95 protein-coding genes and 3 pseudogenes (1 of these 98 running past the window's edge) are annotated in these 115,343 nt (G+C 74.3%); 51 read left to right on the forward strand and 47 right to left on the reverse strand.

Annotated elements, in window-relative coordinates; genetic code table 11:
* Positions 1-174: 174 nt before the first annotated feature.
* Complete coding sequence (locus tag ACLJT4_RS22050) at positions 175-1,599, reverse strand: SufS family cysteine desulfurase (protein WP_411124371.1); 1,425 nt, start codon at positions 1,597-1,599, stop codon at positions 175-177.
* Positions 1,586-2,968: a family 2B encapsulin nanocompartment shell protein gene (locus tag ACLJT4_RS22055; RefSeq protein ID WP_411124373.1), complete on the reverse strand. Its 1,383-nt coding sequence runs from the start codon at positions 2,966-2,968 to the stop codon at positions 1,586-1,588. The genes ACLJT4_RS22050 and ACLJT4_RS22055 overlap by 14 nt, the downstream gene beginning before the upstream one ends.
* A 383-nt stretch (positions 2,969-3,351) precedes the next feature.
* Here ACLJT4_RS22055 and ACLJT4_RS22060 point away from each other — a divergent pair, with 383 nt between their 5' ends.
* Positions 3,352-6,294: a SpoIIE family protein phosphatase gene (locus tag ACLJT4_RS22060; protein ID WP_411124651.1), complete on the forward strand. Its 2,943-nt coding sequence runs from the start codon at positions 3,352-3,354 to the stop codon at positions 6,292-6,294.
* A gap of 271 nt (positions 6,295-6,565) precedes the next feature.
* Positions 6,566-7,045 carry a hypothetical protein gene (locus ACLJT4_RS22065; protein ID WP_411124375.1) on the forward strand — a complete coding sequence of 160 codons (480 nt, stop codon included), beginning with the start codon at positions 6,566-6,568 and terminating at the stop codon, positions 7,043-7,045.
* Between the two features lie 81 nt (positions 7,046-7,126).
* Here ACLJT4_RS22065 and ACLJT4_RS22070 read toward each other — a convergent pair whose 3' ends face one another.
* A complete protein-coding gene (locus ACLJT4_RS22070) occupies positions 7,127-7,612 on the reverse strand; it encodes a hypothetical protein (RefSeq protein WP_411124377.1) in 486 nt (161 codons plus the stop codon).
* A gap of 519 nt (positions 7,613-8,131) precedes the next feature.
* On the opposite strand from ACLJT4_RS22070, the gene ACLJT4_RS22075 reads away from it, so the two are divergent.
* A complete protein-coding gene (locus ACLJT4_RS22075; RefSeq protein WP_411124379.1) occupies positions 8,132-10,102 on the forward strand; it encodes an amino acid transporter in 1,971 nt (656 codons plus the stop codon).
* 30 nt (positions 10,103-10,132) lie between these two features.
* On the opposite strand, the gene ACLJT4_RS22080 is transcribed toward ACLJT4_RS22075, so the two are convergent.
* A complete protein-coding gene (locus ACLJT4_RS22080; RefSeq protein WP_411124381.1) occupies positions 10,133-10,351 on the reverse strand; it encodes a hypothetical protein in 219 nt (72 codons plus the stop codon).
* A gap of 376 nt (positions 10,352-10,727) precedes the next feature.
* Between ACLJT4_RS22080 and ACLJT4_RS22085 the strand changes: the two genes are divergently transcribed.
* Entirely contained in the window at positions 10,728-11,381 is a 654-nt protein-coding gene (locus ACLJT4_RS22085; RefSeq protein WP_411124383.1) for a TetR/AcrR family transcriptional regulator, read from the forward strand.
* A 93-nt stretch (positions 11,382-11,474) separates the two neighbouring features.
* Here the strand turns inward: ACLJT4_RS22085 and ACLJT4_RS22090 are convergent, their stop codons facing one another.
* Positions 11,475-12,695 carry an acyltransferase family protein gene (locus ACLJT4_RS22090; protein WP_411124385.1) on the reverse strand — a complete coding sequence of 407 codons (1,221 nt, stop codon included), beginning with the start codon at positions 12,693-12,695 and terminating at the stop codon, positions 11,475-11,477.
* Positions 12,692-15,064 (reverse strand): glycosyltransferase, encoded by a 2,373-nt coding sequence (locus ACLJT4_RS22095; protein ID WP_411124387.1) that lies wholly within the window; start codon positions 15,062-15,064, stop codon positions 12,692-12,694. The genes ACLJT4_RS22090 and ACLJT4_RS22095 overlap by 4 nt, the downstream gene beginning before the upstream one ends.
* An 861-nt stretch (positions 15,065-15,925) precedes the next feature.
* Here ACLJT4_RS22095 and ACLJT4_RS22100 point away from each other — a divergent pair.
* Positions 15,926-16,561 (forward strand): transcriptional regulator, encoded by a 636-nt coding sequence (locus ACLJT4_RS22100; protein WP_411124653.1) that lies wholly within the window; start codon positions 15,926-15,928, stop codon positions 16,559-16,561.
* A gap of 58 nt (positions 16,562-16,619) precedes the next feature.
* Here the strand turns inward: ACLJT4_RS22100 and ACLJT4_RS22105 are convergent, their stop codons facing one another.
* Positions 16,620-18,080 (reverse strand): nucleobase:cation symporter-2 family protein, encoded by a 1,461-nt coding sequence (locus ACLJT4_RS22105; RefSeq protein ID WP_411124389.1) that lies wholly within the window; start codon positions 18,078-18,080, stop codon positions 16,620-16,622.
* A 239-nt stretch (positions 18,081-18,319) separates the two neighbouring features.
* Here ACLJT4_RS22105 and ACLJT4_RS22110 point away from each other — a divergent pair, with 239 nt between their 5' ends.
* The 3 genes from ACLJT4_RS22110 (at position 18,320) to ACLJT4_RS22120 (ending at position 22,347) form a co-directional block, all read left to right on the forward strand.
* Positions 18,320-20,662, forward strand: a complete 2,343-nt coding sequence (locus ACLJT4_RS22110) for an FHA domain-containing protein (RefSeq protein ID WP_411124391.1) — start codon at positions 18,320-18,322, stop codon at positions 20,660-20,662.
* A 63-nt stretch (positions 20,663-20,725) separates the two neighbouring features.
* Positions 20,726-21,349 (forward strand): hypothetical protein, encoded by a 624-nt coding sequence (locus ACLJT4_RS22115; protein WP_411124393.1) that lies wholly within the window; start codon positions 20,726-20,728, stop codon positions 21,347-21,349.
* Positions 21,346-22,347: a serine/threonine-protein kinase gene (locus tag ACLJT4_RS22120; protein WP_411124395.1), complete on the forward strand. Its 1,002-nt coding sequence runs from the start codon at positions 21,346-21,348 to the stop codon at positions 22,345-22,347. The genes ACLJT4_RS22115 and ACLJT4_RS22120 overlap by 4 nt, the downstream gene beginning before the upstream one ends.
* Before the next feature lie 15 nt (positions 22,348-22,362).
* On the opposite strand, the gene ACLJT4_RS22125 is transcribed toward ACLJT4_RS22120, so the two are convergent.
* Positions 22,363-23,685, reverse strand: coding sequence for a streptophobe family protein (locus ACLJT4_RS22125; protein WP_411124397.1), 1,323 nt, complete (start codon positions 23,683-23,685; stop codon positions 22,363-22,365).
* A 184-nt stretch (positions 23,686-23,869) separates the two neighbouring features.
* Between ACLJT4_RS22125 and ACLJT4_RS22130 the strand changes: the two genes are divergently transcribed.
* The gene (locus ACLJT4_RS22130) at positions 23,870-25,153 is read left to right on the forward strand and encodes a DUF6777 domain-containing protein (protein WP_411124399.1); all 1,284 of its coding nucleotides are present in this window, start codon (positions 23,870-23,872) and stop codon (positions 25,151-25,153) included.
* A 185-nt stretch (positions 25,154-25,338) separates the two neighbouring features.
* Positions 25,339-26,514 (forward strand): Ig-like domain-containing protein, encoded by a 1,176-nt coding sequence (locus ACLJT4_RS22135; protein ID WP_411124401.1) that lies wholly within the window; start codon positions 25,339-25,341, stop codon positions 26,512-26,514.
* A 15-nt stretch (positions 26,515-26,529) separates the two neighbouring features.
* Here the strand turns inward: ACLJT4_RS22135 and ACLJT4_RS22140 are convergent, their stop codons facing one another.
* The 8 genes from ACLJT4_RS22140 to ACLJT4_RS22175 all read right to left on the reverse strand — a co-directional run bounded on the left by ACLJT4_RS22140 (position 26,530) and on the right by ACLJT4_RS22175 (position 35,645).
* The gene (locus tag ACLJT4_RS22140) at positions 26,530-27,096 is read right to left on the reverse strand and encodes a hypothetical protein (protein WP_411124403.1); all 567 of its coding nucleotides are present in this window, start codon (positions 27,094-27,096) and stop codon (positions 26,530-26,532) included.
* A gap of 123 nt (positions 27,097-27,219) precedes the next feature.
* Positions 27,220-28,278, reverse strand: coding sequence for an aldo/keto reductase (locus ACLJT4_RS22145; protein ID WP_016575605.1), 1,059 nt, complete (start codon positions 28,276-28,278; stop codon positions 27,220-27,222).
* Positions 28,279-28,404: 126 nt separating this feature from the next.
* Positions 28,405-30,462: a phosphocholine-specific phospholipase C gene (locus ACLJT4_RS22150; RefSeq protein ID WP_411124405.1), complete on the reverse strand. Its 2,058-nt coding sequence runs from the start codon at positions 30,460-30,462 to the stop codon at positions 28,405-28,407.
* Between the two features lie 291 nt (positions 30,463-30,753).
* Positions 30,754-31,302 (reverse strand): ATP-binding protein, encoded by a 549-nt coding sequence (locus ACLJT4_RS22155; protein ID WP_411124407.1) that lies wholly within the window; start codon positions 31,300-31,302, stop codon positions 30,754-30,756.
* 158 nt (positions 31,303-31,460) lie between these two features.
* A complete protein-coding gene (locus tag ACLJT4_RS22160; RefSeq protein ID WP_411124409.1) occupies positions 31,461-33,599 on the reverse strand; it encodes a xanthine dehydrogenase family protein molybdopterin-binding subunit in 2,139 nt (712 codons plus the stop codon).
* 29 nt (positions 33,600-33,628) lie between these two features.
* Entirely contained in the window at positions 33,629-34,642 is a 1,014-nt protein-coding gene (locus ACLJT4_RS22165) for an FAD binding domain-containing protein (RefSeq protein WP_411124411.1), read from the reverse strand.
* Positions 34,639-35,232: a 2Fe-2S iron-sulfur cluster-binding protein gene (locus ACLJT4_RS22170; RefSeq protein WP_411124413.1), complete on the reverse strand. Its 594-nt coding sequence runs from the start codon at positions 35,230-35,232 to the stop codon at positions 34,639-34,641. Before ACLJT4_RS22170 ends, ACLJT4_RS22165 begins: the two co-directional genes overlap by 4 nt.
* The gene (locus tag ACLJT4_RS22175) at positions 35,232-35,645 is read right to left on the reverse strand and encodes a hypothetical protein (RefSeq protein ID WP_016574703.1); all 414 of its coding nucleotides are present in this window, start codon (positions 35,643-35,645) and stop codon (positions 35,232-35,234) included. The genes ACLJT4_RS22170 and ACLJT4_RS22175 overlap by 1 nt, the downstream gene beginning before the upstream one ends.
* Positions 35,646-35,855: 210 nt before the next feature.
* Here ACLJT4_RS22175 and ACLJT4_RS22180 point away from each other — a divergent pair, with 210 nt between their 5' ends.
* Positions 35,856-36,683 (forward strand): lipase family protein, encoded by an 828-nt coding sequence (locus tag ACLJT4_RS22180; RefSeq protein WP_411124416.1) that lies wholly within the window; start codon positions 35,856-35,858, stop codon positions 36,681-36,683.
* Here the strand turns inward: ACLJT4_RS22180 and ACLJT4_RS22185 are convergent.
* On the reverse strand, positions 36,646-37,341 hold the full coding sequence (locus ACLJT4_RS22185; protein ID WP_411124418.1) for an isochorismatase family protein: 696 nt from the start codon (positions 37,339-37,341) through the stop codon (positions 36,646-36,648). The two genes, ACLJT4_RS22180 and ACLJT4_RS22185, sit on opposite strands and share 38 nt — an antisense overlap.
* Positions 37,342-37,542: 201 nt before the next feature.
* Here ACLJT4_RS22185 and ACLJT4_RS22190 point away from each other — a divergent pair, with 201 nt between their 5' ends.
* The 3 genes from ACLJT4_RS22190 to ACLJT4_RS22200 all read left to right on the forward strand — a co-directional run bounded on the left by ACLJT4_RS22190 (position 37,543) and on the right by ACLJT4_RS22200 (position 40,449).
* On the forward strand, positions 37,543-38,748 hold the full coding sequence (locus ACLJT4_RS22190) for a serine hydrolase domain-containing protein (protein WP_411124420.1): 1,206 nt from the start codon (positions 37,543-37,545) through the stop codon (positions 38,746-38,748).
* Positions 38,749-38,863: 115 nt separating this feature from the next.
* Entirely contained in the window at positions 38,864-39,115 is a 252-nt protein-coding gene (locus ACLJT4_RS22195; protein WP_044380154.1) for a hypothetical protein, read from the forward strand.
* A gap of 275 nt (positions 39,116-39,390) precedes the next feature.
* Positions 39,391-40,449, forward strand: coding sequence for a PP2C family protein-serine/threonine phosphatase (locus ACLJT4_RS22200; RefSeq protein WP_044380156.1), 1,059 nt, complete (start codon positions 39,391-39,393; stop codon positions 40,447-40,449).
* Here ACLJT4_RS22200 and ACLJT4_RS22205 read toward each other — a convergent pair.
* From ACLJT4_RS22205 to ACLJT4_RS22220, 4 genes and pseudogenes are all read right to left on the reverse strand, one after another.
* Positions 40,425-41,612 carry a 4-hydroxybenzoate 3-monooxygenase gene (locus ACLJT4_RS22205; protein WP_411124422.1) on the reverse strand — a complete coding sequence of 396 codons (1,188 nt, stop codon included), beginning with the start codon at positions 41,610-41,612 and terminating at the stop codon, positions 40,425-40,427. The genes ACLJT4_RS22200 and ACLJT4_RS22205 overlap by 25 nt on opposite strands.
* Positions 41,609-42,436, reverse strand: a complete 828-nt coding sequence (pcaD, locus tag ACLJT4_RS22210) for a 3-oxoadipate enol-lactonase (protein WP_411124424.1) — start codon at positions 42,434-42,436, stop codon at positions 41,609-41,611. The genes ACLJT4_RS22205 and pcaD overlap by 4 nt, the downstream gene beginning before the upstream one ends.
* A 99-nt stretch (positions 42,437-42,535) precedes the next feature.
* Positions 42,536-43,156: a protocatechuate 3,4-dioxygenase subunit alpha gene (gene pcaG, locus ACLJT4_RS22215; protein WP_411124426.1), complete on the reverse strand. Its 621-nt coding sequence runs from the start codon at positions 43,154-43,156 to the stop codon at positions 42,536-42,538.
* Positions 43,156-43,859, reverse strand: a pseudogene (locus tag ACLJT4_RS22220) (protocatechuate 3,4-dioxygenase subunit beta). The gene pcaG and the pseudogene ACLJT4_RS22220 overlap by 1 nt, the downstream one beginning before the upstream one ends.
* 361 nt (positions 43,860-44,220) lie before the next feature.
* Between ACLJT4_RS22220 and ACLJT4_RS22225 the strand changes: the two are divergent.
* A complete protein-coding gene (locus tag ACLJT4_RS22225; protein ID WP_411124428.1) occupies positions 44,221-45,912 on the forward strand; it encodes an IclR family transcriptional regulator C-terminal domain-containing protein in 1,692 nt (563 codons plus the stop codon).
* A 58-nt stretch (positions 45,913-45,970) separates the two neighbouring features.
* Here the strand turns inward: ACLJT4_RS22225 and ACLJT4_RS22230 are convergent, their stop codons facing one another.
* Complete coding sequence (locus tag ACLJT4_RS22230; RefSeq protein ID WP_411124430.1) at positions 45,971-47,002, reverse strand: YihY/virulence factor BrkB family protein; 1,032 nt, start codon at positions 47,000-47,002, stop codon at positions 45,971-45,973.
* An 18-nt stretch (positions 47,003-47,020) separates the two neighbouring features.
* On the opposite strand from ACLJT4_RS22230, the gene ACLJT4_RS22235 reads away from it, so the two are divergent.
* Entirely contained in the window at positions 47,021-48,667 is a 1,647-nt protein-coding gene (locus ACLJT4_RS22235) for an acyl-CoA dehydrogenase family protein (RefSeq protein WP_411124432.1), read from the forward strand.
* A 169-nt stretch (positions 48,668-48,836) separates the two neighbouring features.
* Here the strand turns inward: ACLJT4_RS22235 and ACLJT4_RS22240 are convergent, their stop codons facing one another.
* Entirely contained in the window at positions 48,837-49,253 is a 417-nt protein-coding gene (locus ACLJT4_RS22240) for a hypothetical protein (protein WP_411124434.1), read from the reverse strand.
* 286 nt (positions 49,254-49,539) lie between these two features.
* On the opposite strand from ACLJT4_RS22240, the gene ACLJT4_RS22245 reads away from it, so the two are divergent.
* From ACLJT4_RS22245 to ACLJT4_RS22310, 14 genes are all read left to right on the forward strand, one after another.
* Positions 49,540-50,901 carry a GAF domain-containing protein gene (locus tag ACLJT4_RS22245; protein WP_411124436.1) on the forward strand — a complete coding sequence of 454 codons (1,362 nt, stop codon included), beginning with the start codon at positions 49,540-49,542 and terminating at the stop codon, positions 50,899-50,901.
* A gap of 202 nt (positions 50,902-51,103) precedes the next feature.
* Positions 51,104-51,988 carry an LLM class flavin-dependent oxidoreductase gene (locus tag ACLJT4_RS22250; RefSeq protein WP_411124438.1) on the forward strand — a complete coding sequence of 295 codons (885 nt, stop codon included), beginning with the start codon at positions 51,104-51,106 and terminating at the stop codon, positions 51,986-51,988.
* Positions 51,989-52,087: 99 nt separating this feature from the next.
* Entirely contained in the window at positions 52,088-52,681 is a 594-nt protein-coding gene (locus tag ACLJT4_RS22255) for a GNAT family N-acetyltransferase (RefSeq protein ID WP_411124440.1), read from the forward strand.
* Between the two features lie 160 nt (positions 52,682-52,841).
* On the forward strand, positions 52,842-52,925 hold the full coding sequence (locus ACLJT4_RS22260; protein ID WP_350257049.1) for a putative leader peptide: 84 nt from the start codon (positions 52,842-52,844) through the stop codon (positions 52,923-52,925).
* Between the two features lie 219 nt (positions 52,926-53,144).
* Positions 53,145-54,839, forward strand: coding sequence for a nitrite/sulfite reductase (locus tag ACLJT4_RS22265; RefSeq protein WP_411124442.1), 1,695 nt, complete (start codon positions 53,145-53,147; stop codon positions 54,837-54,839).
* A 34-nt stretch (positions 54,840-54,873) separates the two neighbouring features.
* A complete protein-coding gene (locus ACLJT4_RS22270; protein WP_411124444.1) occupies positions 54,874-55,086 on the forward strand; it encodes a hypothetical protein in 213 nt (70 codons plus the stop codon).
* On the forward strand, positions 55,083-55,772 hold the full coding sequence (locus tag ACLJT4_RS22275; protein WP_016574322.1) for a phosphoadenylyl-sulfate reductase: 690 nt from the start codon (positions 55,083-55,085) through the stop codon (positions 55,770-55,772). Before ACLJT4_RS22270 ends, ACLJT4_RS22275 begins: the two co-directional genes overlap by 4 nt.
* A gap of 23 nt (positions 55,773-55,795) precedes the next feature.
* Positions 55,796-56,329, forward strand: coding sequence for an adenylyl-sulfate kinase (gene cysC, locus ACLJT4_RS22280; protein ID WP_275462451.1), 534 nt, complete (start codon positions 55,796-55,798; stop codon positions 56,327-56,329).
* 91 nt (positions 56,330-56,420) lie between these two features.
* The gene (gene cysD / locus ACLJT4_RS22285) at positions 56,421-57,356 is read left to right on the forward strand and encodes a sulfate adenylyltransferase subunit CysD (RefSeq protein WP_411124447.1); all 936 of its coding nucleotides are present in this window, start codon (positions 56,421-56,423) and stop codon (positions 57,354-57,356) included.
* Between the two features lie 2 nt (positions 57,357-57,358).
* Positions 57,359-58,720, forward strand: coding sequence for a sulfate adenylyltransferase subunit 1 (locus ACLJT4_RS22290; protein ID WP_411124449.1), 1,362 nt, complete (start codon positions 57,359-57,361; stop codon positions 58,718-58,720).
* 214 nt (positions 58,721-58,934) lie between these two features.
* Positions 58,935-60,044 (forward strand): aliphatic sulfonate ABC transporter substrate-binding protein, encoded by a 1,110-nt coding sequence (locus ACLJT4_RS22295; protein WP_038522717.1) that lies wholly within the window; start codon positions 58,935-58,937, stop codon positions 60,042-60,044.
* A gap of 34 nt (positions 60,045-60,078) precedes the next feature.
* Positions 60,079-60,879, forward strand: coding sequence for an ABC transporter ATP-binding protein (locus tag ACLJT4_RS22300; RefSeq protein WP_275462454.1), 801 nt, complete (start codon positions 60,079-60,081; stop codon positions 60,877-60,879).
* Positions 60,866-61,951: an ABC transporter permease gene (locus tag ACLJT4_RS22305; RefSeq protein WP_411124452.1), complete on the forward strand. Its 1,086-nt coding sequence runs from the start codon at positions 60,866-60,868 to the stop codon at positions 61,949-61,951. Before ACLJT4_RS22300 ends, ACLJT4_RS22305 begins: the two co-directional genes overlap by 14 nt.
* Positions 61,952-61,955: 4 nt before the next feature.
* Positions 61,956-62,726, forward strand: coding sequence for a sirohydrochlorin chelatase (locus tag ACLJT4_RS22310; RefSeq protein ID WP_411124454.1), 771 nt, complete (start codon positions 61,956-61,958; stop codon positions 62,724-62,726).
* 31 nt (positions 62,727-62,757) lie between these two features.
* Here the strand turns inward: ACLJT4_RS22310 and ACLJT4_RS22315 are convergent, their stop codons facing one another.
* The 4 genes and pseudogenes from ACLJT4_RS22315 to ACLJT4_RS22330 form a co-directional block, all read right to left on the reverse strand.
* Entirely contained in the window at positions 62,758-63,849 is a 1,092-nt protein-coding gene (locus tag ACLJT4_RS22315; RefSeq protein ID WP_411124456.1) for a glycosyltransferase family 2 protein, read from the reverse strand.
* A 216-nt stretch (positions 63,850-64,065) separates the two neighbouring features.
* Positions 64,066-64,968, reverse strand: a complete 903-nt coding sequence (locus ACLJT4_RS22320; RefSeq protein WP_411124458.1) for a phosphotransferase family protein — start codon at positions 64,966-64,968, stop codon at positions 64,066-64,068.
* Positions 64,969-65,211: 243 nt separating this feature from the next.
* Positions 65,212-66,423, reverse strand: a complete 1,212-nt coding sequence (locus ACLJT4_RS22325; protein WP_411124460.1) for a S8 family peptidase — start codon at positions 66,421-66,423, stop codon at positions 65,212-65,214.
* A gap of 320 nt (positions 66,424-66,743) precedes the next feature.
* Positions 66,744-67,992, reverse strand: a pseudogene (locus ACLJT4_RS22330) (macrolide family glycosyltransferase).
* 142 nt (positions 67,993-68,134) lie between these two features.
* On the opposite strand from ACLJT4_RS22330, the gene ACLJT4_RS22335 reads away from it, so the two are divergent.
* The gene (locus ACLJT4_RS22335) at positions 68,135-69,022 is read left to right on the forward strand and encodes an aminoglycoside phosphotransferase family protein (protein ID WP_020931394.1); all 888 of its coding nucleotides are present in this window, start codon (positions 68,135-68,137) and stop codon (positions 69,020-69,022) included.
* 40 nt (positions 69,023-69,062) lie between these two features.
* Here ACLJT4_RS22335 and ACLJT4_RS22340 read toward each other — a convergent pair whose 3' ends face one another.
* Positions 69,063-69,776, reverse strand: coding sequence for an exonuclease domain-containing protein (locus ACLJT4_RS22340; RefSeq protein WP_411124463.1), 714 nt, complete (start codon positions 69,774-69,776; stop codon positions 69,063-69,065).
* A 205-nt stretch (positions 69,777-69,981) separates the two neighbouring features.
* Positions 69,982-71,232, reverse strand: coding sequence for an SAV2148 family HEPN domain-containing protein (locus ACLJT4_RS22345; RefSeq protein ID WP_411124465.1), 1,251 nt, complete (start codon positions 71,230-71,232; stop codon positions 69,982-69,984).
* Between the two features lie 563 nt (positions 71,233-71,795).
* Here ACLJT4_RS22345 and glgX point away from each other — a divergent pair.
* Positions 71,796-73,979: a glycogen debranching protein GlgX gene (gene glgX, locus ACLJT4_RS22350; protein ID WP_411124467.1), complete on the forward strand. Its 2,184-nt coding sequence runs from the start codon at positions 71,796-71,798 to the stop codon at positions 73,977-73,979.
* 44 nt (positions 73,980-74,023) lie between these two features.
* Here the strand turns inward: glgX and ACLJT4_RS22355 are convergent, their stop codons facing one another.
* Positions 74,024-75,313, reverse strand: a complete 1,290-nt coding sequence (locus tag ACLJT4_RS22355; RefSeq protein WP_411124469.1) for an MFS transporter — start codon at positions 75,311-75,313, stop codon at positions 74,024-74,026.
* 164 nt (positions 75,314-75,477) lie between these two features.
* Between ACLJT4_RS22355 and treY the strand changes: the two genes are divergently transcribed.
* On the forward strand, positions 75,478-77,994 hold the full coding sequence (treY, locus tag ACLJT4_RS22360) for a malto-oligosyltrehalose synthase (protein ID WP_411124471.1): 2,517 nt from the start codon (positions 75,478-75,480) through the stop codon (positions 77,992-77,994).
* A 167-nt stretch (positions 77,995-78,161) separates the two neighbouring features.
* Here treY and ACLJT4_RS22365 read toward each other — a convergent pair whose 3' ends face one another.
* Positions 78,162-78,716: a DUF1707 and FHA domain-containing protein gene (locus ACLJT4_RS22365; RefSeq protein WP_331246700.1), complete on the reverse strand. Its 555-nt coding sequence runs from the start codon at positions 78,714-78,716 to the stop codon at positions 78,162-78,164.
* Positions 78,717-78,874: 158 nt separating this feature from the next.
* Between ACLJT4_RS22365 and treZ the strand changes: the two genes are divergently transcribed.
* Complete coding sequence (gene treZ / locus ACLJT4_RS22370; protein WP_411124474.1) at positions 78,875-80,746, forward strand: malto-oligosyltrehalose trehalohydrolase; 1,872 nt, start codon at positions 78,875-78,877, stop codon at positions 80,744-80,746.
* Positions 80,743-81,375: a M15 family metallopeptidase gene (locus tag ACLJT4_RS22375; protein ID WP_411124476.1), complete on the forward strand. Its 633-nt coding sequence runs from the start codon at positions 80,743-80,745 to the stop codon at positions 81,373-81,375. The genes treZ and ACLJT4_RS22375 overlap by 4 nt, the downstream gene beginning before the upstream one ends.
* 36 nt (positions 81,376-81,411) lie before the next feature.
* Here ACLJT4_RS22375 and ACLJT4_RS22380 read toward each other — a convergent pair whose 3' ends face one another.
* On the reverse strand, positions 81,412-81,945 hold the full coding sequence (locus tag ACLJT4_RS22380; protein ID WP_411124478.1) for a type 1 glutamine amidotransferase domain-containing protein: 534 nt from the start codon (positions 81,943-81,945) through the stop codon (positions 81,412-81,414).
* A 179-nt stretch (positions 81,946-82,124) separates the two neighbouring features.
* On the reverse strand, positions 82,125-83,615 hold the full coding sequence (locus tag ACLJT4_RS22385; RefSeq protein ID WP_411124480.1) for a purine-cytosine permease family protein: 1,491 nt from the start codon (positions 83,613-83,615) through the stop codon (positions 82,125-82,127).
* A 160-nt stretch (positions 83,616-83,775) separates the two neighbouring features.
* On the opposite strand from ACLJT4_RS22385, the gene ACLJT4_RS22390 reads away from it, so the two are divergent.
* The 3 genes from ACLJT4_RS22390 (at position 83,776) to ACLJT4_RS22400 (ending at position 87,062) form a co-directional block, all read left to right on the forward strand.
* Positions 83,776-85,368 carry a PucR family transcriptional regulator gene (locus ACLJT4_RS22390; protein WP_411124482.1) on the forward strand — a complete coding sequence of 531 codons (1,593 nt, stop codon included), beginning with the start codon at positions 83,776-83,778 and terminating at the stop codon, positions 85,366-85,368.
* 120 nt (positions 85,369-85,488) lie between these two features.
* Positions 85,489-86,406, forward strand: a complete 918-nt coding sequence (locus ACLJT4_RS22395; RefSeq protein ID WP_016578325.1) for a metallophosphoesterase family protein — start codon at positions 85,489-85,491, stop codon at positions 86,404-86,406.
* Positions 86,403-87,062: a 4'-phosphopantetheinyl transferase gene (locus ACLJT4_RS22400; RefSeq protein ID WP_233657847.1), complete on the forward strand. Its 660-nt coding sequence runs from the start codon at positions 86,403-86,405 to the stop codon at positions 87,060-87,062. The genes ACLJT4_RS22395 and ACLJT4_RS22400 overlap by 4 nt, the downstream gene beginning before the upstream one ends.
* A 229-nt stretch (positions 87,063-87,291) precedes the next feature.
* Here the strand turns inward: ACLJT4_RS22400 and ACLJT4_RS22405 are convergent, their stop codons facing one another.
* From ACLJT4_RS22405 to ACLJT4_RS22425, 5 genes are all read right to left on the reverse strand, one after another.
* A complete protein-coding gene (locus ACLJT4_RS22405; protein ID WP_411124485.1) occupies positions 87,292-88,380 on the reverse strand; it encodes a helix-turn-helix domain-containing protein in 1,089 nt (362 codons plus the stop codon).
* Positions 88,381-88,547: 167 nt separating this feature from the next.
* Positions 88,548-88,955, reverse strand: a complete 408-nt coding sequence (gene msrB, locus ACLJT4_RS22410; RefSeq protein WP_411124487.1) for a peptide-methionine (R)-S-oxide reductase MsrB — start codon at positions 88,953-88,955, stop codon at positions 88,548-88,550.
* A gap of 16 nt (positions 88,956-88,971) precedes the next feature.
* On the reverse strand, positions 88,972-90,375 hold the full coding sequence (murC, locus tag ACLJT4_RS22415) for a UDP-N-acetylmuramate--L-alanine ligase (RefSeq protein ID WP_407616227.1): 1,404 nt from the start codon (positions 90,373-90,375) through the stop codon (positions 88,972-88,974).
* Positions 90,376-90,527: 152 nt separating this feature from the next.
* On the reverse strand, positions 90,528-91,169 hold the full coding sequence (locus ACLJT4_RS22420; RefSeq protein ID WP_020931400.1) for a response regulator: 642 nt from the start codon (positions 91,167-91,169) through the stop codon (positions 90,528-90,530).
* A complete protein-coding gene (locus tag ACLJT4_RS22425; protein ID WP_411124490.1) occupies positions 91,166-92,410 on the reverse strand; it encodes a sensor histidine kinase in 1,245 nt (414 codons plus the stop codon). Before ACLJT4_RS22425 ends, ACLJT4_RS22420 begins: the two co-directional genes overlap by 4 nt.
* Positions 92,411-92,613: 203 nt before the next feature.
* Here ACLJT4_RS22425 and ACLJT4_RS22430 point away from each other — a divergent pair, with 203 nt between their 5' ends.
* Together ACLJT4_RS22430 and ACLJT4_RS22435 are read left to right on the forward strand one after the other, a co-directional pair.
* A complete protein-coding gene (locus ACLJT4_RS22430) occupies positions 92,614-93,702 on the forward strand; it encodes an ABC transporter permease (protein WP_411124656.1) in 1,089 nt (362 codons plus the stop codon).
* Entirely contained in the window at positions 93,699-94,385 is a 687-nt protein-coding gene (locus tag ACLJT4_RS22435; RefSeq protein ID WP_411124492.1) for an ABC transporter ATP-binding protein, read from the forward strand. The genes ACLJT4_RS22430 and ACLJT4_RS22435 overlap by 4 nt, the downstream gene beginning before the upstream one ends.
* 41 nt (positions 94,386-94,426) lie before the next feature.
* On the opposite strand, the gene ACLJT4_RS22440 is transcribed toward ACLJT4_RS22435, so the two are convergent.
* The 3 genes from ACLJT4_RS22440 to ACLJT4_RS22450 form a co-directional block, all read right to left on the reverse strand.
* Entirely contained in the window at positions 94,427-94,630 is a 204-nt protein-coding gene (locus ACLJT4_RS22440; RefSeq protein WP_411124494.1) for a hypothetical protein, read from the reverse strand.
* Between the two features lie 211 nt (positions 94,631-94,841).
* Entirely contained in the window at positions 94,842-95,339 is a 498-nt protein-coding gene (locus ACLJT4_RS22445) for an indole-3-glycerol phosphate synthase (RefSeq protein WP_411124496.1), read from the reverse strand.
* Between the two features lie 153 nt (positions 95,340-95,492).
* The gene (locus tag ACLJT4_RS22450) at positions 95,493-96,338 is read right to left on the reverse strand and encodes a pyrimidine reductase family protein (protein ID WP_411124498.1); all 846 of its coding nucleotides are present in this window, start codon (positions 96,336-96,338) and stop codon (positions 95,493-95,495) included.
* A 103-nt stretch (positions 96,339-96,441) separates the two neighbouring features.
* On the opposite strand from ACLJT4_RS22450, the gene zapE reads away from it, so the two are divergent.
* Positions 96,442-97,527 (forward strand): cell division protein ZapE, encoded by a 1,086-nt coding sequence (gene zapE / locus ACLJT4_RS22455; RefSeq protein WP_411124659.1) that lies wholly within the window; start codon positions 96,442-96,444, stop codon positions 97,525-97,527.
* A 44-nt stretch (positions 97,528-97,571) separates the two neighbouring features.
* Here zapE and ACLJT4_RS22460 read toward each other — a convergent pair whose 3' ends face one another.
* The 3 genes from ACLJT4_RS22460 to ACLJT4_RS22470 are packed head-to-tail and all read right to left on the reverse strand — an operon-like array spanning position 97,572 to position 99,357.
* A complete protein-coding gene (locus ACLJT4_RS22460; protein WP_411124500.1) occupies positions 97,572-97,739 on the reverse strand; it encodes a hypothetical protein in 168 nt (55 codons plus the stop codon).
* A 53-nt stretch (positions 97,740-97,792) separates the two neighbouring features.
* A complete protein-coding gene (locus ACLJT4_RS22465) occupies positions 97,793-98,473 on the reverse strand; it encodes an ABC transporter (RefSeq protein WP_411124502.1) in 681 nt (226 codons plus the stop codon).
* On the reverse strand, positions 98,470-99,357 hold the full coding sequence (locus ACLJT4_RS22470) for an ATP-binding cassette domain-containing protein (protein ID WP_411124661.1): 888 nt from the start codon (positions 99,355-99,357) through the stop codon (positions 98,470-98,472). Before ACLJT4_RS22470 ends, ACLJT4_RS22465 begins: the two co-directional genes overlap by 4 nt.
* A gap of 171 nt (positions 99,358-99,528) precedes the next feature.
* On the opposite strand from ACLJT4_RS22470, the gene ACLJT4_RS22475 reads away from it, so the two are divergent.
* From ACLJT4_RS22475 to ACLJT4_RS22500, 6 genes and pseudogenes are all read left to right on the forward strand, one after another.
* Complete coding sequence (locus tag ACLJT4_RS22475) at positions 99,529-100,293, forward strand: peptidyl-tRNA hydrolase (protein ID WP_411124504.1); 765 nt, start codon at positions 99,529-99,531, stop codon at positions 100,291-100,293.
* A gap of 67 nt (positions 100,294-100,360) precedes the next feature.
* Positions 100,361-101,029, forward strand: a complete 669-nt coding sequence (locus ACLJT4_RS22480; RefSeq protein WP_411124506.1) for a LysE family translocator — start codon at positions 100,361-100,363, stop codon at positions 101,027-101,029.
* 209 nt (positions 101,030-101,238) lie between these two features.
* Positions 101,239-102,559 (forward strand): annotated as a pseudogene (locus tag ACLJT4_RS22485) (DUF692 domain-containing protein).
* Positions 102,560-102,568: 9 nt separating this feature from the next.
* The gene (locus tag ACLJT4_RS22490) at positions 102,569-103,570 is read left to right on the forward strand and encodes a TIGR04222 domain-containing membrane protein (RefSeq protein WP_411124508.1); all 1,002 of its coding nucleotides are present in this window, start codon (positions 102,569-102,571) and stop codon (positions 103,568-103,570) included.
* A 127-nt stretch (positions 103,571-103,697) separates the two neighbouring features.
* The gene (locus ACLJT4_RS22495; protein ID WP_411124510.1) at positions 103,698-104,567 is read left to right on the forward strand and encodes a TIGR04222 domain-containing membrane protein; all 870 of its coding nucleotides are present in this window, start codon (positions 103,698-103,700) and stop codon (positions 104,565-104,567) included.
* A 144-nt stretch (positions 104,568-104,711) separates the two neighbouring features.
* Positions 104,712-106,421: an alpha/beta hydrolase gene (locus ACLJT4_RS22500; protein ID WP_411124512.1), complete on the forward strand. Its 1,710-nt coding sequence runs from the start codon at positions 104,712-104,714 to the stop codon at positions 106,419-106,421.
* An 83-nt stretch (positions 106,422-106,504) separates the two neighbouring features.
* Here the strand turns inward: ACLJT4_RS22500 and hemQ are convergent, their stop codons facing one another.
* Positions 106,505-107,242: a hydrogen peroxide-dependent heme synthase gene (hemQ, locus tag ACLJT4_RS22505; RefSeq protein ID WP_411124514.1), complete on the reverse strand. Its 738-nt coding sequence runs from the start codon at positions 107,240-107,242 to the stop codon at positions 106,505-106,507.
* Positions 107,243-107,244: 2 nt separating this feature from the next.
* Positions 107,245-108,711, reverse strand: coding sequence for a protoporphyrinogen oxidase (gene hemG, locus ACLJT4_RS22510; protein ID WP_411124516.1), 1,467 nt, complete (start codon positions 108,709-108,711; stop codon positions 107,245-107,247).
* A 202-nt stretch (positions 108,712-108,913) separates the two neighbouring features.
* Here hemG and ACLJT4_RS22515 point away from each other — a divergent pair, with 202 nt between their 5' ends.
* The 4 genes from ACLJT4_RS22515 (at position 108,914) to ACLJT4_RS22530 (ending at position 114,428) form a co-directional block, all read left to right on the forward strand.
* A complete protein-coding gene (locus tag ACLJT4_RS22515) occupies positions 108,914-109,975 on the forward strand; it encodes a DUF4349 domain-containing protein (protein ID WP_411124518.1) in 1,062 nt (353 codons plus the stop codon).
* 136 nt (positions 109,976-110,111) lie between these two features.
* Positions 110,112-111,320 (forward strand): thiolase family protein, encoded by a 1,209-nt coding sequence (locus tag ACLJT4_RS22520; protein ID WP_411124520.1) that lies wholly within the window; start codon positions 110,112-110,114, stop codon positions 111,318-111,320.
* A gap of 117 nt (positions 111,321-111,437) precedes the next feature.
* Positions 111,438-112,895, forward strand: coding sequence for an aldehyde dehydrogenase family protein (locus tag ACLJT4_RS22525; protein ID WP_411124522.1), 1,458 nt, complete (start codon positions 111,438-111,440; stop codon positions 112,893-112,895).
* A gap of 132 nt (positions 112,896-113,027) precedes the next feature.
* Positions 113,028-114,428 (forward strand): FAD-dependent oxidoreductase, encoded by a 1,401-nt coding sequence (locus tag ACLJT4_RS22530; protein ID WP_411124524.1) that lies wholly within the window; start codon positions 113,028-113,030, stop codon positions 114,426-114,428.
* A 67-nt stretch (positions 114,429-114,495) separates the two neighbouring features.
* On the opposite strand, the gene hemE is transcribed toward ACLJT4_RS22530, so the two are convergent.
* Positions 114,496-115,343 carry the 3' portion of a uroporphyrinogen decarboxylase gene (gene hemE, locus ACLJT4_RS22535; protein ID WP_411124526.1) on the reverse strand. Its footprint extends 220 nt past the window's final position, so only the last 848 of its 1,068 coding nucleotides appear in the window; its start codon lies off the right edge, out of view; its stop codon occupies positions 114,496-114,498.

The following is a 115,343-nucleotide window of genomic DNA, read 5'->3' on the forward strand; positions in this document are numbered from 1 at the left end:
AAGGCCGAAGGTCTCGCCCGCCCGCGCAGTCACTGCGTGGGCCCGGCCACCGGGAGCCGGTTGCGGCTCCAGTGTGTCGACGACCGGTTCGCGGGGCTACTCCCCTTCGCAGTCACTCACCCTACACACCGCGGGCGCGGCGGCACGTCGGCGGAACCGGACGTGCCGGCGGCGTCAGGCGGGCTGTTGTTGCCGTTGGAGCCGTTGCAGCGACGCGACCAGCTGATCCACCTCCTCGGGGGTGTTGTAGAGGGCGAGCGAGACGCGGGCCGCGCTCCGTAGTCCGTAGTGGGCGAGGGCCGGTTGGGCGCAGTGGTGGCCGGCGCGGATGGCGATGCCGTCCCGGTCGAGCCAGTCGGCGATCCGGGCCGGGTCGTGGCCGGCAAGGGTGAAGGTCAGCACCGCGATCCGGTCGGCGGCGGAGCCGATCAGGTCCAGTCCGGGGACCGCGGCCAGCGCCTGCTGGGCGTAGGCGAGCAGGTCGGTCTCGTAGGCGGCGACGGCGTGCCGGTCGAAGCCGGTCAGCCAGTTGATCGCGGCGAGCAGGCCGACCACGCCGGCGATGTGTCCGGTGCCGGCCTCCAGGCGGTGCGGGACGGGTGCGTAGACGGTGCGGTCGAAGGAGACGGACTCGATCATGTTGCCGCCGCCCTGCCACGGCGCCATGGCTTCCAGCACCTCCGGCTTGGCGTACAGGGCGCCGATGCCGGTGGGGGCGAACAGCTTGTGGCCGGAGAACACGTAGAAGTCGGCGTCGAGGTCCACCACGTCGACCGGGAAGTGGGCCACCGCCTGGGCGCCGTCGACCAGCACCTTGGCCCGGTAGCGGTGGGCCAGCGCGGTCATCTCCTTGACCGGCGGGACGGTGCCGAGGACGTTCGACGCCTGGCTGAGCGCGACCAGCCGGGTCCGCATGGAGAGCCGGTCGGCGTAGGCGTCGAGGTCGATCTGCCCGTCGGGCCGGAGCGGGACGGGCACCACCCGGGCCCGGGTCTCCTTGGCGACCATCTGCCAGGGGACGATGTTGGAGTGGTGCTCCAGTTCCGGGACAAGGACGTCGTCGCCGGGGCCGAGGTGGGCCCGACCCCAGCTCTGGGCCACGAGGTTGATCGCCTCGGTGGTGCCGCGGGTGAAGACGATCTCGTCCGGGGACGCCGCGCCCAGGAAGCGGGCGACCGCGGCCCGGCCCCCCTCGTACGCCTCGGTGGCCTCGCGGGCCATGGTGTGCGCCCCGCGGTGGATGTTGGAGTTGCCGGCGCCGTAGAAGCCGGACACCGCCTCGATGACCTGGCGGGGCTTCTGGGTGGTGGCCCCGTTGTCGAGCCAGACCAGCGGTTTGCCGTTGACGGTCCGGTGCAGGATCGGGACGTCGCGGCGCGCCAACTCCGGTGTGAAGGCGGCCGGTTGGGTGAGCCGACGGCCCGTCGGGTCGGGCGTGGACGGGGCCGTGGCGGTGGATGCGGCCGTCGGCGCGTGGGAGCCCGGGTCCGTGCCGGGCGCGGTGGTGGCTACGCCTGGCGGCGGCGGGGCCGCGACACTGGGGATTCCCGGAACGGCCGACGCGGCCAGCGGAGATCCCGGGGCGTCAGGAGTAGTCATGGTAACGGGACACCTCGACGTTCTGGAGGACGGCGAGGGCGTCCTCGACGAGGACCGCGGCGTTGAAGTACGCGGTCATCAGGTACGAGGTGATGCCCTTCGTGTCGACGCCCATGTTCCGCATGGCCAGGCCCGGTTCGATCTCGTCGGCGACGCTCGCCGGGCGCAGTCCGACCACGCCCTGCTCGGCCTCGCCCACCCGCATCAAGAGGATCTCGGTGGTGCCGGTGTCGACCCCGCCGGTGAACCGCACCTTGTCGGAGGGGAGCAGCGGCACGCCGCGCCAGGTCAGCAGCGGACTGCCGAAGCCGGTGTCGATGACCGGGGGCACGCCCCGCCGGGTGCACTCCCGGCCGAACGCGGCGATGGCGCGGGGGTGCGCGAGGAAGTAGGCGGGCTGCTTCCAGACGCGGGTGAGCAGTTCGTCGAGGTCGTCGGGGGTGGGGGCGCCGGTCCGGGCCTGCACGCGCTGGCCGGGGGCGACGTTGCGGAAGAGGCCGTGCTCGGGGTGGTTGAGGAGCACGTCCTCCTGGCGTTCGCGGAGCGCGTGCGCGGTGAGGTTGGCCTGGGCGCGGGTCTGGTCGATGGGGCCGTTGTAGAGGTCGGAGACCCGGGTGTGGACGCGCAGCACGGTCTGGGCGAGGTTCATGTGGTACTCGCGGGGCGCGTCCTCGTAGTCGACGAAGGTCGCCGGCAGGTCGGGTTCGCCGACGTGTCCGGAGCTGAGGTCGACCGGCACCTCGCTGCCCGGCAGCACGCCGTCGGCCGCCAGGTAGGCGTCGAGGCCGGCGCGCAGCGACGGGTCGCGGTCGACCACCCGGGCCAGGGCGGCGCGGTCGAGACAGAGCGCGGTGCCGGGGGTGACGGCGGTGACCTGGTAGGGCATCGGTGCGGCGCGGGTCCAGGCGTCGAGGTCGAAGAACTGACCGTCGCCGACGACTTCGAGGAGCGCTTCCTCCCCGTAGCGGCCGCGGGCCCGCTTCTCGGCGCGACCCTGGACGATGACGAGCAGCCGGTCCGACACCGCGCCGCCCTCGGCGAGGACTTCACCGGTGTCGAAGGACACCTGCGCGAAGACGCCGGCGAGTTCGGTCAGCAGCGCGTCGTCCGCGTCCCGCAGGTACGGCAGTTCGCGCAGGTCGCCGGGGATGACGCGATGGGCGTCGCCGTCCTGGTAGGTGGCGAGGCGGTCGTCGCCGAGGACGTAGGTGCGGCGACGGTTGACGCGGAAGACGCCGGACTCGACGTCCACCCACGGCAGCGCGCGCAGCAGGTAGCGCGGGGTGATGCCGCGCATCTGGGGTGCGGTCTTGGTGGTGGTCGCGAGCTGGCGCGCGGCGTCCGGGGCGAGCGTCATCCGGTCGTTCACGGGGACCTCCTTGCGGGACCGAGGGCATGCCGGCCGTCCGGCGCGGGGCCGGTGGCATGCGGGACCCCGGGATCGTCGGGCCGGGAATCGGCGCCCCGCAACGGCCCGTTGGCGGGCCGCCGGCCGGAATCGGTCGATGCCCGCTCCCCAACTCCCGGACATCCGTGCGACTACCTTGTGTCGCACCGCCACTACACCCCGTGGAATCGGTGCCCGAAGGTTCGCCGGCGGGGACCCTTACGGCCCGGCGCGGCGCCCCACCGCCCTCCGCATCCGACCAAATTTGCCCTCATAAAACCGCTTTGTTATTCCGAAAGGAACACTTATGACGCCGGCGCAGCTGATCGCTACCCGGGGGCGCACAATGCTAAATATGGCGCGTGATGGAAAATTTCGGGCGAAAGAGATCTTCCAGGCGTGAGGGGGGACGCCGTCTTCGCTCGGTGCTGAGCGTGCACAGCGTCGCGGGCCAGGTGCTCGTGCTGCAGCTCGCCCTGGTGGTGCTGCTGGTCGTGGCAGCCGGGGTGGCGCTCGCCCTCCAGGCCCAGCAGGCGAGCCTGGAGGAGGCCAAACAGCGGTCCTCGGTCGCCGCGACGGCCTTCGCGCACGCTCCGGGGACGGCCGCCGCCATGCAGTCCGCCGACCCCACCGCCCGGCTCCAGCCCCGCGCCGAGGACGCCCGCAAGGAGGCCGGGCTCGACTACCTCGTCGCGTTCAGCCCGTCCGGGATCCGCTGGACCCACCCCAACCCGCACCTGATCGGCAAGCAGGTCCCCGGCGGCTACGGCCCCGCGCTCGCCGGACGGACGGTCACCTCCACCTCCCACTCGGCCTTCGGCCGCGCCGTGGACACCACGGTGCCGGTCAAGGCCGCCGACGGCCGGGTCGTCGGACTCGTCGCGGCCGGCATCAAGGTGCAGCGGACCAACGAATGGGCGCTGCAGCGCCTCCCGCTGCTGATCGGCAGCGCGGCCGGCGCACTGGTCCTCGGGATCGCAGGGGTGGCCCTGGTGAGCCGCCGGCTGCGCCGGCAGACGCACGGCCTGGACCCCGCCGAGATGACCCGGATGTACGACCACCACGACGCCGTGCTGCACGCCGTGCGCGAAGGGGTGCTCATCATCGGCAGCGACGGGCGGCTTCTGCTCGCCAACGACGAGGCCCGCCGGCTGCTCGACCTGCCCGCCGACGCCGAGCACCGCCGGATCACGGAACTGGGCCTGGAGCCGGGCACGGCCGACCTGCTGGCCTCCGGCCGGGCCGCGACCGACGAGGTGCACCCCGCCGGCGACCGGCTGCTCGCGGTGAACATCCGCCCCACCGCCCCCTACGGCGGCCCCGCGGGCACCGCGGTCACCCTGCGGGACACCACCGAACTCCAGGCGCTGACCGGCAAGGCCGAGGTCGCCCAGCGGCGGCTGAAGCTGCTCTACGACGCCGGGATGCGGATCGGCAGCACGCTGGACGTGGTCCGCACGGCGGAGGAACTCGCCGCGGTCGCCGTCCCGCGGTTCGCCGACGTGGTCTCCGTCGAACTGCTGGAGCCGGTGCTGCGCGGCGACGAACCGACCGGGGAACACGCCCCGATACGCCGGCTGGCGGTCCGCGGCGTCCCGGAGGACTCGGCCGCCTACCGCGTCGGCGAACGCATCCGGTTCGTCCCCGGCAGCCCGATCAGCGCGGGCATCGCCGACGCCCGCCCGGTCCTCGTCCCCGACCTGCGCGCCGAGCGGGCATGGCGGGACCAGGACCCGGTCGACACCCGGCGGATCCTGGACAACGGCATCCGCTCGCTGATCGCGGTGCCGTTGCGGGCCCGGGGCGTGGTGCTGGGCCTGGCCAACTTCTGGCGGGCCGAGAGCTCCGAGACGTTCGGCGCGGAGGACCTGTCGTTCGCCGAGGAGCTGGCCGCCCGGGCCGCGATCTCCATCGACAACGCCCGCCGCTACACCCGCGAGCACGCCACCACCATCACCCTCCAACGCAGCCTCCTGCCGCGGGCGCTGCCCCGGCAGTCGGCACTGGAGGTCGCCCACCGCTACCTGCCCGCGCAGGCCGGGGTCGGCGGCGACTGGTTCGACCTCATCCCGCTGCCCGGCGCCCGGGTCGCCCTGGTCGTCGGCGACGTCGTCGGCCACGGCCTGCACGCCGCCGCCACCATGGGCCGGCTGCGCACCGCGGTCCTCAACTTCTCCGCCCTGGACCTGCCGCCCGACGAACTCCTGGGGCACCTGGACGAACTCGTCAGCCACATCGACACCGACGAGGCCCGCACCGACGGCATGGGCCCCGACGGGGAGAGCCACGGCGGCGGTGCGGTGGGGCGGGACGGGGAACTGCCGCCGACGGACCGCCCGTACGCGGCGGACGCCGGGCCTGACGGAACGTCCGCCACGGGCACCGCCGGAGCGCGGGGTCCGGACGCCCCGGCGCTGGAGGACGAGTCCCTCGTCGGTGACGGCACCGCCGGCATCACCGGCGCCACCTGCCTCTACGCCATCTACGACCCGGTCGCCGGCCGCGTCACGCTGGCCCGCGCGGGCCATCCCGGCCCGGCCCTGGTCCTCCCCGACGGCCCGGTCTCCTTCCCCGACGTCCCGGTCGCGCCGCCCCTGGGCCTGGGCGGCGGGATGCCGGTGGAGACCGTCGACCTGACCCTGCCCGAGGGGTCCCGGCTCGTCCTCTACACCGACGGGCTCATCGAGGACCGCGAACGCGACATCGACACCGGCCTGGAACTGCTTTGCACCACCCTCGCCGGCGCCCCCGACGCCTCCCCCGAGCAGACCTGCACGGCCGTCCTGGACGCCATGCTGCCCGCGCACCCCAGCGACGACATCGCGCTGCTCGTGGCCCGCACCAAACTGCTCCCCGCGGACCGGATCGCCGAATGGGACGTCCCCTCCGACCCGGCGGCCGTCGGCCCGATCCGTGCCGCCTGCATGCGCACCCTGGAGTCCTGGGGACTGGACGAGATCGGCTTCACCACCGAGCTGATCCTCAGCGAACTGATCACCAACGCGATCCGCTACGGCGCCCAGCCGATCCGGGTCCGCCTGCTGTACGACCGCGCCCTGATCTGCGAGGTCTCCGACGGCACCAGCGCCTCCCCGCACCTGCGACGGGCCACCGCCACCGACGAGGGCGGGCGCGGGCTGTTCCTCGTCGCCCAGTTCGCGCAACGCTGGGGGACGCGTTACACCCCCAGCGGCAAGGTCATCTGGACCGAGCAGACCCTCGACGGGATGCGGCCGTCGAACGGCCCCGAGGACGGCGGCATCGACACCCTCACCCTCCTCGACCAGTGGGACGAGTCGGCCCTGTGAGCCGCGCGGTGCCCCCGCGGTGCGTCCGCGCACCGGATGCAGCCCCCGCCGCCCCTCGCTAACCTCGTTCGGAGGGCCGTCGAACGGGGCGTCGGCACGACCGCCCCAGGGCCCGCCCCGTACGCGCCCACGCGCCCGCGGCCCGCCGAGGCCCCACCACCGGACGGCCCCCGACCGGCGGCCCCCGCTTCCCCTCCCGCACTCTCCGGCCCGGATCTGACGGCCGGAACGGCTCTGCCGGTCCGGCCGCGTCTGACCTCTGGAGGCCCCCATGATGCAGCTGCCCGAACCCCGCGACGTCGCCCCCCGTCTGGCCAGCGGCGCCTTCATCCTGAACGCCGGGCTCACGATGTGGAAGTCCGACCGGGAGGCCGCCGAAGCGGTCCACGGCATGGCGTCCGCCGCGTACCCGTTCCTGGCGCAACTGCCCCCAGAGCGGTTCACCCGGCTGCTGGCGGCCTCGGAGATCGCGGTCGGCGCCACGCTGCTCGCCCCGTTCGTCCCGACCCGGCTGGCGGGCGCCGCGCTGACCGGGTTCGCCGGCGGGCTGGTCGGGCTGTACCTGCGGCTGCCCGGCATGCACCGGCCGGGCAGCCTCCGCCCCACCCAGGACGGCCTGCCGCTGGCCAAGGACGCCTGGCTGCTGGGCATGGGCCTCGGATTCCTGTGCGTCCCGTGCGGCTCACGGGCCCACCGCGAACAGCACCGTCGCCACTGTCACCGTGGTCGCCGCTGTCACTGGGGGCACTGAGTCGTTCCGCAGTCGTTCCGCAGCGCGCGCCGCGCAGGGCCGGCCGGGGCGTCCTGCGGTCCGCCGCAGGGCGCCGGGACGTCACCCGGTGCCGGCGCCCCCACCGCCGGCCGCCCGTGCCGTCCGGCGGCCGCGTGCGGCCGCCGCGCACACCGCGCCGGCCAACCCGGCCCCCGCGAGGACCCACAGGCTGGTCCGGTCGGCCTGCTGCCAGCCCAGCTCGGCGTGCTGGTGCACCACGAACCCGTCGAAGAACATCCAGGAGACCAGGACGACGGCGGGCACCAGTCGGGGCCGGGCCGCGGCGGCGATGCCGACGGTCAGCAGCGCGAACGCGGCGAGCGAGAGCCAGCGGTGACCGGCCTGACCGGTCACCAACAGGGCGGTCACCGCGACCGCCGTGACCGCCGTGCCCACCGGCAACGCCAGGTCACGGCCGAGCACGTCGGCCGCCGGCGCCGGGCCGACGGCCCGCGCCACGGGTGCCGGCCGCACGTCGGCCGCCGGGCGCCGGGTGCGCGGGGCGGGCGGCGGGTGCGCGGGGAGCGGGTGGTGGAGGGCGGCCATGGGAACACCTCCTGGGACCTGCCCCGGGGAAGGGGGCAGGGTGTGGGACGGGCAGCGGGGCACGTGGCCGGGGCCTGGTGCCAGGGTGCGCGGACCGGGGAGGGGGAACACGGATCGGCGGGGAACTTAACGCCGCGCGTACGGCGGGTGCGCGGTTTCTGACGCGTCCCTGACGCCGGGGGGAGGAATGCCGGATGGTCCCGGACGCGCCCCTGGGGCGATCGGGCGCGGGAGCGTGTTGCATACTCGCTCCTCGTTGCCCGGCGGTTCCGGGCAACGCCCCGTGGGGCGAAGGCGACAAACGGCGAAAGACGGCGAGTTGGGCGGAATCACCCGTTAACGCGGCAGGCGGTCCGGTGCGCCGTCCTGCCCCTCCACGGGTCACCACCCCTCGCCCGGCACTCCGCCTCGACCCACCCGCTCCCCCCTCAACCCCCTCAACCCCATCCACCCCATCACCCCGTCGACCGCCCGTTGCGGCGGCCGGCGGACGAATGACGATCGGCAGGACGTGGCCGCATGACCAGTACCCAGGTGGACCCCACTCCGCCGCCCGCCGCCACCCCACGCAGGTGGCGGTCCTGGCTGCTGGACGGACTCAGCGAGCAGAGCGCCCGCCACCCCGGGCCGCACGGCACGCCGCCCGCCGAGCACAAGGGGCACTCCTGGTGGCGGGTGATGTGCCTGACGGGTGTCGACTACTTCTCGACGCTGGGCTACCAGCCGGGCATCGCCGCGCTGGCGGCCGGGCTGCTGTCGCCGTTCGCCACGCTGGTGCTGATCGCACTGACCCTGCTGGGCGCGCTGCCGGTCTACCGGCGGGTGGCCAAGGAGAGCCCGCAGGGCGAGGGTTCGATCGCCATGCTGGAACGGCTGCTGCCCTGGTGGGCGGGGAAGCTGCTGGTGCTGGTGCTGTTGGGGTTCGCGGCCACGGACTTCGTCATCACGATGACGCTGTCGGCGGCGGACGCCTCGGCGCACGTCGTGGAGAATCCTTTCGCCCCGGCCGCGCTGCACGGCGCGAACCTCTGGATCACGCTGCTGCTGCTCGCCGCCCTGGGGGCGGTCTTCCTCAAGGGCTTCCGGGAGGCGATCGGCATCGCCGTGGTGCTGGTCGGCGTCTACCTGGCCCTCAACGTCGTCGTGCTGGCCACGTCGGCCTGGCAGGTGGTCTCCCACCCGGTGGCGATCGGCAACTGGTGGGACGCGATGACCGCGCAGCACTCCTCACCGCTGGCGATCGTCGGGGTCGCCCTGCTGGTCTTCCCGAAGCTGGCGCTGGGCATGTCGGGTTTCGAGACCGGCGTGGCCGTGATGCCGCAGGTGCGCGGCGACGCCACCGACGACCCGGCCAAGCCGGCCGGCCGGATCCGGGACACCCGCCGGCTGCTGACCACCGCGGCGCTCATCATGAGCGGCTTCCTGCTCCTGTCGAGCCTGGCCACCACCATCCTGGTCCCGCAGAAGGAGTTCGCGCCCGGCGGTGCGGCCAACGGGCGGGCGCTGGCGTACCTGGCGCACCAGCACCTCGGTGAGGCGTTCGGCACCGTCTACGACATCTCGACCATCGCGATCCTGTGGTTCGCCGGCGCGTCGGCGATGGCGGGGCTGCTCAACCTCGTGCCGCGCTACCTGCCGCGCTACGGCATGGCCCCGGAGTGGACCCGCGCGGTGCGCCCGCTGGTGCTGATCTTCCTGGCCATCGCGTTCGGGATCACGTGCGTCTTCGACGCCAGCGTCGACGAGCAGAGCGGCGCCTACGCGACCGGCGTGCTGGTGCTGATGCTCTCCGCCTCGTTCGCCTCGACCGTCGCCGCCCGGCACCGCGGGCACCGGGGCGCCGCCATCGGGTTCGGCGCGATCACCCTGGTCTTCGGCTACACGCTCGTCACCAACGTCATCGAGCGGCCGGACGGCCTGAAGATCGCGCTGCTGTTCATCCTCGGCATCCTGCTGACGTCGTTCGCCTCGCGGGTGCACCGCGCCTTCGAACTGCGCGCCGCGGACGTGGTGTTCGACGAGACCGCGGAGCGGCTGATCGAGGAGGCGCTGGTCGCCGGGCCGCTGCGGGTGATCGCCAACGAGCCCGACGAGCGGAACGCGGCCGACTACCGGGAGAAGGAGTACAGCCAGCGCGAGGAGACCCACATCCCCGACCGGGGACCGGTGTTGTTCCTGGAGGTGCTGGTCGAGGACTCGTCGGACTTCACCGCGGAGTTGCACGTGCACGGCGTGGAGGCGTACGGCACGCGGATCCTGCGGGTGCACGGGGCGGGCGTGCCGAACACCATCGCCGCGGTGCTGATGCAGCTGCGGGAGCGGACCGGGCAGGTGCCGCACATCTACTTCAACTGGACCGAGGGCCATCCGCTGAGCCACCTGCTGCGGTTCCTGGTGTTCGGTGACGGGGAGGTGGCGCCGGTCACCCGCGAGGTGCTGCGCCGCGCGGAGCCGGACCTGCGGCGCCGCCCGCGGGTCCACGTGGGCTGACGCCGCCCCGCCCCGCACTCGGCCGCCGGATCACTTCCGGCGGCCGAGTGCGGTGGCCCGGGTGTGCGACCAGCCGGCGAGCAGCACCCCGGCGGCGGTGACGGCGAGGTAGCCGGTCAGCACGGCCGGGAAGCCGCCGAGCCCGCCCAGAAGGCCGGTGTCGCCGTGGTCGACGAGCAGCCGGAACGCGCCCTGGCCGGCGATCCCCACCAGGACCATGCCGATGATCTGGAGGACGTCGTACTTCATTGCACACCTCGCAACGGGTCGGAAGTCAGAAGAGGGAAGTCAGAGGACGGAAGCCGGAAGGCGAAAAGCGCCCGCCGGGGCGTCGGCACGTCGGCGGGCGGGGCGTCAGCGGCGCCGGTCGATGCGCCGGATAACCTCACTCGGCTACGTTACGAACGTATCAGCGCTCACGCCCTCGAATGCGGCTTGAGGACCGTTGAATTCGCTTTTCGTCACAGTAATTGCGAGGTGCCGGATGGGGTCGGGGCGTGCGGAAAAAGGGCCGTCGTGCCGGGTGTGCGGCGCGGCGCTGGCACCGTCCGGGCGGGGCCGGCCCGCGCTCTACTGCTCACGCAGCTGCCAGGCGCGGGCGTACCGGCGGCGCAGGCACCCACCGGTGCCGACGCCCGCCGGCGCCGCGGAGCGGACGGCTTCCGGGGCCGGCGGCGCGGCGGACAAGCGGCGGCGGATCGTCGAGGCTGTGTGGTGGATCGCGGCGGAGCGCGGGTTGCACGCGGCGAGCATGCGCGAGGTCGCGGCCCGGGCCGGGGTCTCGGTGCGGGCCGTGCAGTACCACTTCGCGGACAAGCACCGGCTGTTGGTGGACGCGCTGCGGCTGCTGCACGAGGAGAACGAGCGGATCGCGCGCACCCGGATCCGGTTCGACCCGGCCGATCCGCGGGGGCTGCTGCGGTCCGTGCTGGACGAGTTCCTGCCGCTGGACGCCCAACGGACCGCGGCTCTACGGGTGTTCGCGGCGTACTACGCACGCAGTCTGACCGATCCGGCGCTGGCCCGGGTGTTCCTGCCCGGGGACCATCCGCTGGAGGAGCTGGTCGCGGGGATCCTCGCCACGGCCCGGGACGCCGGACGCACCGCGCCCGGGCTGGACGTCCGCCTGGAGGCCGACCTGCTGGTGGCGGCCGCGGTGGGGCTGGGCGGCGACGTGCTGCACGACCGGCGGACGTTGGCGCAGGCCCGGCGGGCGCTGGAGTACCGCCTGGGCACGCTCTTCGCCGACGGACCCGGTCGGGCCGACGGGCCGGGCTGACGCGAGACTGCGGGGCGCGCCCGGGAACGGCGGTGGGGCCGCCGCCCGAGGCGACGGCCCCACCTGACGGGCCCGGCTCTGCTGCCTCCGTGGTCAGCGGAGGGCGGGTTCGGGGTAGAAGTCCCGGGGGCGGCCGTGCCCGTCCTTGAGGCGGCCGAGCAGGCTCGCCGGGTACTCGATGAGCCAGTAGCTGGCGGCGGCCGCCGGCAGGGCGGCGAGGAAGACGATCAGCAGTGCCCAGGGGAAGCCGGACGGGCCGGTGGGCAGCAGCCCGGCGTTGTGGAGCAGGAGCATCACCGGTTCGTGCCAGATGAACAGGCTGTAGCTGATCAGCCCCACCGGAGTGAGCCAACGGGCCGTCAGGAAGCGGTTCCAGAAGGTGCGTCGGCGGATGTGGAGGGTGCCGAAGAGCAGCAGCGCCCACAGGGCGGCGGCGATCGGGTGGTAGTAGGTGAAGGTGAAGCCCTCCGCGTCGGACTGGAGCGAGAGGCAGAAGAGGCCGGCCAGCGCCAGGCCGGTGAGGAGCAGGGCGGTGGGTGGGGCGAGGCGGGCCCGGTCGCCGAGCGCGGCCAGTAGCACCGCCAGGCCCATGCCGGCCGCGAATCCGCCGAACCGGGCCTGCGGGCCGAAGTAGGCGACCCAGTCGGTGTGCGGGATGCCGAGGGCGTAGTGCGCGACGGTGATCCAGACCAGCGGCGCGGCGTAGAGGGCCAGGCAGCCGCCCGCGCAGACCGCGATCCGGGCGGTGCGGCGGCGCAGTCGCCGGCAGGCGCGGACGGCGAGCGGGCCGAGGCCGACCAGGACGAAGTAGAAGAGCACCTCCAGGGAGAGCGACCAGGTGGGGCCGAGGGTGTAGAAGATCCGGTCCTGGTCGAAGACGTGCGTGAAGGTCAGGTGCTCCAGCAGGTCCCGCCAGTCGCCGGGGAGGGTGGGGTTGCGGGTGGCCCAGACCACCAGGACGGCCAGGAGGTAGAGCGGCAGGATGCGGATGGCGCGCCGGAAGAGGAAGGCGCGGGCGGGGCGGGTGGAGCCGCCGTCGAGGGCGGCGCGGGCGTAGGAGTGGGTGAGCAGGAACGCCGACAGGACGAAGAAGAGGTCGATGACCTCCAGTGACAGCACGGCGTCGAGCGCGGGGTTGGCGACCGGGGGGTGGCTGCCGTGGGCGTCGTAGGCGGTGTACTGCTGCCAGACGTGGAAGGCGACGGTGCTGAGCGCGGCCAGTCCGCGGAAGCCGTCGATGTCGCCGGCGGGCCGGCGGCGCGGGGCGCTCGCGGGGGTGCGCGGCGGGGCGGGCGGCGCGGTGGCGGTGGTCATCGGCGGGCCACCGCCCGGGCCGCGGCGGTCGCCTGGGCGCGCGGGGTGACCCGCCACTGCCGGTCGCCGAGCGCCTCCTTGAGGTGGGCCTGGCGGGCGACCATGTTCTTGAAGTGGCTGTAGAAGACGGTCGACACCAGGAAGTAGGACCAGAACCAGCTGCGGCGGGCGCGGAGTTCGGGCACGGCCAGTCGCCAGGCGAAGAGGGCCTGCACGGGGCCGGCGGCGAGGGTGAGCAGCAGGGCGAGCACGCAGACCGGCACCGCCCAGTCCAGGTGCGCGGGGCCGCCGGTCTTCCAGATGGCGTAGAGCAGGATCGGGAGGATCTGGAGGGTGAGCCACGGCTGGATCTCGCGCCAGCCCAGGAGGACCAGCAGGCCGAATTTCTGACGTACCGTCAGTGCGGGTGAACGCAGGCCGTGCCAGAGGTGTTTGAGGGAGACCTGGAGCCAGCCCTGGGCCCAGCGGGAGCGCTGGTTCCACAGCGCGGCGAGGGTGGTGGGGGCCAGCTCACGGGAGATCAGGGTGCGGTCGACTGCGATCCGGGCGCCCCTGGTCAGGCAACGCATGGTGGAGTCGATGTCCTCGGTGAGCATGGAGCCGTGCATCCGGGTGCGGGCGAGCAGGTCGGTGCGCCAGAAGCCGTTGGAGCCGCCGAACACGCCGAAACCGTGCAGCCGGGTGCGGCCGGGGTGACTGACGGCGTAGATCGCCTCGAACTCGACGGCGACGAGCCGGGCGACGCGGGAACTGTCGCCGTTGCGGACCACGCAGTGGCCCTGGACGACGTCGTGGCCGTTGGACAGCCAGTGCCAGGCGTCGCGGAAGGCGTGCTGCGCGGGGTGGTGGTCGGCGTCGAAGATGCCGACGAACTCGCCGCGGACCCGGGTGACGGCCGCGTTGACGTTCTGCGCCTTGGAGGTGGAGCCGGCGACCGGCAGCAGGACCAGCCGGGAGTCGCGGGCCGCGATCGCGCGGAGGGTGTCCTCGACGGGCAGCGGGTGCGGGGTGTTGTAGGCGAGGACGATCTCCAGCTCGCCGGGGTAGTCCTGGCGCAGGAACGACTCGACGGTGTCGACGATGGTGGCGGCCTCGTTGGGGAGGTACGCGGCGATCACGGCGCTGGCCGGCGGATAGGGGGCGCCGGGGTTGGCCGGCCGGGGTGGCGCGTCCAGCGCGTAGAGGCACTCCAGGACGATCAGCAGCGCGGAGAGCACCAATCCGGCGACCACCGCCCAGTACATGCCGGAGCCGAGGTCCCAACCGGCCAGGTACGCCTGCCGGTAGAGGGCGAACGGCACGCCGATGCCCAGGAGCAGGGCGAGCACCGGGGAGAGGGCGGAGAGCGCCGGGCGGATCAGGGCCCGCACGGGGGGACGCCGGTGGCGGTGCGGGGCCTCGCGCATCCAGGGGGCGTAGCGGACGGGGCGCAGGTCGCGATGGCGCAGCGCCTCGCGGGCCGCGTCGCGGGCCTGGTCGACGGCGTCGGCGGCGTCGGTGCATCCGGTGAGCGGGAGCCAGCCGACGGCCGGGGTGAGGCGGACGTTCTCGTCGGCGACGACGAAGCGGGTGCCGGCGGCCGCGGTCGCGAAGTCCGTCAGGCCGCGCAGCGCGGTCTCCTCGTCGACGCCGGGCAGCAGCATCAGCAGGTGGCCGTCGTCGTCGCGGCCGAGCCGGTCGCAGACGCCGCCGAGCTGTTCGGCGACGCCGGCCAGCCGTTCGGCGACCTCGCGGCGGACCCGGGGGCCCAGCCGCTCCTCCAGGGCGGCGAGTTCGGCGACGCCGACGACGGCGAGGACCCCGCCGTGCCGGGCGGCTTCGGGGCGGTTGAGTTCGCGTTCCGCCTCGTCGAGGAAGTGCGGGCGGGAGTAGAGGCCGGTGCGCGGGTCGCGCAGCAGGTGCTCGACGGGGACCGGCACGCGGCGGAGCTTGGCCTCGATGCGGGCGGAGAGTTCGTCCGGATCGGAGGCCTCGGGTATGCAGTCGTCGGCGCCCTGGCGGAGCAACTGGGCGACGCCGGCGGGGCCGGAGGTGTCGGTGACGACCAGGAGCGGCAGCGCCCGGCCGGCGGGGACGGTGCGGACCTCGCGGATGACGGCGGCTCCGGCGTGCCGGGTGCCGGGTTCGTCGAGGGCGACGACGGCGTCCGGGGGTGCCTGGCGGACGCGGAGGCCGGCCTCGCCGGGCGGAGCGTGGCTGACGTCGTGGCCGGTGGTGCGCAGGGTGTGGGTGAGGCGTTCCAGGCGTGGGCCGGGGGTACCGACGACGAGGACGTGGCCGGCGGGGTGGGTGCCGGGGGTGGACTGGTCCGTTCCGCCGAGCAGGGCCGTGGGTGAGCCCTGGGAGGGTGCGTGGTGCGAAGTGAGCACCTGCGGTTGTCCTTTCTGGCTACGGGGCACGCGGAGGCCGGCGGCGGCGCCGCGGGGACCGGTGGTCGACGGTCCTTCGGGGCCGGTGGCCGCGCGCGGGCAGGGCGGAGCAACCGCCCTGCTGCGGCGGCGTGTGGGGATGCCGGCGCGCCGGCTCGTGGGGTGCCGGCGGCTCCGTGGTGCGCGCGATGCGTGGACGGTGACGTTCAGGAGGGCGTCAGGCGGCGGTCACCTGGTGAGCGCCGGACGCACGCAGCTGATTGTCAGAGGCATGACAGCGAGAAGGGCGGGCGCGCCGGGATGCGTCTTCTCTCGACGGAACGGACGGCGGCGCGGTGGTCCGCGACCTCGACGGTCGCGACCGGCACAACGGACTGCATGCACCGAACCGCACGGGGGCGGTCGAGCGTGTATCGCATAGGAAGGGTCCCATCCTGATCGGATCGTGGGGGGAGGACCGGATGTCAGGTGTACACCGAGCGGCTCTGCCGAGCAAGGCCCATCGGCACTCGCCAGCCTCGACGATCACTGTGACACCGCACCTTCATCCACGTAACACCTGCATTACGTCCGGTCGTCGTGGCGCTCCCCACAACCGCTACCGCCCGGTAGATGCCGGTGCACCGGCTATACCCGGTACGCCAGTTCTGAACTGGAGGTTCGTACCTCTGGCCGATCTGTTAATCTTCCCGCCCCTGGACGTTCCTCCATGTCTGTCCCTTCCCTCCCCTCCCCCCAGCACCCCCTGAAGGCCGGGTGCAGCGAGGTGTCGCGTACGTGAACAGCGTTCCGTTCTCTCCCGCTCAGGCCCGATCCGCGCGGGCCCGGGTGGGCCTGACCACGACTCAGGTCGCCCAATCCATGACGGCGTGCGGCGCACCGGTGCGCCCCGAGGTGATCGAGGCGTGGGAGTACGGCTCCTTGGTTCCCACCGAGCCGCAGTTGTTCGCCCTGGCCGACGTGTTGTGGTGCCCGCCGACCGTGTTGATGGGGGTGGAGCCGCGGTCGTTGGCCGAGCACCGGATGGCCCGACAGCTCAGCGCGGAACGGCTGGCGCAGCTGGTCGGGATGGCCCCGGAGACGTACCGGACGGCCGAGGCGGCCAACCAGTGGCACGGCGACTACCGGCAGACCAAGGCACTGGTGGAGGCGCTGGGGCTGTCGCTGCGCAAACTCATCGGAGTGATGGGGCGCGTCGAGGAGTTGGCCGGGCACCTGCGGGCGGCCCTCGACGGCCGCTGGAAGTCGCACGTCGGGCCGATCACCGAGATCACCACGCTGAACCGGACGCGGGTGGGGGACGCGCTGCGCACCATGCACGGGGAGTTCGCCGATTTCTCCGAGCGGTACATGGGGCACGTGGTGGCGCGGAACGCCGACGCCCGGCTGAAGGAGATCGCGGCCGAGCGGTCGGCGTACCTACGACAGTTGGTCGACCGCTTCTGGGAGTTGATCGGGGAGGCGGGAGAGGCGCCGCCGTTCCACTCGGTGCACTGAGACGGCCGGTGCGCCGGGGCGGGGGCGCGTACTGACCCCCGCCCCGGCGGGCCGGTCGTCAGTACGCGCCCTGGGCGTGCGGCGGCGGACCGGCCGGCCCCGCCGCCTCGTCCAGGCCCTCGTCCTCGTCCTCGGTGAACTCGTCCCAGTCGATCTCCAGCGACTTGCGCCGGGTGAAGACGTTGAAGACCAGGTTGAGCACGATGGCGGTCAGGCCGCCCAGCGTGATGCCGCTGTCGAGCACCGCCCGGACGTCCTGCGGCATCCGCTCGAAGAACGGCGCGACCGCGGTCGGCAGGAACGCGGCGCCCAGACTGACCGCCAGGATCAGGGCGTTGCGCTCCTCGCGCAGGTCGACCTTGCCGAGGATCTGGATGCCGACCGCGGCGACCATGCCGAACATGGAGAGGGCCGCGCCGCCGAGCACCGGGTGCGGGATCGCCGCGACCACCGAACCGGCCTTGGGCACCAGCCCCAGCACGACCATGAAGCCACCGGCCGCGACCACCACGAACCGGCTCATCACCCGCGACATCCGCACCAGACCGATGTTCTCGGCGAACGCCACGTACGGGAAGGAGTTGAAGACGCCGCCGAGCACGGTGGCGACGCCGTCGGCGCGCAGCGCCCGGGCGACCGTGTCGTTGCTGGCCGGCTTTCCGGTGATCTCGCCGATCGCGTAGACGTCCCCGGTGGTCTCCACCATCGTGATCAGCATGACGACGACCATCGCGATGATCGGGAACGCCTCGAACTTGGGCATGCCGTAGTGGAACGGCGTGCTGACGCCGAACCAGTCGGTCTGCCCCACGCCGCTGAAGTCGGCGTCGCCGAGCGCCCAGGCGACGGCCGTTCCGCCGACCAGCCCGAGAAGCACCGCCACACTGCTCAGCAGCGGCTTTCCGATCCGCACGATCACCAGAATGAAGAGCAGGGTGCCCAGCGCGTATCCGAGGTTCTTCAGGTCGCCGAATTCCGGCTTACCGGCCAACTGGGCACCGCCGGCCGCGTCCTGGAGCGCCTGCGGGATGAGCGTGAGGCCGATAATGGTGAGAATCGTGCCGATGACGACCGGTGGGAAATACTTCACCAACTTGCTGAAGAACGGGGCGAAAAGGAAAGTCGCGATGCCGGCGGTGATGACCGCGCCGTAGACCACCAACAGTCCGGCGGTGCCGCCGCCGGCCCCCAGCCCGATGGCGATCATCGGAGAGACCGCGGTGAAGGTGGCGCCCTGCACCAGGGGCAGTCGGGCGCCTATCTTCCATATCCCGAACGCCTGGATGATGGAGGCGATTCCGCAGGTCAGGAGGTCTGCGTTGATGAGGTAGACGAGTTCCGAGCGGGACAGCCCGAGCGCGTTGCCGAGCATGATCGGGACGATGACCGCGGCCGCGTAGAAGGCGAGGACGTGCTGGAAACCGTAGAGGGCGAGTTTGCCGAACGGCAGTACCTCGTCGACCGGGTGGGCCCGTTGCCGAGGAAACTGCCGAGGGGATCGTCGCGCGAGTCGTGCCATCTCTGCCTTGCCTTCACGAGGTAGGTGAATAAGAGGGAACCCGGACCCTATGGTGCATTTCCCTGCGGGGTGCGGTGCTTCCCGTTCGCCGGGTCATCCTTCGATGGGCGGATCGAAGTCCGGCATTTCCGTGGAATGCGCAGGTGCGGGCTCATCGGGGCGCTCACCATAGTTGACCTGTCCCGTTCCGCGCGAGTAACCAGGAGCGCCGGCGCGGAATGCGCCGTAAAATGCGAAATATGGCTGAGCGGCCTGATCCGTCTGCTGCGCCCGAACTCCTCGTCCGCTCCGGCGGAGTCGCGCAGGTGATGAGCCCGGGCCACGCGTACCACGTGGGGCGCGACCCCGCGTGCGACCTCGTCATCCGCGACGACCGGGTGTCCTGGCACCACGCGGTGCTCCGGACCGCCGGGAGCCACTGGCTGGTCGAGGACGAGGGGAGCACCAACGGTACGTACGCGGACGGGCATCGGGTGTCGCGGTCCGACGTCGGACCGGGCAGCGTGATCCGCTTCGGCAACCCCGCCGACGGCCCCTGCGCGGTACTCGCCGGCGTCCCCCGTCGCCCGACCGTCGGCCGGCCCTCGTCGGTGTCGCACCCCGCGGCCACCCGCACGTTCCGCCGGCCCAGCACGGTGCGGCACCTGCCCCCAACGCGCACCGTGCGGATCGGCCGGTCCGCCGACAACGACCTGGTCGTGGACGACCTCGCGGTCTCCCGGCGGCACGCCGAGCTCCGCGCCGGCCCCGACGGCCACGACCTGGTCGACCTGGGCAGCCACAACGGCACCTACCTGAACGGCAGTCCGGTGCAGCAGGCACCGGTGCGCCCCGGCGACATCATCGGCATCGGCCACTCCGCCTTCGTCCTCGTCGGCGACCAGCTCCAGGAGTACGTCGACACCGGCGAGGTGTCGCTGGACGTGCAGGAGCTGACGGTCCGGGTCGGCAAGGGCGCCGAAGGCCGGACGCTGCTGGACGGGGTGTCGTTCCCGGTGGGTGAGAAGTCGCTGCTCGCGGTGATCGGCCCGAGCGGGGCCGGCAAGTCGACGCTGCTCAACGCGCTGACCGGGCTGCGGCCCGCGGACGGGGGCACCGTCCTCTACGACGGCCGGGACCTCTACCGGGACTACGCCGAGCTGCGCCAGCGCATCGGGCTGGTGCCGCAGGACGACATCCTGCACACCCAGCTGACCGTCCGCCGGGCGCTGGGCTACGCGGCGGAGCTGCGCTTCCCCCGGGACACCGCGCCCGCCGAGCGGGCGGCCCGGGTCGAGGAGGTGATCCGCGAACTGGGCCTGGTCGAGCGGGCCGGACTGCCGATCCACAAGCTCTCCGGCGGCCAGCGCAAACGCGTCAGCGTCGCGCTGGAGCTGCTGACCAAGCCCTCGCTGCTCTTCCTCGACGAACCGACCTCGGGTCTCGATCCGGGCATGGACCGCTCGGTGATGCACATGCTGCGCGGCCTCGCCGACGACGGCCGCACGGTCATCGTGGTCACCCACAGCGTGCTGAGCCTGGACGCCTGCGACCGGCTGCTGGTGCTCGCCCCGGGCGGCACCCTCGCGTACTACGGGCCGCCGGCGGAGGCGCTGCCGTACTTCGGGTTCGCCGAGTGGCCGGAGGCGTTCGAGGCGTTCGAGAACGACCGCGGACGGGACTGGGCCGGGCAGTTCCGGGCCTCGCCGTCGTACCGCCGGTACCTCACCGGCGACACCCGGCAGCCGCCCGCCCCCGCGGCGCCCCGGCAACCGGTGGCCGCACCGCGGACCCGGCACGGCGGCGCCCAGTTGTGGACGCTGGTGCGCCGGTACGCGGCCGCGCTGTCCTCGGACCGGACGTTCCTGATCATCATGGTGGCGCTGCCGTTCGTGATGGGGGCGATGGCGCACGCCCTTAGCGGCGGGAAGCTGACCGACGGGGCGGCGACGGTGCTGCTGATCCTCTGTGTGGGGGCGGTGCTGACCGGTGCCGCCAACGCGGTCCGCGAGCTGGTCAAGGAACGGGTGATCTACCAGCGGGAACGGGCGGTGGGCCTGTCCCGCTCGGCGTACCTGCTGTCGAAGGTGCTGGTGCTGGGGACCGTCACGGTCGTCCAGGCGGTGGTGCTGACGTTGGTGGCGCTGTTCGGGGTGCAGCTCAACGCCCCGGGCGGCACGGGGGTCCTGATGCCGCCGCTGGTGGAAATCACGCTGGCGGTGGCGCTGTTGGCGTTCACCGCGATGCTGCTGGGACTGCTGGTGTCGGCGTTGGTGCGCAAGGAGGAGGTCACCATGCCGCTGCTGGTCCTCCTCGCCATCGTCCAGGTGGTGTTCTGCGGCGCCCTGCACCAGCTGCGCGGCACCGCGGTGTTGGAGCAGGTGGCGTGGCTGGTGCCGTCCCGGTGGGCGCTGGCGGCGATGGCGGGCACCATCGACCTGGGGCGCCTGCAGCCGGGGCCGCTCACCGCCGACCCGCTGTTCCGGCACGCGGTGGGGCCGTGGCTGCTGGACATGGGCATGTTGGTGGTGCTTTCGGTGGTGTTCGGCTTCTGCGTCTACCGACTGCTGCGGCGGCAAGAGCCCGAGATCATGCGCCAGTAGCCGGGACCGTCGTGCGCGCGGCGGCGCCCGCGGCCGTGCGCGAGGAGCACCGAGGAGCCGCTCGTGACCGTGCCGGAGTTCCGTCCCAGCCACGTCGTCCCGCCGGACGGGATGGCGACCTGGGCGGCCCCGGACGCCGCCCGTCCGCTGGTGCCGCTCGATCCGCTGCTGCCCGTGGAGGTGGTCGAACGACGCGGTGACTGGGCCCTGGCCCGGTGCTCCAACGGCTGGTCGGCGTGGGTGGACGGGCGGCTGCTGCTGTCCGTGCCGCAGGGCCCGCCGGCCGCCGGGCAGCCCGCCGCCCGGACCGCGGACCCCCGGCCGCTGCTGGCCGCGGCCGAGGGCGCCCTGGGCCGCTACCGGCAGTGGGTCGAGGAGCTGCTGGCCGGCCAACTGGACCGGGAGACGTTCGCCGAGCGGGCGCGGGGCACCCGGATCGGGGCGGTGGTGGACGGCGACGCGGTGTGGCTGTACGACGCCCGCCACGAGCGGTGGTGCTTCTGCGACGGCGCGTCGCTGGTGACCTTCGCCGTCTCCGAGGGGCCGACGACGGACGGGGACACGACGGACGCGGCAGGGGTGGAAAGGGCGGCAGGGGCGGAGCGCCGCGAGGACGCGGGGAAGCGGGACCGGCCCACCGCGGAGCGGTTCCCGCCGCCGGTGGACCGGCCGGGTGACCGGCCGTGAACGGGTCGTCGGCCTCCGCCGGACTGCGCGGACGCCGGATCGCCGACTACCTGCTCGGGGAGGAGATCGGCCGGGGCGGCATGGCGGTGGTCTACCAGGCCGAGGACCTGCGGCTGGGCCGGACCGTGGCGCTGAAAGTGCTGGCGCCCGAACTGGCCCGCAACGACACCTTCCGGCAGCGCTTCGCCCACGAGTCGCGGGTGGCCGCGGCGATCGACCATCCGCACATCGTGCCGGTCTTCGAGGCCGGGGAGACCGACGGGCTCCTCTACATCGCGATGCGCTACGTCAGGGGCCACGACCTGCGGGCGCTGCTCGACCACGAGGGCCGGCTGCCGCTCGCCACCACCTGTCGGATCGCGGTGCAGGTGGCGTCCGCGCTGGACGCCGCGCACGCCCACGACCTGGTGCACCGCGACGTCAAGCCCGGCAACGTGCTGATCGCCGAGGGCACCGACAGCGACCGGCCGGAACACGTCTACCTGACCGACTTCGGCCTGACGAAGAAGTCGTTGTCGCTGACCGGCTTCACCAGCGTCGGGCAGTTCGTCGGGACGCTGGACTACGTGGCGCCCGAGCAGATCTCCGGGCGCCCGGTCGACGGCCGCTGCGACGTCTACGGGCTGGCCTGCGTCGCCTACGAGATGCTGACCGGGGCGCCGCCGTTCCGCCGCGACGACGACATGGCGCTGCTCTGGGCCCACCAGTACGACCCGCCGCCGCCCCCGAGCGGGCTGCGGCCCGAGCTGGCGCCGGCGGTGGACGCGGTCTTCGCCCGCGCGCTGGCCAAGGCCCCGGAGGAACGGTACGAGAGCTGCCGGGGGTTCGTGGCGGCACTGCGGGCGGCCGGGCGGAGCACGACGGCGGCCGGCCCGACCGCGGCGCCCGCGCCGACCCGGGTGGACGTGCCCGCCGCCGGGGCGGAGCGCCGCACCGCGCACGGTCCGGCTCCCCCGCCGCCCCCGCGCTGGGCCCGCCCGGTGTTCCCCGGGGCGTAGGGCCGCATCGGCCCGTCAGCGGACCGGCGGCGCGTGGGGCGCGTCGCCGACCTGGCCGGGGTGGCGGACCCGACGGGCGGCGAGGCCGCCGGCGCAGCCGGTGACCAGGCCCCAGGCGGCGCCCACCCCCACCAGCCGCCACAACTGCGGCTCCAGGAGGACCGCGCCGCCCAGGTCGCCGCCGAGGTCGCCGACGCCGATCAGGGAGAGCCCGTAGTGGGCGTCGATCCTGGTGAGGAGGCCGACGACGAGGAGGGTCAGGGCCAGCGCCGCGGCCATCTCCAGCGTGTGCCGCCAGAGCGGGACCCGGGCCGGGGCGCGGACCGCCGCACCGAACGCGGCGCCCAGGAGCACCACCGCGGCCACCGCCACCAGCAGCCAGACCCGCCCGTCCTGGGCGCCCAGCGAGCCCAGGTCGACGGTGTGCGTACCGCGGTGGTGCAGCACCTGTTCCAGTGCGTGCGGCAACGGCAGTCCGAGGACCTTGTCGACGTGCCCGCTCCAGGCACCGCCGGTTCCCAGGCCCAGTGCCAGCCAGGCCAGGTTCGGCAGCCCGAGCAGCAGCACCGCGAGGGTGCGGGCCGGATCGCCGCGGGTGAACAACTCGACGACGCCGACGAGGAGTCCGATCGCCACGTAGACCAGCAGCACCAGCAGCATCGCGCGGGCCGGCGGGCGGACCGCGTCCTGGAAGCGGAGCAGTCGGGCGGCGAGCGGCGCCCTGCGGGAGACCAGGAAGGCCAGCACCAGCACGGCCAGCACCCACAGCAGTCCGTGGCCGACGGTGGCCGGGAGGTCGGCGTGGAAGCCGACGGTGGGGGTGCTGCCCAGGAGGGCGCCGAGTTGGTCGGCGAGCGAGTTGCCGACCGTGAGGGTGAAGCTGTGCCGGGCGGCGAGCGCGATCAGCCAGAGCAGGACCACCCAGCACACCGCCGTCCGGGCGATCCGGCCGAGGAGTTCGCCGGCCGGGGCGACCGCACGGTGCCGCAGCGGTCGCAGGAAGAGCACGGCGGTCACCAGCATGCCGGCGAGGGTGACGGACAGCGGGACGGCGTCGACGGCGGCCCGCGCCTCGGCGATGATCCCGGCGTCGCCGGTCGCGCTGATCGAGCCGCCGGCCGCGGCGACGACGGTGGCCGCGACCACCGCGGGGTACCCGCCCTGGGGAAGGTCCGCGGCGCCCGCCGCCCACAGGCCGAGCGCGGCCGTCACCACCATGGTGACCAGGCCCGCCAGGGCGGTGCCGAGCGCCGCCAACCAACCGCGGAGGGCGGGCGGAAGGCCGTGGTGCGCCGGGTCTGCGGGACCGGCCGTCGTCGGGCCGGGCGTCTGGCTCACGCTTGCCTCCTGCCGGGCGCGGGGCCGAACTGCCGTCCGGGCCACGGTACGCGCGGGCGTGCCAACCCCGCTTGCGGAGGACGCCGAACCTCGGCACACAATGACCCGTAAGCTGCCAATTCTCCGCAAATGCGGGCGTAACACCCATCGCCGGATGGCCCAACAGCACCGGGAAGAGGGACCCGTGACATCTGCACCGCCGCCGGACGACCGACCGGGGAGCCGGCCGACCGGTCCGCCGTCGGGGCCGCTCGTCGGCTCCCCCACCGCGCCCCCGCACGAACCGACCCGCCCCTGGCCGCAACCGGGGCACCCCACCGCACCGGGCACCGGCGGCCCGCCGCCACCGGACGGCCCCGGGGGTGGCGGCGGTGGCGGGGGCGACGGGGACGGTGAGGGCGAGCACCGGCCCTGGTGGCGCTCGACCCCGCGGATCGCGCTCGCCGCCGCAGCGGTGGTGGCGGCCGTGGTGGCGGCGGTGGTGCTGACCCGCCCCGGGGGCGGGAGCGGGAGCGCCGGCGTGCTGCACCTGGAATCGGTCGCGGCGACCGGCCCGGCCCCGTTCACCGACTCGACGGTCAACGGGGACGGCACCGCGTCCCCGAAGGCCACGCCGTCCGTACCGCCGAACGGCGACCACCGGCGCACCAGCGTGTCCGGGGCGGCGCCCGGCCTGTACGGCGGCAGTCGCGACCGGGCCAGCTGCGACGTCGAGAAGCAGATCCGCTACCTCCAGGCCGACCCGGCCAAGGCGCGGGCGTTCGCCGGCGTGGTCGGCAAGGACGCCGGGGAGCTGCCGGCGTACCTGCGGTCCATGACGCCGGTGCAGTTGCTGGTCGACACCTGGGTCACCAACCACGGCTACCAGGACGGCAAGGCGACCGGCTATGAGGCGGTGCTCCAGGCCGGCACGGCGGTGCTGGTGGACGCGTACGGGGTGCCGCGGGTGCGCTGCGCGTGCGGGAACCCGTTGACGCCGCCGACGGCCACCGGCGGGCAGGGGCTGACGACGCAGGGGAAGCCCTGGCCCGGCTTCCGGGACGCGAACGTGGTGACGGTGCGGCCGGCCGCGAAGCCGGTACGGGACTTCGTCCTCAAGGACCCGGGCACCGGGCAGTACTTCACCCGCCCGGAAGGTGCCGACGGCAGCACGGACCAGCCGTCGGCACCGCCGTCCGCCTCGCCGTTCTCCCCGTCGCCGGCGTCCCCGTCAGCACCGGGTTCCCCCGGTTCGCCGGGGAACGGCCCGCCGTCGACGCCCCCGCAGTCCCCGGCGTCACCGCAGTCACCGGGGGGCGGCACGCCGCCGCAGTCCCCGTCCGGCCCCGGCTCGACGCCGCCGGGCGGCCCCTCCACACCCGCGCCGCCCGGCACGCCCGGCCCCACGACACCGGAGCAGCCCGGGTCGCCCGCCGGCCCCGGCGAGACCCCCGGCGCGCCGGGCCAGCCGGGCGGCGCCTCCAGTTGACGTCGCGCCCGCCGGCGCCGGGCGACCGCGCCACCGGGGCACTCGGCACACCCCGCCAGCTTCGATATCGAACCGTGTCCTAATAATCCGATGCACCGCACAACCTCTGAAGCGGACAAAACGTCTCTGTGTGCGGCGGACGCCTCGGGCGCCGCCGTCCGTTGTTCAGCTTTGGAGGGACCCTCGTGCACGCCGGAACACGTCGCCACACCGCCCGGTTGATACCTGCCGCGCTCGCGGCGGGGCTGCTGCTGACCGCGTGCGGGACCGGCGCCGGCTCGTCCAAGTCGGCGGAACCGGCCGCCAAGGTGACCGTCACCCCGGCCGGCGGCAGCTCCGCCGCGAAGCTCGGCTCGCCGATATCCGTCAAGGCCGACGGCGGCAAGCTGACCGCGGTCGACGTCAAGGACGGCGAGGGCGCCAAGGTGCCCGGGAAGCTGACCGCTGACGGTGCGTCATGGACGTCCGAGGGCAAGGTCCTGCCGAAGACCACCTACACCGTGACCACCAAGGCGACGTCGACCGGCGGCAAGGAGTCCTCGGCCACCTCGACCTTCACCACCGAGCAGGCCGACAAGGTCAACAAGCTCACCAACACACCGGGCAACGGGCAGACCGTCGGCACCGGGATGCCGGTCTCGATCCTCTTCGACCACCCGATAGCCAAGAGCCACCGCGCCGAGGTCGAGAAGGCGCTGAAGGTCACCACCCAGCCGCACGTCGAAGGCGCCTGGGGCTGGGTGACGGACTGGTCCGGCAAGGACCGGATCGACTGGCGCCCCAAGGACTACTGGCCGTCCGGCACCAAGGTGTCCGTGCGCGGCGGGCTGGGCGGCATCAACTCCGGCGACAGCGGCTGGTTCGCCCGCGACTACGACTTCGACTTCACGATAGGCGCCGACCACAAGGCCGTCATCGACGTGCCCTCGCACACCCTGACCATGTACGACGGCGGCAAGGCCGTGGGCACCGTCAAGGGCTCCGCGGGCTCCCCGCAGGACCCGACCCGCGGCGGCGTGCACACCGTGCGCAGCAAGAACGCCGCCGAGACCATGGACTCCGCCACCATCGGCCACGGCAACGAGTGGATGCTGGACTCCAAGTGGGTCACCCACCTCACCGCGTCCGGGACCTTCCTGCACTCCGCCCCCTGGAACAACTCCGTCGGCGTGGTCAACAACAGCCACGGCTGCTTCGGCATGACCACCTCGGACGCCAAGCGGGTCTACGACTTCCTGACGATCGGCTCCACCGTCGAGGTCAAGGGCACCAGCAGCACCAAGCAGACCGGCGTCGGCAACGGCCTGGAGGTCTGGCAGGAGAACTGGCAGCAGTGGCAGCAGCGCAGCGCCCTCAAGTAGCCGACCGGACCGCGGTCAGGACCCGCCGGGGCCGGCGCTGCCGCTGGGCACCGGGCGGGTGACCCGGTTGCCCGCCGGGTCGAGCACGTACCACGTCCCGCCGTGGTCGTCCGCGCCCTGGCCGCGCACGTCGCCGGGCCGCTTGTCCCGGTCGAAGTAGTACAGCGGCTGCTCGTGGTAGGTGACCTGCCGGCTGCCGTCGCGGCGGGCGGTGGTGCCGAGCAGCTCCCCCCGCACACCGCTGCCGGCCGTGGGCGCGCCACGCACCAGCACCGGCGGCCAGAGCGCCGCGCAGTCGCCGTAGCAGGTCGACTCGCGCCCCCGGTCCGCCGTGAAGAGGTAGAGCGCGCGGCCCTGGCCGTCGACCAGGAGCGGGCCGAGCGGACCGGAGCGGGCGTGCACCGTGAGCGGCCCCGCCGACGGGATCGCCGACGGCGGGACGCTCGTGGCCGGACCGGTGGCGGACGGGGTCCGGGCGGGTGCGGGACCGGTCCCGCCGGCCCCGGTCCCGCACCCGCCGGTCACCGCGGCGACCAGGGCGACGGTGGCCGCGGTGACGGCCGTCGCGGCGGTGTTGCGCATCGCACGTCTCCTTGGCGCCCGAGGGGGCCCGGCGGACCGCCCGCCCCTCACTAGACCGCCGCCACCCGGGCCCGGCCATCCGGCGGCGGCGTTCGGCGTACCGGGACGGCGCGTGCCGCGCGGTCAGCGGACGTCGTGGGCGGTGCGCCGGTAGGTGGAGCGCCGGTCCTCGATGGCGGACCAGCGGTCGCCGTAGACGGTCTCGGTGATGCCCGGTTCGCGCAGGAAGGCGTGCGGGAAGCCGAGCGGGACCTCGCTGACGGCGTCCAGCCGCGCCAGGGCGTCGGCGTCCAGCACCACGTCCACGCTGGCGAGGTTGTCGGCGAGCTGGCTCTCCTTGGTGGCGCCGATGATCGGGATGACGTTGCCGGGGCGCTGCCGCAGCCAGGCCAGGGCCACCTGCGCCGGGCTCCAACCGCCCTGCTCGGCGACCTCCAGGACGGCGGTGACGGTCTCGTCCTCGTTGTGGTCCCAGTGGCTGGTCCGGTCGCTGGTGTCGAGCCGACCGGACTCCCCGCGCCGGTACTTGCCGGTGAGTTTGCCGGCCGCGAGCGGGGCCCAGGCCAGCACGGCGAGGTCGAAGGCGCGGGCCTGCGGGAGCAGTTCGCGCTCCACGGTGCGCTCCAGCAGGTTGTAGCGCAGCTGCGAGCCGGCGAACGCGGTCCAGCCGCGCAGCTCGGCGAGGGTGTTGGCCTGGGCGATCTCCCAGGCGGGCCAGTCGGACACGCCGAGGTAGAGGACCTTGCCGGCCCGCACCACGTCGTCCAGGGCGCGCATCACCTCCTCGACGGGGGTGAAGTTGTCCCGGGCGTGCACCCACAGCACGTCGAGCCGGTCGGTGTTCAGCCGGCGGAGGCTGGCCTCGACGGACTGCACGAGGTTCTTGCGGTGGTTGCCGCCGGCGTTGACGTCGCCCTCGGCGGTGGCGCAGGTGTACTTGCTGGCCAGCACGAAGCGGTCCCGGCGGCCGGCGAGCAGTTCGCCGAGCATGGTCTCGGAGGTGCCGGCGGTGTAGTTGTTGGCGGTGTCGAGGAAGTTGCCGCCGGCGTCGGCGTAGGCGTCGAGGATGCGGGCGCTGGTGTCCTTGGCGCTGCCCCAGCCCCAGTCCTCGCCGAAGGTCATGGTGCCCAGGGACAGCTCGCTGACCCGCAGGCCGGTCTTGCCGAACAGTGTGTACCGCAACGGTTCCCCTTCGATCGGTGGTGCGTCACACGCTAGGAGCTGGAGCGCGCTCCAAGGCAAGGCGACATTCCCGCCGGAGGGTGGTCGGGAGGCGCCCGTGGTGCGGCGCCTCCCGGCCGGGCCGGGTCAGCCGGTGCGGAGCGCCGGGTCGCTGACGCCCGGCTTGCCGGTCTCGACGTGGCCGGCGAACCGGCGCAGGAAGCCGGCGTCGGTGTCGGCGGTGACCGTCAGGTCGTACCAGCGCTTGCTCGCGGTGAGGTCGACGGGCCGGGTGACGGTGCCGCCCGGGTCCACCCGGACGGTCTGCTTGGCGCCGCCGTAGGCGTTGGCGATGGTCAGGTTGCAGGCAACGGTGCCCGGGTTGGTCAGGGTCAGCGCGACCTGTCCGGAGGCCGCGTCGTGGCGGGCGGTGACCTCGGGGGTCTGCTTCTTGCCGGGGCCCTTGAAGGTGCGCAGGAAGCCGTTGGGTCCGTGCACCGTCAGGTCGTAGGCGCCCTTGGAGTAGGTGGTGTTCCAGGTGTCGGAGAGGGTCTTGCCGGCCTCGGTGGTGTACGTCCAGGGGCCGTCGGTGCGGTTGGGCGCGGTGACCAGGAAGCAGGCGCCGGCGGCGTTGCCGCCGCTGAAGGTGAGGGTGAAGCGGCCGCCGGCGACGTCCGCGGCGCCGTCGGTCAGCGGCACGTAGGCCAGCGGGCGGCTGGGCCGGGAGCCGGTCTCCTGCGTGGGCAGGACGGGGTTGGCGGGCGGCGTGGGGTGGTAGCTGTCGTGCCGGTCGTGGTCCGGCGGCTGGTAGCCCTTGGTGTCCGGGAGCGCCGCCGGCTTGGTGTTCTCCAGCGAGAAGTCGAAGGCGGAGGTGAGGTCGCCGCAGACGGCGCGGCGCCAGGGCGTGATGTGGGGCTCGTGGACGCCGAAGCGGTTCTCCATGAACCGGATGATGGAGGTGTGGTCGAAGACCTCGGAGCAGACGTAGCCGCCGGTGCTCCAGGGCGAGACCACCAGCATCGGGACGCGCTGGCCGAGGCCGTAGGGGCCGGCGGCGTAGCCGGCGCTGCCGGGGTAGTGGTCCAGGGCGGTGTCCACGGTGGACAGGCCCTGGGCGGCGGAGGCCGGCGGGAACGGCGGGACGACGTGGTCGAAGTAGCCGTCGTTCTCGTCGTAGGTGATGAACAGGGCGGTCTTGCTCCACACGTCCGGGTTGGAGGTGAGCGCGTCCAGGACCTGCGAGACGTACCAGGCACCGTAGTTGGCGGGCCAGTTGGGGTGCTCGGAGAAGGCTTCGGGGGCGGCGATCCAGGAGACCTGCGGCAGTTTGCCGGCCTTGACGTCGGCCTTGAGCTGGTCGAAGTAGCCGTCGCCCTGCTTGACGTTGGTGCCGGTGCGGGCCTTGTCGTAGAGCGGGTCGCCGGGCTTGGCGTTGCGGTACTGGTTGAAGAAGAGCAGGGAGTTGTCGCCGTAGGTGCCGCGGTAGGCGTCGTCGATCCAGCCCCACTTGCCGGCGGCGTCCAGGCCGTCGCCGATGTCCTGGTAGATCTTCCAGGAGATGCCGGCCTTCTCCAGGCGCTCGGGGTAGGTGGTCCAGCCGTAGCCGGCCTCCTCGTTGCCGACGACCGGGCCGCCGCCGGTGCCGTCGTTGCCGACGTAACCGGTCCACATGTAGTAGCGGTTGGGGTCGGTGGCGCCCATCAGCGAGCAGTGGTACGCGTCGCAGACGGTGAACGCGTCGGCGAGCGCGTAGTGGAACGGGATGTCCTTGCGGGTCAGGTACGCCATGGTGCCGGTGCCCTTGGCGGGGATCCACTGGTCGTACTTGCCGTTGTTCCACGCCTGGTGGCCGCCGTGCCAGTCGTGGTTGAGGCCCTCGATGAACTGCATGCCGAGGTTCTCGGCGTCGGGGTGGTAGGGCAGCACGTCCTTGCCGCCGTTCGCCTGGTACCAGACGGACTTGCCGCTCGGCTGGGTGACCGGGCGCGGGTCGCCGAAGCCGCGGACGCCCTTCAGCGAACCGAAGTAGTGGTCGAAGGAGCGGTTCTCCTGCATGAGGACGACGATGTGCTCGACGTCCTTGATGGAGCCGGTGCTGCGCCGGGCCGGGATGGCGGCGGCGCGGGCGATGCTGCCGGAGAGGGCGGTGACGCCCGCGGTGGCGCCGGCTATCTGGAGGAAACGCCGGCGGTTGATGTCAGCCATGTGTCTGGGGACCTCGTGGGTGGGGGGGAAATGACGGGGGGGTCTGTTCGGGAGCGCGGTGCGGAAGGGTCGTGCGGATACAGCGGTCAGCAGAGTGTTCCAAGAGGAACGAGGGTCCGGGAAGAGGGGGTGTCCCGGAGATGACACCTCACCGTACGGACGGCGAACTCACCGGCCGGAGCGGGCCGGGCACGACGAACGGCCGGCGGGACACGGCGGTGCTGCCGTGTCCCGCCGGCCGTTCGGGGGCCGGTCGGGGGCGCCGGGTCGACGACGCCTCGGAGCTGGGACTCAGACCAACGTCGCCTCCGAGGGCGGCGGTCCGGAGGCGACGGAGGGCTCGACGGCCGGGGCCGCCGGCGGCTCGACCACGGGGGTCGGCTCCGCCGCGGCGGGGGCCGGCGGAGCCCCGTCGGGCGCACCGGTCGGCGGCGCCGGCGGGCCGACCGGGGCCGTGCGGGCCGCCTCGATCCGGCGGGTGAACCAGATGACCTTGCCACCGGCCGTGCCGCAGCTGCCCCAGCTGTCGCTCAGCGCGGCGATCCGGGCGAGTCCGCCGCCGCTCGCGCCCTCCAACCGCGGCAGCCGGGGCCCGTCGTCGGCGACCGATGCCGTCAGGTGGCGCTCGCCCCTGCGGAGTTCGACCACGCAGCGGGCGTCGGGGCCGATGTGCCGGTGGACGTTGGTCAGGAGTTCCGCCACCCCCTCGCACACCGGCTTGACCTGCGGCGCGAGGTCCCAATGGCGCAGGTGCGCGGCGACGATGCGCCGGATCTGGGGGACGCGCTCCGCCGAGACGTGCAGTTCGACCGTGTAGTGCCGGTCTCCGGGTGGTGTCATGTCGTGGCTCCTCACCGCGAGGCTCACGCCCTTCACCTCGTTGGACCAACGAACCCCGAACACGAAGAGTGAGCATCCGTCACGTATGGGTGGACTGTCATGCTGGCCCGCGGGTTCGGGGCCCGCAACAGGGGTGGTCCGTATGAGGTGACCCCCTCTCAAGTGAGCGGCACGGCCCGGGCGGTCAGGATCCGGTCCGGCGTCAGCGGCAGGTCCCGCAGCCGGACGCCGGTGGCGTGCCACACCGCGTTGCCGATCGCCGCCGGGGTGCCGACGATGCCGATCTCGCCGATGCCCTTGCTGCCCATGGGGTTGAGGTGCGGGTCCTCCTCGTCGAGCCAGTGCGCCTCGATCGCCGGGACGTCGGCGCAGGCCGGCACGTGGTACGCGGCCAGGTCGCGGGCGGTGAAGTCGCCGTAGACGGGATCCAGGGCGCTGTCCTCGGTGAGGGCCATGCCCAGGCCCATGACCATGCCGCCGACGAACTGGGAGCGCGCGGTACGGGGGTTGAGGATGTGCCCGGCCGCGTACTGGCCGAGCAGGCGGCGGACCCGGACCTCGCCGGTGCGGGTGTCGACCTGCACCTCGGCGAAGACGGCGCCGAAGGCGTGCCGGGAGTACGGGGAGGGCTGCTCGGTCTCCCGGCGGGTGTCCTCGGTGACGGTGACGCCCTCGTCGGGCAGCGGCCCCCGGTGCTCCCGCAGTCGGGCCAGCAGCGCGGTGCACGCCTTGTGGACGGCCCAGCCCCAGGAGGCGGTGCCGGTGGAGCCGCCGGCGAGCACGGCGGGCGGCAGGTCGCTGCTGCCGATCTCGACCCGGACCCGGTCCGCGGGGGCGCCGAGCGCGGCGGCGGCGATCTGGGCGAGCACGGTGCGGGCGCCGGTGCCGATGTCGGTGGCGTTGACCCGGACGCGGAAGGTGCCGTCCGCGGCGGCGTGCGCCTCGGCGTCGGTGGCGGAGATCTGGACGGGGTAGGTGGCGGCGGCGACGCCGGTGCCCAGCAGCAGGTCTCCCTGGCGGCGCACGGCGGGGCGCGGGTCCCGGGACGACCAGCCGAAGCGGGCGGCGCCCGCGCGCAGGCAGTCGACGAGGTGGCGGCTGCTGAAGGGGCGGCCGGTGTCCGGTTCGGTCCCGGGTTCGTTGCGGATCCGCAGGTCGATCGGGTCGAGGTCGAGGACGACGGCGAGTTCGTCGACGGCCGACTCCAGCGCGTACATCCCGGGGGCCTCGCCGGGGGCCCGCATCCAGGAGGGCGTCGGGACGTCGAGCGCGGCGAGGCGGTGCACGGTACGGCTGTGCGGCGAGGTGTACATGATGCGCGCGGGGATCGCGGCCTGTTCGACGAACTCGGCGACCGTGGAGGTGTGGGTGACGATCTCGTGGGCCAGGGCGGTGATCACGCCGTCGGGCCCGGCGCCGAGGCGCACCCGGTGGAGGGTGGGGGCGCGGTGGCCGACGACGGCGGGCAGGTGGCGGCGCGGCAGGGCGAGTTTGACCGGGCGGCCGGTGTGCCGGGCGGCCATCGCGGCGAGCACGACCTGGGGGCGGGGCGTTCCCTTGGAGCCGAAGCCGCCGCCGACGTGCTCGGAGCGGACGGTGATCTGGTCCTGACCGAGCTTGAACAGGGCGGCCAGGTCCTCGCGGACCCTGGTGGCGCCCTGGCTGGAGTCGTGGACGGTGAGGTGGCCGTGGGTCCACAGGGCGGTGGCGGCGTGCGGTTCCATGGGGTGGTTGTGCAGCGGCGGCACCGTGTAGGTGACGTCGACGGTCGCCGGTGCGGCGGCGAACGCCGTGTCGAAGTCGCCGCGTTCGCGGGCCCCCGGGCCGCCGAAGACCTCCGCCGGCACGTACAGCCGGGGGTGGTCGGCGGTGAGCGTCACGTCGTGGGGTTCGGTGGTGTAGCTGACGTGGACGGCCTCGGCGGCGTCCCGGGCGGCCTCCAGGGTGTCGGCCACGGCCAGCGCGACGTACCAGCCGCGGTGCGGGACCCGGTCCTCCTGGAGCAGGGCGAGGGTGGGGTCGCCGGTGGGCGCCAGGCGGGGCGCGTTCTCGTGGGTGAGCACCGCGATCACGCCGGGCAGGGCCAGTGCCGCGCCGGTGTCCAGTTCGGTGATCCGGCCGCGGGCGACGGTGGCCGGCACCGGCCAGGCGTAGGCGCAGCCGTCCGGGGTGTGCTCGGCGGCGTAGCGGGCGGTGCCGGTGACCTTCTCCCGGCCCTCGCGGCGGACCAGCGGGTCGCCCAGCGGATGCGGCGGCGGGCCCGGCGGGAACGGTGCTTCCTCCGGCGGATGGCTCATGGCGCGGGTCCTTGCGGTCGGGGGCGGGGTCACCCTTTATCGGCGCGGTCGGCCCGGCCGGCGCGGTCAGTGAGCTCGGTGAGCACACCGACGGCGAGGGATTGGGCCAGCGGGACCTTGAAGCCGTTGTCGCGCAGCGGTGCGGCGGCGGCGAGTTCGGCGGCGGCGGCGCGGGCGAAGTGCTCCTCGGTGGCGGGCGCGCCGTGCAGCGCGGCCTCGGCGGTGCGGGCCCGCCACGGCCGGTGGGCCAGGCCCCCGAAGGCGAGTGCGGCGTGCACCACGACGCCGTCGCGGACCGCGAGAACGGCGGCGACCGAGACCAGGGCGAACGCGAACGAGGCGCGGTCGCGGACCTTGCGGTAGCGGGAACGGGCGCCGGCGCGGGGCGGCGGCAGTTCGACGGCGGTGAGCAGTTCGCCGAGCCGGATCTCGGTGTCGCGTTCGGGGCTGTCGCCGGGCAGCCGGTGGAAGTCGGTGGCGGGGACGGTGCGTTCGCCCTCGGGTCCGTGCAGGTGCACGGTGGCGTCCAGGGCTGCGAGGGCGACCGCCATGTCGGAGGGCTGGGTGGCGACGCAGTGCGCGGAGTGCCCGAGGACGGCGAGGTCGCGGTGGGCGCCGCCGACGGCCGGGCAACCGCTTCCGGGCTCCCGTTTGTTGCAGGGTTTGGCGGTGTCCTGGAAGTAGCTGCAGCGGGTGCGCTGGAGGAGGTTGCCGCCGGTGGTGGCGGTGTTGCGGAGCTGGCCGGAGGCGCCGGCCAACAGGGCCTGCGACAGCACCGGGTACCGGTCGCGGACGGCCGGGGCCGCGGCGAGGTCGGCGTTGCGGACGGTGGCGCCGATGCGCAGGCCGCCGTCCGGCAGTTCCTCGACGCGGTCCAGCGGCAGCCGGCTGACGTCGATCAGGGTGCGCGGGGCCTCCACGCCGAGCTTCATCAGGTCGACGAGGTTGGTGCCGCCGGCGAGGAACTGGGCGCCGGGCTGTCCGGCGGCGGCCCGCACCGCCTCGTCGACGCTGTCGACCCGCAGGTAGCCGAAGGGTCTCACCGGTCCCTCACCCCCGCCCCGGCGGCCGCCGCGTCGGCGACCGCCTCGACGATCCGCGGGTAGGCGCCGCACCGGCACAGGTTGCCGCTCATCCGCTCCCGGATCTCGTCGGCGGTGAGGGCGACCGGCGCCCCGGAGGGCGCGGTGTCCGGGGTGACGTGCGAGGGGAAGCCGTCGGCCGCCTCGGCGAGGACGCCGACCGCCGAGCAGATCTGGCCGGGGGTGCAGTAGCCGCACTGGAGGGCGTCGCGCTCCAGGAACGCCTCTTGCAGGGGGTGCAGCCGGTCGGCGTCGGCGAGGCCCTCGACGGTGGTGATCCGGCGCCCGTCGTGCGCCACGGCCAGCAGCAGGCAGCTGTTGGCGCGCCGCCCGTCGACCAGCACGGTGCAGGCGCCGCACTGCCCGTGGTCGCAGCCCTTCTTGGTGCCGGTGAGGCCGAGGTGCTCGCGGAGCAGGTCCAGGACGGTGGTGCGGTGGTCGAGGGTCAGGGCGTGCGGGGTGCCGTTGACGGTGAGGGTCAGCGCGGAGTGGCGGCCGTTGACCGGGCGGGGGCCGTCGGCGCCGTCCCGGCGGCCGTCCGCGGTCGGCATCAGGGGGCGCCCTTCGTGACGGGCTGCCGCAGCGTCTCCAGCCGCAGTTCGACCTCCTTCTCCTGGTCGCCGGCGGCCGTGCCGAGGAGGTGGACGACGAAGGCGGACTTCAGGCCCGCGCACAGCTGGTCCACGGCCCAGTAGCCGCCCTGGAGGCTGACGGTGACCGGGGCGCTGAGCCGGCGCGGCTCCGGGGTGGTGCCGCGCTCGCTGACGTCGACGGTGGAGGTCCACACCGTCGTGCCCGGCCCGGGCGTCTCCTGGGGGACGTCGTCCGGGGCGCGGTCGGAGCGGAAGGCGGTGTGCAGGACCCGGAAGACGGCGTGGGCGTCCGCCGCCTTGCAGCCCTCGACCTCCACCACCACGTCGGCCGATGCGTGCTCCGCGGGTGACGCCTGTTCGTCGCTGTTCACTGTGGGGGCCTTCCTGTGGGGCCTTCCTGTGGGTGCCGGACGCTTCCAGGCTCACTCGGCGCCCCGCTCTCGGCGACCCGAGGCTCGAACGAGTGGTTTAAACGGGCGCACCTGCTCGCCGCGACCACGCAGCGTTACTTTGTGTAGTCGGAGGGCGCTCTCCGTAGTCGCCTCGCCGTCCCTGCCGGCCGCACACCCCCAGGAGCACCGTTGACCCGTTCCCTCGTCGACCAGCACGCCACCGGCTACAGCCTCCGTCAGGCGCTGTGCATGGCGCGCGCCGCCGAGCTCGCCTACCAGGACGAGCCGACCATCGAGGCCACCGCCCGGGAGTGGGGGTTCGACCGGGTGCGCCACCACCACACCGCGTTCCGCCCGCCGTTCCCGCTCCGGGACACCCGGGCGTACACCCTCGGCGGGCGGCACGTGATCGTCACCGCGTTCCGCGGCACCGAGCCGGCCGAGCTGCGGGACTGGCTGTCCGACGCCGGCACCCCGCCGTGGCCGGGCCCCGGCGGCCGGGGCGCCGTCCACCACGGCTTCGCCGAGGCGCTGGAGTCCGTCTGGCCGCAGGTCCTCACGACGCTGAAGGAGCTGCGCGACGACGACCAGCAGGTCTACTTCACGGGCCACGGCCTGGGCGGTGCGCTGGCGATGCTGGCCGGCGCCCGGCTCCGCTTCGAGGACCCCCGGCTGACCGCCGACGGCGTCTACACCTTCGGCCAGCCCCGCACCTGCGACCCGGGCCTGGCCCGGGAGTTCAACACCGCCTTCACGCAGCGGATGTACCGCTTCGTCAACCACGACGACGTCGTCCCCCAGCTCCCGCCGGAGCCGGCCTTCCGGCACGTCTCCGCGCTGCGCCACATCGACTCCCGGGGCGCGGTGCACAACACCGTGCCGCTGGACGGCGGCCTGCCGGACCGCGGCCGGGGCCTCACCGCCGACCTCCTCTCCCCCGCCTCCGACGGCATCCGGGACCACGGCGTCGCCGCGTACGTCAGCGCGCTGGAGCGGGCGGCGGAGCAGCAGGGCTGAGCCCCGTACCGGTCGCGGCGGCCGCGGGGGCAGCGGGAGCGGGCGCCAGCGGCGGGGCGACGAAGGGGACCGCGGCGGCGCGCGGGACGATCTCGACCTCGTCGCCGAGGGCCCACTCCGCGGCCCGGGAGGACATCGCGGCCGGGACGGTGTCGCTGATGTCGGGCGCGGCGGGGATGTCGTAGGTGGCGTGCGCGTCGTGCGGGAGGACGACGCGGTGGCCCAGCTCCAGGGCGGTGCGCGCGGTGGCGGCGACGCACATTTCGGAGAGCACCCCGCACACCGCCAGTTCGGTCACGCCCGCCGCGTCGAGGAGGGCGCCGAGCCCGGTGTCCGCGAAGCCGTCGTCCTCGGTCTTGCGGACCACGTGCTCGCGGGGGCCGGGCTCGACGGGGAGGTGGAGTTCCCAGCCGGGGGTGTGCGGGGCGTCGACGGTGCCGGGCGCGCCGTCGTTCTGGAGGTGGACGACGAGGGCGCCGGCGGTGCGGGCGCGGGCGAGCAGGCCACGGGTGCGGTCCAGGACCCGGTCCGCCTCGGGGACCGCCTCGGCCCCGGAGACGAACGCGGTTTGGACGTCGACGACGAGGAGGGCCTGGACGGGGCGGAGCGGCCGGGCGGGCACGGCGGTCTCGGGGGGCACGGCGGTCACGGCGGTCATGGGGGCCATCATCGTCGAACGCGGCACTCGGCCGGACGGGCGGGAAAGGTACCGGCCGGACGGGCATGGTTGCCACGGGCATCGATCCGGGCGGATCATCCGTAGGTGCTCCGGCCGTGCGTGCGTCGGTTCCGTGCGTGGGCGTTCCGTGCGGCGGGGCGCGGCATCCGACCGCACCGCGACGACGCGAGGAGGGCCACCGTGGAGGCTGTCACCGTCAACGGCCGCTGCGCACCGGGGTTCGAGGGGGTGCGCAGCGCCTTCGAGCGGAACTTCCGCGAGCACCGCGAGATCGGGGCGGCGGTCGCGGTCACCCTGGACGGGGAGCGGGTGGTCGACCTGTGGGGCGGCCGGGCGGACGCGACCGGGAGCCGGGCCTGGGGGCCCGACACCCTGGTCAACGTCTACTCGTCGGCCAAGGGCATGACCGCGTTGTGCGCCCATCTCCTGGTGGAGCGGGGCGCGTTGGACCTGGACGCGCCGGTCGCCCGTTACTGGCCGGAATTCGCCCGGGCCGGCAAGGAGGCCATACCGGTGCGCTGGCTGCTCAGCCACCGCGCCGGGATGCTGGCACCCCGGGAGCCGCTGGCCGAGGGCCGGGCCTACGACTGGGACTACGTCTGCGACGCCCTGGCGGCCACCGCGCCGTGGTGGGAGCCGGGAACGGCGCAGGGCTACCACGCGGTGACGTTCGGCTATCTGGTCGGCGAGGTGGTCCGCCGGATCACCGGGCAGTCGTTGGGGACGTTCCTGCGCAGCGAGGTCACCGGGCCACTGGACGCCGGGGTCTTCATCGGCACGCCGGTCGAGGAGCACCCGCGCTGCGCCGACATGGTCGGCCAGCTGAACGCCGCCCAGCTCCGCGAGCGCTTCCCGGACCTGCCGACGCCGCCGGTGCGCGGGCTCGCCGACCATCCGCTGGCCGGCGTCGCGCTGGCGCTGACGTACGTGCCCACCGGCGACGTCAACAGCGCCGCCTACCGCACCGCCGAGATCCCGGCGGGCAACGCGCACGCCTCGGCGCGCGGCCTGGCCGCCGTCTACGCGGCGCTGGCCGGCGGCCGGCTGGTCCGGCCCGCCACCCTGGAGGCGATGCGCACCTCGCAGAGCCGGCCGGACGAACCGGACCTGGCCCTCGGCGCGCTCACCCCGGAGGGGCCCTCCGCGGCCCATCGCTGGGGGCTGGGCTACATGCTCAACGACCGGGGCCAGGCGGGCCCCAACCCCCGGGCCTTCGGGCACGGCGGGGCGGGCGGTTCGTTCGCCTTCGCGGACCCGGAGAACGGACTGGCGTACGCGTACGTCATGAACCGCTACGGGGGCGGGACCAGCGGTTCGGACCCGCGCAGCCGGGCTCTGGTGACGGCGGTGTACGCGGCGCTGGCGGAGGTCCGCGGCCGGCGCTGAGGGCGCCCGCGGGCCGCCGCGAACGCCCGGGCGCGGCGCCATAATGGGAGGTGCGGCATGGATCCGTCCGGCGCCGCCGCGGGTGCGACGGCCCCGGAGAGAGGGCGTGGTGACCATGGAACGGGACACCGAGACGGTTCACGAGGCGTACGCGTTCGTCTGCCTGCACTGCGGACACGGGTGGGAAGAGGAGTACGAGATCCGGCACACCACCGACCTCGCGGGCCGTCGGCGCGCCGACTACTTCACGCACGGCCGGCGGGTGCCCTCTCCGCTGACCCGCGCGGACTGCCCGGACTGCAACCGCGGCCCGATCCGGATCCTGCGGCCCGGCCGGGTGAACAGCGCCCGGACGTTCCTCGGCTGACACGTCCCGCGGCGCACCGGACCCGCTGCGATTCGATAACGGGCACGGACACCCCGTCCTGCACCCCGGCAAACGTTGCATATGCTCAGGTCGGGGGCCCGGAGGTGGGTTTCGGACAGTCGGACGGGCCTCGGCCCGCCCCCGCAAGCGATCGTCTCTCCGGGGACCGGCCGGCCGGTCCCCGGGCCGTCACTACGCCGGGGTGGACCTTGACCGTGGAGAAGGGGGAGCAGCGCACCCGCTCCCGTGCGCTGGCCGCGCTTCCGTACCTGGTCATGGCCGCGGTCAGCGCCGTGGACCTCACCGCGGGCCCGGGGGTCGGCTTCCTGCCGCTGGTGTCGCTGGGGCCGGCGTTCGCCGGTCTCGTCGGCGGCTGGCGGCGCACCGCACTGGTCGGGCTGATGGCGGCGGTGCTCTGCGTCGGGCTGGGGGTCCACAGCGGGCTGTTCGAGAGCCGGCGCGGGCTGACCGCGTTGCTGTCGGTGGCCGGCGTGACCGCGGCCGGGGTGGTGGCCGCGGTGATGCGACAACGCCGGGAGGCGGAGCTGGCCAGCGTCCGGTCGATCGCCGAGGTCGCCCAGCGGGTGCTGCTGCGGCCGGTGCCGCGCGGCGCCGGGCCGCTGCGGATCGCGGTCTCGTACACCTCCGCGGTGGCCGAGGCCCGGATCGGCGGCGACCTCTACGAGGTGGTCACCTCGCCCGCCGGGGTGCGGATCATCGTCGGGGACGTGCAGGGCAAGGGCCTGGAGGCGGTGGAGAGCGCCGCGGTGGTGCTCGGCGCGTTCCGGGAGGCGGCGCACGACGAGCCCGACCTGCCGGCGGTCGGCGCGCGGGTCGAGCGGGCGCTGAACCGCCACCTTTCCGGTGAACGGTTCGTGACCGCGGTGCTCGCCGAGATCGGCGACGGCCCGCACGCCACACTGCTGAACTTCGGCCACCCCGCCCCGCTGGTCGTCCGCGCCTCCGGCGAGGTCCGCTACGCGGCGCCGCCGGAACGCGCGCTGCCGCTGGGCCTGGTGGAGCACGGGCCGGAGGCGCCGGTCCCCCACCAGGTGCCGTTCGCCCCCGGCGACCAGTTGCTCTTCTACACCGACGGGGTCACCGAGGCCCGGGACTCGGCCGGTTGGTTCTACCCCCTCGACGAGCGCGCCCACCTGCTCAAGGAGCCCGACCCGGAGGCGGCGCTGCAGGCCGTCCGGGAGGACGTGGTCGACCACGCCGAGGGGCCGCTGCACGACGACGCGGCGATGCTGCTGGTGCGCTACCGGACGCGGCACCGGGACCCGGACCGGCCGGGCCCCGGTGGCGGTCAGGACAGCGGCAGCCCGGTGTAGTTCTCGGCGATCTCGGCGGCGGCGTGCCAGGAGCCGGCGATGCGGTCGAGTTGGGAGAGCTGGAGCCGGGTGTCGAACGGGCTCTGGTCCGGGGCGGTGTGCAGGGCCGTGGTCATGAAGTGCGAGAAGTGCTCGGCGCGCCAGACCCGGCGCAGACAGGTGGCGGAGTAGGCGTCGAGCAGTTCGTCCGACCCGGTCCGGTGCCGGTGCGTCAGGGCGCGGGCCAGGACGGTGACGTCGGCGACGGCGAGGTTGAGGCCCTTGGCGCCGGTGGGCGGCACGATGTGCGCCGCGTCGCCGGCCAGCAGGACCCGGCCCCAGCGCATCGGCTCGGTGACCGCGCTGCGCAGCGGCAGGACCGCCTTGGCGGTGAGCGGGCCGCGGGTCGGCTCCCACGGGGCGGCGTCGACGGCGGCGCGGGCCTGGAGCTCGTCCCAGATCCGGTCGTCGGGCCACGCGGCCGGGTCGGTGCCGTTGGGGACCTGGAGGTAGAGCCGGCTGACGGTCGGTGTGCGCATGCTGAGCAGGGCGAAACCGCGGTCGGAGTGAGCGTAGACCAGTTCGTCGTGGGAGGGCGGGACGTCGGCGAGGACACCGAGCCAGGAGTACGGGTAGCCGCGGGTGTAGGTGCGGCGCGCGGACTCCGGGATCGCCTGCCGGGCCACGCCGTGGAAACCGTCGCAGCCGGCGACGTAGGCGCAGGTGAGGGTGTGTTCGCGGCCGCCGTGTGCGTAGTGGATGCGGGGCCGGTCGGTGTCCGCGCCGGTGACCGCGCGCGCCCGGGCGCCGAACAGCAGCGGCGGGCCGTCGGCCCGTTGCAGCGCTATCAGGTCCTTGACGACCTCGGTCTGGGCGTAGACGGTCACCCGGCGGCCGTCGGTCAGTGCCGGGAAGTCCAGGCGGTGGGCACGCCGTTGGTACCGCAGTTGGATGCCGTCGTGGACCAGTCCCTCGCGGTCCAGCCGCTCCCCCGCGCCGCAGGCGCGCAGCACGTCGGTGGTGCCCTGTTCGAGGATGCCGGCGCGCTGCCGCCGTTCGACGTAGGCGCGGTCGCGGCCCTCCAGGACGACGCAGTCGATGCCGGCGCGGTGCAGCAGTCGGGCGAGCAGCAGCCCGGCGGGGCCGGCGCCGATGATGCCGACGGTGGTGTCGCGGGGCGTCACAGCGCCGTTCCCGGGGTGGTGTGGAGCGGCGCGAGGTGGAGCGGGGCGAGGTGGGCGAGGAGCGCGGCGAGCACCTCGGCCGGGCGCTCGACGCCGGCCAGGTGGGCCGCTCCGGACAGCTCGACGAGGCTGGCGTCCCGGATGCCGTCGGTGAGTTCGCGGGCGTGCGCGGGCGGGGTGGCCGGGTCCGCGCGGCCGGCGACGACGAGGGTGGGGGCGGTGATCCGGGGCAGTGCGCTGCGCAGGTCGAAGGCGGCCAGGGCGTCGCAGCAGGCCGCGTACCCGCCGGGCGAGACGTCCCGGCGGAGCCCCTCGACCAGGGCGGTGGCGGTCGGTGAGGCGGCGAAGGCGGGGGTGAACCAGCGGCCGGCGGCCGCGTCGGCGACGGCGTCGGTCCCCTCGGCACGGACCTGGGCGGCCCGGTCGCGCCAGCCGGCCGGCTCGCCGAACCGCGCGGACGAGCAGACCAGGGCGAGCGAGGCGATCCGGTACGGGTGGTGGGCGGCGAGCCAGGCGCCCACCGCGCCGCCCAGCGACGCCCCGGCGTAGGCGAACCGGTCGAGGCCGAGGGCGTCGGCGAGGTCCAGGACCAGGCCGGCCAGTTCGGGGACGGTGGTCGTCCCGGGGTCGGCCAGCGCGTCCAGGGAGGTTCCGCCGTGGCCCGGAAGGTCCCAGCGGACGACGCGGAACCGGTGGGCGAGGTCCGGGAGTTGGGGGTCCCAGAGGGAGAGCGTGGTGCCCAGGGACGGGCCGAGGACGAGCGGCGGGGCGCCGAGCGGGCCGTTGACGGTGTGGTGCAGTGCGGGCGCGGCGGGCGGCGTCAATGCGGGCTCCTGCGGGTCGTGCGGGTGCGACGGGCTCGTGGGTGCGTGGGCGGGGCCGGGGCGGCCGGTGGTGGGCGTGGTGGCTGCGCGGTCGGTCGGTCAGCGGAAGGCAAGGAACACCGTCTCCTCGTTCCCGCCGTCCGCCGACTGCCGGAGCCGGATGTCGAACCGGAGGCGGCCGGGGCCGTCGGGGCGGGCCAGGAGGGTGCGGGCGCGCTCCGCGGGCAGCTGTGCCAGCAGCGGGTCGGCGGCGCGGGTCGCGGTGCGCTCGGCGAAGTAGACGCGGGTGAACAGGTGCTCCAGCAGACCGCGGGCGTGCACGCAGACCGCCAGGTGCGGTGCGGCGTCCGGGCGGGCGGCGGGCGGCAGGGTGCGCACCGCGTAGTGGCCGCCGGCGTCGGTGGGGACCCGGCCGAAGCCGGTGAACACCGCGCCGTCCCGGCCGAGGAGCGCGCCGGTGGCCGGGTCCCGGCGCAGCGAGCCGGGTGCGCCGGCCGCCGGGCCGCCGTCCGGGCCGGCCTGCCAGAACTCCAGCAGGGCGTCCGCCACCGGCGCACCGGCCCCGTCGCGGACCGTTCCGTGCAGGGTGACGGCGTCGGGGTGCCCCTCGGGCGCGATCCGGCCGCCGCCGGGGAAGGGCAGGGCGTGGCCGAAGAAGGGGCCGATGGTCTGCGCGGGCGTCGGGGCGAGCGGCCCGCCGCGGTCGGTGGCGTCCGGCATCAGCGCGTCCCCTCGGTCCAGGTGGCGGACGGGCCGTCCAGGACCACGTCCCAGCGGTAGGCGAGCGGGCCGCCCGGGTGGGACAGCGCGTGGTCGTAGACCGCGATCAGGCGCTGTCGGGCGTCGGGGTCGGCGACCCCGGCCAGCATCTGGTCGTGGGGCAGGAGCGGGTCGCCGGGGAAGTACATCTGGGTGACCAGCCGCTGGGTGAAGGCGGTGCCGAAGAAGGAGAAGTGGAGGTGGGCCGGGCGCCAGGCGCTGTCGTCGGGCAGGGGGTAGGCGCCGGGCCTGATGGTGGTGAAGGCGTAGCGGCCGTGGTCGTCGGTGAGGCAGCGGCCGACGCCGGTGAAGTGGGGGTCCAGGGGCGCGGGGTGGCGGTCCTGGCGGTGCGCGTACCGGCCGGAGGCGTTGGCCTGCCAGATCTCGACGAGTTGGCCGCGGACCGGCCGGCGCGGTCCAGGACCCGCCCGGTGACGGTGAGGCGTTCGCCCTGCGGTTCGCCGGCGTGCTGCCGGGTGAGGTCCGCGTCGAGGTCGTGCACGTCGGCGGGGCCGAAGACCGGGCCGGTCAGCTCCACGGCCTCCGGATCGGTGGCGGTGTCGAGGAGCTGGCGCGGCCGCCGGGGGGAGCGGTCCGGCGCGCCCTGGTAGGGCGTCGGCTCCGGGGTCGGGAGCGGCGGGGCGGGGGATGCCGGTGCGGTCATGGGTGCCCTTTCCCTGCGGTGGACGGGTGCGGACCGGGCGGTGGACACCGCTTTCGCCGAAACGCGGTCCAGCGTGCCGACGAATGCCGCGGCGGTCACCGGGGCGCGCCGGTGCGTACCGGAGCGCCACTCCCGACGGACGCGGCGTCCTGGTGAGCGCCCGTCAGGACGCGTCCGGACCCGGCCGGTCACCGACGCCCTTCCGACCCTCCTGGCGGACCAACTCACCTGCTCACAAAGGGTGTTCGCACAGTGAACTGAAGTTCACGCTCATGGTGCCCCGAGTCTGGCCCCGGCCCCGGGCCGTGTCAACGGTGCGCCGGGTACGGTTCCGGACTACTCCGGACCACCTCGCCGCACCATGGAGAACCCGTTGCCGTCACCCGCCCGCCCCGCTCCGCCCGCCCCGCCGCCGGAGGCGGTGGCGCCGCTGATGCGCGCGCTGGCCGTGCTGCGCGCGCTGACGGCGGCCGGTGGCCGGGCGGCGGTGAGCGATCTGGTGCGGGCCACCGGTCTGCCGCGCGCCACCGTGGACCGCCTGTTGAGCACCCTGGGCCGGCTCGACTACGTCCGCGCCGAGGGCCGCGACGCGGTGCTCGCCCCCGCCCTGCTGGAACTCGGCAACGCCTACCTCGCCGCCACCGGCCTGCCCGACCGGCTCGGCCCCCTGGCCGACCGCCTCGCCGACACCCTCGACGAATCGGTGTCGCTGGCCGTCCCCGACGGCGACGGGCTGCGCTTCGTCCACCAGGCGACGCGTCGGCGCGCGGTGTCGCTGGCGTTCCGCATCGGCGACCTGCTGCCGGCCGAACGCGGGGCGCCGGGCGCGCTGTTCGCGGCGGACTGGGCACCGGCGGACTGGCGGCGCTGGCGGGCGCGGCGGGCCGCCGACCCGGCCGACGCGGGTTTCCCCGCGGTGCCGCCCCGGGGGCCGGCGGACGCCGCGCCGGCCGGCGGCCGGCGGCTCGCGGCGGACTTCACCGCGCGGGTGGCCGCGGCCCGGACCGCCGGCTGGTCGCTCGACGACCAGCTCATCGAACCGGGCCTGATCGCCGTGGCGATGCCGGTCCGGGACCCGGCCGGCCGCACGGTCTGCGCGGTGAGCGTGGTCAGCCACACCAGTCGCCACCCGGCCGCGGCGCTCCCGGACGCGGTCCTGCCCCGGCTTCGCGCGACGGTCCTCGCCATGGAGCGGGCGTTGACCGCGCCGGCCCCCGCCACGGTCGCGGACGACGGCCGCCCGGCCGCCTGGCGGCGCGCCTCGAAGCGGCAACTGGGCCCGGGATTCGTGGAGTCCGTCGCCCGCGGGCTGGCCGTGCTCACCGCGTTCGGCACCGGCCGGGCCGCGCTGACGCTCTCCGCGGTCGCCGAGGCGGCCGGGCTCCCCCGCGCCACCGCCCGGCGCGCCCTGATCACCCTGGAGCACCTCGGCTACACCACGGCCGACGGTGGCCGGTTCCGCCTCGCCCCCAGGGTGCTGGAGCTCGGCTTCGCCCGGCTCTCCGGGCTCACCCTGCCGGACCTGGCCCGGCCCCACCTGACCGCGCTGGCCGAACGCGTCGGGGAGTCGGCGTCGTTGGCGGTGCTGACCGCCGACGGTGCGGACGCCCGGCCGGCCGTGCAGTACGTCATCGGGGTCCTCGCGGCGCGCATCATGCGGGTCACGATCAGCCCGGGCAGCCGCGCCCCGGCACACGCCACCGCCGCGGGCCGGGTCCTGCTGGCGGCCTCGCCGGCCGCCGGGCGCACCGCCCGCCCGGAGCACCGCAGCGCGCCCGGACCGGCCGGGCCCCCGCTCCTCCTCGACCGCGTCCGGGCCGACGGCCACGCCCTGGTGGACGACGAACGGGAGCCGGGCCTGCGGTCCGTGGCGGTCCCGGTGCGCGACGGCGGCGGCCGCGCGGTGGCCGCGCTCGGCGTGTCCACCCACGCGGGCGACCGGTCGCCGGCGGCCACCCGGGCCGCCGTGCTGCCGGCGCTGCGCGAGGCCGCCGCCGCCGTCGAGGCCGACCTGCGGGTGGCCGGGCGCTACCTGCCGGTGGCGCTGCCGTGAGTCGGGCGGCGCCGGCGCGCGTCGACCGCCGCGCGCCCCGGTCGGCGGCGCGGGTACGTCACCGCGGCGGGTCCGTCGGCGCCGTGGGCCCGTCACCGCCGCGCTCGGCCGCGGCCCGGTCCGCCGCGGCGCGGCGCCGTTCGATCTCGGCCCGGGCGGCGGCGGTGGCGACCGACGGCCACACCCGGTCCAGTGCGGCGTTCATGGCGGCGCCGACCAGCACCGCGAAGGCGGAGACGCCGATCCACAGCAGGACCGCGACCGGCGCGGCCAGCGAACCGTAGATGGTGGGGCCCTCCACGGCCGCGGTCAGGTACAGGCGGAGGAGGAAGCTGCCGAGGATCCACATCGCCAGGGCGACCACGGCGCCGGGGATGTCCTCCCGCCAGGGCGAACGGACCGGCACCGAGACGTGGTAGAGGGTGGTGAGGAAGGCGATGGACAGCACCAGCACGACCGGCCAGTACAGCGCCCGGACGACGTCCCCGCTGGCCGGCAGCCAGCCGACCACCACGTCCGGACCGGCCACCATCAGCGGCAGCGCGATCGCACCGACCGCGAGCCCGGCGACGTAGAGCACGAAGGACAGCACGCGGGTCTTGACGATGCCGCGGTGGCCGTCCAGCCCGTACATGATCGTGATGGTGTCCACGAAGACGTTGAGCGCGCGGGAGCCGGACCACAGGGCGATGGCGAAGCCCAGCGAGATGACGTCGGGGCGGTGGCCGGTGAAGACGTCGTTCAGCAGCGGGCGGGCGACCTCGTCGACGCCCCGGTTGGACAGCACGGTGCCGGCGGCGTGCAGGAGGTGGGAGCGGAAGTTCTCCAGCGTGGTGTGGCCGATCCACGGCTCGGTGTAGCCGAGGACGCCGAGCAGGCCCAGGATCAGCGGGGGCAGCGAGAGCAGGCACCAGAACGCGGCCTCGGCGGCCAGCCCGGTGACGCGGTAGCGCATGCAGGTGTCGACGATGTCCTTGAGCAGCAGCCAGGTCAGGCGCCGTTTGGAGACGTTGCGGTACAGCACCCGGGCGCGGGTCAGACGTCCCCGGCGCGGTCCGTGCGGTTCGGTCGGTTCGTTCGGCGGCTGCACCTCCTTACCGTATCGGGCATGGCAGCCACCACTCATACCGTGACGAACCAACCACCGCCGTTGCTCGGCTACGACGTCTTCGCCGCCGACCCGGCGCTCACCGAGGGGGTGGCCCGGTACGTCGCCGGCGACCACCTCGACGAGGTGCGCGAGGAACTGGGGCGGCTGGGGCAAGCGGCCGGTTCGGCCCAGGCGCAGCGCTGGGGCGAACAGGCCAACGCGTACCCGCCGGTGCTGCGCACCCACGACCGCTACGGGCACCGCATCGACGAGGTGGACTTCCACCCCGCCTGGCACCGGCTGCTCGGGCACGCCGTGACGGCCGGGCTGACCGACGCCTGGTCCCGTCCGCACGGGCACCTGCGGCGCACCGCGGGCTTCCTGGTGTGGACCCAGGTGGAGGCCGGACAGGGCTGCCCGCTGTCGATGACCCACGCGGCGGTCCCGGCACTGCGGGCCGAACCCGCGCTGGCCGCGGCGTGGGAGCCGCTGTTGACCTCGCGGGTCTACGAGGCGGAGCTGCGGCCGGCGGCGCGGAAGGCCGGTGCGCTGGCCGGGATGGCGATGACCGAGAAGCAGGGCGGCAGCGACGTGGGGACGAACACCACCCGCGCCGAGCCGCTGGCGGCGGCCGGGGAGTACGTCCTGACGGGCCACAAGTGGTTCTGTTCGGCGCCGATGTCGGACGCGTTCTTGGTGCTGGCGCGGGCGCCGGGCGGGCTGACCTGCTTCCTGCTGCCGCGGGTGCTGCCGGACGGCACCCGCAACGCGTTCCGGATCCAGCGGCTCAAGGACAAGCTGGGCAACCGTTCCAACGCCTCGGCGGAGGTCGAGTTCGACGGCCGCACCTGGGCGCAGCGGGTCGGTGAGGAGGGGCGCGGGGTCGCCATCCTGCTCGACATGGTCGCGGCGACCCGGCTGGACTGCGTCACCGCGTCGGCGGCGCTGATGCGGCAGGCGGCGGCGCAGGCGCTGCACCACACCGCGCACCGGGAGGCGTTCGGGCGCCGGCTGACCGACCAGCCGCTGATGCGCAACGTCCTGGCCGATCTGGCGCTGGAGTCGGAGGCGGCGACCACGCTGGCGCTGCGGCTGGCGGCGGCCTGCGACGGCGGCACCGCGCGGGACCGGGCCTTCCTGCGCCTCGCGGTGCCGGCGGCCAAGTACTGGGTGGCCAAACGGTGTGCGCCGGTGGTGGCGGAGGCGCTGGAATGCCTGGGCGGCAACGGCTACGTGGAGGAGTCGGGGTTGCCGCGGCTGCTGCGCGAGGCCCCGCTGAACTCGATCTGGGAGGGCGCCGGCAACGTCCAGGCGCTCGACGTGCTGCGGGCCCTGCGGCGGGAGCCCGCGGCGCTCGACGCCTACCTGACCGAGATCGGCGCCGCACGGGGCGCGGACCATCGACTGGACCGGGCGATCACGGCCCTGCTGACCGAACTCGCCGACCTGGAGGGCATCGAGGCCCGGGCCCGGCGACTGGCCGAGCGGTTGGCGCTGGTGCTCCAGGGGGCGCTGCTGGTGCGGTACGCGCCGCCGGAGGTCGCCGACGCGTTCTGCGCCGCGCGGCTCGGCGGCGACGCGGGGGCGGCGTTCGGCACGCTGCCGCACACGCTGGACCTGGCGGCGGTGGTGGAGCGGGCGCGGCCGGTGCCGGTGGCGGAGTAGGGCGTGCCGCCGGGCGCGCCCGCCCGGTCCGCGGATGGCGCGGCGGCGGTTCCGCGTCCCCGTCCGGAGCCCTCAACAACCGGGCTCCGGGTGGGGACGGACAGGGGATGAACCACCGCCGCGCCGGGCGGGGAGCGGTGCTGCGCCGACTCGGCACCGATCCCGGTCTTCAGGGCCATCGCGGCGGCTGCGGTGCGGTGCGCCCGCGCAGCGCCGCGTCGATGGCCACGATGATCTCGGCGTCCGGCACGTCCGGCCGGAAACCGATCAGGACGCCGCGCGCCTCGTAGTACCGGATCACGCGGGAGGCGTCACCCGTGCCGTCCTGCTCCGCCTCGCGCAGGTGCACGACGAGGTCGGCGAAGGCCGGTGCGGGCAACGGACCGCCGAAGCGCGCGACCCGGTCGAGGAGTTGCGGCGCACCGTCGATCACGTAGCCCGCGGCGGGCAGCGGCTGACGCCTGATCAGGACGTCGACCGCGGACAGCCGGGGCACGCCGTAGTGTCCGGCCAGGCGGGCGGCCCGGGCGATCCGGCCGCCCTCGCCGGTACCGATCACCACGACACGCGGGACGGCGGCGACCATGGTGAGCCCCCTCCCACACCGTGCCGACGACGCGGGCGGCCGATCGCGTCCCCGGCGGGCACCGGCGGGTTCTCCGTCGGGTGTCCGGCGAAACCTCCGGGTGGGCCCCGCACGCTCCCGGCGCGGGGAGGGACGCCATCGGCCGCTGGTGACCAGATTTCCCCGGAAGCGTCATAGGCCACAACAGTTGCATTCCGTTGCAACAGATCTGGCCAATGGGGCCTCGCGAAACAGCTCCTGACGGCACGATGGGCACGGACCGGACGCAGGGGCAACGGAGAGCAGCGTGAGCGACAGACCGATCGACAGGGCCGGCGAGCGGACCGGCGCCCGGCCGACCGAGAGACCGATCGCCGGCGCCGTCCACGCGGCCCAGGACATCCGGGAGACCGCACGGCGGCTGGCCGGGCTCCACGAGGCGACGTTGGCCGGCGACCACGCGGCGGCGGAGGCACCCCGGGACACGCCCCGCGCGGTGATCGGCGAATCCTGGCGGCGGGTGCTGGACCGCGGCGTGAACCCGGAGCGCGCGAACGACCAACACCCCTTGGGCATGGCCGAGTTGGAGTTCCGACGGCAGAAGTCCCAGCTGGCTTCGGTGCTGCCGGTGCTCAGCGGCGGACTGCTGCCGACCGCCGACGCCGCCCAGCAGATCATGGTGGTCACCGACGCCGAGGGAAGGGTGCTGTGGCGCGACGGCAGCGCCCCGATCCGGCGGATGGCCGACCGGCTCGGCTTCGACAAGGGCGCCGACTGGACGGAGGGGGTGGTCGGCACCAACGCGATCGGCACCGCGCTGGTGGCCCGCAGCCCCGTCCTGGTGCACTCCGCTGAGCACTTCCTGCGCAGCCACCACCAGTGGACGTGCGCCGCGGCACCGCTGCACGACCCGCGCGACGGGCGGCTGCTGGGCACGGTGGACGTCAGCGGGCCGGCGTACTCCTTCCATCCGACGACGCTGGCGCTGGTCTCCGCGGTGGCCCGGCTCGCCGAGGGCGAGCTGCGGACCCGGCACCACGCGTCCCTGGAGCGGCTGCGGTCCAGCGCGGCGCCGATGCTGGCCCGGATCGGCGGGCGGGCGCTGGCCATCGACGCGCACGGCTGGACGGCGGCGGTGACGGGGATGACCCCGCCGGACCGGGTGGCGCTGCCCAAGGAGCCGGAGGCCGGGCCGGTGTGGCTGCCGCGGTACGGGATGTGCACGTTGGAGCCGCTGCCCGGCGGCTGGCTGATCCGGCTCGGCCGGCCGGAGCCGGCGCCGGAGCCGCCCCGGGTGGTGCTGGACCTCGGCGGGCCCGGCGGGCCGGCGGTGACGGTGGCCGGTCCGGCGGGCAGTTGGTCGCACGCGCTGACCCCGCGCCACGCGGAGCTGCTGTTCGTGCTGGCCGCCCATCCGCGCGGGCGCAGCGCCGCCGAACTGGCCCGGGACCTCTTCGGCGACGGCGGGCGCACGGTCACGGTCCGGGCCGAGCTGTCCCGGCTGCGGCGCAACCTCGCGGGGGTGCTGGCCCACCGCCCGTACCGCTTCGCGGACGGGGTGGAGGTGGAGCTCCGCCTGCCGACCCGGGCGGTGGAACTGCTGCCGCACTCCACCGCGCCGACGGTGCTGGCGGCCCGGCGGGCGGGGGCCGGGCACGGTCTGGCGTGAGCGGCCGGGCGTGCCCGCCGGAAATTGCGGTGCGCGGGCGCGCCGCCCGCCGCTACGGTGGGCGCACTCTGACGCAGCTCTCCAGAAGGACGTCGCAGAACGGGAGCAGCCGGTACGCGCATGACGCGCCGGACCAGACGAGTGGGCGACACGACCATCCGCGTTCCCGCATGCCCTGGCATGCCGTTCCTGGAGGATTTCCGTGTCCGTGGGCCTTGGCCTTCCCATTTCCGACCCCACCCGACTCCTGACCTGGGCGCGGCGCGCCGACGCCAGCCCCTTCTCCACCGTCGCCCTGCTCGACCGGCTGGTGTACGCCAACCCCGAGCCCCTGGTCACCCTGGCCGCGCTGGCCGGCGCGACCACCCGGGTGCGCCTGCAGACCGAGGTGCTGCTGGCTCCGCTGCACCGCACCGCGCTGCTGGCCAAGCAGGCCGCCACGCTCGACCTGCTGTCCGGCGGGCGGTTCACACTCGGCATCGGCATCGGCGGGCGCGCCGACGACTACCTGGCCGCGGGGGTGGACCTGCGCACCCGGGGGCGTCGGCTCGACGGGCAGCTGGCCGCGCTGCGGCGCCTGTGGGCCGGCGGGCCGCTGTCCGCGGACGTCGGCCCGGTCGGGCCCGCACCGGCACGGCCGGGCGGGCCGGAGGTGCTGTTCGGCGGGTTCGTGCCGGCCGTGGTGGAACGGGTCGCCCGCTGGGGCGACGGGTTCCTCGGGGCGGCCCTGCCGTCCCACCAGATGGACGGGATGTTCCGTGATGTGGAGGCGGCCTGGGAGCGGGCCGGTCGGGCCGGCCGCCCCCGGCTGCTGGCCCAGGTGAACGTCGCCCTCGGGCCCGCCGCCGTCGTGGACCGCGCCCGCCACGAACTACGCGCGTACTACGGCGCCACCCCGTACACCGACCACGTCGTCGACGGTCTGCTCACCACGCCGGCCGCGCTGCGCGAGGCGGTCGCCGGGTACTTCGCGAGCGGGGCGGACGAGGTGATGCTGTACTGCTGGTCGCCGGACCCGGACCAGGTCGAGCGGCTCGCGGACGCGGTCTTCGCGGCGGACGGCGCGTGGCCGGGCGTGACCGCCTAGGACACACCCAGCCGGCTCCGTCGCCCGCGGCGGTCCGGGCGCGTCCCGGCCCTCGGACCGCCGTACGGCCCGGCGCCCGCCGTGTGATGTGCTGGCGCCATGAGCCACCCCGTCACCATCTGGCACCTCGAACAGACCTCGCGCGCCGCGCTCTCGCCCGGCGCGGAGCCGGCCGCCGAGCAGGACGTCCGGATCGTCCGGTCCGAGGTGCCTTCGCCGGAGTTCAGCCGCTTCCTCTATACGGCGGTCGGCGGGGACGTCCTGTGGACCGACCGGCTGGCGTGGTCGTACGCGCGCTGGGCCGAGCACCTGGCGCAGCCGGGCACCGAGACGTGGGTGGCGTACGCGCACGGGACGCCCGCCGGGTTCATCGAGCTCCAGGGCCAGCCGGACGGAGTGGTGGAGATCGTCTACTTCGGGCTGCTGCCGGCCTTCCGGGGGCGGCGGATCGGCGGGCACCTGCTCGGGTACGGAACGGCGCGCGCCTGGGACCTGGCCGAGCGGTGGCCGGGCCGGCCGGCGACCGCGCGGGTGTGGCTGCACACCTGTAGCGACGACGGTCCGCACGCGCGGGCCAACTACGAGCGGCGCGGCTTCCGGCTGTTCCGCACCGAGGTGACCGAGGAGCCGGAGGTCGAGGCCACCGGCCCGTGGCCGGGCGCCGGGCCGGTGCCGGCCGCCGCAACCCCCTGAGCCGCACCCCCCTTCGGCCCCGCAGGGGGCGCGGCCGCCCGCGCCCCCGAAACCCCTCCGCAACGTGACGGGCGCCACACCGTCTCGCGATACGGGACAAGCATGTCCATATTTTGGATGACGGTGGACTGTCCGGAGAGCCCCGTGCCACGCTTCCGTCATGTCTCGAGCTGGAATTGCCTTGGTGAGTCGGCGGCACGTCGACCTCGGCCGCATGTCCAGCGCCATTTGTCGGGCGGGCTGACGCTGCACGGGCCGGTCCGCACCCACGGATCCGGACAGCACCTCAGCACCACCACGTCGCACCCGTCGTCCCCATCGTCGCGGACGCGTTGAACCCCCGACCCCGCATGCCACCGCCGACGCGCGCACGCGCGCCGCGCTTCGGTGTGTCCACGCAGGTCAGCGAGGGTTCACCGGACCCGTCCGCACTCCCTTTGAGCCGCCCAGAAGGACGTAACCCATGGCCGCCACCCCGGAACCGCCCACCGCCACGACCCGCCGCAAGGCCGGCCGCCACCGCGGCGAGGGTCAGTGGGCCGTTGGTCACTTCACGCCCCTCAACGGCAACGAGCAGTTCAAGAAGGACGACGACGGTCTCAATGTGCGGACACGCATTGAGACGATCTACTCCAAGGCCGGTTTCGACTCCATCGACCCCAACGACCTGCGTGGCCGGATGCGTTGGTGGGGCCTGTACACCCAGCGCAAGCCCGGGATCGACGGCGGCAAGACCGCGGTGCTGGAGCCCGAGGAGCTCGACGACAAGTACTTCATGCTGCGGGTCCGCATCGACGGCGGTCGGCTCACCGTCGCCCAACTGCGCGCCATCGGCGAGGTCTCGGAGCAGTACGCCCGCGGCACCGCGGACATCACCGACCGGCAGAACGTCCAGCTGCACTGGGTGCGCATCGAGGACGTGCCCGCCATCTGGGAGGAGCTGGAGGCCGTGGGGCTGTCCACGACCGAGGCGTGCGGCGACTGCCCGCGCGTGATCATCGGTTCGCCGGTGGCCGGCATCGCGGCGGACGAGATCATCGACGGCACCCCTGCCGTGGACGAGATCCACGAGCGCTACATCGGCAGCAAGGAGTTCTCCAACCTGCCGCGCAAGTTCAAGACCGCGATCTCCGGCTCGCCGGTCCAGGACGTGGTGCACGAGATCAACGACGTGGCCTTCGTCGGCGTCGTCCACCCCGAGCACGGCCCGGGCTTCGACCTGTGGGTCGGCGGTGGCCTGTCCACCAACCCCAAGCTCGCGCAGCGCCTGGGCACCTGGGTGCCGCTGGACGAGGTCGCCGACGTCTGGGCCGGCGTGGTCGGCATCTTCCGGGACTACGGCTACCGCCGGCTGCGCACCCGCGCCCGGTTGAAGTTCCTGATGGCCGACTGGGGCCCGGAGAAGTTCCGCCAGGTGCTTGAGGACGAGTACCTCCAGCGCAAGCTGGTCGACGGCCCGGCGCCCGAGCAGCCCGCGCACAGGTGGCGCGACCACGTCGGCGTGCACCGGCAGCAGGACGGCCGGTTCTACGTGGGCTTCGCCCCGCGCGTCGGCCGGGTCGACGGCGCCACCCTCACCAAGGTCGCCGAACTCGCCGCCGCACACGGCTCGGACCGGCTGCGCACCACCGTCGAGCAGAAGATGATCATCCTCGACGTGACCGAGGACCGGATCGACTCGCTGGTCGCCGGGCTGGAGGCGCTGGACTTCCAGGTCAACCCGTCGCCCTTCCGGCGCGGCACGATGGCCTGCACCGGCATCGAGTTCTGCAAGCTCGCCATCGTCGAGACCAAGGGGCGCGGCTCCGCGCTGATCGACGAACTGGAGCGCCGGATGCCGGACTTCCAGGAGCCGATCACCATCAACCTCAACGGCTGCCCCAACGCCTGCGCCCGTATCCAGGTCGCGGACATCGGCCTCAAGGGCCAGCTGGTGCTGGACGACGACGGCAACCAGGTCGAGGGCTACCAGGTGCACCTGGGCGGCGCGCTGGGCCTGGAGCCGGGCTTCGGCCGCAAGGTCCGCGGGCTGAAGGTGACCTCCGAGGAGCTGCCCGACTACGTCGAGCGGGTGCTGCGCAACTTCGAGGCGCAGCGCGAGGAGGGCGAGCGGTTCGCCACCTGGGCGGCGCGCGCCGAAGAGGGTGCCCTGAAGTGACCCCGCGACGCACCGAGACCGAACGGGAGGAACCGTGAGCGAACGCGCCGCGCCGTTCTACTGCCCGTACTGCGGGGACGAGGACCTGCACCCCTCCGAGGAGGGCCACGGCTCGTGGGAGTGCCGGGCGTGCAGCCGGGCCTTCCGGCTGAAGTTCCTGGGGCTGCTGTCCCCGGGAGCCGCCGGGTCCGCTCCCTCTCCTTCCCCTTCCGCAGTTCCTTCCGCTTCTGACGGAGGTACGCCGTGACCACCAGCACCGACCTTCAGCAGCTCGCCGAGCAGGCGGGCCGCGACCTGGAGGACGCGCCCGCCCTGGAGATCCTCCGGTGGGCCGCCGACGCCTTCGGGCCGCGCTTCTGCGTCACCTCCTCCATGGAGGACGCGGTCGTCGCGCACCTGGCCTCGCGGGCCTTCCCCGGCGTGGACGTGGTCTTCCTGGACACCGGCTACCACTTCCCGGAGACCCTCGGGACCCGGGACGCGGTGGCCGCGGTGATGGACGTCAACGTCATCACGCTGACGCCCCGCCAGACCGTGGCCGAGCAGGACGCCGAGTACGGCCCGCAGCTGCACGACCGCGATCCCGACCTGTGCTGCGCGCTGCGCAAGGTCAAGCCGCTCGAAACGGGCCTGGCCGGCTACGACGCGTGGGCGACCGGGCTGCGCCGGGACGAGTCGCCGACCCGGGCGAACACCCCGGTGGTCGGCTGGGACGCCAAGCGGCAGAAGGTGAAGGTCTCGCCGATCGCCCGCTGGACGCAGGACGACGTGGACGCCTACGTCGCCGAGCACGGGGTGCTCACCAACCCGCTGCTGATGGACGGCTACGCCTCCGTCGGCTGCGCCCCCTGCACCCGTCGGGTGCAGGCCGGCGAGGACGCGCGGGCCGGCCGCTGGGCCGGCAGCAACAAGACCGAGTGCGGACTGCACTGATGGCGGAGTTTTTGGAGACACAGATGACGGGCGCCACGATCTGGCTGACCGGTCTGCCGAGCGCGGGCAAGACGACCATCGCGCACCAGCTGGCCGAGCGGCTGCGCGGCGAGGGACACCGCGTCGAGGTGCTCGACGGCGACGAGATCCGCGAGTTCCTCTCCGCGGGCCTCGGCTTCAGCCGCGAGGACCGGCACACCAACGTCCAACGGATCGGCTTCGTCGCCGAACTGCTGGCGAGCAACGGCGTGAAGGCCCTGGTCCCGGTGATCGCCCCCTACGCGGACAGCCGCGAGGCGGTGCGCAAGCGTCACCAGGGCGAGGGCACGCCGTACCTGGAGGTGCACGTCGCCACCCCGGTCGAGGTCTGCTCCGAGCGCGACGTGAAGGGCCTGTACGCCCGGCAGGCGGCCGGCGAGATCTCCGGGCTGACCGGCGTGGACGACCCCTACGAGGAGCCCGCGGCACCGGACCTGCGGATCGAGTCGCACACCCAGACCGTGCAGGAGTCCGCGGCGGCGCTGCACGCGCTGCTCGTCGAAAGGGGTCTGGCGTGAGCGACACACACGCGGGCACCGCCCCGCGGCCAGCCGTGATACCCGCACCTCCGCGCCTCGTGGGCGGAGAAGCGAACGAAGGGGATACCGCGTGACCACCGTTGCTGCGCTTTCCGAGGAACTGGACAACCCCTACGCGCTGTCGCACCTGGACGCCCTGGAGTCCGAGGCGGTGCACATCTTCCGCGAGGTGGCGGGCGAGTTCGAGCGGCCCGTGATCCTCTTCTCCGGCGGCAAGGACTCCATCGTCATGCTGCACCTGGCGCTGAAGGCGTTCGCGCCGGCGCCGGTGCCGTTCGCCCTGCTGCACGTCGACACCGGGCACAACTTCCCCGAGGTCCTCGACTACCGCGACCGCGCCGTGGCGCGGCACGGCCTGCGGCTGCACGTCGCCTCGGTGCAGGACTTCATCGACCGCGGCGAACTGCGCGAGCGCCCGGACGGCACCCGCAACCCGCTGCAGACCGTGCCGCTGCTGGACGCCATCGACAAGAACCGCTTCGACGCGGTCTTCGGCGGCGGCCGCCGGGACGAGGAGAAGGCACGCGCCAAGGAGCGGGTGTTCTCGCTGCGCGACGAGTTCGGCGGCTGGGACCCGCGCCGGCAGCGGCCCGAGCTGTGGCAGCTCTACAACGGCCGGCACTCGCCGGGCGAGCACGTCCGGGTCTTCCCGCTCTCCAACTGGACCGAGCTGGACGTCTGGCAGTACATCGCCCGCGAGAAGATCGAACTGCCCGCCATCTACTACGCCCACGAGCGGGAGGTCTTCGCCCGCAGCGGCATGTGGCTGGCGCCCGGTGGCTGGGGCGGCCCGAAGGACGACGAGAAGCTGGAGATCCGGCAGGTGCGCTACCGCACCGTCGGCGACATGTCCTGCACCGGCGCCGTCGAATCGGACGCGGACACCATCGAGGCCGTCATCGCGGAGATCGCCGCGTCCCGGCTCACCGAGCGGGGCGCGACCCGGGCCGACGACAAGATGTCCGAGGCCGCCATGGAGGACCGCAAGCGCGAGGGGTACTTCTAGCCATGAGCACCACCAACACCGCCCGCTCGGACCTGACGGTGGACGCGGGCGCCACCTCGCTGCTGCGCTTCGCCACCGCCGGTTCCGTGGACGACGGCAAGTCGACGCTGGTCGGCCGGCTGCTGCACGACTCCAAGTCGGTCCTCGCCGACCAGTTGGAGGCCGTGGAACACGCGTCCCGCAACCGCGGGCAGGAGGCGCCGGACCTGGCGCTGCTGACCGACGGACTGCGCGCCGAGCGCGAGCAGGGCATCACCATCGACGTGGCCTACCGCTACTTCGCCACCCCGCGCCGCCGCTTCATCCTGGCCGACACCCCCGGGCACGTGCAGTACACCCGGAACATGGTGACCGGGGCGTCCACCGCCGAACTGGCCGTCGTCCTCGTCGACGCGCGCAACGGCGTGGTCGAGCAGACCCGCCGGCACGCCGCGGTCGCCGCCCTGCTGCGGGTCCCGCACGTCGTGCTGGCCGTCAACAAGATGGACCTGGTCGACTACCAGGAGCCCGTCTTCGCGGCCATCGCCGAGGAGTTCACCGCCTACGCGGGCTCGCTGGGCGTACCGGAGATCACCGCCATCCCGATCTCGGCGCTGGCCGGCGACAACGTCGTGACGCCGTCGTCCACCATGGACTGGTACGGCGGCCCGACGGTGCTGGAGCACCTGGAGACCGTCCCGGTGGTCGCCGACCCGTCGGACGACCCGGCCCGCTTCCCGGTCCAGTACGTCATCCGCCCGCAGACCGCCGAGCACCCCGACTACCGCGGCTACGCGGGCCAGATCGCCTCCGGTGTGCTGCGCGTCGGCGACGCCGTCACCGTGCTGCCGTCCGGTCGGACCAGCACCGTCGAGGGCATCGACGCGCTCGGCCGGAGCGTGGACGTCGCCTGGGCGCCGCAGTCGGTGACCCTGCGCCTCGCCGACGACCTGGACGTCTCCCGGGGCGACCTGATCGCCCCGACCGCGGCGGCGCCGTCGGTCACCCAGGACGTCGAGGCCACCGTCTGCCACGTCGCCGACCGGCCGCTGACCGTGGGACAGCGGGTGCTGCTCAAGCACACCACCCGCACGGTCAAGGCGATCGTCAAGGAGATCCCGTCCCGGCTGACGCTGGACGACCTCTCCCAGCACCCGGCCCCGGGCGAACTGGCCGCCAACGACATCGGCCGGATCGTGGTGCGCACCGCCGCGCCGCTGGCGCTGGACGCCTACGCGGAGTCCCGGCGGACCGGCTCCTTCCTGCTGATCGACCCGGCGGACGGCACCACGCTGACCGCGGGCATGGCGGGCACCGCGTTCGCGGAGGCGACCGCGGACCCCGCGCCGCAGGGCGCGGCGGACGACGAGGGGTGGGACTTCTGATCATGCTCAAGGACATGTTCTCGACCTTTGCGAAGGAAGGCGGGCGCGTCGGCAGCGGCGCCCTCGGGAGCGGCCAGGGCGGAGTCGGCCGATGTGTGCGCTGACGATGCGTGACTCCGTGCCCCCCACAACCTCCTTCCGAAGATCCACCATTTCGCCGGGCGCGCCGTAGCGAGGCGCGTACTGCCCCGGCCCTCCGAGAGGACCACCTCCCGTGTCTGCCGTTCGTCATCGCCTCCTGGCGGCCGCCGCCACCGTCCCGTTGCTGACCGTCGCGCTGGGGGCCTGCGGTTACGGCTCCGAGGCCCCGAAGGACACCGCGGCCTCCGTCGCCCCGAAGGGGCCGAAGGTCGACGGGCTCGATCAGGTCAGGATCGGGTTCTTCGGCAACACCACCCACGCCACGCCGCTGATCGGCCTGCAGACGGGCCAGTTCCAGAAGGAGCTGGGCGGCACCGCGGTGAAGTCCTCGGTCTTCAACGCCGGCCCCGCCGAGATCGAGGCGCTCAACTCGAACGCCATCGACATCGGCTGGATCGGCCCCTCCCCCGCGATCAACGGCTACGTGAAGTCGCACGGCAAGAGCCTGAAGATCATTGCCGGTTCGGCGTCCGGCGGGGTCTCGCTGATCGTCAACCCCAAGAAGATCAAGAGCCTGGACGACCTCAAGGGCAAGACGATCGCCACCCCGCAGCTGGGCAACACCCAGGACGTCGCCCTGCTGAACTTCCTCGCGCAGAAGGGCTACTCGGTCGACGCCACCAGCGGCAAGGGTGACGTCACCGTCCAGCGCGTCGACAACAAGGTGACGCCCACTGCCTTCCAGCAGGGCAGCATCGACGGCGCCTGGGTCCCCGAGCCCACCGCGTCCAAGCTGGTCGCCCAGGGCGGCAAGTCGCTGCTGGACGAGAAGAAGCTGTGGAAGGACGGCAAGTTCGTCATCACCAACATGATCGTCTCGCAGCGGTTCCTCAAGGAGCACCCGAAGGCGGTCGAGGCGGTGCTGCGCGCGTCGGTGAAGACCAACGCCTGGATCCGCTCGCACCCCGCCGAGGCGGTCAAGGCGCTCAACGAGAAGCTCGCGGACCCGACGATCACCGGTAAGGCACTGCCGGACGACGTCATCGACCCGGCCTTCAAGAACGTGGACGTCACCGACGACCCGCTGGCCGCCACCCTCCAGGAGGAGGCGGACCACGCCGTCAAGGCAGGGCTGCTGAAGAAGCCCGACCTCAAGGGCATCTACGACCTCACCCTGCTGAACAAGGTGCTCAAGTCCGAGGGCAAGCCGCCGGTCGACGACGCCGGCCTCGGCGGCAACTGACCCCGGCTCCCCGAACCCCCAGGAGGTGACACCGATGACGACCAACACGCTCACCAAGCCCGCCCCCGCGGCCGCCGGCTCCACCGGCCCGTACGCCGCTCGCATCCAGCACGTCTCGAAGTCGTTCGGCCGACCCGGCGCGCAACAACAGGTGCTGGACAACATCAGCATCGACGTCACGCCCGGCGAATTCGTCTGCCTCCTGGGGGCCTCGGGGTGCGGCAAGTCCACCCTCCTCAGTCTCGTGGCCGGCCTGGACAAGCCGTCCGCCGGCACCATCGAGACGCCCGGCGGCCGCCCGGCGCTGATGTTCCAGGAGCACGCGCTGTTCCCGTGGCTGACCGCCGGCCGCAACATCGAACTGGCCCTGCGGATGCGCGGCGTGCCGCGCTCGGAACGCCGCGGCGAGGCCGAGCGGCTGCTCGAACTCGTCCGCCTCAAGGGCGCGTACGGCAAGCGGGTGCACGAACTGTCCGGCGGCATGCGCCAGCGGGTGGCGATGGCCCGGGCGCTGGCCCAGGACAGCCAACTGCTGCTGATGGACGAGCCGTTCGCGGCGCTCGACGCCATCACGCGCGACGTGCTACACGACGAGCTCACCCGGATCTGGCACGAGACCAACCTCTCGGTCCTGTTCGTCACCCACAACGTCCGGGAGGCGGTGCGGCTCGGCGAGCGCGTCGTGCTGCTGTCCTCCCGCCCCGGCCGGGTCGCCCGGGAGTGGCAGGTGGACATCCCCCAGCCGCGCCGCATCGAGGACTCCGCGGTCGCCGACCTGTCCGTCGAGATCACCGAACAGCTCCGTGGGGAGATCCGCCGCCATGGCCAGCACTGAGACCACCACGTCGTCCACCACCGGGAAGCCCGACGACGACCCCACCGGACCGGCCACCGCCCCCGACGCCGAGGCACCGGCCGGCCCGGCGGCCGACTCCCCGGCCGAAGCGGCTGCCGGAGCCACCGCTGAACTCGACACCACCGCTGCCGCGGCCGGCACCACGGTGTCCACCGGGACCCCGGCCACGGCGGCCGGGGAGTCCCGCCCCGCCGCCGGTGACCTCGCCGGTCTGGAGGCCGGGCTCGACGCGCTCGACTCCACCGTGGTCTCCCGACAGCCGTGGCTGCGCACCCTGCTGTCAAAGGCGTTCCCTCCCCTCATCGCGATCGTGATCGTGCTGGGGCTGTGGCAGCTCGCCTACCACTTCCAGCTCAAGCCCCACTACCTGTTGCCGAGTCCGCTCGACGTCTTCCGCTCGCTACAGCAGAAGTGGCTCGAAGGCACCCTGCTCAGCTTCGTGTGGACCAGCGTCTCCCGCGGCGCCCTCGGCTTCCTGGCGTCGGTCGCCATCGGCACCGTGCTCGGCCTGATCGTGGCCCGCGTCAAGCCGGTCCGGGCCGCGATCGGCCCGATCCTGAGCGGTCTGCAGTCCCTGCCCTCGGTGGCCTGGGTCCCGGCGGCGATCATCTGGTTCGGCCTGAGCGACGCCACCATCTACGCGGTGGTGCTGCTCGGCGCCGTCCCCTCGATCGCCAACGGGCTGGTGTCCGGCGTCGACCAGATATCCCCGCTGTACCTGCGGGCCGGCCGCACCGTCGGCGCGACCGGACTGGCCGGCGTCCGTCACGTACTGCTCCCCGCCGCGCTGCCCGGCTACCTCGCCGGGCTCAAGCAGGGCTGGGCGTTCTCCTGGCGGTCCCTGATGGCCGCCGAACTCATCGTCAACGCTCCCGATCTCGGTACCGGGCTGGGCCAGCTCCTGGAACAGGGCCGTGAACTGCAGGACATGTCCTGGGTGCTGGGCGCGATCCTGCTGATCCTGATCGTCGGCATCGGCATCGAGTTGTTGATCTTCGCCCCGATCGAGCGCCGGGTGCTGCGCAGCCGCGGCCTCCTCGTCAAGAGCTGAAACCATGAACGCACGCCCCACTCTCCTCGTCATCGCCCACGGCAGTCGCGACCCTCGGCACGCCGCAACCGTCACCGAGCTCTGCGCGCGGGTCCGGCAGCTGCGGCCGGGGCTGCGCGTGGAGGTCGGCTACCTCGACTTCAACGCGCCCCGGATCCCCCGGGTCCTGGAGCGCCTGTCGGACGACGACGTGCGGAACGTGGTGGCGCTTCCCCTCCTCCTCACTCGGGCCTTCCACGCGAAGACCGACATCCCCGCGGTGCTGCGGGAGGCCGTCGCACGACTGCCCCTGCTGACCGTCCATCAAGCCGAGGTACTCGGCCCGTCCCTCCTCCTGACCAGCGCGTTGGAGCGCCGGCTGGAGGAGGCCGGGCTGCGGCCCGGCGACCACCGCTCGACCGGGGTCGTGCTGGCCTCGGCGGGCTCCTCGGACCCGGAGGCGATCGCAGTGATCGCTGAAATCGCGCGGGAGTGGCGGCGCACCGCTCAATGGTGTGCCGTGCGATCTGCGTTCGCCTCCGCATCTCTTCCCCGGACGGCCGACGCCGTCCGGGCCCTGCGGGCCGAGGGCGTCCGGCGCGTCGCCGTCGCCCCGTACGTCATCGCGCCGGGCTTCCTGCCGGACCGGATCGCCGCCGGGGCGCGCGAGGCCCGCGCCGACATCCTCGCGCCCGTGCTGGGCGCCGCCCCCGAGCTGGCCCGGTTGCTGCTGCGCCGTTACGACCAGGCCGTCCGGGCCGGCGCCCGGGGCGACACGGCGGCCCTGACCGCCTGACCGGCAACGGCCACACTCCGCCCCGGCCCGCTCAGCTCGCCGCCACCACCGCCCCGCGCCCCGGCGGCGCGTCGGCGCGCCCCTTCTCGTACACCGTCAGGCCGCGCGCCAGGTGCAGGGGCACCAGCAACAGCTCGACGACCAGCGCCTTCCAGGCGTAGACGACGTTGACCGCCTTGGTGGCGTAGGCGCAGGGGATGTTCACCAGCACACCGCACAAGGGGAGTCTGCGGCGACGGGCGGCGTACACCAGGGGTGGCAGCGTCAACAACAGGTCGGCACCGGCCCACCAGGCGAAGGCGACGGGTGGTGACGCACCGGTCGTCGCGCTGAGCACGAACGGAGAGGCCCACCACAGCGGCGCGGTGAGGATCTCGAAGAGGGCCAGCAGCACCCACAGCGCGAGCAGCGGTTTGCGGACGAGCAACCGGCCGAGGTGGAGCCGGACGTTCTGGCAGAAGCCGGCCATCCAGCGGTTGACCTGTTTGCGGAAGTAGGTGAGGTCCTCCGGGTCGGCGGCGAGGGCGACCGCGTCGGAGACGTAGACCGCGCGTCTGCCGGCGATCTGCCGGGACCACGTGTAGTCCATGTCCTCGACGATGGTGCGCTCGGGGAACCCGCCGAAGGCCACCAGTTCCTCCCGTCGGAAGACCGAGCAGCACCCCGAGCAGACCATGGGGCTGTTGGCCCGCGCCTGGATGGGCCTATGAAAGTGGAAGCCGAAGAGGTACTCCGTGGAGCGCCCCCGCTCCCACACGGTGCGGGTGTGGCGGGTGCGGACCGTGCCCGCGGCGAGGGCCACTTGGGGGTCGTCGAAGACCGGGAGGACGCGTTGGAGGTAGTCCGGCGCGAGCACGGTGTCCGCGTCGACGGCCAGGACGAGGTCGGTGGTGCAGCGCGGGAGGGCGTAGTTCTGCGCCCGGGCCTTGCTGCCCAGGTTGCGCGGTGGGCGGAGCACCGTGGCGCCGTGCGCGGCGGCTACCTCGCCGGTGCGGTCGGTGGAGGCGTCGTCGACGACGAGGATGCGGTCGGGCGGGACCGTTTGCCGCGCGAGGGACTCCAACGTGGCCGGGAGTCCGGCCTCTTCGTTGTGGGCCGGGACGATGACGGTGACGCTGTGCATGGTGGGCTCCCCCCTGTCGTGCGGACCGCGCCGGCGAGGACGCAGAACAGTCCGATCACTCCGTAGACGATGGTGCTGATGCCGAGGAACGGCGTGACTCCGTGCATGTCACTGACGGTAGCCACGCTCGACCGCCCACGGTTCCGGAGGAACCCTCCTGTGGATAACTCGCCGCGCGGGAGGGGAGATTGACACTCCGCCCCGGACGGTTTCGGCTCAGCCCAGCGCGTCCATCAGGGCGGTGACATAGGCGTCCAGCCGCCCCTCCACGGCTCGGGTCGTCAGCTCCGTCCTCCCCGCCTCCCGCCATGGCTGCGACACCGACCGCGCTTCTTCCGAGCACGCCAGCCCGTCGCGCACCCGCCAGTACAGCCGCTCGCTCGCGGCCGCGGCCAGCACCCCACCGGCCTCCTCGTACGCCTCGGCGAACCGCAGACCCCACGCGGGGCCGTGCAGCAGCGCGAGATGGGTGGAGCAGTGCGCCACGTCGAGATCCGCCGGGCCCCAGGAGGTGGCCGCCCAGTCGACGACGCCGGTGATCCGGGCATCTGTCGGCCTTGCGGGCGGCACGTCGAACAGCACGTTGCCGGGGTGGAAGTCCCGGTGCAGGAATCGCCCTTCATAGGGTGGCGCGGGTTGGCGGATCACGTCGATCGCCGCGGCCCATGCCGCCGCGTCGGCGCCCTTCGGAGTCACGACGGTGTCGGCGGTCGTCAATGCCACATACTCCCGGGGCCGCTCAGCGGGTCGCAACGCGTGGATCGCCACGAGTTGACGGGCCAGCAGCGGGACCCGCGCCTCCAACCCCTCGTCGTCGAGGACCACCCGGCCCGCCAGATGCGTCATGAGGAGCGACGGATGCTCGCACTGCGCGCCGGTCGGATCAACCCCGACCAGGCCAGGAGCCGGAACCCCGCTCCCCGTGAGCAGGGTCAGGGCGCCGGCCTCCCTGTTCAGCCAGTCCTCGGCGTGCTCCGTGTCGACGAAGGTCCGCAGTACCAGGTCACGGGTGCCTCCGTCCCGCGCGCCGATGGTCAACCTCCGCATTTCGGCGGTGCTGCCGCCGTGCAGCGCCTCGGCCCTGACGATCCGTTCGTCGGCCTCCAGGTGACGGCTCACCCAAGCCAGTGCCGACGGTCGGACAACCGCTCCCTCGTCGTGGTGTGTCACCGTGCCGAGCCCGGTCCCTTCAACTGCTTCTGCTGACGGCGGACCGCCTCACCACCACACTCACGCACGGTGAACGTCCACGGGCACGATCCGCCGACGAGAAGTCTCGGTCACGGACGCAACGACGCCGGCCGTCGCGCCCCGTGGGGGCGAGCACGACGGCCGGCGTGCGGTGCGGAGCTGTCCGATCGACTACTCGACGATCTTCAGCAGCTTGTTGGGCGTGCCCTGCCCGGGGTTGCTGATCTTGTCCGGGGTCGCCCCGTCCGTCAGCGCCTTCTCCACGTCGGCCGGCTTGGCGTCCTTGTGGTCGGCCAGGTAGACCGCGGCGGCGCCCACGACGTGCGGGGTCGCCATCGACGTACCGGAGATGGTCTTGGTGGCGTCGTCGCTGTTGTTCCAGTCCGAGGTGATGTCGGAGCCCGGAGCGTAGAGGTCGACGACGCTGCCGTAGTTGGAGAAGTCGGACTGCTGGTCGTCCTTGGTGCTGGAGGCCACCGTGATGGCCTCCTTGACGCGCGCCGGGGAGCCCTGGCCCGCGTCGGTGGACTCGTTGCCGGCCGCGACGCCGAAGGTGACACCGGAGTCGATGGCCTTCTTCACGGCCGCGTCGAGCGCCTCGTCGGCGCCGCCGCCGAGGGACATGTTGGCGACCGAGGGGCCCTTGTGGTTCTTGGTGACCCAGTCGATGCCCGCGACGACCTGCTCGGTGGTGCCGGAGCCCTGCCCGTCGAGCACCTTGACGGCGACCAGCTTCACCTTCTTCGCGACGCCGTGGGCGGTGCCGCCGATGGTGCCGGAGACGTGGGTGCCGTGGCCGTTGTCGTCCTCGGCCTTGTTGCTGTTGTCGATGGCGTTGAAGCCGTACGACGCGCGACCGCCGAAGTCCTTGTGGCTGATGTGGATGCCGGTGTCGATGACGTACGCGGTGACGCCGTCGCCCGCGCTGTCCGGGTAGTTGTACTTGCCGTCACCCTTGGTGTCGGTCTGGTCGATCCGGTCCAGGCCCCACGACGGCGGGTTGTCCTGGGTGCCGTCGGCGTGGAACGTGTGGTTCTGGACGACCTTGTCGACGGCCGGGTCGGCCGCCAGGCGCTTGGCGTCCTCGCTGGACAGGCCGGTGGTCGAGAAGCCGTCGAGCGCGGAGGTGAAGGTCCGCTTGACCTTGCCGCCGTACTTGGAGGCCAGGTCGCCGCTCTCGGCGGCGCGCACCGCGGCGGACTTCTTCAGCAGCACGATGTAGCTGCCCTTGACGGCGCCCTTGGCGTCGGCGCCGTAGATCTTGCCCTCGGCGGCGGGCGACGCGCCCGCGGTGACCGCAGTGACGGCGGCGATGCCAGTGGCGGCCACAACGGCGGATATCGCCGTGACGAGCCGCTTCTTGCTGGAACGCTTATGAGCCATGGCGAGGGTTCTCCTCGTTCGTGGTGTGGGGGGAAGCGTTGCGAAGTGCCCGAAGGGACCGGAAAGGCTCCACCGGGCTGGCTCGAAACCCTGTCGGATTGACGGGTGCAATTCAAGGCCCGCCAGGCCGTGTGAGATTCGCAACAACCCTGCGAAAAGGCAAAGCCCCACATAACTGTTCATAAGAACCTGGCGAGTTGACGGACAGTGACTCAACCCGCTTAACGTTCACGCAATGAAAGGGGACGGCTGACGATGCGTTTGCATTTTCAACCGTCCCGCTGTGGCATGCTCGCGCCCCGCAAGCCGTGTACCGGCGGTTACCCCTGCGGGAGTTGGGCCTCGATGAGGTCGGCGGCCCGCACACTGCCCCCCTCCTGCGCCATCTCCGCGCGGACCCGGTCGAGCGCCGCGGCCACACCGGCGTCGTCGACCACCGCGCGCACCGCCGCCCCCAGCGCCTCCGCGGTGACCTGCCCCTTCGTCAGCTGCCGGGCGACGCCCAACGACTGCAACGCGTCCGCGTTCATGAACTGGTCGGCGGCCTGCGGTACGCACACCATGGGCACCCCGTTCGCCAGCCCCTCCTGACTGCCGCCCATCCCGGCGTGGGTGACGAACGCGTCCGCCTGCCGGAGGACCGCCACCTGCGGGACCCAGGTGTGCACCTCGATGTTGTCCGGGACCGCACCGAGCGCGGCCGGATCAGTGGACTTCCCGATCTGGAGCACCACGTGCCAGTCCGGTCGGCCGCCGAACGCCTCGATGCAGGACCGGTAGACGTCCGGGGCCTCGGTGAACACCGACCCCAGCGAGACCAGCAACACCTTGGCGCCCGGCGCGAGACCGGCCGGCCGCCGCCAGTCGCCCTGCGCGGAGCGGTCGCCCTGGCAGGAGCCGACGAAGGTGAAGATCGACCCGTCGACCCGGTCCGCGTGCGGCTGCATGGCCCGGGGGACCAGGACCAGCCCGCGGGCGGGCCGGGCGGCCAGGTGGTCCGGCTCCGCGAGGTCCGCCATGTCGTGCTCGGCCAGCCAGGACCGGAAGCGGGCGTAGTAGGCGCGGCCGCGCTCGGTGCTGCGCAGTTCCTCCCGCATCGCCTCGGCAGCCTCCTCCTCGTAGCCGTCCCAGGCGACGACGTGCGGGGCCAGTTGCACGGCCGGGACCCCCCACCGGCGGGCGAGGAGCGGGGCCGGGAACGCGGCGCTGTCGTGGAGCACCAGGTCGGGGGTGTCGCCCTCGTAGGCCGCGGCGAGTTGCGGCAACGCCTGCATCGCGTCGTCGAGGAACGGCTCCAGTTGGTCGAGGAGTTCGGTGCCCCACCCCTGCGGGTCGTCGGCGGCAGGCAGGACGGAGGTCCACGGTCGGGGTTCGGCGCCGACGGCGGCGACGAGGTCGGCGAACTCGGCGGGCACGGCGTAGGTGACGCGGTGCCCCCGGTCGACCAGCTCACGGATCACGTCGAGGTTCGGCTGGACGTGGCCGTGGGCCGGGATGCTGAACATGGCGAGGTGCGAGCGGCGTTGAGGCATACCCCGCACCCTAAGCGAGACGATACGTATCGTGCAATCTTGAAGGGGCGTCACCCCCGGCCGACGGAGGGCGACTCCCCTTGGCCGGAAGCCCCCTGCGGGCCAGGGACGGACGGGCTCCAGAGCGCCTCGTGGCACCTGCGAGACTGGGCGCGAGATCGCACCGCAGGAGGCATCCGATGACCGAATCCAGCCCCGCCTTCACCGAGGCGCGCGCCCGGGACGTGCTGGCCGCGGCCGGGCACCCCGAGGCGGCGGCGGACGCCCGACTGCTCGCGCTCGGCGAGAACGCCGTCTTCGCCCTGGGCGAGCGGGGCGTGGTGGTGCGGGTCGGCCGCAGCCCGGAACTGCTGGCACGCGCCGAGCGGGAACTGGCCGTCGCCCAGTGGCTGGCGGCGCAGGACGTACCGGCCGTGCGGGCCGCGGAGCCGACCGCCCGGCTCGTCGACGGGCATCCGGTGACGTACTGGCGGCGGCTTCCGGAGGCCGTCCGCCCGGCCCGGCCGCAGGACCTCGCGGCGCTGCTGCGGCTCGTCCACGCGCTGCCCGAGCCGCCGTTCGCACTCCCCCGGCGCGAACTGCTGGACGGCGTGGAGCGCTGGCTGCGGTTGGCCGGCGATGCCGTGTCACCGTCCGACGCGGAGTACCTGCGCGGCCGGCGGGACGCCTTCGCACTCGCCGCGACGGCGCTGGAACCGCACCTGCCGCGCGGCCCGATCCACGGCGACGCGCTGCCCCGCAACGTCCACATCGGGCCGGACGGCCCCGTCCTGGTCGACCTGGAGACCTTCTCCTCGGACCTGCGCGAGCACGACCTGGTCGTGATGGCGCTCAGCCGGGACCGCTACGGCCTGGGCGCCGAGGCATACGACACCTTCGCCTCGGTGTACGGCTGGGACGTGCGGGACTGGGAGGGCTGCGCGGTGCTGCGCGGGTCCCGGGAGACGGCCAGCTGTGCCTGGGTCTCCCAGCATGCGCCCGGGAACCCCGCCGCACTGGGGGAGTTCCGCCGCCGGATCGCCTCGCTGCGCGAGAAGGACGCGGCGGTCCGGTGGTACCCGTTCTGAGCCCGCGCCCCGGCCACCGCCCGCCGGCGGGCCGGTCCGCTCAGCGCTGGTAGGGGATCAGCGGCCAGGCCGCCTCGACTATCGCCTCCGGGTCACCGCAGCGGCGCAGATACGCCTGGAACGATGCGGCCTGCTGGGCGGCGGCCTGCTCCTGGAGGACGTGCAGGGCGCGCGGCGCGGGCAGCGCGACGGCCGGGTACTCCTCGCCGATGCGGCGGGCGACACCGGCCGCGGCCACCGCGTCGGCGCCGGCCTCGTGTGCGCCGTCCAGCGGGACCCCGTAGTGCCCGCAGAGCGCCTGGAGCGCGCGCTTGCCCTTGCGGTAGCGGTCCACGTGCTTGTCGAGGACGAGCGGGTCGATGACCGGGGCGGGCGGGTGGCCGAGCCGCTCGCTCAGCGTCGGCACGCCGTGGCGGCGGCACTCGCGGTCGAGCAGCGAGAGGTCGTAGCGCGCGTTCATCACCACCAGCGGGACGTCCGCGCGCAGCACTTCGGCGAGTGCCTCGGTGATCTCCGCTATCGCGGCGGCGGGCGCGCGGCCGTGCTCGCGGACGTAGGCGGTCGACATGCCGTGGATCTGCGCGGCCTCGTCCGGGATCGGGACGCCCGGGTCGACGAGCCAGGACTGCTGCCCGGCCACCTCACCGTCGCCCTCCAGCCGGATCAGTGCGGCCGTGACGATGCGGTCGTGCTCGACGTCGGTGCCCGTGGTCTCCAGGTCGAAACCGACCAACAACTCCCGATGCCAGCTCATGCCGACCCCCTCTTCCGCCCGGCCCCGCACGGGCGCGGCGCGCACCCCTCCTCGATGCTCCGCCGGCCTCCGGCCGGTCGGACCCCCACGCAGCGCTGACTCATGCGGCCTCCTTCGGTGGTACCTCCCCCGTGGTGCGACCACTCTGCCACGCACCACTGACAACGGGCCGGGCCGCCCGCCGCCGCACCGTGCGCAGGCCGGTTCAGGAGACCGGCCGCGAGTCCGCCCAGACGCTCTCGAACTCCTCGCGGTAGATCTCGAAGAGCCCGTGGTCGACGTCCCGGCCGCCGCGGGCGTCCTGGCGCACCAGGTCGCGGCCGCCACCGCGCAGCACGAACACCGGCGACTCCATCCCGCGGCTCTTGCGGAGGTAGGGCTGGACGACGGCTATCCCGTCGGGCCCGTCGCCGTCGACGAGGTAGGCGGTGAAGCGGGGGGTCTCGTCGAAGACCTGGATCTCGAAGGCGCCCGGGTCGTGCAGGCGGGCCCGGACCCGCCGCATGTGCAGGATGTTCATCTCGATGGAGCGGCTCATCTCGCCCTTCTTGAGGCCGATTTCGCGCTCCCGGCGGCGGACCGCGCTGCTGGCCGGGTTGAGGAAGAGCAGTCGGACCCGGCACCCGGACTCGGCGAGCCGGACCAGTCGGCGGCCGGAGTAGTTCTGGACCAGGAGGTTGAGTCCTATGCCCACCGCGTCGAGGCGTCGGGCGCCGCCGAAGAGGTCCTCCGCGGGCAGCTGGCGCTGGAGGCGGACCCGGTCGGGGTGCACTCCGACGACGTCGGCGTACCGGTCGCCGACGAGGTCCTCGACGGCGTCGATGGGCAGCCGTCCGGACATCCGGGTGCCGGCCCCGGACCCGAGGACGTCCAGCAGTCGGGCGGAGGCCCGCTCGGCCTGGGCCAGGACGGTCTCGGACAGCGCGCGGTTGCGGGAGACGATGTTGCGGGCGACCTCCAGCTCGTCGAGGACCAGCTCGACCTCGCGCCGGTCGTCCACGTAGGGCTCGAAGCAGGGCCAGTGCTGGACCATCAGCTCGCGCAGCTGCGGGAGGGTCAGGAAGCTGACGATGTTGTCGTCGGCGGGGTCGAGGAGGTAGCCCTTGCGGCGGCTGACCTCGCGGACCGCGACCGCGCGCTGGACCCACTCCTGGCCCGCGGGTCCGGCCGCCGCGATGACCCATTCGTCGCCGTGCACCGGCTCGTAGATGGGGCGCAGCACGGCTGCGACGACGGCCCGCAGCCGCTGCTCGACGAGATTCAGCCAGATGTAGGCGCGTCCGGCCCGGCGGGCCCGGGTGCGCACCTCGCTCCAGTCCTCGGCCCCCCAGTCGAGTTCGGCACCGATCTCCAGCGGTCGGGCCAGGGACACCGTGCCGGGCGGTGCGTCAACGGAGCCGCCCTCGTGGCCCTCATGACTCTCGTCACCAGGGGGCAACTCCAGCCCGCCGCTCACCTGCCACCGCCTTCCGAACCCCCGTGCCAACGATCAAGGCAGACTACTGCGGCGCGGGGAGCGGTGCAGCAGGATGCCGTGAGTCGGATGCCAACTCCCCTTGCCCATGGTGCCGGTTGTGACCGGAAAGCGCGGTGGGAGTGAGCGGTTTCATAGCCGCCACGGGGGGTGGCCTCCTATTACCGCCCACGCGATGGAGTGTCCCGGCGGTGAGCCGTTGACAGCACTTTGTGCACCGGGCCGCGCGGGGGTGCCCACATTTGGCCGGGGCGCCGCTGGCGAACTGCACACATGTGAGGTAGTCCGTGGCCAAGACGCCGCTTTTGGGGTAGCCCTAGCATTCCGCCTGCCCGCGCCGGCCGCGGCCCGACGACCGCCGGCCCCCGATCAGCGCACGGTACGACAATCCGACATCGCCGGAGATCCGTCAGCTTTCAGCGGAGTTCACACGAAAATCTCCCGTCATCCGGCAGTTTGGACACGTTGGGAAGGATTCCGATTCGGCCCGCGGACGCGTGTCGTGGAGTCGCCGCCGCCCGTAGAGAAAGTGGAAGTGTCTACGCATGCAGGTCTGGCCGGGACAGATGTATCCGTTGGGTGCCACCTATGACGGTGCGGGCACCAACTTCGCGGTGTTCTCCGAAGCCGCCACGCGCATCGAACTGTGTCTGCTGCACGACGACGGGTCGGAGACCGCCGTCGAGCTGCGCGAGTCCGACGCCTTCGTACGGCACGCGTATCTGCCGGGGATCATGCCGGGGCAGCGCTACGGCTTCCGCGCGCACGGCCCCTACGAGCCGGAACGCGGGCAGCGCTGCAATTCCGCCAAGCTGCTCCTCGACCCGTACGCGCGGGCGATGAGCGGCGTGATCGATTGGGACGAGGCGGTCTACGGCTACCACTTCGGCCGTCCCGAGGTCCGCAACGACCTGGACTCGGCACCGCACACCATGGCGTCGGTGGTGGTCAACCCGTACTTCGACTGGGGCGACGACCGCCCGCCGCGCACCGCGTACCACGAGACGGTGCTCTACGAGGCCCACGTGAAGGGCCTGACGATGCGGCATCCGGAGCTGCCGGAGGAACTGCGCGGCACGTACGCGGCGCTGGCGCACCCGGCGATCATCGACCACCTGACGAAGCTCGGGGTCACCGCCCTGGAACTGATGCCGGTGCACCAGTTCGTCCAGGACCACCGGCTGGTGGACGCCGGCCTGACCAACTACTGGGGCTACAACACGATCGGGTTCTTCGCGCCGCACAACGCCTACGCGTCCTGGGGGGACCGCGGGCAGCAGGTGCTGGAGTTCAAGACCGCGGTGCGGGCCCTGCACCAGGCCGGCATCGAGGTCATCCTCGACGTCGTCTACAACCACACCGCCGAGGGCAGCCACCTGGGACCGACGCTGTCCTTCCGGGGGCTGGACAACGCCTCGTACTACCGGCTGTCGGACGACCTGCGCTACTACATGGACACCACGGGCACCGGGAACTCCCTGCTGATGCGCAGCCCGCACGTGCTCCAGTTGGTGATGGACTCGCTGCGCTACTGGGTGCAGGAGATGCGCGTGGACGGGTTCCGGTTCGACCTGGCGGCGACGCTGGCGCGGCAGTTCCACGAGGTGGACCGGCTGTCGTCGTTCTTCGACCTGGTGCACCAGGACCCGGTGGTCAGCCAGGTGAAGCTGATCGCCGAGCCGTGGGACGTCGGGGAGGGCGGCTACCAGGTGGGGAACTTCCCGCCGCTGTGGACGGAGTGGAACGGGAAGTACCGGGACACCGTGCGGGACCTGTGGCGGGGCGAGCCGCGCACCCTGGCGGACTTCGGGTCCCGGTTGGCCGGCTCGTCGGACCTCTACCAGGAGGACGGGCGACGGCCGCTCGCCTCGGTCAACTTCGTCACCTGCCACGACGGTTTCACCCTGCGCGACCTGGTCTCGTACAACGACAAGTACAACGAGGACAACGGCGAGGACAACCGGGACGGCGAGCGCTTCAACCGGTCCTGGAACTGCGGGACGGAGGGGCCGACCGACGACCCCTCGGTGCGGCGGCTGCGGCTGCGGCAGATGCGGAACTTCCTCGCCACGCTGATGCTGTCGCAGGGCGTGCCGATGCTCAGCCACGGCGACGAGTTCGGCCGCAGCCAGCGCGGCAACAACAACGCGTACTGCCAGGACGGGGAGCTGACCTGGGTGCGGTGGCCGGAGCGGGAGGCGGCCGGCGCCGCGGACGATCCCGAGGCGGCCCAGGACGCCGCGGGCACGGCGGACGAGGAACGGGCGGACCGGGCGGCGCTGCTGGCGTTCGTGCGGCAGATGGTGTGGCTGCGGCGGGACCATCCGGTCTTCCGGCGGCGGCGGTTCTTCCAGGGGCACCCGATGGAGGGCGCCCACGACGAGCTGTCCGACATCGCCTGGTTCACCGCGGCCGGCACCGAGATGGGCACCCGCGACTGGCAGTCCGTCCACGCCAAGTCGCTGGCCGTGTTCCTCAACGGGAGCTCGATCTCCGAACCCGGTCCGCGCGGCGAGCCGATCACCGACGACTCGTTCCTGCTGATGTTCAACGCCCACGACCAGGAGAAGGAGTTCACCGTCCCGGAGCACCTGGGACGGCAGTGGCAGGTCGTGGTGGACACCGACCGGCCGGAGGCGGCGGCGGACGGCCGGGGCGCCAAGGTCAAGGGCGGCGACCGGCTGGTGCTGGTCGGCCGGAGCCTGGTGGTGCTCCAGCGGCCGGCCTGAGCCGTCCGGTGCGGCCCCCGCGACGCCCCGGGGGCGCGCGGGGCTCAGGAGGTCTGCGCGCGGTCCGCCGCGGCCTCCTCCGGTCCGGCCGGGGAGATGCGCAGCGGCGCGGTGGACCGGTGACCGGCGCGGGTGGTGAGGGCGACGACGAGGACGAGCACCGCCGCGCCGACCGCGACCGCGAAGGCGGCGGACGGGCCGTACATGTCGGCGAGCCGCCCCGAGAGGGCCAGCGCCACGGCCTGGCCGCCGACCACCGCGCTGGTGAGGAAGGCCATCGACTCGGCCAGCCGGGCGGCCGGCACCAGGCGTTCGGTGAGCCCGAAGAGGGTGATCAGGTGCGGCGCGAAGGCCACCCCGAGCACCACCACGACCAGGTAGAGCGCCCCCATCGACCGCACGAAGAGCAGCGGCACGGACAGCACGATGAGCGCGACGGCGGCCGCCCGCCAGCGGGCCGGCAGGCCGATCCGGGCCGGCACCAGCGCGAGCGAGAGCCCCGCGACCGCACTCATCACGCCCATCGCCGCGTACACCAGGCCCGCCTGGGCGGGCTGGTGGAGGCGTTCGGTGAGCGCGGTGATGCCGGCCTGGCAGGCGCCGAACATGGCGCCCTGGAGGGCCGTCGAGACGCGCATGGCGTGCACCGCGCGGGGCATCCGGGTGCGGGCCGGGCGGGCGGTCCGCGGGGCCCGGTCCGCGGCGGGCCGGTCCGCGGCGGGCCGCACCGCCACCGCCGTCGGGTGCAGGGCGAACGCCGAGCCGCAGACCGCCAGCAGCACCGCGGCCAGCCCCAGCGCCACCGCCGGGTGGACCAGCGTGGCGGCCAACCCCACCAGCGCCGGCCCGAGCACGAACGACACCTCGTCCAAGGTGCCCTCCAGGGAGAGCGCCGCGCTCACCAGCCGGTCGTCGGCCCGCGCGCGGTGCGCCAGCGCGACCAGCCGGGTGCGGGCCAGCGGGCCGATCTGCGGCACGCTGGCCCCGGCCAGCAGGCCCAGCAGGGCCAACGGGGGCGTCGCCGTGCGGGCCAGCGCGGCCGTCACCAGGGCGGCCACCGCGAGCGCGTTGACCCAGCAGGCGATCAGCACCACCGGCCGCTGGCCGTGGCGGTCCGCGAGCCGCCCGATCAGCGGGCCGGCGACCGTCTGACCCGCCGCCAGCGCGCCGCCCACCAGACCCGCGGTCGTCAGCGAACCGCTCGTCTCGGCCACCAGCAACACGCTGCCGAGCTGGCACATGGCGGTCGGCAGCCGGCCGAGGAACGACACGACGGGCAGCAACGGCCCGCTCAGGGCGAGCACCCGGCGGTAGGTGGTGGTGACAGCGGTCATCACAAGAAGCTATCCGCCACACCTGCACGATTCGTACGGGTGGTACGTACGAAGCCTTATCGCCGGCCGACCCGATGGTTCAGAGGAAGGCACCACGGGCAGGACGCCCCGGGATGACGCAACCCGATGACAGAACGGGCCCCCGGCGGGGTACGGGTGTTCCCATGACGCAGCCTTCGAGTCCGTCGCCGACCGCCACCTACCGGCTGCAGCTCCAGCCGGACTTCCCGTTCGCCGCAGCCGAGCGGGCGGTGCCGTACCTCGCCGCGCTCGGAGTCTCCCACCTGCACCTGTCACCGGTGCTGGAGGCGGTGCCGGGATCCTCGCACGGCTACGACGTGACCTGCCACGCGGCGGTCCGGGCCGAGCTGGGCGGCGAGGAGGGACTGCGGGCGCTGGCGGCGACGGCCCGGGCGCACGGCCTCGGACTGGTCGTCGACATCGTGCCCAACCACATGGCGGTGCCCGTACCGCTGTCGCTCAACGAGCCGCTGTGGGAGGTGCTGCGCGACGGTCCGACGTCGCCGTACGCGCGCTGGTTCGACGTCGACTGGGACGGCGGGCACGAGGGGCGGCTGCTGCTGCCCGTACTGGAGGGGCGGATCGGGGACGAGCTGTCCCGGTTCCGGGTCGAGGGGCGGGTGCTGCACTACGGAGAGCAGGTCTTCCCCTTGCGTCCCGGTACCGAGCGGCTGCCGCTGGAACGCCTCCTGGGGGCGCAGTGGTACCGCCTCGCCTGGTGGCGGCTGGCCCGCACGGAGCTCAACTACCGGCGGTTCTTCACCATTTCGGAGCTGATCGGGATCCGCGTCGAGGACCCGGAGGTGTTCGACGCCACGCACCGGACGGTGCTGCGGCTGGTCCGGGAGGGGGTCGTCGACGGGCTGCGCATCGACCATCCGGACGGGCTGGTGGATCCGGGCGGCTACCTGGCGCGGCTGCGGGCCGGCACGAAGGGCTGCTGGACCGTGGTGGAGAAGATCCTCACGGGTGCGGAGCGGCTCCCGGACGGCTGGGCGTGCGCGGGCACCACGGGCTACGACGCGCTCCACCACATCGACGGGCTGTTCGTGTGCCCGCAGGGCGCCGGGCGGCTGTTCTCGCACTACCGGGACTTCGTCACCCCGTTGGCCGACGAGGGCGGCGACTGGGAGGAGACGGTGCGGCGGGCCGCCTACGAGGTCGTCGAACACGACCTGGCGGCGGAGGTCGAGCGCCTGGTGCGGACCGCGGCCCGGATCGCCCAACGGGTGCCCAGGCCGGGCGACCACGCCCCGTGGGCGCTGCGCCAGGCGGTCCGGGAACTCCTGGTGCGGCTGCCGGTCTACCGGCCCTACGCCGGCGACACCAACGACGCCGCGCGGGCGGCGGCGGACGCGACGATGCTGGCCGGCGCGGCGGAGCGGGCCCGGGCCACCTTCCGGGTGCCGGAGGAGGCCGGGGCGGTGGACCTCGTCCACGACCTGGCGCTGGGGCGGTTCGCGCCCGGTGGGGACGGCGCCGCGGGCCGAGGGGACCCGGCGGCGGACCACGGCGCCGTGGACGGGGACGTCGCGGGCTTCGCGGCGCGGTTCGCGCAGACCGCGTCGGCGCTGCACGCCAAGTCCGTGGAGGACACCGCCTTCTACCGCTACCCGGTGCTGCTGTCGGCGTGCGAGGTAGGCGGCGATCCCGGGGAACCGGCGCTGGGGCCCGGGACGTTCCACGAGTACTGCGCACGGATGCAGCGGGACTGGCCGCAGAGCGGCACGGTGCTCTCCACGCACGACACCAAGCGCAGCGCCGACGTGCGGGCCCGGATCGCGGTGCTGTCGGAGTGCCCGGACCGGTGGCGGGACGTACTGGGCGTGGTGGCCGAAGGGCGGGACGTCGCGGACGGCGCGCCGCCGGTGGATCCGATGGTGGTCTGGACGGCCTGGCAGACCGCGTTCGGGCTGGGCACGTCCGACGCCGACGGTGCGGGCGCGGAGGCGGCGGTCGGCGACCGCGGGGAGCGGCTGACGCCCGCGGTGCTCAAGGCCGTGCGGGAGGCGGGGCTGCGCACCACCTGGACGGAGCAGGACGCGGTCTACGAGGAGCGGGTGGCGGAGTTCGTCCGGAGCGGGCCGGGCGGCCCGGTGGCGGACCAACTGGCCGCGCTGGAGGCGGAGCTCGCCCCGTTCGTCCGCGCGAACGTCCTCGGCGCGACGCTGCTGCACCTGACCGTGCCCGGCGTCCCCGACCTCTACCAGGGCACCGAGCAGGAGTACGCGGCGCTGGTCGATCCGGACAACCGGCGGCCGCCGCGGTTCGCTGCGGAGCTGCTCGCGGAACTGGACGGCGGGGCCGCGCCGACCGGTCCGTCCGCCGAGAAGCTGTGGCTGACGGCCAGTGCGCTGCGGCTGCGGCGGGCGCACCCGGAGTGGTTCGGCGCCGCCGCCTCGTACGAGCCGCTGGCCGTGGAGGGCCCGGCGGCCGAGCACTGCGTGGCGTTCGTCCGCGCGGGGCGGGTGGTGACGGCGGTGACCAGGTTGTCGCTGCGACTGCGGGAGACCGGTGGCTGGTGGGACACCGTGCTGCGGCTGCCCCCGGGCGGCGAGTGGCGGGAGGCGCTCACCGGCCGCGCGCTGGCGGGCGGCAGTGCGGTGGGGGTGGACGGCCTCCTGGCGGACTGGCCGGTGGCCCTGCTCGTACGGGAATAGCCCCGGACGCGGCGGAGGGCGCACCGCAACCGGCGTACTGATGGTGCGTCAGATGTAGTTGTCGGCCCCCGCCCCCGGAGGGGTTCGGTGAACCGAGCGTCCACACCGGCGGGTCCGACCCACACGACGCCGCTGACGCCGCGACGCCTCGGCGCGCCCGGTGGCCATCACCGCTTGGGCGGGGCCTGACGTTCGGTCAGGACGTAGTCCACGTGGCCGAACCTGATGTGGTCGCCGGGTCCGACCGCTATCTCGCCGACCAGCCGGCGCCCGTTGACGCAGGTGCCGTTGGTGGAGCCGAGGTCGCGCAGCATCCAGCCGGTGCCCTCGCTGCGCAGCTCGGCGTGGTTGCGGGAGACCGTCTCGTGGTTGAGTCGCAGGCCGACGCCCGGGGCCCGCCCGATCGACAGCGGGAACGGCCCGGGCTCCGGCAGCAGCAGCTTCGGCAGCCGCTCCGTGCGCCACGCCCTGCGCAGCCGGATGTGGAACGCCGACACCCGGCCGACCATCCGCAGTACCAGCCCCTGGACCTTGCCGTGCCGCTCCAAATCGGCCGTCGCCAGCGCGAGTTCGGAGTGCTGCTGGGCCGACAGGACGAGTTCCAACCGGCGCAGGAAGGTGTCCTGGGACAGCCGTCCCTCCGCCGCGCCGTCGCGCAGCAGCTCAAGGGCGCGTTCCCGATCCGCGTCCGAAGGCCGCGCGGGGAACTGGAGCGAAGTCATGGCGCAATTCTCCGGCCTGCGGTGAGCCGGTGTCCAGGCAACGTCGGTGCCCCACCGCACCGCGTCCTTTCGTCCGGGGCGGCGGCGTGCTTTCGTCGTCGGGAAGCGGGTCGGCGCCTGCCGCGGCGGCCGGGCCGGAGCGACGAAGGAGGACGACCGTGCTGTTCGAGGTATGGGCACCCGAGGCCGGGCGGGTCGCCCTCCACTGGGCCGGCGACCGGTCCGACGCGCCCCCGGTGGAGCTGGCGCGCGATCCCGCCCGCCCCGGTTGGTGGCGCGCCGACGCACCGGCCGGCGACGGCGACCGCTACGCCTTCCGACTGGACGGGGGCCCGGCGCGGCCCGATCCGCGCGCCGCCCGGCTGCCGGAGGGACCCGGCGGGCCCGGCGCGGTCGTCGAGCACGCCCGGTTCGCCTGGCGACACCCGTGGCCCGGCCGGCCGCTGCCCGGCGCGGTCCTCTACGAGCTGCACGTCGGGACGTACACCCCCGAAGGCACCTTCGACGCCGCCGCGGCCCGACTCGGCCACCTCGCCGACCTCGGCGTCACCCACGTCTCCTTGATGCCCGTCTGCCCGTTCCCCGGGACCCACGGGTGGGGGTACGACGGGATCGCGCCCTGGGCGGTGCACGAGCCGTACGGCGGCCCCGACGGGCTGAAGCGGTTCGTGGACGCCGCGCACGGCCACGGCCTCGGGGTGGTCCTCGACGTGGTGCACAACCACCTCGGCCCGTCCGGGAACCACCTCCCGGAGTTCGGCCCGTACTTCACCGACACCCACCACACGCCCTGGGGGGCGGCGGTCAACCTCGACGCCCCCGGTTCCGACGACGTCCGCCGCTACCTCATCGACAGCGCGCTCGGCTGGCTGCGCGACTACCGCATCGACGGGCTGCGGCTGGACGCCGTGCACGCCCTGCACGACGACCGCGCCCAGCACTTCCTGGCCGAACTGTCCGCCGCCGTGGACGCGCTCGCCGCCCAGCAGCGCCGTCCGCTGTTCCTGATCGCCGAGTCCGACCGCAACGACCCGCGCACCACCGCGCCGCGGGCGAGCGGCGGCCTGGGCCTGCACGCCCAGTGGAACGACGACTTCCACCACGCCCTGCACACCGCACTGACCGGCGAATCCCACGGCTACTACGCCGACTTCGCGCGCGCCCCGCTCGCCGCCCTCGCCAAGACCCTCACCGGCGGCTTCTTCCACGACGGCAGCCACTCCAGCTTCCGCGGGCGCCGCCACGGCGCCCCCCTGGACCTCCGGGCCACCCCACCGCACCGGCTGCTCGGCTACGCGCAGACCCACGACCAGATCGGCAACCGCGCGTACGGCGACCGGCTCACCGCCACCCTCTCCCCCGGCCTGCTCGCCTGCGCCGCCGCGCTGGTCCTCTGCGCCCCGTTCACCCCGATGCTCTTCATGGGCGAGGAGTGGGGCGCGCGCACCCCCTGGCAGTACTTCACCGACCACCCGGACCCGGAGCTTGCGGAGGCCGTACGGGCCGGCCGGCGGCGCGAGTTCGCGGCGCAGGAGGGCGGCGCGGCGCACGGCGACGGGCTCGGCGCCGACTGGCCGGACCCACAGGATCCGGCCACCCGCGACCGGTGCGTCCTGGACTGGGCCGAACCGTCCGCCGCGCCGCACGCCGCCCTGCTCTCCTGGTACCGCGGTCTCCTCGCCCTGCGCCGCACCCACCCCGCGCTGACCGACCCCGACCCCTCCCGCACCCACGTCTCCCACGACGAGGACGCCCGCTGGCTGGTGCTCCGCCGCGGCCCCGTCCACCTGGCCGTCAACCTCGCCCCGAGCGGTACGGCCGCCGTCCCGCTCGCCCCGTCCACGGCGCCCGCGACGGACGCACCGCGGGGCACCGCGCCGGCCCCGGCGACCGACTACCGCGCGGCGGCCGGTTGGCCGCACCCGGTGTTGCCGGACGACGGCGGGATGCTGCACCTGCCGGCGGAGTCCGTGGCGGTGGTCGTCGAGGAACCGCCCGGGACGCCGCGCGCGAAGGGGGAGCGTGCGTGATCGTGCTCAGCGACCCTCGGGTGGCGGACGTCCCGGTGCGGGACTGCGGCGAACCGTTGGCCGAGGTGACGGCGCTCCCCCGCGTGACCCTGGACCCGGGGGAGCGGGACCCGGACGGGGCGTACGGGCGGGTCCGGGCCGGTGTGTGCGCACGGTTGCGGACGGCCGTCGCCGGGCTGCCGGCGGGCTGGGGGTTCCTGGTGGTCGAGGGGCACCGCAGCAGCGCCGAGCAGGCCCGGCGGTTCGCCCGCTACCAGGACCGCCTGCGCGCCGCGGGCCACACCGACCCCGCGGAACTGCGCCGCCGGACGGCCGCGTTCGTCGCCCCGGTCGAGGTGGCCCCGCACTGCACGGGGGCGGCCCTGGACCTGACGCTGGTGGATGACCGGGGCCAGGCGCTGGACATGGGCGGTGCGGTGAACGGTCACCGCACGGGCGACGAGGAGCGCTGTCCGTTCGACGCCCGGGGGCTGCCGGCGCGGGCCCGACACCACCGCGCCCTCCTCGGCCGGGCCCTGGGCGGGGCCGGTTTCGTGAACTATCCCAGCGAGTGGTGGCACTGGTCCTACGGGGACCGCTACTGGGCGCTGCTCACCGGGGCCAGGTGCGCCGTCTACGGTCCGGTCTGAGGGGCGCGGCGGCGGTGCGGACTCGCCCGCGTCCCCTCACCGCGAGAACTCCTCGACCAGGGCCTTGCAGAAGGCGGGCAGGTCCGCCGGTTTACGGCTGGTGACGAGGGTGTTGGCGGCCTGGGTGCAGACCACGACCGGCCGGTCGACCCAGGTGCCGCCGGCGTTGCGGATGTCGGTGCGCAGACTGGGCCAGGAGGTGAGGGTGCGGCCCCGCACGACGTCGGCCTCGATCAGGGTCCAGGGGGCGTGGCAGATGGCCGCGACCGGTTTGCCGGTCTCGAAGAAGGACGCGATGAGGGCGATGGCGCCCCGGTCCAGGCGGAGCGCGTCGGGGTTGGCCACCCCGCCGGGCAGGGCCAGGGCGTCGAACTCCGCGACGGACGCCGCGTCCACGGTCAGGTCGACGGGGAAGGTGTCGGCCTTGTCCAGGTGGTGGAACGCCTGGACGCGGCCCGACCTGGTGGAGATCAGGGTGGGCTTGCCGCCCGCGGCGATCACCGCCTGCCAGGGCTCGGTCAGCTCGACCTGTTCGGTGCCCGCGGGGGCCACCAGAAACGCCACCTGCATGGTGCGTTCACTTCCCTTCGTCCGGACGGCCGGAGGACCGGACGGCGGCTTCCCGGGGGGCCGGAAAACGACGGTCGGCCGGTGGGGAGACATCCCTACCGACCGACCATAGCGGGAGGAACGGGGCGGCTCATCCGCTGGTGCGCGGCGGCCCCGGGCGGCCCGCGCCGCCCCTGCCGTCAGTCGCGCGGGGCCGCGGCGGCCGCCGGCCCGTCCGCGTCGGTGCCTTCCAGCTCGCGCTCGCTCTCGGCGACCGCCGCCGCCTCCGCGACCTGGTCGAGGCTGCGGGTGAGCAGGTAGTACAGGCCGCCGCCGACCAGCAGGCCGGGCACGAAGGAGAGGTCCGCGCCGCCCAGCGCCTTCGTCACCGGGCCGGTGTAGAAGGACGTGGAGAAGAACGGGACCATCGCGGCGAAGCCGGCGACGTAGGCGGTGATGCCGCGCCAGGACCAGCGGCCGTAGATGCCGGCCGGGTTGAAGATCGCGGTGACCGCGTAGTGGCCGCGCCGGACCCAGTAGAAGTCGACGAGGTTGACCGCCGTCCACGGGATCAGGAAGTAGAGCATCATCAGCACGAAGGTGTTGAAGCTCTCCAGGTAGTTCTCCGGGAGCAGCATCGCCACGGTGAAGACAATCAGGCCGATGGCCACGATGCCGGCGATCCGGATCCGGACGGTCGGCTTGACCGCGCGGAAGGCGTCGATCGCGCTGGTGGTGGTGAGCATCGCGCCGTAGGCGTTGACCGCCATGATGCCGACCAGGGCGACGGACGAGACGACCACCGCGAAGGTGCCGAAGCCTGGCACGATCGCGTTGCCGACCTGGCGGATGCCGCTGATCGCGTCCGGGTGCGGCAGCGCCGAGGCGAGCAGCGCGCCGAGCGACATCAGCCAGGCGGCGGAGCCGGCCGCGCCGGCGTAGGTCCACCAGATGACCTTGCGGGCGGAGACGTCGCGGGGCAGGTAGCGGGAGTAGTCCGAGACGTAGACGGCGTAGCTGATCTGGTAGCCGGCCGCGGCGGAGAAGACGACCAGGAAGGACGTCCAGGAGCCGTGCGCGGCGTGCCCGGCGGCGGCCACGGAGTGCGGGTCGAGCTGGACCAGCGCACCGACGGTGAGCACGCCGAAGACCACGATCAGCACGTAGGTGAGCCAGCGCTGGACCAGGTGCAGCAGGTCGTGGCCGACCACGGCGAGCACGATGGCGACGCCGATGATCAACACGTACCAGAGGGTGGCGCCGCCGGGGAAGACGGTGCGCAGGCCCTGGGCGGCCAGGACCACGTTGAAGACGTTGAACCCGACGTAGACGAAGACCACGGCGGCGAACGGCACGATCGCACCGCGGATGCCGAACTGGGCCCGCGACTGGATCATCTGCGGCAGGCCCATCCGGGGGCCCTGGTTGGCGTGGAAGGCCATGAAGAAGGTGCCGAAGCAGGCGCCGAGGACGACCGCCGCGACGGAGGCGAGCAGGCTCAGGCCGAGGGCCGGGCCGAGGAAGCCGGTGACCATCGTGGTCAGCACGAAGTTGCCGGTGAACCAGAACGGACCCTGGTGCCACACCTTCCCGTGCCGTTCGCGGACGGGGACGTAGTCGATGGAGCGGACCTCGATCATGCGCGAGCCTCGCCCCTCACTCGTGCCTTCCATGGGTGCCGTGCGATCCATGGGTTACTCCTCGGGCGTGGCGACAGGGGGTGCGGGGGTGGTGCCGCGGGAAGCCGGTGGGGAACGACGGATTCCGCGGTGGTGTGAACCTAGGCGTCCGGTCGCCGGGACTCGATCGCCCGATCGTCCATTCAATAGATATGTGGTGGACACTATGTCTATGCCTCTGCGTATCTCGGACCTGTTGGCCCGGCCCGGCCTCCATCTGGCCCTCACCTACGACGTACCGCAGGAGCTGCTGACCCGCACCATCGAGGCGGCGACCGTCTCCGACCTGCTCGTCCCGGGGAAGTGGTTGCAGGGCGGTGAGCTGCTGATGACCATCGGGCTGCTGCTGCCGATGGAGCCGGCATCCTGCCGCGCGTACGTCCGGGACGTGGCCGAGGGCGGCGCGGCCTGCCTGGCGCTCGGACTGGGCCAGGGACTGCCGTACCAGGAAGCACCGCAGCCCCTGGTCACGGCCGCGAAGGAGGCCGGGCTGCCGCTGCTGACGGTGCCGGACGAGGTCCCCTTCATCGCGGTCACCAAGGCCGTCTTCGACGCCCGGGCCACCGAACAGCGGGAGGTGCTGCACCGGGCCTTCGCCACCCAGCGCAGGCTGACCGCGGCCGCGGCGACGAGCGACGGGCTCCAGCCGATGCTGGCGGAGTGGACGGCCGCCACCGGGGTCGGCGCCACGGTCCTCGACCCACTCGGGCGGCAACTGGCGGCCGCCGAGCAGGAGCCGGGGACCGCGCTGGAGGACGCCCGCGACCTGGTCGAACGGGTCGCCGCACGGGGGCTGCGGGGCAGTGCGTCCAGCACCGCCGGCGGCCGGCAGCTGGAGGTGCAGCCGCTCGGCGCGCGCCGGCTGCGCGGACTGCTGCTGCTCACCGGCCGCCCGGACGACGCCGCCCGGTCCGTGGTGCCCGGACTGATCTCGCTGCTCTCCCTGGAGCTGGAACGACGGCACCTGCGGGACGAACCGGAACGCCGGCGGCGCTCGGCGCTGCTGTCGGAGCTGCTGGCGGACGAGGACCTGGCGGCGGACCGGGCCCGGGACATGCTGGCCTCGGTGGGGCTGTCCGCCGAGCGGGTGCGGGCGGTCGTCGTGGAGGCGGCACCGGTCGCGGGGCCGCGCGGCGGGGGCGGTGCCGCCGCCCGGACCGGGCTGTCGGAGGCCGCGGCCCAGGAGATGGCCGCCGATCTGGCGCTGGCCATGCCCGGCGGGCTGGTGCGGGTGACTGGCGGGCCGGGAGCCGCGCCGGGACGGCTGATCGAGGCGGTGGTCGGCGAGGAACTGGACATCCACGCGGTGCTCGGCCGGTTCGCCCCGCACTGCCCGGCGGGCATCGGCCCGGCCACCGCGCCGGAAGCGGTCCGGGTGTCGCTGCGGCAGGCCACCGGGCTGCTGGCGGTCAGCCGGACCAGCGGGGCGCCCGCGGAGGCCCGGCAGAGCGAGGCCGCCCGACTGCTGCTGGACCTGGGCGACCGGCGGACGCTGCACGGCTACGCCGACACCGTGCTCGGGCCGCTGGACCTGGCCGACGGCGGCGAGGAACTGATCGCCACCCTCGCCGCCTGGCTGGAGACCGGCGGTGCCTGGGACGCCACCAGCCGCCGGCTCGGCGTCCACCGGCACACGGTGCGCAACCGCCTGGACAAGGCGATGGACCTCACCGGGCGCCGCCTCGACGACCCCGACGACCGCTTCGACCTGTGGCTGGCCACCCGCATCCGGCGCGGCGGCGCCCCCTCCCCCGGCGCCCGCTGACGGCCGGCGCGCCGCTGCCGCCGGCCGCGCCCCGGTGATCGAGGGGGCCCGGCCGCGGCACGCCCCCTCGATTCCAGGCGACGCTTTCCCTGATCCCCCCGCACCGTCTTTACTGCTGAGGTGACCTACGAGATCCGCACCTTCGCCCCCGGCGCCCAGCACGCCACCACCGGGCCGGCCCCCACCTCGCGTGAGGGCCGTCTGGTGGCCGTCAGCGACCTCCACGTCCGGTACGACGAGAACCGCGACATCGTCGAGCGGTTACGGCCGGAGTCCGACGACGACTGGCTGCTGGTGGCCGGGGACGTCGGGGAGTACGTCGAGGACATCCGCTGGGCGCTCGGCCGGTTGAGCGAGCGGTTCGCCAAGGTGGTGTGGGTGCCCGGCAACCACGAGTTGTGGACCCCCGCCAAGGACCCGGTGCAACTGCGCGGGGTGGCCCGCTACGAGCACCTGGTGGAGGTCTGCCGGGAACTGGGGGTGATCACCCCCGAGGATCCGTACCCCGTGTGGGAGGGGGCGGGCGGCCCGGTGGCCCTCGCGCCGCTCTTCCTGCTCTACGACTATTCCTTCCGGATGCCCGGCATGGGGTCCAAGGAGGAGGCCCTGGCGATCGCCGAGAAGGCGGGCGTCGTCTGCACCGACGAGTACTTCCTGCACCCGGACCCCTACCCGTCCCGCGAGGCGTGGTGCCGGGCCCGGGTTGCGGAGACCGAGGCGCGGCTCGCGGCCCTCCCGGAGGACCTGCCGACCGTGCTGATCAACCACTGGCCACTGGTCCGCGAGCCCACCAGACCCCTGTGGTACCCGGAGTTCGCACTGTGGTGCGGGACGGAGGCCACCGCCGACTGGCCCCGTCGGTTCCGCGCCACCACGGTGGTCTACGGCCATCTGCACATCCCGCGGCTGATCATGTGGGACGGAGTGCCCCACCAGGAGGTGTCGCTCGGCTACCCTCGCGAATGGCGGCGCCGCTCCGGTTCCCCCGGCCGCCCGGTCCAGATCCTGCCCGTCGCGACCACCGGAGTTCCCGCGTGATAGAGAAGCTGCTGCCCGCGCCGATCGCGACCGCCGAGTCCTTCGGGGACGACCCGCTCTCGGAGATGTTCCCGGAGGAGTTCGCGCTGGTGGCCGAGGCGGTCCCACAGCGGCAACGGGAGTTCGGCACGGTGCGCAACTGCGCCCGCCGGGCCCTCGCCGCCTTCGGGATCGCCCCCGCGCCGGTCCTGCCCGGCGAGCGCCGCGCCCCGATCTGGCCGACCGGCATCGTCGGCGCGATGACCCACTGCACGGGCTACCGCGGCGCCGCCGTGGCCCGGGCGACCGACGTGCGCTCCGTGGGCGTCGACGCGGAGCCGCACGCGCGGATCGAGGACCCGGGCGTCCTGGAGCTCGTCACGCTCCCCGACGAACGGGCCCAGCTCTCCCAACTCGCCGCGCACCAGCCGGAGATCTGCTGGGACCGGCTCGTCTTCAGCGCCAAGGAGAGCGTCTACAAGGCGTGGTTCCCGCTCACCGGCCGCTGGCTGGGCTTCGAGGACGCCCACCTCACCCTCGACCCGACCGACGCCACCTTCACCGCCCGGTTCCTGGTGCCCGGTCCGGTGGTCGAGGGCCGGGAGCTCACCGAGTTCACCGGCCGTTGGCTGATCGGGTCCCAGCTGGTGATGACGGCGGTGACCGTACCGGTGTGACGGGAGCGGACCCCGAGCGTCTCGCGGGGGCACCCCGGGCGGTGCCCCCGCGTCGCCGGACCGGACGCCGTGGGCCCTCCGCCGCCGGCGCCGCTCAGCGCTGCTTCCCCTTCGGGCACACCGGTGTGGTCATCGCGTCGAGGACGTCGGTGTCGGAGGGCCGGGCCAGACGACGTCGGGCGCCGCGGGCAGCCCGAAGGCACACTCGTGCCCGAGGCGGGGTGAGAGTTCAAGTGCGGGATCCCGAGGGGCTCTTCGTACGTCGAACCCGTGTGAGATGAGAATCCTCGAATTCCCCGTGGTTGTCGTGAGCACCGAGTCCACGGAATGGTGAGCAGCGAGCCAACTGGCCGCCTTCCAGCGCCTTTTGCCGGTAGTCCTTCGGCGCGATCCCATAGGCATTGCGGAAGGCCCGGCTGAAGTCGGCCGGCCGCGGGAACCCCCAGCGCGCGGCGATGGCGTGGACCGGGAGGGTGCGCAGCGCCGGATCGGTGAGGTCGCGGCGGGCGGCCGCCAGCCGTCGGCTCCGGATACGGCCGGCGACGGTGCTCTCCTCGTCCTGGAAGAGGCGGTGCAGGTAGCTGGTCGAGATGTGGTGCGCCGCCGCGACGACGGACGGGGTCAACTCGGGGTCGGGCAGGTGCTCGTCGATGAACGACGTGATGCGCAGCACCAGGTTCCGCCGACGGACCTCCGGCGGGAGGGTGCTGCCGGTTTCGAGGGCGCCGGCGAAGAGCGCGGCGACCAGATCGGTGAGGACCGTCCCCAGGCGGGGCCCGTCGCAGGACCGGTAGGGGCCGGTGTCCTCGCACAGTCGGGTGAGGAACTGTGCGAGCAGCGCGCCGACCCCCTGGCAGGTCGTCATCCGCCGGGGCACCGCACGGCCGTCCATGCCGCGCGGCAGCGGCAGCAGCACCTTGGGGACCTCCAGCCCCACCAGCGCGACCGGGCCCTGGTCGCCGCGGATCTCCGCCGGCAGCGAGGAATCGCCGACGATCAGGTCGGCCGGCCGGTAGACCACCTCGTGGTCCCCCCAATCGGCCGTCCAGGTCCCCGCCACGACGAGGGAGAGGTGGGAGAGCCCCGGGTCGGAGCGCCGGATCAGTCGCGGCGTGCGGCGGACCACCACCTGCGGGAACGTCGCCGACCACACGGTCACCGCACCGAGGTCCAGCACCCGCTGGGTGGCCCGGAAGTCCTCCGCGTGGTCGCTTCTGACCTGCACGGGAGCATGGGTCTGCGCCATGCGCTCCGCCCAGTAGGCCAACCGGTCCTCCGCCGGCACGTCCTCGGTCCGGAAAACCCTCTCGTTCAACACGCGTCCCCCCTGATCGCACGGCTTCCGGGGAGGGTCACAGAGGGGGATAAGCATCTGATGAACGACCGCCGTCCCGCCCCGGCGCTCCACGGGGCGGGTGCCGCCGTCGACCGGGGCGCGGGCGGCCGCGGGTCACGTCCGCGCACCGCCCGCCGCCGGTCCGGTGCTCACCCCTCGTCGGGCGCCAACCGCAACGAGATCGAGTTGATGCAGTACCGCTGGTCCGTCGGGGTCGGGTAGCCCTCGCCCTCGAAGACGTGGCCGAGGTGGGAACCGCAGCGGGCGCAGCGGACCTCGGTGCGGACCATGCCGTGGGTGCGGTCCTCCAGGAGTTCGACGGCGTCGGTGTCCTTGGGGTCGTAGAAGGACGGCCAGCCGCAGTGGCTCGCGAACTTGGTGGTGGAGCGGAACAGTTCGGCGCCGCAGGCCCGGCAGGAGTAGACGCCGCCGGTGTTGGTGTCGGTGTACTCGCCGACGAAGGCGGGCTCGGTGCCGCCCTGGCGCAGCACGTGGTACTCGGCCGGGGTCAGCTCGCTGCGCCACTGCTCGTCGGGCTTGTCGATCTCGTACGTCATCGGGGGCCTCCTCAGCTCATGCGCCCAGGCGGGACAGGATGGCGGGGCCGAGGTCGGTCACGTCGCCCGCGCCCATGGTGAGAACAAGGTCACCGGGCCTGGCCATTCCGGCGATCAGGTCCGGGATCGCGCTCTTGTCGGCCTCGGGGGTGACCTGGGCGCCGGCGGTCCGGGCGGCGTCGGTGATCAGGGCGCTGGTGACACCCGGGATCGGGTCTTCGCGGGCCGGGTAGATGTCCAGGACGACGGAGGCGTCGGCGAGGGCGAGGGCCTGGCCCATCTCGGTGCCCAGCTCCTGGGTGCGGGAGTACAGGTGCGGCTGGAAGACGACGAGGATGCGACCGCCGGCCTCCTCGGTGGCGCCGCGGATGGCCTCCAGGTCGGCGGTCATCTCGGTGGGGTGGTGGGCGTAGGAGTCGATGACCTGGACGCCGGCGACCTCGCCCTTGAGCTGGAGGCGGCGCTTGACGCCGGTGTACTTGCCGAGGGCGTCGGCGAGCTGGTGCGGCGGGAGGTCGAGGGCGACTCCGGCGGCCAGGGCGGCGACGGCGTTGCCCGCGTAGTGCCGGCCGGGGACGGAGACGGTGAAGGTGAGGATCTTGCCGCTGGTGAGGGTGACCGTGACGTCGCTGGCCAGGCCGTGCGGGGTGATCTGGAGGATGCGGACGTCGGCGTCCTTGGACTCGCCGTAGGTGACGATCTCGATGTCGTCACGGCCGGCGAGCCGGGCGGTCAGCTCGCGGGCGCCGGGGTGGTCGGCGGAGACGACCAGGGTGCCGCCGGGGCGCACGCGGTCGACGAACGTCTCGAACGAGGCGTAGATCTCGTCCATCGAGGCGTAGTTGGCGTGGTGGTCCAGCTCGACGTTGAGGACGATGGCGACCTCGGGGGCGTACTTGTGGAAGCTGCGGTCGCTCTCGTCGGCCTCGGCGACGAAGATCTGGCCGCTGCCGTGCTCGGCGTTGGAGCCCGGGGCGTCCAGGTCGCCGCCGATGGCGTAGGACGGCTTGAGGCCGAGGGCGCCGAGGGAGACGGCGAGCATCGACGTGGTGGTGGTCTTGCCGTGGGTGCCGGCGACGGCGATCGGGCGCAGGCCGTCCATGAGGGCGGCGAGCGCGTCGGAGCGGTGGACGACCGGGATGCCGCGCTGCTGGGCGGCGGCCAGCTCGGGGTTGTCGGAGCGGATCGCGGAGGAGACCACGACGCTGGTGGCGTCGTCGGCGAGGTGCTCGGCGGCGTGGCCGAGGTGGACCGTGACGCCGAGGGCGCGCAGGGCCTGGGCGGTCGCGGAGTCCTTGGCGTCGCTGCCCGCCACCTCGGCGCCGCGCTGCGCGAGGATCTTGGCGATGCCCGACATGCCGGCGCCGCCGATGCCGATGAAGTGCGGCCGTTCCATCGAGGCTGGGATGGCGGGTGCCATGGGTGGGTCTCCCTGATCGTCGAGCGTGGCGTGCGGGTCGTGCGTCCGGTCGTGGGTGGTGCTTGCCGACGATTCTCGCACCCGGCGCCGACAGCGCCGGTCCGCGACCCCACGGCGGGGCGTGCCACCGCGCGGGGCTCCCCGCGCGGTGCTCAGCGGCGGATCAGGCCCTGGGCGGTGGCGGCGGCGACCGCGGCGGTGCGGGAGTCCACGGCCAGCTTGGCGTAGATGTGGACGAGGTGGGACTTGACGGTGGCCTGGCTGAGGAAGAGCCGCTTGCTGATCGCCGCGTTGGACAGGCCGTCGGCGACGAGTTGGAGGACCTCGGTCTCGCGGCGGGACAGGGCCGTGGCGGGCGTCCGCATCCGGTCCATCAGGCGCAGCGCGACGGTGGGGGCGAGTGCGGACTTCCCGGCGGCGGCGGACCGCACCGCGGCGGCCAGTTCGTCGGGCGGGGAGTCCTTGAGGAGGTATCCGGTGGCGCCGGCCTCGATGGCGGCCAGGATGTCGGCGTCGCTGTCGTAGGTGGTGAGGATCAACACGCGCGGCGCGCCGGGGCGGGCGGTGATCTCCGCGGTGGCGCGGGACCCCAGCATCCGGCCGCCGAACTGGAGGTCCATGAGGACCACGTCCACGTCGAGCCGGCCGGCCAGGTCCACGGCCTCCTCGGCGGTGGGCACGTCGGCGGCGATCTCGAAGTCCGGCTCGGTCTCCAGGACGGCGCGCAGTCCGGCCCGGACGACGGGGTGGTCGTCGGCGAGCAGCAGCCGGACGGGGGCGGCGGGGGCGGTCACGGGGCGGCTTCCCGGGGGGTCTCGGGGACGGCGGACGGGTCGGGGCAGGGCAGCGTCACGACGAGCGCGGTGCCCTCCCCGGGGGCGGACTCGACGGCGAGGGTGCCCTGGAGGGCGTGGGCCCGGGCGCGCATCGCGGCCAGCCCGAAGCCGGAGCCGCCGGCCGCGGAGCCGGGCGGTGGCACCTCGGTGGGCAGGAAACCGGCGCCGTCGTCGACGACGTCCAGGGCGACCTCGGTGTCCATGTAGCTGAGGGTCAGCTCGACGCGGCCGGCGGCGGCGTGCTGGACGGTGTTGGCGAGCGCGGACTGGGCGATGCGCAGCAGGGCGACCTCGTGCGGCGTGGGCAGCGCGGCGGGGGCACCGGAGACCTGGCAGTGCACGGCCAGTCCGGAGGTGCGGGCGGTGGCGGCGCAGAGCCGCTCCAGGGCGGCCGGCAGCGATCCGGCCTCCAGGTCGGGCGGGCTCAGGGCACGGACGAAGCGGCGCGCCTCGGCGAGGTTGTCGACGGCGGCCGTGCGGGCCTGCCGGATGTGCCCGAGGGCGGTCTCCGGGCGCTCCGGGACGGCGCGCTCGGCGGCCCGGAGCAGCAGCTGGATGCTGGAGAGGCCCTGGGCGAGGGTGTCGTGGATCTCGCGGGCCAGGCGCTCCCGTTCGGCGAGGACGCCGGCGGAGCGTTCGGCCGCGGCCAGTTCGCTGCGGGCCGCGGTGAGCTCCTCGATGAGGCGTTGGCGCTGTTCGCTCTCCCGGTAGAGGGCCTGGTAGCCGAGGACGACGGCGACCGCGACCGCGGCGCCCAGCATGGGCCCGATGACCGTGCCGACGCTCAGGGCGTGGGTGTGCCAGGCGAAGCCGGCGATGGCGAGGGCCGTGCTGGCGGCGACGGTGGGCAGCGCCCAGCGCAGCGGCAGCAGGTGCAGTTCGACGAAGAAGAGCGGGAAGGCGAGCCAGACGCCGTCCGGGGTGAGCGCCAGGAGCACCATCCAGACCGCGACGACGACGGCGAGCCACAGGGCGGCGGCGCGGGAGGAGCTGCGGACCCGGGGCAGCACGGGGCCGAGGACGTAGAGCGCCAGCAGGACCACGGCGGTGGCGAGCACGGCGGGTGCGGTGGGTCGTTCGTCGGCCACCGCGCGGACGCCGGCGAGCGCGAGCAGCGCGGCCACCATCAGGTGGAGGCACAGGCGCAGCACGCGCAGGACGGGGGTCAGGGAGTGGTCGGTCCTGGCTTCTTCGGTCACGGCTCCTTCAGGCTACGGGCGCGGACCGGGCCCGGCATCAATCGAAAGGTGGAGGGCGGGCATCCAAAGGTGGAGGTCGGGGCGCACCTTTCGGTGGCGGGGAACCACTCCTGGGCGCGATGCCCGACGCCCCCGCGGGGGGCGACGGTGGGAGCCAGTCGCCGGGCGGTGGGTCCGGTACCGATCCGAGGATGGCCGAGCCGGTGTTCGTCGCCTGGAGAGACCTGAGATTCGCCAAGGGCAGGTTCGCCCTGATGGGGACCGTCGTCACCTTGATCACGGTGCTGGTGGGGTTGTTGTCCGGCCTGACGGCGGGGCTGGGCCGGGAGAACACCTCGGCGATCACCGCGCTCCCCGCCGACCACCTGGTCTTCGCCGCCCCGGCCGGGGACGGCAAGCCGTCGTTCACCGACTCCCGGCTGCCGGAGCGGACGGTGCGGGAGTGGGCGCGGGTGCCCGGCGTGCGCAGCGCGGAGCCGCTGGGCATCGCCACCACGAAGGCCGAGGGGGCCGGCGGGAGGTCGGCCGCGGTGTCGGTGTTCGGGGTGCGGCCGGGCTCGCGCCTCGCGCCGTCCGCGGGGCCGGCCGGCGACGGCACGGTGGTGCTGTCGCAGAAGGCGGCCGCGGAGCTCGGGGCGCGCGCCGGCGACCGGGTCGCGCTGGGCGGCCGGAAGCTGTCCGTGACGGCGGTTTCGGGGGCGGCGATGTACAGCCACACGCCGGTGGTGTGGGCCTCGCTGGACGACTGGCACCGACTGTCCGGGAGCCCCGGTGGCGCGGGCGCGCAGGACGCGACGGTACTCGCCCTGTCCACCACCGGGACGGACGGTCTGGCCGCCGCTGACCGGCGGCTCGGCACCCGGACGGTGGCCGCGGCGGACGCCCTGACGGCGATCGGCTCGTACAGCGCCGAGAACGGGTCGCTCCAGCTGATGCGCGGCTTCCTGTTCGCGATCTCGGCGCTGGTCATCGGGGCGTTCTTCACGGTCTGGACGATCCAGCGCAGCGGCGACGTCGCGGTGCTCAAGGCGCTCGGCGCCTCCACCCGCTACCTGCTGCGGGACGCCCTCGGCCAGGCCGTCGTCCTCCTGGTGCTCGGCACCGGCCTGGGGACCGCGGTGGCGGCCGGGGTGGGTGCCGCGGTGGGCGGCACCGTGCCGTTCGTGCTCGACCCGTCCACCGTGCTGGTCCCGGCCCTGATCATGATCGCGCTGGGTGCCGTCGGCGCCGCGCTGTCCATCCGCCGCATCACCTCCGTCGACCCGCTGACCGCCCTGGGAAGTGCCCGATGAGCCTCGAACTGACCGACGTCACCCTCACCTACCCGGACGGCGACGCCCGCCTGACCGCACTGGACGCCGTCTCGCTGACCGTGCCGGCGGGCCGCGTGACGGCCGTGGTCGGGCCCTCCGGGTCCGGGAAGTCCAGCCTGCTGGCGGTCGCCGCGACGCTGATCCGGCCGGACCGCGGCCGGGTGGTGATCGACGGCACCGACACCGCCGGGCTCGGCCGCGGCGAGCTGACGACGCTGCGCCGCTCCGCCATCGGCACGGTGTTCCAGCAGCCGAACCTGCTGCCGTCGCTGACCGCGGTGGAGCAGCTCCAGGTGATGGCCCACCTGGACGGCCGCTCGCCCCGTACGGCCCGGTCCCGGGCGCGGGAGCTGCTGGCGGCGGTGGGCCTGACGGAGCAGGCGGACCGGCGCCCGCACCAGTTGTCGGGCGGCCAGCGGCAGCGGGTCAACATCGCCCGGGCGCTGATGAACGAGCCCGCGGTGCTGCTGGTCGACGAGCCGACCAGCGCGTTGGACCACGAGCGGGGCGCCGCGGTCCTCGGCCTGCTGACGGACCTGACCCACCTGCGTGGCACCGCGACGGTGCTGGTCACCCACGACCGGTCCCACCTGGCCGCGGTGGACGCGGTGGCGGAGGTCCAGGACGGGCGACTGACCTCGGGAGCGGGCGCCGGGGTGTGAGCCCCTGTGGGGCGGGGCGGCGCCGTCCCGCCCCGCAGGGGCTAGTCGTCGCGGTGCGAGAAGGTGGGGAACAGGTCGGGCTTGCCGGGCTGCCGCCCCTTGGCGGGGTCGTCCGCCCCGGCCCTGGGCTCCTCGGCCTCCGGGGTGCCCCGCCGCGTCCGGTCCCGGCCGGGCTCCGCGTCCCGGCCCCGGTCCTCGTGCCGGCCGCGCTCGCGCTCCGCGTCCGGTTCCCGCTGCTCCGCCATGACGGCCCCTTTCCTCGGTCCTCGATGTCCTCGGCGGCGTCGGGTGCGTCGCCGCCGTCGCTCGGCCGGCGGGGTGGCCCGTGCCGCGGGCCACCCCTCCTGACCAGGAACGCATCGAACCGGGACCGTGGCGGGCTACAGCTACCCCGTTCGAGTGGCGCGCCGGCGTGGGATTGACGAACGGGCCGGAACCGGCCGTGACGGTCCCGGTTCAGGCGCCGCCGGACTCCTGGGGTTGGTCGTCGGCGGCGTGCGAGAAGAGCTTGAGGACCGGGACGCCGACCTTGTGGCGGGCCCGGGAAGCCCAGTCGCGGTGGAAGAACTCCTCGACGAAGTGCGGGGCGGTCAGCACGATCACCTCGTCCGCACCGGTCTCGTCGATGACCGACTTCAGCAGGTCCAGCGGATGGTCGTCGACCACCTGGCCGACCGCCTCGGAGCCGGCCGCGCGCAGCGCCTCCAAGGTGTGGCCCAGCCCCTGCTCGGCGGGGACCACGGCGCGCGCCCCACCGGGCTCCTCGCCCTCCCGCACGGCGTCCTCGAACTCGCCGAGCGCGACGTCGTCGATGGCCCGCAACAGCACGTCCTGCTTGCCGCGCGGCTGCATGAGGACCACGAAGGACACCGGATCGTCACCGTGCAGGGTCGTGACGAACTCCACGTCGGCGGGCGTCAGAGGCTTCTCGATCATCAATACGCTCGTGAACACGACGGACGCCCTTCTCATCTTCTGCACCGTCTGCCACGGTGCCCACAGAAACCATCCTGCCCCGTCGCCACACGGGACCTGTCGGCTTTTAGTGTGCCCAACAGAAGCTAAGCGGAACAGATAATTCCGCTCTTTTGCGGACCGGCAGCGCCGTCAGAAGCGGCGGTAACGGGTGAACAGGAACCCGGACTCCTCCAGGACGGACACCAGCCCGAACCGCTCGGGGACCGCGACGGCCGGCCCGTCCATGATCCGCTGAGCGTCGCCGACCGCCACCACCGGGGCCAGCGAGAGGCACATCTCGTCCAGCGCCCCGGCCGCCGCGAACTGCCCCAACAGCCGCGGTCCGCCCTCACTGAGCAGCCGGGTGTGCCCCCGTTCGGCCAGGGCCGCCGCCACCCGCGCCGGATCGACGCCCCGCCCCTCGCCGGCGAAGAGCACCTCGACGCCCGCGGCGCGGGCCGCCCGCACCCGGTCCTCGGGGGCACCCGCACCGGTCAGCACCAGGGTGGGCACCAGCGGCTCGGTGAACAGCGGCAGGGAGAAATCCAGGTCCAGGCCGGCGGTCACCACGGCGATGGCAGGGGCCGGCCCCTGCCCCGCGGCGGCCCGCCGCTCAGCGAACGCGGCCCGGGCGCGGGCCGGCCGGTAGCCCTCCCGCCGGACCGTCTCCGCGCCCACCACGACCGCGTCCGCGAGCGCCCGCAGCACCCCGAAGATCCGCATGTCGGCGTCCCCGGAGAGCGGTTGCGACCGGCCCTCGTGGTGCGCCGCGCCGTCCAGGGAGGACACCATGTTGGCGCGCAGCCATCCGGGGCGCGCGGACCGCACCGGGTCGTCCGCCGCCGGGTACGCGTAGGCCGCGGCCAGCTCGTCGAGCGTCCACTCGCGGTCGGTGACCCCGTCGGGACCGGCGGTCCGGTCGGCGCCCTCCGGGACGTCCACGAGGGCGTCCGGGGCCGGTGCGGGCGGGGCGGGGAGGGGGAACAGGCGTCGCATGGGCGCAGTGTGACATGCCTCGCTCAGCGGGTCGGGTGGTGCGTCACAGCGACTAGGCTGGACAGCTGTGTCACCTTCCCAGTCCTCCTCCGCTCCCTCCCCGATAGTCGCGTCCCCGGCCTCGGGGGACGGCACCGCGGGCCCCACCGCGCTCGCCTCCCGCGCACCGCACGTCCCGGCCGACCGCCTGGTCGCCGAGATGGTGCCGCCGCCGCGCTTCCAGGGCGCCCGCTTCGACACCTACCTCCCGGACCCGGGACAGCCCAGCCAGGCCGCCGCCGTGGAGGTCCTGCGGGCCTTCGCCGCGGGCACCGGCGCGGCGGACGGGGACGCCGGCGGGAAGCGGCGCTGGTTCTCCCGCGCACCGAAGAAGCCCGCCGCCCCCAAGGGCCCGCGCGGGGTCTACCTGGACGGCGGCTACGGCGTCGGCAAGACCCACCTGCTCGCCTCCCTGTGGCACGCGACCCCCGCGGCCCCCGAGCTCAAGGCGTTCGGCACCTTCGTCGAGCTGACCAACCTGGTCGGCGCGCTCGGCTTCCAGCAGACCGTGCGCACGCTCAGCGAACACCGCCTGCTGTGCATCGACGAGTTCGAGCTGGACGACCCCGGCGACACGGTGCTGGTCTCCAGCCTGCTCGGCAAGCTGGTGGAGGCCGGCGTCGCGCTGGCCGCCACCTCCAACACGCTGCCCGGCAAGCTCGGCGAGGGCCGGTTCGCGGCCGCCGACTTCCTGCGCGAGATCCAGGGCCTGAGCGCCCACTTCCGCGCCCTGCGCATCGACGGCGAGGACTACCGCCACCGCGGCCTGCCCGAGGCGCCCGCCCCGTTCGACGACGAGACGGTCCGCCGCGCGGCGGACCGCACCCCCGGCGCCTCGCTCGACGACTTCCCGACCCTGCTGGACCACCTGTCGAAGGTGCACCCCAGCCGGTACGGCGCGATGTGCGACGGCATCACGGCGGTCTGCCTCACCGACGTCCAGGCGGTGCCGGACCAGTCGACCGCGCTGCGCCTGGTGGTGCTCGCCGACCGGCTCTACGACCGGGAGGTGCCGGTGCTGGCCTCCGGTAAGCCCTTCGACGCGCTGTTCAGCGACGAGATGCTGCGCGGCGGCTACCGCAAGAAGTACTTCCGCGCCATCTCCCGTCTGACCGCGCTGGCCCGGGACGCCAAGACGCTGGTCGGATAGGCGTCGCCGGGCGGTCAGCCCGAGCAGGCCGTGCGCTGGGCCTCCTACCACTCGCAGACCGGGCAGCGGACGATGCCGGGGGTGGTTGCCGGGTAGGCGGTCGGCTTGCCGCACTCGACGCAGTCGGCGGGCGGCGCCCCCGCGGCGGGGTCGGCCGCCGCCGGACCTTGGTCGGACGGCTCGGACACGGGGTGCGGCTCGGGGTGCGGCATGCGCCCGACCCTACGCCGCGGCCCCGAGCCCCGGACCGGCCGGAGCGCACCGGTCAGCCGCGGCGTCCGGCCAGGGCGCAGGCCGCGGCCGCGGCACCCGAGGCGAGCAGCAGCGCGGCGGCGAGCGGCAGCCACGGCACGGTGACGGTGCCGCGCTCGGAGCCGGTGATCATGCCGGTCAGTGCGGCGTTGGCGGGCGACGCGCCCAGGACGAGCACGAGCAGCGCCGCGATCAACCCGGTCGGGACGCCCCAACCGGGGCGCAGCAGCACGGGCCGGGAACACAGCGCACCGATCGCGGTGCCCAGCACCACGCAGACCAGCGCCGTGCACAACCCGGCGACCGTCGCGGGCAGCACCGGCACGGCGACCCGGTGACCGGTGGAGTCCGGATCGGAGAGCAGCGCCACGAAGGCGGTGCCCACGAGCGCGAGGAGCAGTGCGGCGCCGGCCGCGGCCAGCAGGGCGGCCAGGTGCGCCTGGCCGGGGCCGGTGGCGGCCGCGACGCAACTGCGGGCGGCGGGCGGCTCGTTGGTGACGCAGATCCGGGTCAGCCAGACGGTGACGGGCAGCAGTCCGCCGGCGGCGTAGCCGTAGGCGTCCAGGATCGGGCCGCCGGTCTGGATGCCGACGGCCAGGAACGCCGCGTGGACCAGGAGCGGCGGCAACCAGCGGTAGGACCCGGCGAGCAGCGCCGCCTGGTAGCGGACCAGGGCGGTCAACGGGGCGGTCATGGGCGGGGGTTCCCTCCGGGGACGGCGGCGTGGGGGCCCGACTCCTGGACGGCGGTGACCGCACGGATGTGCCAGGGCGGACGCGCGGTCAGCAGGGTGCGCAGCAGGGCGTCGGAGTGGGCGGCCGGGACGGTCAGCCGGAGGGCGCCGCCCGGGCCGGGCGCCAGGTCCGGGGCGCCGGGGAGGTCGGTCGGCGGCGCGGCGCCCGGCGGGCCCTCCGCCTCGATGACGGTCCGCGGCCCTGCCTCCCGGGGCGCGTCGGCGGCCACAACGGGAGCCTGGGACCGCAGCCGTGCGTCCGCGATGCGGAAGCGGCCGTCCGCGGCCCCGGCCAGTCGGCGCGGGTCGTGGTCGACGAAGACGACGGTGCCGCCGGCGGCGACCCGTTCGGCGACCGCGCGGTCCAGGACGTCCCGGGCCGCCGGGTCCAGGCCCGTCCACGCCTCGTCCAGGACGAGGAGCTCGGGGTCGGCGAGCAGGGCTTGGGCGACGGCGACCTTCTGGCTCGTCCCCTTGGACAGTTCGGCCATCGGGGTCCGGGCGTGCCCGGCGGCGCCGAAACGGGCCAGCCACTCGGCGGCCCGGCCGGTCGCCTCCGCGGTGCGCAGCCCGTGGACCCGGCCGAGGTGGGTGAGGTAGCCGGCGGCGGTGAACGGCAGGGCCGCCGGGAACCGCTCGGGGACGTAGGCGGTGCGCGGGCGCCCGGTGATCCGGCCGACCGTGGGCCGGTCGAGGCCCGCGAGCAGCCGCAACAGGGTCGACTTCCCGCTGCCGTTGACGCCCTCGACGCGCAGCAGCGCGCCCGCCGGCACGTCGAGCCGCACCTCGCGCAGCACCCAGGGCCCGCGCAGCCCGTAGCGTCGCCCCACCCCGTCCAGCCGCATCCGCTGCCCCGTCTGCCACGGCATCGACCGCACCTCCCCCGCTCCCCCGCCGCTTCCCCCGGCCCTCGCCGACGGTAGTCGCGGAGGCGGCGCTGTGCGGTGCCGGGAGCGGATTCCGCGACCGCGGGCGGTCGCCGGGCACTGTCAGTGGCGGCTGGCAGACTGAAGCACGTGACCACGACCGAGACCGCCGGCCAGGCCGGCGCGCACCACGAACCCCACCAGACCGACGCCCCGCGGCCGGACCGCCCCGAGGAGAGCGCGCCGGAGTACGTGCTGCCGCTCGTGGTGCGCCTGGAGCGCGACGCCCCGCCCGAGCGGACGGACGCGCTGGAGGCCGCCGCACGGGCCGTGCTGGTGCTACTCGCGGACGAGCGGGCCCTCGGGTCGGGCGAGTGGGCCCAGGTGGTGCACGACTGGCAGGACTCCCGGATACGCAAGGTGGTGCGGCGGGCGCGCGGTGCGGAGTGGCGGCGGGCCGCGGCCCTGCCCGGCATCACGGTCAGCGGCCGGGAGGCCGAGGTGCGGGTCTTCCCGCCGGTGCCGCTGGACGGCTGGCCGAAGGACCTGGCGCGGCTCCAGGTCTCCGGGACCGAGCTGGCCGATCCGCAGGCCCCCGGGGAGCCGGCGGCCGGCGCCCCGGTGCTGTGGCTCAATCCGGCGCTTCAGATGTCGGCGGGCAAGGCGATGGCGCAGGCCGGGCACGGTGCGCAACTGGCGTGGTGGGCGCTGTCCGCGGCGGACCGGGAGGCATGGCGCGCGGCGGGTTTCCCGCTGGCCGTGCGGACCGCGGCACCCGCCGCGTGGGCGGGGCTCACCGACCGCGGGCTGCCCGTGGTGCGGGACGCCGGCTTCACGGAGATCGCGCCGGGCTCGTGCACCGTGGTCGCCGACCACCCGGCGCTGCGCGGTACGGCGCTGCCGGCGCACCGCTGAGGGGGGCGGGGCGGGGTGCCGCTCCCCCGCCGGCGGTCGGGTGCCGGTCGGGACATACCGTGTGCCCATGTTGACCTCGCTCATCGGCTTCACCGTGGTCGCCGCGCTGCTGACCGTCTCCCCCGGCCCCGACTTCGCGGTGGTCCTGCGGACCGCGCTCGGCTCGGGTCGCCGGGCCGCGCTGTGCGCCGCGCTCGGTGTCGCCGCCGGCTGCTTCGTGTGGGGGTTGGCCGGGGCGGTGGGGCTGACCGCGATGCTCGCCGCCTCGAAGGCGGCGTACGACGCGCTGCGGATCGCCGGTGCGCTGTATCTGGTGTGGCTCGGGGTGCAGGCGTTGCGCAGTGCCCGGGCCCGGCGCCGCACGGACGGGGCCGCGCCGGCACCGGACGCTGCGGACGCACCGGGGGACGGCGGGGCACCCGCGGTCCCGGGCGGCCCGTGGCGGGCGTTCCGCGGCGGCCTGCTGACGAACGTCCTCAACCCCAAGGTGGGCGTGGTCTACCTGTCCCTGCTGCCGCAGTTCATCCCGCACGGCGCGCCGGTGGTCGCCACCACGATGCTGCTGGTGACCGTGCACGCGGTGCTGGGCGTGCTGTGGCTGGGCGGGGTGACCCTGGCGGTGCACCGGGCGCGGGCGGTGCTGCAGCGCCCACGGGTGCGACGGCGGCTGGACCAGGCCACCGGCGGGGTGTTGGTGGCGCTCGGCGCTGCGGTCGGGTTCGAGGCCGCCAACTGAGCGGCGCCCGCCCGGGACCGGCTGGCTTGCCGACTTGCCGACTTGCTTGCTTGCTTGCTTGCTGACGAACGGACCAGGAGGGACGGGACGGGTGCCGTCCGGCCCGTACTGGGCCAAGCTCAAATCAACCTCTGAACCGCTCGGCCGTGCGGTTAGCCGGCCCGCGCGTGGTGAGGAGTACCCCGACCAGGGGACGAGAAGGGGGAGCCGTGCGCTTGGGGACGGGAATCGGCTGGCGGCCGGAGATCGCCGCGGAGATCGCCGCACTGCCCGGGGTGGACTGGGTGGAGGTGGTCGCCGAGAACGTCTGTCCCGGCCATCTCCCGGACGCCCTGCGGGAGTTGCGCGAGCGCGGCACCACGGTGGTCCCGCACGGGGTGTCGCTCGGGCTCGGCGGCGCGGACCGGCCGGACGCCGATCGGTTGGCCGCCCTCGCCGAGCGGGCCACCGCGCTGGACGCCCCGTTGGTCACCGAGCACCTCGCGTTCGTCCGGGCCGGCGGCCCGCTGACCGCGTCGCCGATGCTGGAGGCCGGGCACCTGCTGCCCGTGCCACGCACCCGGGACGCCCTCGACGTGCTGTGCGAGAACGTCCGGATCGCCCAGGACGCGCTCCCGGTGCCGCTGGCCCTGGAGAACATCGCCGCGCTGTTCGCCTGGCCCGACGAGGAGCTGACCGAGGGGCGATTCCTGGCGGAGCTGGTCGAGCGCACCGGAGTGCGCCTGCTCATCGACGTCGCCAACCTCCACACCAACCACGTCAACCGCGGCGAGGACCCGGCCGCGGCCCTCGACGAACTGCCGGTCGAGGCGATCGCCTACGTCCACGTCGCGGGCGGCGTCGAGCGCGACGGGGTGTGGCACGACAGCCACGCCCACCCGGTGACCCAGCCGGTCCTGGACGTCCTCGCGGAGCTGTGCGCGCGCATCGATCCGCCCGGCGTGCTGCTGGAGCGGGACGACGACTTCCCCGAGGGCGGGGCGCTGGCCGCCGAACTCGACGCGATCCGCGCCGTGGTGGAGGGGGCCCGTCGTGTCCCGGCGGCCTGAGGAGACGACGGGGACGGGGGCCGAGCGTCCGCCGGCGGACACCGCTGCGGCTCGCGAGCGGCTGGCCCTGGCGCAGGCCGCGCTGCTGTCGGCACTGGTGGCCGGGACGCCGGCGCCGGAGGGGTTCGACCGGGCGCGGCTGCGGGTGCAGGGCCGGGCGCTGGCCGCCAAGCGGGCGTCGGTGGTGGCCAAGGTCGCGCCCGAGCTGCCGGAGTTCCTCGGCGACGGCTACCGGGCGGCCTTCCTCCGCTACGCCCAGGACCGCCCGATGCACGGCGGCTACCGCCAGGACGCCCTGGACTTCGCCGCGTTCCTGCTCGCCCAGGGCGCGCCCGAGGACCCGGTGGCGCGGCAGCGGCTGACCGACTGGTGGCGCGACCGGGCCGGGCCGCGACCGCCGTCCGGGCACCCCGTGCCCCGGCTCGCGCGGGCCGCCGCCCGCCGGGTCCGGACCCTGCGGCGCGCCCTGCGGCGCGGGTGAGGCGACGTCGTGTCCTTCACACAAGGGGTGTATCTGGGGCTCGGCCTGTCGTCGGCGGCACTGGTCTTCGGCGCGCTGCTGGTCCGGTTGCGGACGCCGAAGGCCCGGCTGGTCGACTCGCCGACCCACGACGTCCGCGAGCTCGCGTTCCTGGCCGGTGGGCCGGCGCGGGTGGCCGAGACCGTGCTCGCGGTGATGCACGAGGACGGGCGGCTGGCGGTCGGCGGCCCGGGCCTGGTGACGGTGCGGCGGGCCGCCGCGCACGACCCGGTCGAGGCGGCGGTGCTGGAAGCGGTCGCCGCCACCCCGGGCGGGGCGCTGACCACCGTCCGGGAGCGGGTGATGCGCAGCCCGGCCGTGCAGGACGTCGGCGACCGGCTGGCGGCCCGGGGCTTGCTGCGGGCCCCGCGCGCCACCCGGGGCTGGCGGCGGTGGGCGGGCCTCCAGGTGAAGGCGTGCGGCGCCCTGTTCTGCGTCGCGATGCTGCTGTCCTTCCTCGGCGTCCGCGACGGCGGGGGTCCGTGGGCGCCGCCGGTGGTGCTCCGGATCGTTCCGGCGGTGGCCGTCGGGTTGGTGGTCGGCCTGGTGTGCCGGCGGTCGTTCGGCCGGCGGATCACCCGGGCGGGCAGGTCCGCGCTCGCCGCGGCCCGCCCCCGGGCCAGGACACCCGCCGGGTTCCGGGACGCCGAGGCGGCCTGGCGGGTCGCGGGGTTGGCGGTGGCGCTGGGCGGTGCCGCGGTGCTCACCGACGAGGTGCTGCGGGACCACTTCGGGCAGGCGAAGGCGGCGGTGGCGGGGTCGTCGGGCGGCGCGTCGTCCGCGGCCGGTGACTCCGGCGGTTCCGGCGGGGCCCCGGCGTGGTGTGGTGGGTCCTCGGACGGCGGCGGGGGGTCCGGCTGCGGTGCGTCCTCGTGCGGCGGCGGGTCGTCGTGCGGTGGGAGTTCGGGGTGCGGGGGCGGCTCCGGATGCGGCGGCGGAGGGTGCGGCGGGGGCGGCTGCGGCGGCGGGTGACGGGGCGCCGGCCCGAAGTTCCGGGCCGGTGCGGGCGGTTCGGCCTGCACCGACGCATCTCGGCCATCCGTCCGCGCTGCGAGAAACTCCTTGGCGGCAGGGGCCGCCGTCCCGTAGAACCTCCGCCATGTGGCTCCTCTTCCTCCTGCTCGCCTGGGTCGTCGCGGTCGTCTCCTGCGTCCGGGTCTGCCGCACGGCGCTGGCCGCCGGGCTGGCCCTGCACCGCGGCGCGGACGCGACTGCGGACGCCGACGCGCGGGCCGATGACACCGGCGCCGACGCCGGTCTGACCCTGTACGAGACGGCCTACCTCGCCGGCGGCCCGCACCGACTCGCCGACGTGGTACTGGTCCTGATGGCCCAACAGCGGCGGCTGCACCTCGCCCACACCGGCTGGGCCACCGTCGTGGACCCGGTCGGTCAGGACCCCGTCGAGCGGGCCGCGCTGAGCGCGATAGGCCCGGAGGGACAGCGCCGCATACCGGCCGTGCGGCGCGCGCTGACGAGCGCCGAGGCGGTCCGCGGGCTGGCCGACCGGCTGGTCCGTGCCGGGCTGGCCGCCCCCGCCGCGGTCCGCACCGGGATCGGCACCGCGGTCCGCCACGTGCAGTTCGCCGCCCTCCTGGTGCTGCTGGCCGCCGGCGCCACGTACTGGGCGGCGCCGTCCGGCGAGGTCGACGGGCTGGTGCTGGCCTGGTTCGCGTTCCCACTGGTGCTGACCCTCGGCACCTGGGCCGTCGCCCGCGTCGAGGCCCACCCGTACACCGCGTGGGCGACCGAGGCCGGTTCGGCGCTGCTGCGGCACGAGCACCCCGGCGGACCGTCGCGGCGTCCCGGCCCGTCGCCGACCGAACCGACCGAACCGACGGAGCCGACCGGCCCGACGGAGCCGACCGGACCGACGGAGCCGACCGGACTGACCGGACTGGCGCTGTTTGGGCCCACCGCACTCGCCGATCCCGGTTTGCGCGCGGCGCTCCACTCTTCCGGGGCATAGCGTCCGACACCGCCGTAGGGTGCTTTACTTCGCCACCAATTGGCCCAACTATCCCTTTTGTATGCCCACCGTGCGGCCCCGTGCGGGCGAGCCCCACTTCGGAGCCCCGCACCGCGCACCGCGCACCATACGAAGGGACGGCTCGTGAGAGCACTTGCGTTGTACGGCGCCCTCGGGTCGCTGGTCCTGACCGGCCTCGCCTCCCCACCGGCCGGCGGCACCGTCCGGGACCCGGCCGCGCCGCCCGCCCCCGTCCACCCCCTCGCCTTCGGCCGGTGCGCGGCCGTGGAGCACCTGCCGCCCACCGTCGAATGCGGCACCCTCACCGTCCCGCTCGACTACGCGCGCCCCAACGGCAAGAAGATCAAGTTGACGGTCAGCCGGGCCCGGGCCACCGAGCCGGGCGCGCGACAGGGCGCCCTGGTCTTCAACCCCGGCGGACCCGGCGCGTCCAGCATGCAGTTCCCGCTCTACGGCGCGCTGCCGCACTGGCAGCGCACCGCCCGCGCCTACGACTTCGTCGGCTACGCACCGCGCGGAGTGGGGCGCAGCGCCCCGCTGTCGTGCCAGGACCCGCAGGAGTTCGCGAAGGCCCCCACGGACAGTGCGCGGTACCCCAGCGACGCCTTCAAGCGGCGGAAGGTCGCGGAGGCCAGGGCGTACGCCCGCGGCTGCGCCCAACGGGCCGGCGCCGACCTGCCGTTCTACAACTCGATCAACAACGCCCGGGACCTGGACATGCTGCGGGCGGCGCTCGGCGAGAAGAAGCTGACGTTCATGGGCGCGTCCTACGGAACGTACTTCGGGGCGGTCTACGCGACGCTGTTCCCCGGCCACGTGCGTCGGATGATCTTCGACAGCGTGGTCAACCCGGAGCCCCGGCAGATCTGGTACCGCAACAACCTCGACCAGAGCCTCGCCTTCGAACGCCGCTGGCACGACTGGCTGCGCTGGGTCGCCAAGCACCACGACACCTACCACTTGGGCACCCGCCAGGAGGCCGTGCAGCACTCCTACGACACCGCGCTGGCACGGCTGCGGCGCACCCCGTTGAACGGGAAGATCGGGCCGGCGCAGTTGCAGGGGGCGTTCCTCAAGACCGGCTACAACGACGCGTTCTGGTCGATGCGCGCGGACGCCCTGTCGAAGTACCTGCACGGCGACGCCAAGCCGTTGGCCGCGCAGGCGATGCCCTCCGGCGACGGCAAGGACGAGGAGAACGCCAACGCCGTCTACACCGCCGTCGAGTGCAACGACGCGGCCTGGCCGCGCGACTGGCGAACCTGGGACCGGGACAACACCTCCCTCGCCCGCACCGCGCCGTTCGAGACCTGGGACAACGTCTGGATGAACCTGCCCTGCGCCTTCTGGCCGGACCGCCGGGAGTCGGCGGCGGACGGCGCCGAGGAGGCGCTGCGCACGGCCACCGACCGGGCGGCCAAGGGCGGGGCGAACGGCGGCGAACTGGCCGACGCCTACCGGAACGCCACCGCCACCGAACTGGACGACGCCCTGCGCGGCCAGCGCGGCCCGCTGAACATCCGCACCGAGCCCGGCGCGCTGCCGCCGGTGCTGCTGCTGGCCGCCGAACGGGACGCGGCCACGCCGTACCCGGGCGCGCTGGAGCTCCAGCGCCGGCTGCCCGGCTCGTCACTGGTCACCGAGCGGGGCGCGGGCACCCACGGCGTCGCGCTCGGCGACAACGCCTGCGTGAACGCCCACGTCGAGGCGTACCTGCTGCGCGGGAAGGTCCCCGGGCACCGGGTGTACTGCGCTCCGCGGGCCGAGCCGGTGCCGGGGCAGCCGCTGCGGCGGGCCCGGCCGTCGCTGATCCCGACGGTGAAGGGGCGGTAGCCGCCCCGTCCCCGGCGTCCACGAAGGACGGGCCGTCCCTGCACGGGGCGGCCCGTCCTTCGTGTGCCCGGGGTGCCGGCCGGTCAGGCCAGGCCGGCGACCAGTTCGGCGACCGGCTTGCGGCGGCCGGTGTAGAAGGGGATCTCCTCGCGGACGTGGCGCCGCGCCTCGGAGGCGCGCAGGTGGCGCATCAGGTCCACGATGCGGTGCAGCTCGTCGGCCTCGAAGGCGAGGATCCACTCGTAGTCGCCGAGCGAGAACGACGCGACGGTGTTGGCGCGGACGTCGGGGAAGCCGCGGGCCATCTTGCCGTGGTCGGCGAGCATCCGGCGGCGGTCCTCGTCGGGGAGGAGGTACCAGTCGTAGGAGCGCACGAACGGGTAGACGCTCACGTAGTCGCGGGCGTGCTCGTCGGCCAGGAAGGCCGGGATGTGCGACTTGTTGAACTCGGCGGGGCGGTGCAGCGCCATGTTCGACCAGACGGGCTCCAGCGCGCGGCCCAGGCGGGTGCGGCGGAAGCGGTTGTACGCCTCCTGGAGGTCGTCGGAGTTCTCCGAGTGCCACCAGATCATCACGTCGGCGTCGGCGCGCAGACCGGAGAGGTCGTAGGTGCCGCGGACCACCACGTCCTTGGCGGCGAGCTGCGCGAACAGCTCCTCGACCTCGTCGGCGTAGCCGGACCGGTCCTCGGGCAGGACGTCGCGCAGCTTGAAGACCGACCAGAGGGTGTAGCGGACGACCTCGTTGAGGTCCTTGGCCTTCTTGCCGGCGTTGGGAGTCTTGGCGGAGTCGGGGGTGGAAGCGTCTGTCATGTCGTCCATTCTCACTCGCCGCCGGCGGAGCCCGCCGCCAGGGTCCCGAGGATCTCGTCGGCGGCCCGGCCGGCGGAGCCGATGCACGCGGGGATGCCGACGCCGTCGTAGAGCGCGCCGCAGACCCGCAGCGGGCCCGGCAGGCCGGCGACCGCGGCCCGGATGCGGGCCGTGCGGTCCACGTGGCCGACGGCGTACTGCGGCAGCCCGCCGTCCCAGCGGGTGACCGTGGACGCCACCGGCCGGGCGGCCAGCCCGACCGCCTCGCCGAGGTCCGCCAGGGAGAGGCCGACCAGTTCGTCGTCGTCGCGTCCCAGGTCGGCCTCGTCGCCGTGGCGGCCGAGGGAGGTGCGCAGCACGAAGAGGTCCGGGTCCGCGTCGGCGATCCAGTTCCACTTGTGGCTGGCGAAGGTCGACGCCTTGATCCGGTGGCCGTCGACCGGCGGCACCAGGAAGCCGCTGCCGCTGGGCACGGTGGTCAGGTCGGCGCGCCGGAAGGCCATGGTGACCAGCGCCATCGAGGCGTACTCGACGGCGGCCAGCTCGTCGGCGGCGGCCGGGCAACCGGCGCGGAGCAGCCGTTCGGCGGCCGTCGCGGGGGCGGCCAGGACCACCGCGTCGGCGGTGAGGGTGCGCTCCCCGGCCTCGACGCGCCAGCCGTCCGCGGCGCTCCAGTGCAGTGCGCGCACCGGCGTGCGCAGCAGGATCTCGCCGCCGGAGCGGCGCACCGCTTCGGCGACCGCGCCCGGCAGCGTCCCGATGCCGCCGGCGATGCCCATGAAGACCGGGCCCATCGCGGCCATCCCCTCGGGGACGGCGGCCTGGGCGCGGTCCTGGAGGCCCCGGACGCCCTCGATCAGCGAACCGCCGCGCCGCGCCGCGTCGAACAGTTGCGGGACCGCGGCGCGCATCGAGATGCGGTACGCGTCGCCCGCGTAGACCCCGCCGAGGAGCGGCTCGACGAGCCGGTCGACGACCTCCCGGCCGAGTCGGGCCGCGACGTACTCACCGACCCCGACGTCGGTGCCGATCTCGGTGGTCGGCAGCGTCCGGTCCGCTTCGAGCCGCGCCAGGCCCTCGGGGGAGAGCACGCCGGAGGCGGCGAGCGGGCCGAGGTCGCCGGGGACGCCCATCACGTGTCCCTTGGGCATCGGGCGCAGTGCGCCGCGGGTCCACAGCGAGGCCGTGGCGGTGCCGGGCGGCTGGAGCCGGTCGCCCAGGCCCACGGCCCGCGCCAGGTCCACCGCCTCCGGCCGCCTGGCCAGCATCGATTCGGCGCCGAGATCGACCGGCACGCCCGCGATCTCGCCGGCGAGCAGCTTGCCGCCCAGGCGCTCCGACGCCTCCAGCAGGGTCACCCGGGCCCCGCCCGCCAGCAGCCGGTGCGCGGCGGTCAGTCCCGCGATGCCGCCGCCGATGACCACGACATGACCGGGCGCCCGGCCCGTTCCGCTGTGCGCTGTGCTCATGCCGTCCACTCTCTCAGAGCCGGTGCGGGCCGCCGGGCGCCGGGTTCCCGGTCCGGTCCGGGTCCCGGACCGTGTCCTCTTCGACACCTCGGAACGGCAACCCCCGCCCGGGGCGCCCCGTCGAACCGGCATCACGTTCCGGCCACGGACCGGGCGCGGGCGCCGCGCGGCCCGGCGGCCGAACACGCGCGAGGCGGAAGGGGAACGGCCTGTGGAGTGGGGATCGCGAGGGCGACGGGGGACCGGGGCGGCGGTGCTGCTGACGGTGGCGCTGGCGACCGCCGGGTGCGGAGCGGCCGACGGGTCCCGCTCCGCAGTGGCCACGGCGGAGCGGGCCGGGCCGGGCGCGACGGTGCCCCGGCAGCCGTCCGGCACCCAGGGGGGTTCGTCGGCCCGGACGCCGGGCGGGGCCACCGCACCCGGCACCGCACTGAAGACGGCGCGGACGCAGGTCGTCCGGACCGCGACGCTGACCGTGCGGACCGCGGACGTGCCCGGGGCGCTCGCCCGGGCGCGCGGAGCCGTCGCGGACGCGGGCGGCTACCCGGCCGACGAGACCACCGACCGGGACCCGGACGGCCGGGACCGCTCCAAGGTCGTGCTGCGGGTTCCGCCGGAGCACTACGACGCGCTGCTGGCCCGGCTGTCCGGGCTGGGTGAGGTCCTCTCCCGCGAGGTCTCCGCCCAGGACGTCACCGACCAGGTGGTGGACGTCGACAGCCGGGTGAAGTCCCAGCGGGCGAGCGTCGCGCGCATCCGGGCGCTGATGGACCGGGCCTCCTCGATCAGCGACATCGCCGCACTGGAGTCCCAGCTGAGCACCCGGGAAGCGGACTTGGAGTCGTTGGAGGCCCAGCAGACGTCCCTCAAGGACCGCACCGGCACGGCCACCGTCACGCTGCTGCTGCGGCAGCCCGGCGCCTCCTCCGACCCGACGCCGGACGACGGCACCTTCCGGGACGCACTGTCGGACGCCTGGCGAGCCTTCACGGCGGCGGCGCGCTGGGTGCTGGTGGCACTCGCCGCTGCACTGCCGTTCGCTGCCGCCGCGGCGGCCCTGTACGGGCTGTGGCGGGCGGTCCGAGGCCGGCTGCCGGCGCGGCGGTCCGGCGGTCGGCACATCGCGGCGCCCGGCGCGGACGGTACGGCGGGCACCGACCCTTGCGAGCCGACCACGCAGGAGGGGACCACGGACCCGACCGCAGACCCGACCGCACCCGATGCGCCCAAGGCGCCCGGCGTGTCCGGTGAAGCTGGCCGGTCGCCCCGTTGACACCGGGCGGCACCGGGCAAAGACTCGGGACGGCGGATGGCGATCTTCGTACCGTCCGGTCGCCGAGCCGGTACTTCGAGGACAGCGAAGACAGCGAAGACAGTCAAGACTGCGAAGACTGCGAGGACACAGCCTGATGACCGAGCCACACGTACGGGACGCCGTGCGGGACGTCTACCTCGTCGACGCGGTGCGGACACCGGTCGGCAAATACGGCGGCGCACTGGCCTCGGTGCGCCCCGACGACCTGGCCGCCCACGTGCTGCGCGCCCTGGTGGACCGGACCCCGGAGTTGGATCCGGCGCGGATCGACGACGTCTACTTCGGCGACGCCAACGGCGCGGGCGAGGACAACCGCAACGTGGCGCGGATGGCGGTGCTGCTGGCCGGGCTGCCGGTCAGCGTCCCCGGGGTGACCGTCAACCGCCTGTGCGGTTCGGGGCTGGAGGCGGTCATCCAGGCGGCCCGGGCCATCGCGCACGGCGACGCGGAGATCGCGGTGGCCGGCGGCGTCGAGTCGATGAGCCGGGCGCCGTACGTGCTGCGCAAGCCGGACCGGGCCTTCCCCGCGGGGCACCAGGAGATGTTCTCCTCGACGCTGGGTTGGCGGATGGTCAATCCGCGGATGGCGCCGCAGTGGACGGTGTCGCTGGGCGAGGGCGCCGAGCTGATCGCCGACCGGCACGGCATCACCCGCGAGCAGCAGGACGTGTTCGCGCTGGCCAGCCACCAGAAGGCGGTCCGGGCCTGGGCGGCGGGCGGCTACGACGCGGAGGTCGTCCCGGTGCCGGGGGTCGACCTCACCCGTGACGAGACGGTGCGGGAGAACTCCTCCCTGGAGGCGCTCTCCAAGCTGACGCCGGTCTTCCGCTCCGAAGGGGGCACGGTCACCGCCGGGAACTCCTCGCCGCTGAGCGACGGCGCGGCCGCGCTGCTGCTGGTCGGCGAGGAGGGCCTGCGGGCCACCGGGCGGGAGCCACTGGCCCGCATCCGGGCGAGCGCGGTGACCGGCATCGAGCCGCAGCTGTTCGGGCTCGGCCCGGTCGAGGCGGTCCGGCGGGCGCTGGCACGGGCCGGGCGGGACTTCGGCGACCTGGCGGTCTGCGAGCTGAACGAGGCGTTCGCGGCCCAGGCGCTGGGCTGCGTCGACCAGTGGCCGGAACTCGACCCCACCCTCGTCAATCCGCGTGGCGGCGCCATCGCCATCGGCCATCCACTGGGTGCCTCCGGGGCCCGGCTGGCCGGTGCGGTGGCCCACCAGCTCGCCGCGCAGGGCTCGGGCACCGGGCTGGCGGCGCTCTGCATCGGCGTCGGGCAGGGGTTGGCGATGGTGCTGGAGCGCTAGGACACGCCCTGGTACCGGCCGGCGGCGCCGGGATCGCCGGCCGGGCCGCGCGCGCCGGCCCCATGGGGCACACTCGTTGACCAATCAACTGTGCTCGCTCTCCTGGAGGTTGGCGCGATGGCCCTGCTCGATCCCAAGGACTGGCGCTCCCTGCACGGCGGTCCGGCCGAGGCGGTGGAGCCCGCGACGGGCGAGGGGCTGGCGACGCTGACCCTGGCCGCGCCGGCCGACGTCGCGACGGCCGCGACCGAGGCCGCCGCGGCGCAGCGGGACTGGGCGCGCCGCCCGTACCCGGAGCGCGCCGCGGTGCTGCGCCGGGCCGGCGACCTCGTCCATCAGCACGCCGCGGAGATCGGCGAGTGGCTCGTGCGGGAGGCCGGCAGCATCCGCGGCAAGGCCGAGTTCGAGATCCGCACCGCCGCCGAGGAGTGCTACGAGGCCGCCGCGCTCGCCCACCGCCCGCTCGGCCAGGTGCTGCCCTCGGGAGCGCCGCGGCTGTCGTACACCACCCGGGTGCCGGCCGGCGTGGTCGGCGTGATCGCACCGTTCAACGTCCCGCTGGTGCTGGCGGTCCGGTCCGTGGCGCCGGCGCTGGCGCTGGGCAACGCCGTGGTCCTCAAGCCGGACCCGCGGACCGCGGTGTGCGGCGGGCACGTGCTCGCCGCGGTCTTCGCCGAGGCCGGTCTGCCGGCGGGGCTGCTGCACGTCCTGCCCGGGGGCGCGGACGCCGGCCGGGCGCTGGTCGAGGACCCCCGGGTGCGGGTGGTCTCCTTCACCGGCTCGACCGCGGCCGGCCGCAGCGTCGGCGCCCTGGCCGCGCAGCACCTCAAGCGGGCCCACCTCGAACTGGGCGGCAACAGCGCGTTCCTGGTGCTCCAGGACGCCGATCTGGACGCCGCGATGTCCACCGCCGCCTGGGCGTCCTTCTTCCACCAGGGCCAGGTGTGCATGACGGCGGGCCGGCACCTCGTCCACGCCTCGCTCTACGACGAGTACGTGGCGCGGCTGGCGGCGAAGGCGGACGCGCTGGCCGTCGGGGACCCGTTCCGCGAGCAGGTCCACCTCGGTCCGGTCATCGACCGCGGCCAGCTCGGCAAGATCGACGCGCTGGTCCGGGAGAGCGCCGCGGCGGGCGTGCGGATCGCCGCGGGCGGCACCCACCGGGAGCTGTTCTACCGGCCGACCGTCCTCGCCGACGCGGATCCGGACGCCACCGGGCCGGGCTCGGTCGGCGCCTGCCCCGCGTACGGCCGGGAGGTCTTCGGCCCGGTGGCCCCGGTCCGCGCCTTCCGGACCGCGGACGAGGCGGTGGCGCTGGCCAACGAGTCCTCCTACGGGCTGGCGCTGGGCATCGTCACCCGCGACGCGGCCCGGGCGCTGGAGCTGGCCGAGCGGATCCCCACCGGCCTGCTGCACGTCAACGACCAGACCGTCAACGACGAGCCGGTGGCCGCCTTCGGCGGACTGGCCGACTCCGGGACGGGCTCCCGCTTCGGCGGCGAGGCCAACCTCGACGCGTTCACCGAGACCCGCTGGACGACGGTGCGCGCCACCCCGGCCGCCTACCCCTTCTGATCCCACCCGACGTCCCCGCTGCTCCCACCTGCCCCACCCGACGCATCGAAACGGTCAGAACCGGGCAGATCTGAGCGGCGACCGGGGGACGCGCACCCGTGGGACCCGCGAACTCGACGAAAGGACACGGCGATGACGGCGCCGGAACGGCTGGTGGTCATCGGCGGGGACGCGGCAGGCATGGCCGCCGCCTCCCAGGCCCGTCGGCACAAGGGGCCCGACGAGCTGGCCATCACCGCCTTCGAACGCGGCCACTTCACCTCGTACTCCGCCTGCGGCATCCCGTACTGGGTGGGCGGCGAGGTGACCGGTCCGGAGGCGCTGATCGCCCGGACACCCGAGGAGCACCGGGCCCGGGACATCGACCTGCGACTGCGCACCGAGGTCACCGAGATCGACCTGGACCGCTCCCGGGTACGCACCCGGGACCTGGCGGACGGCGGCCGGGAGGCGTGGACCGGCTTCGACAAGCTGGTGGTGGCGACCGGGGCGCGCCCGCTGCGCCCGCCGCTGCCGGGGATCGACGCGCCGGGCGTCTTCGGGGTGCAGACCCTGGACGACGGACAGGCGCTGCTCAACGGGCTGAAGGGCGCACCGGGCCGGCGGGCGGTGGTCATCGGCGCCGGCTACATCGGCGTGGAGATGGCCGAGGCGCTCATCCACCGCGGCTTCGAGGTGACGGTCCTGGAGCAGAGCGCCCAGCCGATGTCCACCCTCGACCCCGACATGGGGGCGCTGGTGCGCACCGCGATGTGCGGGATGGGCGTCGAGGTGGTGACCGGTGCGCGGGTCACCGAGGTGCTGACCGACGAGGCGGAGGGCCGGGCCCGCGCGGTGGTCACCGAGGACGCCGCGTACCCGGCGGAGGTGGTGGTGCTGGGGCTGGGCGTCCGCCCGGAGACCGCGCTGGCCGAGGCGGCCGGACTGCCGCTCGGCGCGTCCGGGGGCCTGCGCACCGACCTGGCGCTGCGGGTGTCCGGCCGGGAGGACGTCTGGGCGGGCGGGGACTGCGTCGAGGTGCGCGACCTGATCACCGGGGAGCACCGGCACGTCGCCCTGGGCACCCACGCCAACAAGCACGGTCAGGTAATCGGCGCCAACGTGGCCGGCGGCTACGCGACGTTCCCGGGGGTCGTCGGCACGGCCGTCAGCAAGGTCTGCGACCTGGAGATCGCCCGCACCGGGCTGCTGGAGCACCAGGCCCGGGCGGCGGGGCTGCGGTTCGTGACCGTCACCATCGAATCGACCAGCCGCGCCGGCTACTACCCCGGGGCCCGCCCGATGCACGTGAAGATGCTCGCCGAACACCGCACGGGGCGGCTGCTGGGGGTGCAGATCGTCGGCCGGGAGGGCGCGGGCAAGCGGGTGGACGTCGCCGCGGTGGCGCTCACCGCGGGGATGACGGTGGAGCAGATGACCGCCCTGGACCTGGGGTACGCCCCGCCGTTCTCACCGGTCTGGGACCCGGTCCTGGTGGCGGCCCGCAAGGCGGACGCGGCGGTGCGGGCGGCCGCGGGCCCGCACCGGGGCTGAGGAACGGGGCTGAGCAGCGCGGAAGGGGCCCGTGGGTCGGGCCCCTTCCCCGTTTTCCCCAGTTCGGTCAGCGCGCGGTCTGCGCGTGGACGTACTCGACGAGGCGGGTGAGCGACTCGGGGTCGGTGTCGGGCAGCACGCCGTGGCCGAGGTTGAAGACGTGGCCGGGCAGGCCGGCGGCGGCGTCGAGCACCTCGCGGGCCTTGGTCTCGACGGCCTCGCGGGGGGCGAAGAGCACGGCCGGGTCGATGTTGCCCTGGAGCGCCTTGCCGGGGCCGACCCGGCGGGCCGCCTCGTCCAGCGGGACCCGCCAGTCGACGCCGACCACGTCCGCGCCGGCCTCGCCCATCAGGCCGAGGAGTTCGCCGGTGCCGACGCCGAAGTGGATCCGCGGGACGCCGTAGGAGGCGACCGCGTCGAAGACCTTGGCGGAGGCGGGCATCACCGCGCGCCGGTAGTCGGCCGGGGAGAGCGCCCCGACCCAGGAGTCGAAGAGCTGGATCGCGCTGGCGCCGGCCTCGATCTGGACCTTGAGGAAGGCGGCGGTGATGTCCGCGAGCCGGTCGAGCAGGTCGGCCCACAGCTGCGGGTCGCCGTACATCAGGGCCTTGGTGTGCTCGTGGTTGCGGGACGGGCCGCCCTCGACGAGGTAGCTGGCGAGCGTGAAGGGGGCACCGGCGAAGCCGATGAGCGGGGTGGCGCCCAGCTCGCGGGTGAGCATGCCGATGGCCTCCGTGACGTAGGAGACGTCACCGGGCTCCAGCAGGCGCAGGCGCTCCAGGTCGGCGCGGCTGCGGATGGGGTTCTCCACGACCGGGCCGATGCCGGGCTTGATGTCGAGGTCGACGCCGATGGCCTTCAGCGGGACGACGATGTCGCTGAAGTAGATCGCCGCGTCCACGCCGTGCCGGCGCA

Source organism: Streptomyces sp. x-19 (genome assembly GCF_046549115.1).
GTDB lineage: Bacteria > Actinomycetota > Actinomycetes > Streptomycetales > Streptomycetaceae > Streptomyces > Streptomyces albulus_C.

Bases quoted from the DNA above. Each gene is read 5' to 3' on its own strand.
- ACLJT4_RS22240 (WP_411124434.1), bottom strand. From the start codon at position 49,253: ATGGTCGCCGCCGTCCCGCGTGTCGTGGTGATCGGTACCGGCGAGGGC.
- ACLJT4_RS22340 (WP_411124463.1), bottom strand. From the start codon at position 69,776: ATGAGCTGGCATCGGGAGTTGTTGGTCGGTTTCGACCTGGAGACCACG.
- ACLJT4_RS22390 (WP_411124482.1), top strand. From the start codon at position 83,776: ATGCCTCTGCGTATCTCGGACCTGTTGGCCCGGCCCGGCCTCCATCTG.
- ACLJT4_RS22225 (WP_411124428.1), top strand. From the start codon at position 44,221: ATGGAGAACCCGTTGCCGTCACCCGCCCGCCCCGCTCCGCCCGCCCCG.
- ACLJT4_RS22155 (WP_411124407.1), bottom strand. From the start codon at position 31,302: ATGACACCACCCGGAGACCGGCACTACACGGTCGAACTGCACGTCTCG.
- ACLJT4_RS22300 (WP_275462454.1), top strand. From the start codon at position 60,079: ATGACGACCAACACGCTCACCAAGCCCGCCCCCGCGGCCGCCGGCTCC.
- ACLJT4_RS22105 (WP_411124389.1), bottom strand. From the start codon at position 18,080: ATGGCACGACTCGCGCGACGATCCCCTCGGCAGTTTCCTCGGCAACGG.
- ACLJT4_RS22365 (WP_331246700.1), bottom strand. From the start codon at position 78,716: ATGACTTCGCTCCAGTTCCCCGCGCGGCCTTCGGACGCGGATCGGGAA.
- ACLJT4_RS22380 (WP_411124478.1), bottom strand. From the start codon at position 81,945: ATGCAGGTGGCGTTTCTGGTGGCCCCCGCGGGCACCGAACAGGTCGAG.
- ACLJT4_RS22075 (WP_411124379.1), top strand. From the start codon at position 8,132: ATGACCAGTACCCAGGTGGACCCCACTCCGCCGCCCGCCGCCACCCCA.
- ACLJT4_RS22140 (WP_411124403.1), bottom strand. From the start codon at position 27,096: ATGCGCAACACCGCCGCGACGGCCGTCACCGCGGCCACCGTCGCCCTG.
- ACLJT4_RS22310 (WP_411124454.1), top strand. From the start codon at position 61,956: ATGAACGCACGCCCCACTCTCCTCGTCATCGCCCACGGCAGTCGCGAC.
- ACLJT4_RS22185 (WP_411124418.1), bottom strand. From the start codon at position 37,341: ATGACCGCCGTGACCGCCGTGCCCCCCGAGACCGCCGTGCCCGCCCGG.
- ACLJT4_RS22070 (WP_411124377.1), bottom strand. From the start codon at position 7,612: ATGGCCGCCCTCCACCACCCGCTCCCCGCGCACCCGCCGCCCGCCCCG.
- ACLJT4_RS22110 (WP_411124391.1), top strand. From the start codon at position 18,320: ATGGCTGAGCGGCCTGATCCGTCTGCTGCGCCCGAACTCCTCGTCCGC.
- ACLJT4_RS22495 (WP_411124510.1), top strand. From the start codon at position 103,698: ATGTGGCTCCTCTTCCTCCTGCTCGCCTGGGTCGTCGCGGTCGTCTCC.
- hemQ (WP_411124514.1), bottom strand. From the start codon at position 107,242: ATGGACGACATGACAGACGCTTCCACCCCCGACTCCGCCAAGACTCCC.
- ACLJT4_RS22305 (WP_411124452.1), top strand. From the start codon at position 60,866: ATGGCCAGCACTGAGACCACCACGTCGTCCACCACCGGGAAGCCCGAC.
- ACLJT4_RS22195 (WP_044380154.1), top strand. From the start codon at position 38,864: ATGGAACGGGACACCGAGACGGTTCACGAGGCGTACGCGTTCGTCTGC.
- ACLJT4_RS22315 (WP_411124456.1), bottom strand. From the start codon at position 63,849: ATGCACAGCGTCACCGTCATCGTCCCGGCCCACAACGAAGAGGCCGGA.
- ACLJT4_RS22440 (WP_411124494.1), bottom strand. From the start codon at position 94,630: ATGGCGGAGCAGCGGGAACCGGACGCGGAGCGCGAGCGCGGCCGGCAC.
- ACLJT4_RS22435 (WP_411124492.1), top strand. From the start codon at position 93,699: ATGAGCCTCGAACTGACCGACGTCACCCTCACCTACCCGGACGGCGAC.
- murC (WP_407616227.1), bottom strand. From the start codon at position 90,375: ATGGCACCCGCCATCCCAGCCTCGATGGAACGGCCGCACTTCATCGGC.
- ACLJT4_RS22460 (WP_411124500.1), bottom strand. From the start codon at position 97,739: ATGCCGCACCCCGAGCCGCACCCCGTGTCCGAGCCGTCCGACCAAGGT.
- ACLJT4_RS22050 (WP_411124371.1), bottom strand. From the start codon at position 1,599: ATGACTACTCCTGACGCCCCGGGATCTCCGCTGGCCGCGTCGGCCGTT.
- ACLJT4_RS22530 (WP_411124524.1), top strand. From the start codon at position 113,028: ATGACGGCGCCGGAACGGCTGGTGGTCATCGGCGGGGACGCGGCAGGC.
- ACLJT4_RS22080 (WP_411124381.1), bottom strand. From the start codon at position 10,351: ATGAAGTACGACGTCCTCCAGATCATCGGCATGGTCCTGGTGGGGATC.
- ACLJT4_RS22465 (WP_411124502.1), bottom strand. From the start codon at position 98,473: ATGACCGCCCCGTTGACCGCCCTGGTCCGCTACCAGGCGGCGCTGCTC.
- ACLJT4_RS22090 (WP_411124385.1), bottom strand. From the start codon at position 12,695: ATGACCACCGCCACCGCGCCGCCCGCCCCGCCGCGCACCCCCGCGAGC.
- ACLJT4_RS22170 (WP_411124413.1), bottom strand. From the start codon at position 35,232: ATGCCGACCGCGGACGGCCGCCGGGACGGCGCCGACGGCCCCCGCCCG.
- ACLJT4_RS22525 (WP_411124522.1), top strand. From the start codon at position 111,438: ATGGCCCTGCTCGATCCCAAGGACTGGCGCTCCCTGCACGGCGGTCCG.
- treY (WP_411124471.1), top strand. From the start codon at position 75,478: ATGACGCAGCCTTCGAGTCCGTCGCCGACCGCCACCTACCGGCTGCAG.
- ACLJT4_RS22150 (WP_411124405.1), bottom strand. From the start codon at position 30,462: ATGGCTGACATCAACCGCCGGCGTTTCCTCCAGATAGCCGGCGCCACC.
- ACLJT4_RS22200 (WP_044380156.1), top strand. From the start codon at position 39,391: ATGGCCGCGGTCAGCGCCGTGGACCTCACCGCGGGCCCGGGGGTCGGC.
- pcaG (WP_411124426.1), bottom strand. From the start codon at position 43,156: ATGCCGGACGCCACCGACCGCGGCGGGCCGCTCGCCCCGACGCCCGCG.
- ACLJT4_RS22325 (WP_411124460.1), bottom strand. From the start codon at position 66,423: ATGGCTCATAAGCGTTCCAGCAAGAAGCGGCTCGTCACGGCGATATCC.
- ACLJT4_RS22470 (WP_411124661.1), bottom strand. From the start codon at position 99,357: ATGCGGCTGGACGGGGTGGGGCGACGCTACGGGCTGCGCGGGCCCTGG.
- ACLJT4_RS22235 (WP_411124432.1), top strand. From the start codon at position 47,021: ATGGCAGCCACCACTCATACCGTGACGAACCAACCACCGCCGTTGCTC.
- ACLJT4_RS22520 (WP_411124520.1), top strand. From the start codon at position 110,112: ATGACCGAGCCACACGTACGGGACGCCGTGCGGGACGTCTACCTCGTC.
- ACLJT4_RS22335 (WP_020931394.1), top strand. From the start codon at position 68,135: ATGACCGAATCCAGCCCCGCCTTCACCGAGGCGCGCGCCCGGGACGTG.
- ACLJT4_RS22385 (WP_411124480.1), bottom strand. From the start codon at position 83,615: ATGGATCGCACGGCACCCATGGAAGGCACGAGTGAGGGGCGAGGCTCG.
- ACLJT4_RS22065 (WP_411124375.1), top strand. From the start codon at position 6,566: ATGATGCAGCTGCCCGAACCCCGCGACGTCGCCCCCCGTCTGGCCAGC.
- ACLJT4_RS22100 (WP_411124653.1), top strand. From the start codon at position 15,926: ATGACGGCGTGCGGCGCACCGGTGCGCCCCGAGGTGATCGAGGCGTGG.
- ACLJT4_RS22255 (WP_411124440.1), top strand. From the start codon at position 52,088: ATGAGCCACCCCGTCACCATCTGGCACCTCGAACAGACCTCGCGCGCC.
- ACLJT4_RS22290 (WP_411124449.1), top strand. From the start codon at position 57,359: ATGAGCACCACCAACACCGCCCGCTCGGACCTGACGGTGGACGCGGGC.
- ACLJT4_RS22260 (WP_350257049.1), top strand. From the start codon at position 52,842: ATGTCTCGAGCTGGAATTGCCTTGGTGAGTCGGCGGCACGTCGACCTC.
- glgX (WP_411124467.1), top strand. From the start codon at position 71,796: ATGCAGGTCTGGCCGGGACAGATGTATCCGTTGGGTGCCACCTATGAC.
- ACLJT4_RS22160 (WP_411124409.1), bottom strand. From the start codon at position 33,599: ATGAGCCATCCGCCGGAGGAAGCACCGTTCCCGCCGGGCCCGCCGCCG.
- ACLJT4_RS22450 (WP_411124498.1), bottom strand. From the start codon at position 96,338: ATGCGACGCCTGTTCCCCCTCCCCGCCCCGCCCGCACCGGCCCCGGAC.
- cysC (WP_275462451.1), top strand. From the start codon at position 55,796: ATGACGGGCGCCACGATCTGGCTGACCGGTCTGCCGAGCGCGGGCAAG.
- ACLJT4_RS22265 (WP_411124442.1), top strand. From the start codon at position 53,145: ATGGCCGCCACCCCGGAACCGCCCACCGCCACGACCCGCCGCAAGGCC.
- msrB (WP_411124487.1), bottom strand. From the start codon at position 88,955: ATGACGTACGAGATCGACAAGCCCGACGAGCAGTGGCGCAGCGAGCTG.
- ACLJT4_RS22480 (WP_411124506.1), top strand. From the start codon at position 100,361: ATGTTGACCTCGCTCATCGGCTTCACCGTGGTCGCCGCGCTGCTGACC.
- ACLJT4_RS22355 (WP_411124469.1), bottom strand. From the start codon at position 75,313: ATGACCGCTGTCACCACCACCTACCGCCGGGTGCTCGCCCTGAGCGGG.
- ACLJT4_RS22060 (WP_411124651.1), top strand. From the start codon at position 3,352: ATGGAAAATTTCGGGCGAAAGAGATCTTCCAGGCGTGAGGGGGGACGC.